104 protein-coding genes and 1 riboswitch (2 of these 105 only partly in view) are annotated in these 115,343 nt (G+C 43.5%); of the genes, 50 read left to right on the top strand and 54 right to left on the bottom strand.

Annotated elements, in window-relative coordinates; all coding sequences use genetic code 11:
• The 5 genes from RB622_RS05430 to RB622_RS05410 all read left to right on the top strand — a co-directional run.
• Positions 1-75: the 3' portion of a thioredoxin family protein gene (locus RB622_RS05430; RefSeq protein ID WP_308045513.1), read on the top strand. Its footprint begins 549 nt before the window's first position; the window shows 75 of its 624 coding nt (coding positions 550-624); the start codon falls outside the window, past its left edge; the stop codon is at positions 73-75.
• Between the two features lie 90 nt (positions 76-165).
• On the top strand, positions 166-1,677 hold the full coding sequence (locus RB622_RS05425) for a 4Fe-4S binding protein (protein ID WP_308045512.1): 1,512 nt from the start codon (positions 166-168) through the stop codon (positions 1,675-1,677).
• A gap of 18 nt (positions 1,678-1,695) precedes the next feature.
• Positions 1,696-2,217, top strand: a complete 522-nt coding sequence (locus RB622_RS05420; protein WP_308045511.1) for an NADH-quinone oxidoreductase subunit J — start codon at positions 1,696-1,698, stop codon at positions 2,215-2,217.
• Complete coding sequence (nuoK, locus tag RB622_RS05415; protein WP_308045510.1) at positions 2,214-2,525, top strand: NADH-quinone oxidoreductase subunit NuoK; 312 nt, start codon at positions 2,214-2,216, stop codon at positions 2,523-2,525. The genes RB622_RS05420 and nuoK overlap by 4 nt, the downstream gene beginning before the upstream one ends.
• Before the next feature lie 42 nt (positions 2,526-2,567).
• Positions 2,568-3,014, top strand: coding sequence for a DMT family transporter (locus tag RB622_RS05410; protein ID WP_308045509.1), 447 nt, complete (start codon positions 2,568-2,570; stop codon positions 3,012-3,014).
• On the opposite strand, the gene RB622_RS05405 is transcribed toward RB622_RS05410, so the two are convergent.
• Together RB622_RS05405 and RB622_RS05400 are read right to left on the bottom strand one after the other, a co-directional pair.
• Positions 3,011-3,532: a DUF6265 family protein gene (locus RB622_RS05405; RefSeq protein ID WP_308045508.1), complete on the bottom strand. Its 522-nt coding sequence runs from the start codon at positions 3,530-3,532 to the stop codon at positions 3,011-3,013. The two genes, RB622_RS05410 and RB622_RS05405, sit on opposite strands and share 4 nt — an antisense overlap.
• Positions 3,533-3,658: 126 nt before the next feature.
• Positions 3,659-5,551 (bottom strand): amidophosphoribosyltransferase, encoded by a 1,893-nt coding sequence (locus tag RB622_RS05400; protein ID WP_308045507.1) that lies wholly within the window; start codon positions 5,549-5,551, stop codon positions 3,659-3,661.
• 449 nt (positions 5,552-6,000) lie between these two features.
• Here RB622_RS05400 and recO point away from each other — a divergent pair, with 449 nt between their 5' ends.
• Both recO and RB622_RS05390 read left to right on the top strand, forming a co-directional pair.
• The gene (gene recO, locus RB622_RS05395; RefSeq protein WP_308045506.1) at positions 6,001-6,696 is read left to right on the top strand and encodes a DNA repair protein RecO; all 696 of its coding nucleotides are present in this window, start codon (positions 6,001-6,003) and stop codon (positions 6,694-6,696) included.
• An 87-nt stretch (positions 6,697-6,783) separates the two neighbouring features.
• The gene (locus tag RB622_RS05390) at positions 6,784-7,488 is read left to right on the top strand and encodes a hypothetical protein (RefSeq protein ID WP_308045505.1); all 705 of its coding nucleotides are present in this window, start codon (positions 6,784-6,786) and stop codon (positions 7,486-7,488) included.
• A 70-nt stretch (positions 7,489-7,558) separates the two neighbouring features.
• Here the strand turns inward: RB622_RS05390 and RB622_RS05385 are convergent, their stop codons facing one another.
• Both RB622_RS05385 and RB622_RS05380 read right to left on the bottom strand, forming a co-directional pair.
• Positions 7,559-7,984, bottom strand: a complete 426-nt coding sequence (locus RB622_RS05385; RefSeq protein WP_308045504.1) for a DUF3299 domain-containing protein — start codon at positions 7,982-7,984, stop codon at positions 7,559-7,561.
• 22 nt (positions 7,985-8,006) lie between these two features.
• Positions 8,007-8,414: a hypothetical protein gene (locus RB622_RS05380; protein ID WP_308045503.1), complete on the bottom strand. Its 408-nt coding sequence runs from the start codon at positions 8,412-8,414 to the stop codon at positions 8,007-8,009.
• An 82-nt stretch (positions 8,415-8,496) separates the two neighbouring features.
• On the opposite strand from RB622_RS05380, the gene RB622_RS05375 reads away from it, so the two are divergent.
• Both RB622_RS05375 and RB622_RS05370 read left to right on the top strand, forming a co-directional pair.
• Entirely contained in the window at positions 8,497-9,051 is a 555-nt protein-coding gene (locus RB622_RS05375; protein WP_308045502.1) for a hypothetical protein, read from the top strand.
• 19 nt (positions 9,052-9,070) lie between these two features.
• Positions 9,071-10,279, top strand: coding sequence for a GTP-binding protein (locus tag RB622_RS05370; RefSeq protein ID WP_308045501.1), 1,209 nt, complete (start codon positions 9,071-9,073; stop codon positions 10,277-10,279).
• Positions 10,280-10,626: 347 nt separating this feature from the next.
• Here RB622_RS05370 and lptB read toward each other — a convergent pair whose 3' ends face one another.
• Together lptB and recJ are read right to left on the bottom strand one after the other, a co-directional pair.
• Complete coding sequence (gene lptB, locus RB622_RS05365) at positions 10,627-11,358, bottom strand: LPS export ABC transporter ATP-binding protein (protein ID WP_254412968.1); 732 nt, start codon at positions 11,356-11,358, stop codon at positions 10,627-10,629.
• A gap of 36 nt (positions 11,359-11,394) precedes the next feature.
• On the bottom strand, positions 11,395-13,107 hold the full coding sequence (recJ, locus tag RB622_RS05360; protein ID WP_308045500.1) for a single-stranded-DNA-specific exonuclease RecJ: 1,713 nt from the start codon (positions 13,105-13,107) through the stop codon (positions 11,395-11,397).
• A gap of 143 nt (positions 13,108-13,250) precedes the next feature.
• Here recJ and ruvX point away from each other — a divergent pair, with 143 nt between their 5' ends.
• Genes ruvX through RB622_RS05345 form a run of 3 tightly spaced genes read left to right on the top strand, consistent with a single transcriptional unit; the run spans position 13,251 to position 15,129 of the window.
• On the top strand, positions 13,251-13,664 hold the full coding sequence (ruvX, locus tag RB622_RS05355) for a Holliday junction resolvase RuvX (protein ID WP_308045499.1): 414 nt from the start codon (positions 13,251-13,253) through the stop codon (positions 13,662-13,664).
• A 55-nt stretch (positions 13,665-13,719) separates the two neighbouring features.
• Positions 13,720-14,310 (top strand): peptide deformylase, encoded by a 591-nt coding sequence (gene def / locus RB622_RS05350; protein WP_308045498.1) that lies wholly within the window; start codon positions 13,720-13,722, stop codon positions 14,308-14,310.
• A 27-nt stretch (positions 14,311-14,337) separates the two neighbouring features.
• Positions 14,338-15,129 carry an amidohydrolase gene (locus RB622_RS05345; protein WP_308045497.1) on the top strand — a complete coding sequence of 264 codons (792 nt, stop codon included), beginning with the start codon at positions 14,338-14,340 and terminating at the stop codon, positions 15,127-15,129.
• Positions 15,130-15,133: 4 nt separating this feature from the next.
• Here RB622_RS05345 and gatC read toward each other — a convergent pair whose 3' ends face one another.
• The gene (gene gatC, locus RB622_RS05340; protein ID WP_308045496.1) at positions 15,134-15,421 is read right to left on the bottom strand and encodes an Asp-tRNA(Asn)/Glu-tRNA(Gln) amidotransferase subunit GatC; all 288 of its coding nucleotides are present in this window, start codon (positions 15,419-15,421) and stop codon (positions 15,134-15,136) included.
• A 610-nt stretch (positions 15,422-16,031) separates the two neighbouring features.
• Between gatC and RB622_RS05335 the strand changes: the two genes are divergently transcribed.
• The 6 genes from RB622_RS05335 to RB622_RS05310 all read left to right on the top strand — a co-directional run bounded on the left by RB622_RS05335 (position 16,032) and on the right by RB622_RS05310 (position 22,044).
• Positions 16,032-16,871 (top strand): MotA/TolQ/ExbB proton channel family protein, encoded by an 840-nt coding sequence (locus RB622_RS05335; protein ID WP_308045495.1) that lies wholly within the window; start codon positions 16,032-16,034, stop codon positions 16,869-16,871.
• Between the two features lie 64 nt (positions 16,872-16,935).
• Positions 16,936-17,550, top strand: coding sequence for a biopolymer transporter ExbD (locus RB622_RS05330; protein WP_308045494.1), 615 nt, complete (start codon positions 16,936-16,938; stop codon positions 17,548-17,550).
• Between the two features lie 27 nt (positions 17,551-17,577).
• Positions 17,578-18,147, top strand: coding sequence for a biopolymer transporter ExbD (locus tag RB622_RS05325; RefSeq protein ID WP_308045493.1), 570 nt, complete (start codon positions 17,578-17,580; stop codon positions 18,145-18,147).
• 54 nt (positions 18,148-18,201) lie between these two features.
• Positions 18,202-19,026, top strand: coding sequence for a TonB family protein (locus RB622_RS05320; protein ID WP_308045491.1), 825 nt, complete (start codon positions 18,202-18,204; stop codon positions 19,024-19,026).
• Positions 19,027-19,250: 224 nt separating this feature from the next.
• Positions 19,251-20,207: a substrate-binding domain-containing protein gene (locus RB622_RS05315; protein WP_308045489.1), complete on the top strand. Its 957-nt coding sequence runs from the start codon at positions 19,251-19,253 to the stop codon at positions 20,205-20,207.
• Positions 20,208-20,298: 91 nt separating this feature from the next.
• Entirely contained in the window at positions 20,299-22,044 is a 1,746-nt protein-coding gene (locus RB622_RS05310; protein ID WP_308045488.1) for a tetratricopeptide repeat protein, read from the top strand.
• A 97-nt stretch (positions 22,045-22,141) separates the two neighbouring features.
• Here RB622_RS05310 and RB622_RS05305 read toward each other — a convergent pair whose 3' ends face one another.
• On the bottom strand, positions 22,142-22,348 hold the full coding sequence (locus RB622_RS05305; RefSeq protein ID WP_308045487.1) for a hypothetical protein: 207 nt from the start codon (positions 22,346-22,348) through the stop codon (positions 22,142-22,144).
• A gap of 103 nt (positions 22,349-22,451) precedes the next feature.
• Between RB622_RS05305 and RB622_RS05300 the strand changes: the two genes are divergently transcribed.
• From RB622_RS05300 to RB622_RS05290, 3 genes are all read left to right on the top strand, one after another.
• Positions 22,452-23,846 carry a BatD family protein gene (locus RB622_RS05300; protein WP_308045486.1) on the top strand — a complete coding sequence of 465 codons (1,395 nt, stop codon included), beginning with the start codon at positions 22,452-22,454 and terminating at the stop codon, positions 23,844-23,846.
• Between the two features lie 6 nt (positions 23,847-23,852).
• Positions 23,853-24,932, top strand: coding sequence for a chorismate synthase (gene aroC / locus RB622_RS05295; protein WP_308045485.1), 1,080 nt, complete (start codon positions 23,853-23,855; stop codon positions 24,930-24,932).
• 330 nt (positions 24,933-25,262) lie between these two features.
• A complete protein-coding gene (locus RB622_RS05290; protein WP_308045484.1) occupies positions 25,263-26,153 on the top strand; it encodes an FAD:protein FMN transferase in 891 nt (296 codons plus the stop codon).
• A 55-nt stretch (positions 26,154-26,208) separates the two neighbouring features.
• Here the strand turns inward: RB622_RS05290 and RB622_RS05285 are convergent, their stop codons facing one another.
• Both RB622_RS05285 and RB622_RS05280 read right to left on the bottom strand, forming a co-directional pair.
• Positions 26,209-27,552 (bottom strand): Gfo/Idh/MocA family oxidoreductase, encoded by a 1,344-nt coding sequence (locus tag RB622_RS05285; RefSeq protein ID WP_308045483.1) that lies wholly within the window; start codon positions 27,550-27,552, stop codon positions 26,209-26,211.
• Positions 27,553-27,579: 27 nt separating this feature from the next.
• Complete coding sequence (locus tag RB622_RS05280) at positions 27,580-28,566, bottom strand: SUMF1/EgtB/PvdO family nonheme iron enzyme (protein ID WP_308045482.1); 987 nt, start codon at positions 28,564-28,566, stop codon at positions 27,580-27,582.
• A gap of 142 nt (positions 28,567-28,708) precedes the next feature.
• On the opposite strand from RB622_RS05280, the gene RB622_RS05275 reads away from it, so the two are divergent.
• Both RB622_RS05275 and RB622_RS05270 read left to right on the top strand, forming a co-directional pair.
• Positions 28,709-30,595 carry an ABC-F family ATP-binding cassette domain-containing protein gene (locus tag RB622_RS05275; RefSeq protein ID WP_308045481.1) on the top strand — a complete coding sequence of 629 codons (1,887 nt, stop codon included), beginning with the start codon at positions 28,709-28,711 and terminating at the stop codon, positions 30,593-30,595.
• Between the two features lie 65 nt (positions 30,596-30,660).
• Complete coding sequence (locus RB622_RS05270) at positions 30,661-31,296, top strand: DedA family protein (RefSeq protein WP_308045480.1); 636 nt, start codon at positions 30,661-30,663, stop codon at positions 31,294-31,296.
• Between the two features lie 26 nt (positions 31,297-31,322).
• Here RB622_RS05270 and RB622_RS05265 read toward each other — a convergent pair whose 3' ends face one another.
• On the bottom strand, positions 31,323-31,841 hold the full coding sequence (locus tag RB622_RS05265) for a gamma carbonic anhydrase family protein (protein WP_308045479.1): 519 nt from the start codon (positions 31,839-31,841) through the stop codon (positions 31,323-31,325).
• 134 nt (positions 31,842-31,975) lie between these two features.
• Here RB622_RS05265 and RB622_RS05260 point away from each other — a divergent pair, with 134 nt between their 5' ends.
• A complete protein-coding gene (locus RB622_RS05260) occupies positions 31,976-32,536 on the top strand; it encodes a YqgE/AlgH family protein (RefSeq protein ID WP_308045478.1) in 561 nt (186 codons plus the stop codon).
• Positions 32,537-32,568: 32 nt separating this feature from the next.
• Here RB622_RS05260 and RB622_RS05255 read toward each other — a convergent pair whose 3' ends face one another.
• Positions 32,569-32,751: a hypothetical protein gene (locus RB622_RS05255; protein ID WP_308045477.1), complete on the bottom strand. Its 183-nt coding sequence runs from the start codon at positions 32,749-32,751 to the stop codon at positions 32,569-32,571.
• Between the two features lie 215 nt (positions 32,752-32,966).
• Between RB622_RS05255 and RB622_RS05250 the strand changes: the two genes are divergently transcribed.
• Positions 32,967-34,232 carry a metallophosphoesterase gene (locus RB622_RS05250; RefSeq protein ID WP_308045476.1) on the top strand — a complete coding sequence of 422 codons (1,266 nt, stop codon included), beginning with the start codon at positions 32,967-32,969 and terminating at the stop codon, positions 34,230-34,232.
• 445 nt (positions 34,233-34,677) lie between these two features.
• Positions 34,678-37,569 carry an aminomethyl-transferring glycine dehydrogenase gene (gene gcvP, locus RB622_RS05245; RefSeq protein ID WP_308045475.1) on the top strand — a complete coding sequence of 964 codons (2,892 nt, stop codon included), beginning with the start codon at positions 34,678-34,680 and terminating at the stop codon, positions 37,567-37,569.
• A 104-nt stretch (positions 37,570-37,673) separates the two neighbouring features.
• Here gcvP and RB622_RS05240 read toward each other — a convergent pair whose 3' ends face one another.
• From RB622_RS05240 to RB622_RS05155, 18 genes are all read right to left on the bottom strand, one after another.
• Positions 37,674-38,405, bottom strand: a complete 732-nt coding sequence (locus RB622_RS05240; RefSeq protein WP_308045474.1) for a type II CAAX prenyl endopeptidase Rce1 family protein — start codon at positions 38,403-38,405, stop codon at positions 37,674-37,676.
• A gap of 261 nt (positions 38,406-38,666) precedes the next feature.
• Complete coding sequence (locus RB622_RS05235) at positions 38,667-39,185, bottom strand: NADH-quinone oxidoreductase subunit J (RefSeq protein WP_254412993.1); 519 nt, start codon at positions 39,183-39,185, stop codon at positions 38,667-38,669.
• Between the two features lie 38 nt (positions 39,186-39,223).
• A complete protein-coding gene (locus tag RB622_RS05230; protein ID WP_308045473.1) occupies positions 39,224-39,817 on the bottom strand; it encodes an NADH-quinone oxidoreductase subunit I in 594 nt (197 codons plus the stop codon).
• Between the two features lie 21 nt (positions 39,818-39,838).
• Positions 39,839-40,918, bottom strand: coding sequence for an NADH-quinone oxidoreductase subunit NuoH (nuoH, locus tag RB622_RS05225; protein ID WP_308045472.1), 1,080 nt, complete (start codon positions 40,916-40,918; stop codon positions 39,839-39,841).
• A gap of 35 nt (positions 40,919-40,953) precedes the next feature.
• Positions 40,954-42,072 carry a 2Fe-2S iron-sulfur cluster-binding protein gene (locus tag RB622_RS05220; RefSeq protein ID WP_308045470.1) on the bottom strand — a complete coding sequence of 373 codons (1,119 nt, stop codon included), beginning with the start codon at positions 42,070-42,072 and terminating at the stop codon, positions 40,954-40,956.
• Between the two features lie 26 nt (positions 42,073-42,098).
• Positions 42,099-43,532 (bottom strand): glycosyltransferase family 39 protein, encoded by a 1,434-nt coding sequence (locus RB622_RS05215; RefSeq protein WP_308045469.1) that lies wholly within the window; start codon positions 43,530-43,532, stop codon positions 42,099-42,101.
• 202 nt (positions 43,533-43,734) lie between these two features.
• A complete protein-coding gene (gene nuoF / locus RB622_RS05210) occupies positions 43,735-45,072 on the bottom strand; it encodes an NADH-quinone oxidoreductase subunit NuoF (protein ID WP_308045468.1) in 1,338 nt (445 codons plus the stop codon).
• 33 nt (positions 45,073-45,105) lie between these two features.
• Complete coding sequence (locus tag RB622_RS05205) at positions 45,106-45,603, bottom strand: NAD(P)H-dependent oxidoreductase subunit E (protein WP_308045467.1); 498 nt, start codon at positions 45,601-45,603, stop codon at positions 45,106-45,108.
• A 43-nt stretch (positions 45,604-45,646) separates the two neighbouring features.
• Positions 45,647-46,873 (bottom strand): NADH dehydrogenase (quinone) subunit D, encoded by a 1,227-nt coding sequence (gene nuoD, locus RB622_RS05200; protein WP_308045465.1) that lies wholly within the window; start codon positions 46,871-46,873, stop codon positions 45,647-45,649.
• A 23-nt stretch (positions 46,874-46,896) separates the two neighbouring features.
• A complete protein-coding gene (locus tag RB622_RS05195; protein WP_308045464.1) occupies positions 46,897-47,397 on the bottom strand; it encodes an NADH-quinone oxidoreductase subunit C in 501 nt (166 codons plus the stop codon).
• 7 nt (positions 47,398-47,404) lie between these two features.
• Complete coding sequence (locus RB622_RS05190) at positions 47,405-47,947, bottom strand: NADH-quinone oxidoreductase subunit B (protein ID WP_137338216.1); 543 nt, start codon at positions 47,945-47,947, stop codon at positions 47,405-47,407.
• A gap of 28 nt (positions 47,948-47,975) precedes the next feature.
• Complete coding sequence (locus tag RB622_RS05185; protein WP_308045463.1) at positions 47,976-48,350, bottom strand: NADH-quinone oxidoreductase subunit A; 375 nt, start codon at positions 48,348-48,350, stop codon at positions 47,976-47,978.
• Positions 48,351-48,546: 196 nt separating this feature from the next.
• On the bottom strand, positions 48,547-50,682 hold the full coding sequence (locus RB622_RS05180) for a sialate O-acetylesterase (protein WP_308045462.1): 2,136 nt from the start codon (positions 50,680-50,682) through the stop codon (positions 48,547-48,549).
• 170 nt (positions 50,683-50,852) lie between these two features.
• The gene (locus RB622_RS05175) at positions 50,853-52,487 is read right to left on the bottom strand and encodes a hypothetical protein (protein ID WP_308045461.1); all 1,635 of its coding nucleotides are present in this window, start codon (positions 52,485-52,487) and stop codon (positions 50,853-50,855) included.
• A gap of 72 nt (positions 52,488-52,559) precedes the next feature.
• Positions 52,560-55,724, bottom strand: coding sequence for a T9SS type A sorting domain-containing protein (locus RB622_RS05170; protein ID WP_308045460.1), 3,165 nt, complete (start codon positions 55,722-55,724; stop codon positions 52,560-52,562).
• A 102-nt stretch (positions 55,725-55,826) separates the two neighbouring features.
• Positions 55,827-56,834 (bottom strand): GTPase ObgE, encoded by a 1,008-nt coding sequence (gene obgE / locus RB622_RS05165; RefSeq protein ID WP_308045458.1) that lies wholly within the window; start codon positions 56,832-56,834, stop codon positions 55,827-55,829.
• Between the two features lie 120 nt (positions 56,835-56,954).
• Positions 56,955-57,527, bottom strand: a complete 573-nt coding sequence (locus tag RB622_RS05160; RefSeq protein WP_308045457.1) for an adenylate kinase — start codon at positions 57,525-57,527, stop codon at positions 56,955-56,957.
• A 156-nt stretch (positions 57,528-57,683) separates the two neighbouring features.
• The gene (locus tag RB622_RS05155) at positions 57,684-58,472 is read right to left on the bottom strand and encodes a T9SS type A sorting domain-containing protein (RefSeq protein ID WP_308045456.1); all 789 of its coding nucleotides are present in this window, start codon (positions 58,470-58,472) and stop codon (positions 57,684-57,686) included.
• A gap of 199 nt (positions 58,473-58,671) precedes the next feature.
• On the opposite strand from RB622_RS05155, the gene RB622_RS05150 reads away from it, so the two are divergent.
• Both RB622_RS05150 and RB622_RS05145 read left to right on the top strand, forming a co-directional pair.
• Positions 58,672-60,489, top strand: a complete 1,818-nt coding sequence (locus RB622_RS05150) for a HAMP domain-containing sensor histidine kinase (RefSeq protein WP_308045455.1) — start codon at positions 58,672-58,674, stop codon at positions 60,487-60,489.
• Between the two features lie 118 nt (positions 60,490-60,607).
• On the top strand, positions 60,608-63,238 hold the full coding sequence (locus RB622_RS05145) for a valine--tRNA ligase (protein ID WP_308045454.1): 2,631 nt from the start codon (positions 60,608-60,610) through the stop codon (positions 63,236-63,238).
• 402 nt (positions 63,239-63,640) lie between these two features.
• On the opposite strand, the gene RB622_RS05140 is transcribed toward RB622_RS05145, so the two are convergent.
• The gene (locus tag RB622_RS05140; RefSeq protein ID WP_308045453.1) at positions 63,641-64,213 is read right to left on the bottom strand and encodes a hypothetical protein; all 573 of its coding nucleotides are present in this window, start codon (positions 64,211-64,213) and stop codon (positions 63,641-63,643) included.
• A 164-nt stretch (positions 64,214-64,377) separates the two neighbouring features.
• Between RB622_RS05140 and RB622_RS05135 the strand changes: the two genes are divergently transcribed.
• Positions 64,378-64,980 (top strand): Crp/Fnr family transcriptional regulator, encoded by a 603-nt coding sequence (locus RB622_RS05135; RefSeq protein ID WP_308045452.1) that lies wholly within the window; start codon positions 64,378-64,380, stop codon positions 64,978-64,980.
• Here RB622_RS05135 and RB622_RS05130 read toward each other — a convergent pair whose 3' ends face one another.
• A complete protein-coding gene (locus tag RB622_RS05130; protein WP_308045451.1) occupies positions 64,981-66,282 on the bottom strand; it encodes a DUF3472 domain-containing protein in 1,302 nt (433 codons plus the stop codon). It abuts the gene before it with no gap.
• Positions 66,283-66,584: 302 nt separating this feature from the next.
• Between RB622_RS05130 and fbp the strand changes: the two genes are divergently transcribed.
• The 3 genes from fbp (at position 66,585) to RB622_RS05115 (ending at position 69,773) form a co-directional block, all read left to right on the top strand.
• The gene (gene fbp, locus RB622_RS05125) at positions 66,585-67,580 is read left to right on the top strand and encodes a class 1 fructose-bisphosphatase (RefSeq protein ID WP_308045450.1); all 996 of its coding nucleotides are present in this window, start codon (positions 66,585-66,587) and stop codon (positions 67,578-67,580) included.
• 38 nt (positions 67,581-67,618) lie between these two features.
• Complete coding sequence (locus RB622_RS05120; protein WP_308045449.1) at positions 67,619-68,962, top strand: DEAD/DEAH box helicase; 1,344 nt, start codon at positions 67,619-67,621, stop codon at positions 68,960-68,962.
• 70 nt (positions 68,963-69,032) lie between these two features.
• Positions 69,033-69,773: a hypothetical protein gene (locus RB622_RS05115; RefSeq protein WP_308045448.1), complete on the top strand. Its 741-nt coding sequence runs from the start codon at positions 69,033-69,035 to the stop codon at positions 69,771-69,773.
• Between the two features lie 79 nt (positions 69,774-69,852).
• Here RB622_RS05115 and RB622_RS05110 read toward each other — a convergent pair whose 3' ends face one another.
• The gene (locus tag RB622_RS05110) at positions 69,853-70,929 is read right to left on the bottom strand and encodes a DUF5074 domain-containing protein (protein ID WP_308045447.1); all 1,077 of its coding nucleotides are present in this window, start codon (positions 70,927-70,929) and stop codon (positions 69,853-69,855) included.
• A 99-nt stretch (positions 70,930-71,028) separates the two neighbouring features.
• Positions 71,029-72,957, bottom strand: a complete 1,929-nt coding sequence (locus RB622_RS05105; protein WP_308045446.1) for a TonB-dependent receptor plug domain-containing protein — start codon at positions 72,955-72,957, stop codon at positions 71,029-71,031.
• Between the two features lie 59 nt (positions 72,958-73,016).
• Positions 73,017-73,221, bottom strand: a riboswitch (cobalamin riboswitch).
• Between the two features lie 294 nt (positions 73,222-73,515).
• Between RB622_RS05105 and RB622_RS05100 the strand changes: the two genes are divergently transcribed.
• Complete coding sequence (locus tag RB622_RS05100; protein WP_308045445.1) at positions 73,516-74,232, top strand: DMT family transporter; 717 nt, start codon at positions 73,516-73,518, stop codon at positions 74,230-74,232.
• A 19-nt stretch (positions 74,233-74,251) separates the two neighbouring features.
• Here RB622_RS05100 and RB622_RS05095 read toward each other — a convergent pair whose 3' ends face one another.
• Positions 74,252-74,617: a glyoxalase superfamily protein gene (locus tag RB622_RS05095; RefSeq protein WP_308045444.1), complete on the bottom strand. Its 366-nt coding sequence runs from the start codon at positions 74,615-74,617 to the stop codon at positions 74,252-74,254.
• A 150-nt stretch (positions 74,618-74,767) separates the two neighbouring features.
• Here RB622_RS05095 and RB622_RS05090 point away from each other — a divergent pair, with 150 nt between their 5' ends.
• Positions 74,768-75,328, top strand: coding sequence for a DUF255 domain-containing protein (locus RB622_RS05090; protein WP_308045443.1), 561 nt, complete (start codon positions 74,768-74,770; stop codon positions 75,326-75,328).
• A 282-nt stretch (positions 75,329-75,610) separates the two neighbouring features.
• On the opposite strand, the gene prfA is transcribed toward RB622_RS05090, so the two are convergent.
• Positions 75,611-76,684, bottom strand: a complete 1,074-nt coding sequence (gene prfA, locus RB622_RS05085) for a peptide chain release factor 1 (protein WP_308045442.1) — start codon at positions 76,682-76,684, stop codon at positions 75,611-75,613.
• Between the two features lie 204 nt (positions 76,685-76,888).
• Between prfA and RB622_RS05080 the strand changes: the two genes are divergently transcribed.
• From RB622_RS05080 to RB622_RS05070, 3 genes are read left to right on the top strand one after another with little or no spacing between them, the layout of a single operon-like run.
• On the top strand, positions 76,889-77,461 hold the full coding sequence (locus RB622_RS05080; protein WP_308045441.1) for a hypothetical protein: 573 nt from the start codon (positions 76,889-76,891) through the stop codon (positions 77,459-77,461).
• A 49-nt stretch (positions 77,462-77,510) separates the two neighbouring features.
• A complete protein-coding gene (locus RB622_RS05075) occupies positions 77,511-78,116 on the top strand; it encodes a hypothetical protein (RefSeq protein WP_308045440.1) in 606 nt (201 codons plus the stop codon).
• 8 nt (positions 78,117-78,124) lie between these two features.
• Complete coding sequence (locus RB622_RS05070) at positions 78,125-79,054, top strand: S-adenosyl-l-methionine hydroxide adenosyltransferase family protein (protein WP_308045439.1); 930 nt, start codon at positions 78,125-78,127, stop codon at positions 79,052-79,054.
• A gap of 77 nt (positions 79,055-79,131) precedes the next feature.
• Here the strand turns inward: RB622_RS05070 and RB622_RS05065 are convergent, their stop codons facing one another.
• The 4 genes from RB622_RS05065 to RB622_RS05050 form a co-directional block, all read right to left on the bottom strand.
• Positions 79,132-79,413, bottom strand: a complete 282-nt coding sequence (locus RB622_RS05065) for a hypothetical protein (protein WP_308045438.1) — start codon at positions 79,411-79,413, stop codon at positions 79,132-79,134.
• A gap of 98 nt (positions 79,414-79,511) precedes the next feature.
• A complete protein-coding gene (locus RB622_RS05060) occupies positions 79,512-80,402 on the bottom strand; it encodes an aldo/keto reductase (RefSeq protein ID WP_308045437.1) in 891 nt (296 codons plus the stop codon).
• Between the two features lie 186 nt (positions 80,403-80,588).
• Complete coding sequence (locus tag RB622_RS05055) at positions 80,589-81,743, bottom strand: hypothetical protein (RefSeq protein ID WP_308045436.1); 1,155 nt, start codon at positions 81,741-81,743, stop codon at positions 80,589-80,591.
• A 276-nt stretch (positions 81,744-82,019) separates the two neighbouring features.
• Positions 82,020-83,501 (bottom strand): FGGY family carbohydrate kinase, encoded by a 1,482-nt coding sequence (locus RB622_RS05050; RefSeq protein ID WP_308045435.1) that lies wholly within the window; start codon positions 83,499-83,501, stop codon positions 82,020-82,022.
• A gap of 317 nt (positions 83,502-83,818) precedes the next feature.
• On the opposite strand from RB622_RS05050, the gene RB622_RS05045 reads away from it, so the two are divergent.
• Complete coding sequence (locus RB622_RS05045; RefSeq protein ID WP_308045434.1) at positions 83,819-85,282, top strand: M28 family peptidase; 1,464 nt, start codon at positions 83,819-83,821, stop codon at positions 85,280-85,282.
• 41 nt (positions 85,283-85,323) lie between these two features.
• Here the strand turns inward: RB622_RS05045 and RB622_RS05040 are convergent, their stop codons facing one another.
• Positions 85,324-85,641: a multidrug efflux SMR transporter gene (locus RB622_RS05040; RefSeq protein WP_308045520.1), complete on the bottom strand. Its 318-nt coding sequence runs from the start codon at positions 85,639-85,641 to the stop codon at positions 85,324-85,326.
• A gap of 120 nt (positions 85,642-85,761) precedes the next feature.
• Positions 85,762-86,325: a cyclic nucleotide-binding domain-containing protein gene (locus RB622_RS05035; RefSeq protein ID WP_308045433.1), complete on the bottom strand. Its 564-nt coding sequence runs from the start codon at positions 86,323-86,325 to the stop codon at positions 85,762-85,764.
• A gap of 123 nt (positions 86,326-86,448) precedes the next feature.
• On the opposite strand from RB622_RS05035, the gene ispE reads away from it, so the two are divergent.
• Both ispE and RB622_RS05025 read left to right on the top strand, forming a co-directional pair.
• Positions 86,449-87,258, top strand: a complete 810-nt coding sequence (gene ispE, locus RB622_RS05030; RefSeq protein WP_308045432.1) for a 4-(cytidine 5'-diphospho)-2-C-methyl-D-erythritol kinase — start codon at positions 86,449-86,451, stop codon at positions 87,256-87,258.
• A gap of 100 nt (positions 87,259-87,358) precedes the next feature.
• Complete coding sequence (locus RB622_RS05025; RefSeq protein WP_308045431.1) at positions 87,359-87,985, top strand: cytochrome c oxidase subunit 3; 627 nt, start codon at positions 87,359-87,361, stop codon at positions 87,983-87,985.
• Here the strand turns inward: RB622_RS05025 and RB622_RS05020 are convergent.
• The 6 genes from RB622_RS05020 to ettA all read right to left on the bottom strand — a co-directional run bounded on the left by RB622_RS05020 (position 87,982) and on the right by ettA (position 97,256).
• A complete protein-coding gene (locus RB622_RS05020) occupies positions 87,982-89,193 on the bottom strand; it encodes a TCR/Tet family MFS transporter (RefSeq protein ID WP_308045430.1) in 1,212 nt (403 codons plus the stop codon). The genes RB622_RS05025 and RB622_RS05020 overlap by 4 nt on opposite strands.
• 112 nt (positions 89,194-89,305) lie before the next feature.
• Positions 89,306-90,883, bottom strand: a complete 1,578-nt coding sequence (locus RB622_RS05015; protein ID WP_308045429.1) for an OmpA family protein — start codon at positions 90,881-90,883, stop codon at positions 89,306-89,308.
• A 45-nt stretch (positions 90,884-90,928) separates the two neighbouring features.
• Positions 90,929-91,531: a TIGR00730 family Rossman fold protein gene (locus RB622_RS05010; RefSeq protein WP_308045428.1), complete on the bottom strand. Its 603-nt coding sequence runs from the start codon at positions 91,529-91,531 to the stop codon at positions 90,929-90,931.
• Between the two features lie 41 nt (positions 91,532-91,572).
• A complete protein-coding gene (murC, locus tag RB622_RS05005) occupies positions 91,573-92,955 on the bottom strand; it encodes a Mur ligase family protein (RefSeq protein WP_308045427.1) in 1,383 nt (460 codons plus the stop codon).
• Positions 92,956-93,087: 132 nt separating this feature from the next.
• A complete protein-coding gene (locus RB622_RS05000) occupies positions 93,088-95,364 on the bottom strand; it encodes a T9SS type A sorting domain-containing protein (protein WP_308045426.1) in 2,277 nt (758 codons plus the stop codon).
• A gap of 224 nt (positions 95,365-95,588) precedes the next feature.
• Entirely contained in the window at positions 95,589-97,256 is a 1,668-nt protein-coding gene (ettA, locus tag RB622_RS04995) for an energy-dependent translational throttle protein EttA (RefSeq protein WP_308045425.1), read from the bottom strand.
• Between the two features lie 71 nt (positions 97,257-97,327).
• Here ettA and RB622_RS04990 point away from each other — a divergent pair, with 71 nt between their 5' ends.
• The gene (locus RB622_RS04990; RefSeq protein ID WP_308045424.1) at positions 97,328-98,608 is read left to right on the top strand and encodes a DUF349 domain-containing protein; all 1,281 of its coding nucleotides are present in this window, start codon (positions 97,328-97,330) and stop codon (positions 98,606-98,608) included.
• Here the strand turns inward: RB622_RS04990 and RB622_RS04985 are convergent.
• The gene (locus RB622_RS04985) at positions 98,594-99,628 is read right to left on the bottom strand and encodes a LacI family DNA-binding transcriptional regulator (RefSeq protein ID WP_308045423.1); all 1,035 of its coding nucleotides are present in this window, start codon (positions 99,626-99,628) and stop codon (positions 98,594-98,596) included. The two genes, RB622_RS04990 and RB622_RS04985, sit on opposite strands and share 15 nt — an antisense overlap.
• A 283-nt stretch (positions 99,629-99,911) precedes the next feature.
• Here RB622_RS04985 and RB622_RS04980 point away from each other — a divergent pair, with 283 nt between their 5' ends.
• From RB622_RS04980 to RB622_RS04960, 5 genes are all read left to right on the top strand, one after another.
• Positions 99,912-100,523 (top strand): RNA polymerase sigma-70 factor, encoded by a 612-nt coding sequence (locus RB622_RS04980; protein WP_308045422.1) that lies wholly within the window; start codon positions 99,912-99,914, stop codon positions 100,521-100,523.
• A 258-nt stretch (positions 100,524-100,781) separates the two neighbouring features.
• Positions 100,782-101,972, top strand: coding sequence for a mannonate dehydratase (gene uxuA / locus RB622_RS04975; protein ID WP_308045420.1), 1,191 nt, complete (start codon positions 100,782-100,784; stop codon positions 101,970-101,972).
• 96 nt (positions 101,973-102,068) lie between these two features.
• Positions 102,069-103,496, top strand: a complete 1,428-nt coding sequence (gene uxaC / locus RB622_RS04970) for a glucuronate isomerase (protein WP_308045419.1) — start codon at positions 102,069-102,071, stop codon at positions 103,494-103,496.
• Positions 103,497-103,657: 161 nt separating this feature from the next.
• Positions 103,658-104,653: a sugar kinase gene (locus tag RB622_RS04965; RefSeq protein ID WP_308045418.1), complete on the top strand. Its 996-nt coding sequence runs from the start codon at positions 103,658-103,660 to the stop codon at positions 104,651-104,653.
• Positions 104,654-104,768: 115 nt separating this feature from the next.
• Complete coding sequence (locus RB622_RS04960) at positions 104,769-105,443, top strand: bifunctional 4-hydroxy-2-oxoglutarate aldolase/2-dehydro-3-deoxy-phosphogluconate aldolase (RefSeq protein ID WP_256527672.1); 675 nt, start codon at positions 104,769-104,771, stop codon at positions 105,441-105,443.
• Between the two features lie 81 nt (positions 105,444-105,524).
• Here the strand turns inward: RB622_RS04960 and RB622_RS04955 are convergent, their stop codons facing one another.
• The 3 genes from RB622_RS04955 to RB622_RS04945 all read right to left on the bottom strand — a co-directional run bounded on the left by RB622_RS04955 (position 105,525) and on the right by RB622_RS04945 (position 109,095).
• Positions 105,525-105,791 carry a hypothetical protein gene (locus tag RB622_RS04955; RefSeq protein WP_308045417.1) on the bottom strand — a complete coding sequence of 89 codons (267 nt, stop codon included), beginning with the start codon at positions 105,789-105,791 and terminating at the stop codon, positions 105,525-105,527.
• On the bottom strand, positions 105,785-106,534 hold the full coding sequence (locus RB622_RS04950) for a hypothetical protein (RefSeq protein ID WP_308045416.1): 750 nt from the start codon (positions 106,532-106,534) through the stop codon (positions 105,785-105,787). Before RB622_RS04950 ends, RB622_RS04955 begins: the two co-directional genes overlap by 7 nt.
• 125 nt (positions 106,535-106,659) lie before the next feature.
• Positions 106,660-109,095, bottom strand: a complete 2,436-nt coding sequence (locus tag RB622_RS04945) for a helix-turn-helix domain-containing protein (RefSeq protein WP_308045415.1) — start codon at positions 109,093-109,095, stop codon at positions 106,660-106,662.
• Positions 109,096-109,271: 176 nt separating this feature from the next.
• Between RB622_RS04945 and RB622_RS04940 the strand changes: the two genes are divergently transcribed.
• The 4 genes from RB622_RS04940 to RB622_RS04925 all read left to right on the top strand — a co-directional run bounded on the left by RB622_RS04940 (position 109,272) and on the right by RB622_RS04925 (position 112,069).
• Positions 109,272-110,672 carry an alpha/beta hydrolase gene (locus RB622_RS04940; protein WP_308045414.1) on the top strand — a complete coding sequence of 467 codons (1,401 nt, stop codon included), beginning with the start codon at positions 109,272-109,274 and terminating at the stop codon, positions 110,670-110,672.
• Between the two features lie 121 nt (positions 110,673-110,793).
• Complete coding sequence (locus RB622_RS04935) at positions 110,794-111,513, top strand: DUF3784 domain-containing protein (protein ID WP_308045412.1); 720 nt, start codon at positions 110,794-110,796, stop codon at positions 111,511-111,513.
• A gap of 65 nt (positions 111,514-111,578) precedes the next feature.
• Entirely contained in the window at positions 111,579-111,722 is a 144-nt protein-coding gene (locus RB622_RS04930; protein ID WP_308045411.1) for a hypothetical protein, read from the top strand.
• Between the two features lie 47 nt (positions 111,723-111,769).
• Entirely contained in the window at positions 111,770-112,069 is a 300-nt protein-coding gene (locus RB622_RS04925; RefSeq protein WP_308045410.1) for a hypothetical protein, read from the top strand.
• Positions 112,070-112,127: 58 nt separating this feature from the next.
• Here RB622_RS04925 and RB622_RS04920 read toward each other — a convergent pair whose 3' ends face one another.
• Positions 112,128-113,618 carry a tagaturonate reductase gene (locus RB622_RS04920; protein ID WP_308045409.1) on the bottom strand — a complete coding sequence of 497 codons (1,491 nt, stop codon included), beginning with the start codon at positions 113,616-113,618 and terminating at the stop codon, positions 112,128-112,130.
• A gap of 127 nt (positions 113,619-113,745) precedes the next feature.
• Positions 113,746-115,343 carry the 3' portion of an endopeptidase La gene (lon, locus tag RB622_RS04915; protein ID WP_308045408.1) on the bottom strand. Its footprint extends 880 nt past the window's final position, so 1,598 of the gene's 2,478 nt are visible here — the last part of the coding sequence; its start codon lies off the right edge, out of view — the gene reads right to left on this strand; it ends in the stop codon at positions 113,746-113,748.

The raw sequence follows: 115,343 nt of genomic DNA, 5'->3' as shown, positions 1-115,343 counted from the left end.
TATACGGCGGATAAAACGCAGTCAATCCAGAAAGAATTATGGGTGTTATTGGAAGGTGTTTTTGTGGAAAAGTAAGTTTTTTCAGAGTTTACTCTATCTTTGCAATAGGCTTATTTTCGGAACGCTCCGGATTAGTTATGAATTGAAAATCGAGACCTGCTAACGTTGTCGACTTACTTTAAAAATATATCAGAGGGTATCAATACCACGTTGACGGGTATGAAGCTGACCTTGCGCCATTTATTTGATGCAAGAAAACGGCGTATGGCAACGGATATCCGAAAAGGTGATTTTTTTGATTTACAGAATGGTATTGTTACCATTCAATATCCTCAGGAAACCATTCCGATTCCGGATAATGGCCGCTATCGTTTGCATAACGAGATGGACGACTGCATTGTCTGTGATAAATGCGTAAAAGTTTGTCCCGTTGATTGTATAGAAATTGAGCCCATCCGGGCGATTGAAGAGGTGGGCAGAGCATCGGACGGTTCGCCAATCCGCTTGTACGCCGCCAAATTTGATATTGACATGGCAAAGTGCTGCTATTGCGGCCTTTGTACCACCGTATGCCCGACAGAATGCCTCACAATGACGAAGACTTTCGATTACAGTGAGGTCGATATACGGGATATGGTTTATAATTTCGGAAATCTCACGGCGGAGGAGGCACAGGAAAAAAGAGATTTACTGGAACAATTCCAAAAAGAAAAAGAAGCCCTTAAGGCGGCGCAAAAACCGGCTGCTGCGCCTGAAGTGACGGCGAAAGCACCTGTGGCACGTCCGACTTTCAAGCCGACAATTAAACCGAAACAGGAAGCGGTTTCAGCGGAGGAAGAACCAACGGAAGTTGTCAAACCAAAACCGGTTTTTCAGCCTCGTAAACCGGCTCCGACTGAGGTCAAGTCTATTGCGGCTGATGAAGTGCCTGAGGAACCGGCAGAGAAAACGGTGGCTCCGCGTTTGCCTTTCAAACCTTCAATGAAACCAAAGGCAGTACCGCCAGAGGCAAAGGAAGGTAACGAAGTCCAGCCGGATGAAGTACCGAAAGCCAAGCCAGCGTTCCGTCCTACGATGAAACCGAAAGTTGAAGCGGCTCCTCAGAATGAAGATATTTCTGCAACTCCGGCAGAGCCCGTTGTTGCCAAACCTGCATTCCGCCCAACGATGAAGCCCAAAACCCCGGTCTCAGATACGCCGGAAACCTCGGTTGACAAAGTTGAAAATGAGGAAGTAAAGGCCAAACCCGTGTTTCGTCCCACGATGAAACCGAAAGTTGAAGCGGCTCCTCAGCGTGAAAATGCGTCTGAAATTCCGGCAGAGCCCGTTGTTGCCAAACCAGCATTCCGCCCAACGATGAAGCCTAAAACCCCGGTTTCAGATAGGCCTGAAGCCTCGGTTGACAAAGTTGAAAATGAGGAGGTAAAGGCAAAACCCGTGTTTCGTCCCACGATGAAACCGAAAGTTGAAGCGGCTCCTCAGAATGAAGATATTTCTGCAACTCCGGCAGAGCCCGTTGTTGCCAAACCTGCATTCCGCCCCACGATGAAGCCTAAAACTCCGGTTTCAGATACACCGGAAGCCTCGGTTGACAAAGTTGAAAATGAGGAGGTAAAAGCGAAACCAGCATTTCGTCCGACGATGAAACCAAAACCTAAGACACCCGATCAGGAATAAATAATTAGTAAGATCAATATGGAAATAGCTGCATTTTATGGTTTTTCAGGACTGGCGATTATTGCTGCGCTTTTTATACTGTTTTCCAGAAATCTTATTTACGCCGCATTTGCTTTATTCCTGGCATTTCTTGGCGTTGCAGCGTTGTATGTTTTAGCCGGAGCAGATTTTCTTGCTGTTACGCAGATTATGGTTTACGTTGGAGGGATCCTCGTGTTACTGATATTTGGTATCATGCTGACCCAAAAAGCAGATAAAGAAGCAATTTCTACAACGCCCAACCGTGTAGTCGTATCCATGGCCCGTCAGTTCTGGGGCTTTCTGATTGGTGCCAGTTTGTTTGGTTTTTTGTCTTATGTGATCGTCACTTCAAATTTCAAGATGACGGGCGAAAGCAATGTTTCTCGCTCGACGCTTAAAACAATCGGCGTTGAATTGATGACCAGCCATCTTTTACCTTTTGAAATTGCCGCTATACTTTTACTGGTTGCGTTAGTTGGAGCCGCCTATCTTGCCTTAAACCGAAATCCTGCCTCATGACAACCATTCCGGTAGAACATTATTTAATTGTTGCGGCGGCTTTGTTCTGCATAGGGCTAGCCATTGCCATTACGAAAAAACACCTGATTGGTATTTTACTTGGGATTGAGCTGATGCTGAATGCCGTTAATATTAACCTGGTTGCTTTTAGCCGTCATGATCCGGAACGGATAGGAGGGCAGCTTTTTGCACTTTTTGTTATTGTGGTGGCCGCTGCGGAAGTGACTGTTGCGCTGGCTATTATTCTCAGAGTTTACGGACATTTCCGTACTGTGGATCCTGATAAAGTGAATGAATTGAAAAAATAATCCGACTGCGAATCTGATTCAAAATCTACTATTTCTAACAATATGAATTGGTTATTCCTGCTCCTGGCTTTTATGATCGGGATGGCTAATACGATCCAGTCGGGTGTAAACGCACAGCTTCGTGTTGCGCTGGGAAATCCACTTATGGCGGCGATCACCTCGTTCAGCTTTGGACTTATGGTATTGTTGATTGCTTTCCCGTTTTTTAACCAGAATCCGTTGCCCTCGCTTGAAACTTTCCGTGAAGTGAGTTTGTGGAAATATGCGGGAGGATTTTTAGGTGCTTTTTACGTGGTCACGGTAATTTTTATTGTGAGGGACATCGGACCGGCCAACTTGATTTGTTTGGTTATAGCCGGACAAATGTTAGCCGCAATGGTCATAGACCACTACGGCTTTCAGGGTTTTGCAGTACATCCGATCAGTTTTCCCAGGATATGCGGCGCATTGCTGTTGATCGCAGGTGTTTACCTGATCCTTAAAAATTAAGGAATACGGTTGAAAACGAATAAGTCGATGAATTCCCACTTATTGTTTTCCATTTTTCCTCTTCTGATCACGAGCTGATTCTGGCTACGTCTTTCATAAATAATACGTACCGAAACATCATCTTTTTCGAATAAAGCTTCGTTTTTCTTAGCCTCAATAAAATTGTAAGTGTCAGACACATCCTTCTCTTCAAGCGAAATCATACCCGGCTTGAAATGTTTTACATGGGCAACAGGTCCTTTTTCGGTTTGTTCAAAAGCAAAAAGTTCATAAAGCGTTGCTTTGCCATCTTTAACCATACGGATAAATCCAACAATATTGTCGCCTTCGGGGGCAGTCCATGAAGCTTCAATGGTTCCTCCGTTATAATTACCTTTCCAGCGTCCGTCCAGGAAATTTATATCTTTCAGACTTCCTTTTGATGTGGTTTGCGCATGTGCGGAAGCGCCCAGGATAGCAGAAAGCAATAATACGAAGGAGAGGATTTTACCAAAATTGAATTTGTGAGATGAGATCATATGGATTTAGATTTTTAATAAAATGCCAAATTAGAGGTTATTTTTAATTTTATCGCAATTTCGAATTACATAAAAAAACAGCCGTCCGAAAAACAGACGACTGTAAGATATATAAGAAAGTCTTTATTAATAAGCTCTTTCCAGCTTGCCTTCATGCGAATTGGCAAAGGCTTTGTTCACTACTTTATTTCCGCCCGGAGTTGGATAATTTCCTGTAAAGTACCAGTCTCCGATATGGTTTGGACAAGCTTTGTGAAGATTGTCAACGGTTTGGAAAATCACGGAAAGCTCAGCATTCAAATCCTTGGGACGGATAATTTCAGCGACTGCATTTGAAATTTCTTCGTCTGTAAAAGGATCATAAAGGGCTTTCACATAATTGGTATGGAAGGAATTTTTTGTCGCGATGGATGCCACAGCCTGTGTGTAGACGTCCTCACGTAAATAATCCATGCCTCTGTCTTCAAGCAACTTCAACACAGCCCTGAAAGCCACGAAATCCTTCATTTTAGACATGTCGATACCATAACAGTCCGGGAAGCGGATCTGCGGTGCCGACGATACAACCACGATTTTCTTCGGATTTAGTCTGTCAAGCATGGTCAGAATGCTCTTTTCCAGGGTCGTGCCGCGTACGATCGAATCATCAATAATGACGACAGTATCCACATTTTTACGAACAACTTCAAAGGTGGTATCGTACACACTCGACACCATGTCGTCGCGCAATTCATCGGCTGTAATAAAGGTTCTTGATTTAACATCCTTTGTTACGAGCTTCTCGATACGGGGACGGAAAGAAAGGACTTTTTCAAGATCGGCCTCAAAAAGGATTCCATCCATAATGGCCTGCTTTCTTTTCTTCGCCAGATATTCTTCCAGACCCTCGATCATTCCGAGGAAGGATGTTTCAGCCGTATTTGGAATATAAGAGAAGATCGTATTTTCAAGATCGTAATTGATCTCTTTAAGTATCTGCGGGATCAATAATTTACCAAGTTGCTTGCGCTCGTAGTAAATATCCGGATCGGTACCTCTTGAGAAATAAATACGCTCAAAGCTGCACGAACGTTTTTCAAGACGTGGAAGAATAGGAAACTCGTTATACTCTCCGTTTTTATCAACAATAAGCGCCGAACCAGGCGTGATTTCCTGAATCTGAGAATATTCGACATTAAATGCAGCCTTGATCGCCTGTTTTTCAGAGGCAACAACGACTACTTCGTCATCAGCATAATAAAAAGCAGGTCGAATTCCAGCCGGATCACGAATGACAAAAGAAGCTCCGTAACCAGTCAGACCGCACATCGCATATCCGCCATCAAAATCGCGGCATGATCGGTACAGAAGACGCTGTAAGTCAATATTTTCTTCAATAACATCCGATAAAGTCGGATTTTCATATATTCCTTTGAAACGATCGAAGACACGCTGGTTTTCTTCATCAAGAAAATGTCCAATTTTCTCCATAACCGTAACGGTGTCTACTTTCTCTTTTGGGTGCTGACCAAGAGAGACCAGTTTCCCAAAAAGCTCGTCAACATTGGTCATGTTAAAGTTTCCCGCCATGACCAGATTCCGGCTTCTCCAGTTGCTCTGGCGTAACATCGGGTGACAGTTTTCGACCTCATTGGTACCATGTGTTCCGTAGCGCAAATGTCCCAACCAGACTTCACCCGTGAATGCAAGATTTTCCTGTAACCATTTTGCATCCGAGATTCGCTCCTTATTATTCTTAAGCCCTTTGCGGAATTTCTTATGAATTTTGGAAAAAATGTCGGTAAGTGGCTGTGGTTCTACGGATCTGTAACGGCTGATATAACGTTTTCCAGGCGGAACATCAATTTTGATGTTGGCAACTCCGGCTCCATCTTGCCCTCTGTTGACCTGTTTTTCCATCATTACAGAAAGCTTGTGCACGGCATATAGCGGCGTGTCGTATTTGTCAATGTAGTATTGAAATGGCTTTCGAAGACGGATGAGTGCAATCCCGCACTCATGCTTTATGGCGTCGCTCATGAGAAGAATAATGAGTTAGAAATATGTTCGTTTGCTGGCTGCAAATCTTATTCCTTTTTTAATGATTTGTTAACGAACGAAAAACGTTCTTAGTTCGTAAACACGGAATAAAGGTACAAATCCTTTCTCTTAAAAAACTTCAAATCTCACTGTTTTTTTGCAGTCGTGTTTTTATAAACAGTAAGAAGTAAACTTCTTTCAGGTAGGCAGATACATTTAACTTGGTTTATGAAAATATTAACTACTTTTTTTTATATTAATTTACGAAAAAAGAACGGGAGAAAGTCGAAAATGTTTTTAATTTTTTTTAATTATTTTCTGGATGAAACGCCGAATTTTTATTCATGAAAAAGTAAACTGTTTTTTTTAGGCATCTGTTTGAACAAATTAAAACTGGAATCGAAGTATAGCGCCTTTAATCCTTATTTTTGCGAAATAGCTCTTTTTCTATGCTGCACAAAACCAGGGGAATCGCATTCAATTATATCCGGTATCGTGAATCCTCGATCATCGCGAAGGTATATACCGAATCCTTTGGGATACAGAGTTATATCGTAAATGGAGTTCGGAGCAGTAAATCGAAAACGAATAAGATCGCTCTTTTTCAGCCGCTTACGTTGCTGGATATGGTGGTTTATCATAAGCGCAAGGAGGATACGATCCACCGGATCTCGGAAATGAAATGTTATGCGCCGTTCCGGAGTTTGCCTTATGATATGTACAAGTCGAGCCTGGCGATGTTTATTACGGAGATTTTGGGAAAAACTTTAAAGGAAGAAGAGACGAACGAGCCGCTTTTTCAATTTATCGAAAATTCCGTTTTGTATCTGGACGAAGCAGATGGTGGTTTTGAAAATTTTCATATCCAGTTTTTGTTACAGCTGGCTTCTTATCTCGGTTTTGGTATCGAGACGATCGATGATCTGGAAGGGGAATTGCGGGAAAACCATTATCCCCACATGGCCGATACCCGGGAATTGCATGTTACGCACCAGCTGTTAATGGAGCCTTACGGCACAGTCGTGGCACTGGACCGGTCGCGGCGGGTTGATATTTTGGAAAAGCTTCTTTTCTTTTACAAAATACACATGGACACGCTGGGAGAAATCCGGTCCCTGGATGTATTGAAAGAAGTGCTCCGATAGCGGGCTTTTGAACAGAGTAATCTAAAAATCACGCCTGGCTGGCATAATTTTGATAAGGTAATCACACAAACGTAAACTATACAGCGCATGAAACAACTTGTTTTGATAGCACTATTTTTCTGCGGTTCTCTGGCGATGGCCCAGGTGCCTAAAGGGGCTTGGAAGTCGCAGGAGCCAACAGGCAGCACTTCCACGTTAATTGTTGCGGATAATTATCTGACAATCGCTTCTTACAGTGTCCTGAATAAATATTATGAGCGGACTGAGGGCGGGCCATTCACCATGCAGGGTGATCAAATGACCTATACCCCCGAGTTTAATCCTTCGGATACGGCCAAAGTAGGCATCCCCATTGTATTTACCGTGAGCAAAAAAGATGGGGTTCTGACCTTGAAATACGAGGAATCGATGGTTTGGATGAAAATTGACGAAAGTGAAAACGCTCCATTGGCTGGCGCGTGGAGAATTACAGAACGAGCCAATGACGGACAAAGTGACCTGGTTAAGATTCACCAGCAGGGAACACGCAAAACATTGAAAATTTTATCAGGAACGCGTTTCCAGTGGATTGCTTTTGATACGGCTGAAAAGACATTTTACAATACAGGTGGCGGGACTTACACCCTTAAAAACGGTAAATACTCGGAAAGAATTGAGTTTTTTTCCAAGGATAATAACCGGGTGGGGAATACCGTGACATTCGATTATAAATTGGATAATGGTCGTTGGGACCATAAAGGGATGAGTACAGCAGGTAAACCGGTTCACGAAATCTGGGAGAAAATTAAGTAGATAGATTTTGTTCAACGGTAAATTATTTCGGGTTTGGTGCTGAGGTTATTGGTCAGCGCCAAACCCGATTTTATTCCACAACCTCAGCGTTTTTTAAAATGTAGTTGAGATGCTCGATATCCGTTGGATTCAGTTGTAAAACACCTTTTACGGTTCTGACCTCATCCGTTTTGAACCGCTGTTTTTTGTTCTTGAATTGCAGTTCCATGATGGATTCCGGTCCTGAACCTCCGCAGAAAAAACACATGGCCATCGGTTGCGCCGAAACAACATAGATGTTTTCAGTTTCGTCGACAGGAATAATGTATCCTTTGATCTGAATTTCTTTTCCCTGCAGCGCCTTCACCGTAGGCCCGAACGTTGGATATAAAAAGTACATATTCACTTCCTTACTAAGCTTTCTGGTAAACTCCACATCGGCCAGTTTCTTCCAGTTTATTATCAACGGTCTGGTTGCTGTGTAAGTCAGCATAAAAATCATCAGCAGTGTTTTCATCGGACAATCTTGTTATTGAGCGTTAAATATTTTTTAAATCCTTTTGTAAAGCTTCAATGGCCGCTTTGGCATTAAGCTGATATTCCAGCATCGACGCATCCGTCATTTGCGGAGTTGGCTTGTGTTCGTGATGTTCTCCTTTTTTATGATGGTGTTCGTGCTCAAAACCGGGAACTTCGATCATGCCTTCTTCCCACAATTCCATAAGATCCTGCAAGCTGTCCAGTTTTTGCAAACGGGCAGAATCCTGTTTGGTTTCTGCCCGTTTGCTCATGGCATGAAGCTCCCTTTCAACAGTTTCGAGTATAGCAACGGATTCAAGATGTACTTTATTGGCCTCAACCAGCACGTCAGATTTAGCCTTGTCTTTTGCACAGGCGGTTAAAACGAATATTAAAACCAGACCCGGAAGGAAATGTGTTTTTTTCATATCGAACTGAACTCTATTATTTGCAACTATGTTGCAAAAATGATTAAAAAGATTGAATCAAACAATCGGATCATTTAATAATATGCGTTTCAGATTAATTTTTACATTGCCGCTGACCATCCTGGCCACGTTTCTCCACCTGGGCTGCTGCCTGCTTCCGTTACTGTCAATCGCCGGGACGTCGCTTTCTCATTTTGATTTTTTTACGCGATACAAGGCAATGTTAATGGTATTTCAGCTCGGTGTAGCGGGTTATTTAGTCGGTAAAATTGTTCTTGATCAAGCCGGGGTAAAACCGTTTTGTGGTTTGAAAGAGCGGGTTATTCACTTTGTCAGTATGATCATTGCCATGGGCGGTTTGACAATCAGTTATTATGAGCCTTTCAAAAGTGAAAACCAGCAATTGGCTGAGCAACAGTTTCTGCTTTTTAAAACGCACAGACAGATGGATATTAATATTTCCGGCGATTACGACCGCGCAAGGCTGCTAAACGATCTGGTTGAGATAAAGGGCGTCAAGTCAAACCGGATTCAAATTGCGGATGGGATGGTGGCGCTCACTTTCCAAAGTAACAGGACATCCCGGGAGGAAATTCTCGAAAACCTGAGGTCGAAAGGATATACTGTGTCGGAGTAATAATATGAATGGTGAAAATATGACGGACAAAAAACTTCCGGTAACGGTATTAAGTGGTTTCCTGGGTGCAGGCAAGACAACCTTGCTGAATCATATCCTTCACAATAAAGAAGGGTTGAAAGTAGCGGTGATTGTCAATGACATGAGTGAGGTAAATATTGATGCACAGCTTGTCAGGAATGAGCATACATTAAGCCGGACAGAGGAAAGGCTCGTGGAAATGTCAAACGGTTGTATTTGCTGTACACTGCGTGAAGATTTGATGATAGAAGTTGAAAAACTGGCGAAAGAAAAGCATTTTGATTATCTGCTCATCGAAAGTACGGGAATTTCGGAACCCGTACCCATTGCGCAGACTTTCAGTTTTGTGGACGATGAAAACGGAATCGATCTCTCAAAATGGGCGATGATCGATTGCATGGTCACGGTGGTAGACGCTTTCAATTTTTCAAAAGATTTCGGTTCGTTGGATACCCTTGTCAGTCGTGCCCTGAACGATGATGCATCGGATACGAGGACAATTGTAAACTTATTAACAGACCAGATCGAATTTGCGGATGTCATTATCCTGAATAAAACGGATCTGGTTTTGCCCGGTCACCTGGCCGAATTGAAAGCAGTTTTAATGGCTTTGAATCCTACTGCCCGTGTTATTGAAAGCTCCTTTTCGAAAGTTGAGGCAAAACATATTCTAAACACCGGTTTGTTTGACTACGATCAGGCAACGCAATCTGCCGGCTGGATTCAGGAACTTAAAAAATTGGAAAATGGATCGCATACGCCTGAAACCGAAGCGTATGGAATTACCTCTTTTGTTTTTCGGGATAAACGGCCTTTCCATCCGGAGCGGTTTTGGAAATATCTTTCACAGCACTGGCCAGCCGGTATCATCCGGAGTAAGGGACTTTTCTGGATCGCTTCGCGGCCGGGTGATGCCCTGAACTGGAGCCAGGCTGGCGGGTCGCTGCGTGCAGAAGGCGCGGGTGTGTGGTGGGCAAGCATGCCGCTAAGTCAGCGGATCCGCTATCAGGCTTACATCGATAACCGGGAGTCTATCGAGTCGGGATGGGGGCGTTTTGGAGACCGGACTAATGAATTGGTACTGATCGGGCAGGATCTGGATCAGGAATTAATCGTTTCAGAATTGACGCAATGTTTATGCACCACAGCCGAAATTATTCAGATGGAGGGAAAAGGGAAATTCAAAGACCCGTTTCCGGTATTTTAAGCAGCTTTTTTTTGTAACCTATTTAGATTTATTCAAAATAATTTGTCAAAAATTTTGAATGATTCTAAATAGACCCTACATTTGTCTCACTTATAACGGAGAAGAAATGAACGGGATGATTTTTAGTGAACCAACAATACTTGATGAACCAAATAATTTTTGGTCAAAATCGCTGAACCAAAGTGATGCGTGCGTTTTTAAAGATTGTTGCAAGGCCTATAAAAAGAAAGGGAAGCGCTGCAAAAAGTGCCCTAAAAAATAAGTTTTAGTAAATACAGTTCATGGTGAATAATTGTAAGAGAGGGAGTGCCCAGAGCGTTCCCTTTTCTATGCTGAAGGCTTATTGATTAAACTTTGCGTTTCAGCTCAAAGTTTTGGCCCAGATATACCCTTCTCACCTGTTCGTCTTCGGCCAGTTCTTCGGCGCTGCCCTGTTTCAAAATTTTTCCTTCAAACAAAAGATAAGCACGGTCTGTGATCGAAAGTGTTTCGTTTACATTGTGGTCCGTGATCAGGATACCGATGTTTTTGGTTTTTAGCTTGGCCACAATGCTTTGAATATCTTCTACGGCAATGGGGTCAACACCTGCGAAAGGTTCATCCAGCAAAATAAATTTTGGATCAACGGCCAGGGAACGGGCAATTTCCGTACGGCGCCTTTCGCCTCCCGACAATACCATCCCCTTGCTTTTCCGAACGTGCTGCAGGTGAAATTCTTCAAGCAGCTCTTCCACTTTTTGTTTCTGTGCACTTTTGGGCATATCGGTCATTTCCAATACCGCTCTGATATTTTCTTCCACCGTCAATGTCCTGAAAACGGAAGCCTCCTGAGCCAGGTAACCAAGTCCAAGCCTTGCACGTTTGTACATGGGAAGGTCGGTGATATCCTTGTCGTCAAGATACACTTTCCCGCTGTTTGGTTTAACCAAACCCACAGCCATATAAAAGGATGTTGTTTTGCCTGCGCCATTCGGGCCCAGCAATCCAACAATTTCTCCTTGTTCAACCTGGTAACTTACGTTGTTGTTGACAAGCCGTGCACCGTATTTTTTAACCAGATTTTCGGTTCTTAATATCATTGTTCAATTAGGGTAATTCAATAACCGTCAACCGGTTTAGTGAAATTTTACATCTTTCAGAAATAACTGTAACGTTTTTTTATCCCGAAAGTTATTCTCTTCAAGATTATAGCAAATGGAAAACGGGCGCCCTTTGATAAGGTCCCCATAAAACTGGGACATGCCAAAACCGATGGCCGTAAAAATGGGGGATCCGTTTTGTTTCACGTCAAATTTAATATGCTTTTCTTTCAGGATTATCGGCTGACCTGCCAGGGACACCTGCTTGCTTTCAAAAACCGGCGTCATATTCCCAGGTCCGAATGGCCCCATTTGTTTCAACACATTATAAAATTTGGCCGTAACTGCACTCAGATCAAGGTCCAAATCAATATTGATCATAGGAATCAGCTGATCCGGCTGAATTCTGCTGCTGACGATCTGATCAAATTTAAGCCGGAATGCTTCAATGTTTTCCAGGGGTAAGGTCAGGCCCGCTGCAAACGTGTGCCCGCCAAACTGTTCCAGAAGCTCTGCACATTCCTCGATCGCTTCGTACACATCAAATCCTGGTACGGATCGGGCAGATCCTGCCGCCTTTCCGTGGGATTGTGTCAATATAATGGTAGGCCGGTGGTATTTTTCAATACAGCGGCTGGCCACAATCCCGATCACACCCTTATGCCAGTCTTCCTTATATAATACAGTACTCGTTGCATCGGTAAACCAGCTGTCGTTTTCGATCATCAGCAACGCTTCTTCGGTGATGCTGCTATCGAAAGTCCGGCGTTCGCTGTTGTGTTTGTTTATTTCAAAAGCAAAATCCGTCGCTTCCTGTTCTTCTTCCGAAAGAAGCAATCTTACAGCCTCTTTGGCATGTTTGATCCGACCTGCCGCATTGATCCTCGGCCCTAAACCGAATACAACGTTGGTAATGTCCAGGGCTCCGGTGATCCCGGCAATCTGGATCAGCGCTTTCATTCCGACACGGGGCGCCGCATTCAGTTGCTTAAGTCCGTAATACGAAAGAATCCGGTTTTCACCTGTAATGGGTACAATATCGGCGGCGATGCTGACCACAAGCAGATCAAGATATTCAAACAGAGAATCCTGCGGCATATCATGATGCAGACAGAAAGCCTGCAACAATTTAAACCCAACCCCACAGCCGGTCAGTTCTTTATAAGGGTAGGGGCAATCTTCTCTTTTCGGATCTAAAACGGCAACTGCAGGCGGAAGTTCATCACCAGGACGGTGGTGATCGCAGATCACAAAGTCAATGCCTCTTTTATTTGCCTCCGTAACTTTATCCACGGATTTGATACCGCAGTCCAGTGTTACAATTAAGGTAAAACCATTTTCCTGGGCGAAATCTATACTCTGCCAGGACACGCCGTAACCTTCATTGTAGCGGTCGGGAATATAGTAGTCGAGATTGTCGTAAATTTTTCTTAAAAAACCGTAAAACAGCGTAACGGATGTCGTTCCGTCCACATCATAATCTCCGTAAACCAGAATTTTTTCACCATTGGTAATCGCGCGGGATAAGCGTTCGACGGCCAGATCCATATCTTTCATCAGATAGGGATCATGTAAATGCGAAAGATCAGGACGGAAAAAATTGCGCGACTGCTCAAAATCGGTAATGCCACGCTGCACCAGAAGTGTAGCCAAAAATGGGTTCACATGTAACGCCTCAGCCAGTTCACGGGCAACTTCAAGTTGATCAGAGGGTAATTCGGGGTTTTGTATCCAGCGCTTTTCAATCATATTGACAAAGATAATGGGATTCTGTGATGCATGTATCAAAATCTATTATCGGGTATCGGAATCAGGGAAAGCTAAGTGAAAGGTCTTATCTTTGCAAGATAATTTTTAGTCGTTTATCGACTATTCACTTATTGACTGGAAAAATGCCTCGTCTATTGGCTATTGATTATGGTGCAAAACGCACCGGGATTGCTGTAACGGATCCTTTGCAGATTATCGCAACGGCTCTGGATACGGTGAGAACGCACGACTTGCTGGAATTTTTAAAAAAATATTCTGAAAGTGAGCCACTTGAAGCATTTATAATCGGTATGCCCCGTCGGCTCGACAATACGGAAAGTGACAATGCACCCCGGGTTCATGCGTTCATAAAATTGTTGAAAAAAAGTTTTCCTGACACCCCGGTCCATACCCATGATGAAAGATTTACTTCGTCGATGGCCTTGCAGTCGATGATTGCGGGAGGTTCAAAAAAAAGTGACCGGCGGGAAAAAGGAAATATTGACAAGATCAGTGCGACGATCATTTTACAGTCTTTCATGGAGAGCAGGCGATAAATGCCGGATGCTTTTTTAAATTTAATTATCCAGAAATCTCATATACTTAATTAAGATGATTTACCCAATCGTAGCCTTCGGCGACCCCATACTAAGAAAGGCAACCCGCTTTATAGAAAAAGATGAAATGGACCTGAAAAAGCTTTCGGCAGATATGTTCGAAACGATGTATTCTGCGAATGGTGTAGGCCTTGCAGCGCCGCAGGTTGGACTAAATATTCGCGTTTTTGTGGCTGATGGAACGCCTTTCAGTGAAAAAGACGAAGATGACGACGATGATGATGAAGTGGATTTGAGCCTGGTTGGTTTCAAAAAAACATTCATCAATCCTGAAATTCTGGAAGAAAGTGGCGAGGAATGGGCTTTTGAAGAAGGATGTCTGAGTATTCCGGGTATCCGCGGGGATGTGTACAGGCCGGAAAGGCTGGTAATCCGCTACCGTGATACCGACTGGAACGAGTTCACAGAAGAATATACAGGCATGGCCGCACGGATTATTCAGCATGAATATGACCATTTGCTGGGTAAATTGTTTGTGGATTATCTGCCGACGCTGAAAAAACAATTGATTAAAAAGAAACTGACCGATATTTCTAAAGGTAAAACTGACGCGGACTACCGGATGCGTTTTCCAGGACGCAGATAATAAGTTAAAGGCTTTTTTTGATTGATAATGATCCATCCGGTTGATAAACTCGCGGTTTGTTTGATACAAACCGAATTGTATTGGGAAGATGCTACTGCCAATCTTTCTTCACTGGAAGAAAAAATTGCAGGAATCGACCAGCCGGTTGATGTTGTTGTTTTACCTGAAATGTTCAATACAGGTTTTACAATGGACACCCGTTTGGCAGAACCGATGAACCTGACGACAACGAAGTGGATGAAGCATATTGCTTTGCAGACCAATGCGTTGATCATCGGAAGTTTTGCCGTGAAGGAAAACGGTCTTTTTTTTAACCGGCTTATGTGTGTGCAGCCGGATGGATCTTTCTTGTACAGCGACAAGCGGCATTTATTCAGAATGGGGGAGGAGCACCAGAATTATACCTCCGGGAATACCCGGTTGCTGGTGAAATGGAAAGGATGGAATATTTTTCCACTGGTGTGTTACGATCTGAGATTTCCGGTGTGGAGCAGAAATCTGGCATCTGATCCTTACGATCTGCTGATTTATGTTGCAAACTGGCCCGCCCGCCGTGCGCATGCCTGGCGAACGCTCCTGAAAGCCCGGGCAATCGAGAACCTGGCTTATGTGGTGGGCGTGAACAGGATAGGCGCGGATGCAAATGGCGTCGGCCATCAGGGCGACTCGGCCGCGCTGGACTTTTTAGGGGAACCTCTTTTTGATCTGGGGAATAAAGAGACGGAAAAGATCGTTTATCTCTCAAAGCCGGAACTTCAGAAATACCGGCAATCCTTTCCGGCCTATCTCGACGCTGACGAATTTAACCTTATACTATAGTAACCTATTCGATTACCTTGGGTACCTTTATATAGGTGCCATCCTGACTTGGCGCATTGGCCAGTGCTTCTTCCCTGGACAACATGTTGTTTCCCGAGTCTTCGCGCCAACTGTTGACTTCATCCATAATGTGTGTCAAAGGCTCCACACCTTCCGTATCGATTTCGTTTAACTGCTCCATCCATGTCAAAACACTATCCATGCTGGTGAGTAGAGCGGCTTCTTCTTCGGGTTTTACATGGAGTTTGGCCAGATGCGCTATTTTTTTCAGAGAGTCGTGGTCTATTTTCATTGTATTAAGAATTTGTTATGTTAGCATCCGGCTGTTAAATAGAATTCAAAATTACCACATTTTTGCGAACTCAAACAGATATTGGACTTTTGAAAAGAATATGGTGGTATGAATTCGGATTTTTGTAGTTGGAAATAATCCGAATTTGAAAGCGTGAGATTTTTCGGGCAGGAGAATCTTTAAATTATCCCAAAACAAATCAGTAGTTGGCGAATAAAATTTGCTTTTGAAGACAAATGATAAAATTTTTTCAAATGGAATAGCCCATTTGAAAAAATATGTTCTCAGGCTTTGTAGCGTATAGTGCAATTTTATATAACTCATTAAAATGCCTATATATCGTTCTTTATCAATGAAAAATAGATGAAAAGAACAAAACCCGATTGAGTAGGCATTCTTTAAAATGTACAATTGACAAATATTTCATGAATAAATGGAATAAAAAAACCCGACAAAAGCTTGCTTTTTTTTAAAAGGAAAACTCATACTTTTGTAGAATTCAAAATAGTAACACCACAATCAAAATTTTATTTTACGAAAACCTAGTTTAACCAAAACTTTTATTTAATTCACAACCAAAATCTCAATTTAACCTTTAAAAGTAAGTCTGATGGAAAAGAAAGCAACGACTCCGGCACCAGCACCAAAGCCTGCAATAGCAGCATCAAAAGGCTCAGGTGGTTTGAACCCGGCATTGGTGATCCCCCTACTATTCGTTATTGCCCTTTGTGTTTACATTTTTGTTTTAGGAGCTCCTGAGCACTTTATTGACGGAGATCATGAAAAAGGGCCAAAGCAAGGTGATTATTTTGGTATCGTCCATGAAGGAGGACCTATCGTACCTTTGTTAATGACTTGTTTTCTTATTGTACTTGTGTTTACAATCGAGCGTATCATTACAATTGGTAAAGCTAACGGTACTGGAAGCATCGATTCTTTCGTACGTAAAATCAAAGCGCTTCTTGACAAAAACCAAGTTGACGAAGCGATCAAAGAATGCGATAAGCAAAAAGGTTCAGTGGGTAATGTAATCAAAGCAGGTTTGGTGAAATACAAACAACTTGCTACGGATGGCGCACTTGACAAAGAACAAAAACTTGCAGCTTTGCAGAAAGAAGTTGATGAAGCAACTACTTTGGAATTGCCTATGCTACAAAAGAACCTTACGATCATTGCAACATTGGCTGGAGCATCTACACTTATCGCTCTTCTTGGAACGGTACTTGGTATGATCCGTGCGTTCGCGGCTCTTGGTGCATCAGGATCTTCTGATTCAGGCGCTCTTGCAGCGGGTATCTCTGAGGCCCTTATCAACACTGCGATTGGTATCGGTACTTCTGCGATTGCAACAATCTCATACGCATACCTTAACAGCCGTGTGGATGACCTGACTTACAGTATTGACGAAATTGGTTTGAGCCTTCAGCAGAATTTTGCTGCTCATTATTAATAGTTTAATACTATTGATATATAATTTTCGTTAATATCAAAAAAACTTATATATTTGTAAAGTTATGGCAATAGTTAAGCCTAAGAAACATCCGCCTCATACCGATATGACGGCGATGACGGATGTGGCGTTCTTACTACTGACATTCTTTATTATGACGGCTACTTTTAAGACCAACGACGCGGAGGTTACAACGCCAAGTTCTGTGTCTACGATCAAAGTACCGGATGATAAAATTATGATCATTAGTATTGACAAAGCGGGTAAAGTTTACTTTGGTGTGGATGCTCCGCCGACTAGAATGGCTATGTTGGATAACATCGCCCAGGCAAAAGGGATTTCTTTTACTGAGCTGGAAAAACAGAAGTTTGCACTTCAGTCAAGTTTTGGATTTCCGCTGAACCAGTTGAAAGCATTCCTTGCTACACCTGATGCTCAGAAAGCGCAGATCAAGCAGCCGGGTATTCCTGTTGATTCGACAGGAACAAGTGAACTGGCTGACTGGGTTTATGCTGCAAGGAAAGCAGATCCTGGATTGAGAATCGCTCTGAAAGGAGATAACCTGGCAAAGTTCCCTGTTTTCAAGGATGTGTTAGGAAACCTTCAGTCACAGAATATTAACAAATTCAACCTGATTACCGCAAGTGAAGACGCGCCTGCCGGTTTCAAGATGGATTAAGTATTTCACCAGAAATAAAAGAACAACATGGCAGCAATAGAAGAAAGCGGTGGTGGTGGTGGTAAAGACGGCGGTAAGGTTCGGGGCAAGAAAATGTCCACCCGCGTCGATATGACACCCATGGTGGATTTAGGTTTCTTGCTTATCACATTTTTTATGCTTGCAACAACAATGTCGAAACCTACGTCGATGACATTGAATGTTCCGGATAAGACAGAAGAAACTGTGAAAACTGAACCATTGAAGGCATCGAAAGTTTTAACTCTGTTTATGGGTAAGAACGATGATGTGTATTACCTTGATGGTATTGCAGCAGATGATCCCAAAGCAGAAGAGTCTTTGAAGACTACTCGTTTTGGATCAGATTTGAGAAGCGTGATTTTCGAATCATCAAAGCGTATCAATGCAGCATATCCGAAAGATGAAAAAGGATACGGTGCTTTCGTCGTAGTAATTAAGCCGACGGTTGTGTCTACTTATAAAAACATGGTTGATGTGTTGGATGAAATGGCCATCACCAAGTCTAAAAAGTACGCGCTTGTTGACGAGCTTACTGACTCGGAGAAAAAGTTACTTGGAGACAAAGTAAAGCCTTAATCATTGTTGATGAGGTTTGGAAATAATGATTTTTAACTTTTTAATTTAAACGCCATGGCAGAAGTTAGCCCGAATGCGACACTGGATGATATAGTGTTTGCCAATCGTAATAAGGCGTATGGTGCATTTTCACTGAGAAGGGGATATCGTGCAGATATTACCAAATCAACTTTGATCGGCGCTGCTCTTTTTGTTTTTGCAATGTTCTCACCTGCACTTATTGATGCATTTAAGGGCGACGAAGAAAAAGAGGAAGTAATGGTTAACGTGGATTTAATGAACTTGCCGCCACCGCCAATCGACCCTACGGAGCCACCACCGCCACCACCGCCGCCAATTGAGCAGCCTAAGGTAGCCACGGTGAAGTTTTTACCTCCTGAGGTAAAAATGGATGAGAAAGTTCCTGAGGAAACGCCTCCGCCAACGGTTGAGGACCTTAAGGAAGCTGTAATTGCTGAAAAAACGGTAGAAGGTGATCCAAATGCTAACGAGGTAATCGTGGCTCCGGAACAAGTAGCTGCGCCAAGTAAAGGTGTTGTTGTGGAAGCCGCTCCTGCTGAAGAAAAAGTATTTACAGTGGTTGAACAACAGCCTGAGTTCCCGGGGGGAACGAGTGAAATGTACAAGTTCTTAAGTAAGAACATGAAATATCCGAGTGCAGCTTCCCGTGCGAACGTTTCAGGAAGAGTATTTATGTCATTCGTTGTAAATACGGATGGAAGTATTCAGGATGTTTCAGTACTTAAAGGCTTGGGTTTTGGTTGTGATGAGGAAGCTATGCGTGTTGTGAAAGCAATGCCGAAGTGGAAACCAGGTAAACAATCAGGACGTGCAGTGCGGGTGAAGTATAACTTGCCTATTAATTTCCAACTTGAGTAATTCATGAAGGAAAAACCATTGCATGAGAAGATCATTGATCTTGCTTCTTTGTTAATGGCTCTTACATATATAGGAGGAGGGATCTACTTGATCGCCTCCTCCTTATCTTTTAATTTGCTCCCTGTTGGTAGTATGCAGCGATATGCATTTGCTGGCATACTTATTTTATACGGGTTTTACCGTGGTTACAGGGTTTGGAAGAAATGAGTTATCGTAAAAGAAGCATGAGATATTTGTTCAGCGCGGGGATAGGCATTGTATGTACGGTTTTCTTTCTTTCGGGATGTACTCAGTCCTCCAAAAAGGAAAGGGATAATCCCGTTCAGGGAACGATCACGATAGCATCGGATGAATCGTTCAAGCCATTGGTAGAGGCATTGACGAAAGCATATCAGGGAATTTATCCCAGAGCCCATTTTAATGTGGTATACAAACCGGAACAGGAGGCTATTCTTGCACTTTTGAAGGATAGCGTCAGGATGGCGTTTACGACCAGACAATTGAGCGAAAAGGAAGTGGTGATGGTAAAACAGCAGGAGGGGATTCAAAAAGCCCATCACATTGCACTGGATGGCATTGCCCTTGTTGTGAATCCGAGTAATATCGACAGTTTAATTACAATGGATGAGCTTAAGCTTGTCTTTGAGGGGAAAATAACAGATTGGTCGCAACTGAAAGGAAGTAGCCAGAAAGGTGCAATTACACTTGTTTTTGACAATGCGAATTCAAGTAATCTTAATTTTGTAATGACCAAGTTCAACTTGAAGACCATTCAAAATCTTAGAATTACATCGGCGGGATCGAACAAAAATGTCGTTGACGATATTAAAAAGAACCCTCTAAGCCTTGGTATTATCGGGGTAAACTGGATCAGCAACGGGCACGAGAAGCTGGCAAGGGAGCTTTCGCAGGGTATAAGGGTCCTGGGTGTTTCTCAACGGTCAAATCCTGCTTCGGTTGCAGAGTATTATCAGCCGTTCCAAAATGGACTGGAATTAAAAAACTATCCGCTTACCCGAGATGTGTATATTATCATCCGGGAAGGGTATGCCGGGCTTGGCGGTGGCATGTTAAATTATATTGCCAGGGATGTTGGCGGATTGATCATTCAAAAGATGGGATTGATTCCAACCGTGGTGTATCCAAGGGAACTGGAAATAAGGACCGGACAAAATTTTTAGTGTTCTTATACAATTTATTACATTTGGAACTTGTTTATTGAAAGGCCAAATTTTTTGTCATTATATTAACCGGGTAAAAATGAACAGAAACATGAGAATGAAGTTAGTAGCGCTGGTATTATGCGTATTTTCTTTGGTAAAGGTACACGCACAAACAGTACAGGACGGTTTGGCTTTGTTACACGCTGAGCGTAATAAGGATGCAGGTGAATTGTTTACAAAACTGGCAGCGGGAACTCCTTCGGCCGATAACCAATATTACCTGGGTTATTATTATGTAATTACCAAACAGTTGGATGAGGCGCAAAAGGCTTTTGAAAAAGGTATTCAGACTGATGAGAAATCTTATTTGAATCAGGTGGGTCTTGGAACAGTAGCCTTGGGAAAAGGAGATCGTGCAAAAGCAAAGGAATTGTTCACACTTGCTGAAAAGAAAAAAGGAAAAGATGCGGAAGTGCTTTTCCGTATCGGTGAAGCTTATACTTTGTTCGAAAAATCGAATGATCCTGCGGAAGCGATCAGACTTTTGGACGAAGCTGTGAAGAGAGATAAAAATCTTGCGGATGCATACATCGCAAAAGGTGATGCTTTGATGTTGCGTAACGAAGGCGGAGCTGCGGTAACTGCTTACGAATATGCACTGACTGCAAAACCTAACTATGCCGTTGCGCATAACCGTATCGGTTCTGTGTATTTGAGAGGAAAGAACTATAACCTTGCCCTTGAAAACTACAAAAAGGCAATTGAAGCAGATCCTAATTTTGGTCCTGCTTATAAAGACCTGGCTGAGCTTTATTTCTTCGCTCAGAAATTCAAACAGGCTGCTGACAACTACGATCTTTATATGCAGAAAAGTGGAAATCTTGATCCTGAAACAAAACTTCGTGCCGCTCAGTTTGCATTTACAGCTGATGACTACGCGAAGTCTTTGCAGATTCTTGAAGAAATGAAAGGAAAGATCAACAATCCGATCACGCTTCGTATGTATGGATGGTCTTATGCCAAAACCAACGAACCGGATAAGGCAATTCAAAATTTGACCGAGTTTATCAAAGTAGCGCCTGAAAAGGTGATCGGAGAAGACTACAAATATCTTGGCCGTGCTTACAACGCAAAAGTTACGGATGGCAAAGGATATGACTCAACGGGTGTGAAGTATATTTTGAAAGGTGCTGATTTGGATACCAACAAAACAGAAGCTGCTAATACTTACAAAGAAATTGGCGCATTGTACTACGCTGCAAAAGATTTCCCTAACTCGTCGAAAGCCTATGCCAAAGGCATTGCGTTAGATACGGCTAAGGCATCTGCAAATGATTACTACTACCTGGGACTTTCTAAATTTCAGTCGGCCGGTGTTATGGGTGCTAGCAGCAACGCTGCTGGTGACAGTGCTCAGATCGCTGCTGCAAAACGCAATCTTTATTTGTCGGCCGATTCAACTTTTGCAACGGTTACGCAAAAACTTCCTGATTGGCCATATGGCTATTACTGGAGAGCAAGTACGCTTTACAACGCATACGACAAACAGGAAAATATTGATAAAGGAATTTCAGCTCCGCATTATTTGAAGCTTACTGAATTGGTAGAAAAGGATCCTGATCCTTCTAAATACAAGTCATACCTGAAATTGGCTTATAACTATTTGGCCTTCCATGCTCAGACTACGCTGAAAGACGAAGCAAAATCTAAGGAATACTGGACAAAGCTATTGGCAATTGATCCTAACAATGCTGCCGCGAAAGAGGCACTTGGCATGGCTCCTTCGCCAGCGGCTGATTCAACTGGAACGGCTGCTACTACACCAGCTAAAAAACCAGCTCCGAAGAAGAAATAATCGTTACCCAAATAAAACGAAAAAGACCCGTCGAAATATTCGACGGGTCTTTTTCGTTTTATTTGGAAAAATAAATTTTTACGTTGTATACAAATGATCAGCCAAGTGTAGATGGCAGCGGAAAGCAGTTGTTAAGTACGGCAAGATGCATAGCTCCGTAATTTTCGTAGCACCAGTTCCTTAAACGTTTAACTTCAGCGGGCATTAACATGCGGATTGCTTTTCTTAATTCTTTTTCAAACAATCTGCGGTCGAAACTAACCTTTTGCAGAATAATTTTAATGTATTCAAGCATAGAGGCCATAGTATTATGTAGTTTTGCGGTTTAGGTAAGACACACGGTTAGAAAAAGCTTGGGGGAAATATTGTCCCGCGGCAATCACCAATTAGTGTAACGAATATTTTCCATGAAATTATATGTAATTTTAAGCATAATTTTATGTTTTTCTTGTACTATTCATGCGCAAATTATAAATAATGATCCAATTATTGAATTTGGTCCCCAAAATCTTAAAATGGACGAGCCATTTACGATTTCAGTAGTGGTGCCAGATGTGGAAAACCGTCCTTCAGTAACTTTTCCGGAAATCGCGGGATTAGAAAAACGCAGTAAATCGGCCACAAGTACCATGAATACGGTTGGAGGCAAGCAGATAGTTGTACAGACCATTAGTCAGCAATATTTCGCATTAAAGCAGGGAACATATATCATTGAGCCGTTTTTTATTACGGTAAACGGTGTGAAAATTAAGTCGGAGGAATTAACTGTCGTGTATTCACCCGGTACGGTGAGCAACGCGGAGGGTGATGGGCAGGAAGATGCGGTTGTTCCGGAATCTGTTAACAACGGCGAGGATATTTTCCTGTCTGTGGGTACCAATAAAAAAGCTGTTTTCATCCGTGAGGGATTTGCCCTGGGCATGTCGTTGTATGTGGCCGAGAATGCACCGGTCCAGATGGATTTTTATCAGGTTAATACGCAGCTGCAGGCGATGTTAAAGAAACTGCGTCCGGTGGGATGTTGGGAGGAAAATGTGGGTATTGAAGAAATTATCAAGCACCGTGTTACGATTGGTGGTAGAAAATATACGGCGTATAATTTATATCAGGCACAGTTTTTCCCGATGACTTTGCAGGATATTGTATTTCCGTCGGTAACTTTGGACATGCTGGTGGGAGCAGTTGGTAAAACCGGAGAGGGAAAGGTGATAAAATCTTTCCGTTCCAGAGCGATTAAGATCGCCGTAAAGCCATTACCTCCCCACCCATTGAAAGATCAGATTGCAGTGGGGGAATATAGCCTTGTAGAGCGGTTATCGAGCAAAATGGTTTATCCCGGAGAAAGTATCCGCTATCTGTTCAGGATTGAGGGGAGAGGCAATATTGCGGCAATACCCATGCCGGAAATTTCGACCAATTCTGCATTTGATTTTTATCCGCCGGATGTTAGCAGGATTATTAAGCGAAGCAGTCAGTATGTAACGGGGGAAAAGAGTTTTGATTATTTTGTTGTGCCCCGGCAGGACGGGACTTTTCCTTTGGGAAGATACTTTCAGTGGGTCTTTTTCAATCCGAAGACGGCAAAATATGATACCTTAATTTCTCAGAAAACCTTACAAGTAAGGGGCGACGATTATAAGTTAGGAAACTTATCCTTACACGGTTCTGCCGGATTGTATGACAACTTGGAAAGGCTGGATAGCAGCCAGGAATATTTTGATTTTAAACAAATATTAAAAGATGTGACCAATGCTGTTGTAATTTTACTGTTAATTACGATGGTTTGGATATTTAGAAAATAAACTTTCATGGGTAGTACATACGGAAAAATATTTAAGATTTCCACATTCGGGGAATCACACGGAGTAGGAATCGGTGTTGTAGTGGAAGGATGCCCGGCGGGTGTGGATTTTGACACTGATTTTATTCAAAGCGAATTGACACGCCGTAAACCAGGGCAATCGCGTATTACGACGCAGCGTAAGGAAGCGGATGAGTTCGAAGTATTGTCGGGTGTTTTTGAAGGGAAAACGACCGGAACACCCATAGCCCTGATCATTCGTAATGAAGATCAGCGGAGTAAAGACTATTCGCACATTGCGGCTCAGTTCCGTCCTTCCCATGCGGATTATACCTACCAGGCAAAATACGGCGTGCGCGATTACCGTGGCGGTGGAAGAAGCTCGGCAAGGGAAACAGCGGCGCGGGTTGCGGCAGGTGCGCTGGCGAAGTTGCTGCTGGCTAACTTTGGCGTCAATATTCAGGCTTATGTGTCGCAGGTAGGCGGAATGAAACTGGATAAACCTTATACGGAACTTGATCTTACAGAAACGGAAAATAATGCCGTCCGTTGTCCTGATCCCGAAATGGCAGCCAGGATGTTTACTTACATTGACGATGTCCGTAAAAAAGGAGATTCCGTTGGTGGCGTCGTGAACTGTGTCGTGAAAGGAACCCCGGCAGGGTGGGGTGAGCCTGTTTTCGATAAGCTGCATGCAGAACTTGGCAAGGCGATGTTAAGTATCAACGCCGTAAAAGGTTTTGAATACGGAAGCGGTTTCGACGGTGTTGCGATGCTGGGTTCGGAACACAATGACGCTTTCTATATCGATGAAAAAGGGGATGTGCATACCCGTACTAATCATTCTGGTGGTATACAGGGTGGTATTTCCAATGGCGAAGATATTTATTTCAGAGTAGCCTTCAAGCCGGTAGCGACCATTATGCAGGACCAGGAAAGCGTCGATGCAAAAGGTGATATTGCGATTGTACAAGGGAAAGGGCGCCACGATCCTTGCGTTGTTCCACGTGCCGTACCGATTGTCGAAGCGATGGCCGCATTGGTGCTGGCAGATTTTTACCTGAGAAATAAAGCGAGCAAGCTCTAACTTTTTTTGCGCCTGCGATTCAGGCTTAAAACGAGCCAGATGGTTCCTAAAAATTCAACGGTAAGACCGCTCAGAATGGCGGGATTACTAAATTGGACATGTGTCGACTTGATAAAAGCACCTGTAGCAATTAATAGCAGACCTGCTGATAAGATGATAATAGCGTTTAGTAGATTCAGTTTCACCCGATTATATCGTTCGTTCCACTTTATTGAAAATTTTGATTTAAAGGATTACTCTATACCGAATATAGTAATTCTATTTCTTCTTTGCTATTTTCCCAATCAATTATTTGCACAGGAAAAAAGATATTCGTTTGAAAAAGGGCTTATGGGGTCACCGTTTAAGTTGATCATCTATGCCGCTGACGACTCCCTGGCGAATAAGGCTGCGCATAGTGCATTCAAACGCATTGAAGATCTTAACCTGACTTTAAGCGACTATCGGGACGATAGCGAGATCAATGCCGTCTCCGCGCAATCGGGCTCCACGCAATGGATTCCGGTCAGTAAGGACCTGTTTGCTATTTTGTTTGTTTCGGATGATATCAGCAAAAAAACCAACGGTGCTTTTGACGCCACACTTGGGCCGATTGTTCAGGAATGGAGACGGGCTACACGCAAGGGATATTTTCCTGATAAAGAATTGATCGCTAACGCGCTCAGTAGAACGGGTTATAATAAAGTTAAATTCAATGCGTCAACCCATAGTATTCAGTTGAAAGACAAGGGTATGCGGCTGGATATTGGCGGCTTGGGGAAAGGTTATGCAGCAGACGAGGCCGTGAAGGTTTTGAAAAGCTATGGCATAAAATCGGCTATGATCGATGCCGGTGGAAAACTGGCTCTGATGGATCCGCCGCCGGGAGAAAGGGGCTGGAAAATTGTTATTTCTTCGGGTAGAGATTCGATCAAAACGATAGAATATGCCAATGTGGGTATTGCAACCTCAGGTCCGACCTACAGGTATCTCGAATACAATGGAAAACGGTATTCCCATATCGTTGACCCAAAAACGGGGATTGGGCTGGAACATCACGTCAGAACGACGGTTATTTCCCCTAATGCAACGGAGGCTGACGCACTCGCAACGGCTTTTAGTGTTTCCGGAATAAAAGAAGGAAAGAAATATTTGAAACGTTTTCCGAACAACAAAGTCTGGCTCGTTGAAACAAAAAACGACCAGGTGAAAAGCTGGAATACGATTTTGAAAGATAGATAAAACAACAAAGGCTGCGATTTAACACCGCAGCCTTTGTTGTTTTATCGGAAAAATGTTAGATCACGATTGTTTTTCCTGGTACTGCAACAGGATATAACCCGTCTGGTCCCGGAAGGATTTTTGGATTGGCATCCCATGCAAGCTTGTCAGGGAACAGGTTGATATCTGAATTCAACGCCTCATCCCACTTAATCATTTTACCTGAATAGGTAGCCATACGGCCCATGATGGCTGTCATCGTACTTTTTGCTCCGTTTTCTGCGTCAGCAAATTTATATTCGCCTTTCGCTACGGCAGCAAATAAGTCGTCATGTTCAACCTGATACGGATTAATGTCGCCTTTATCATCATGTTGGTAAATAACGCCTCCTTTGTAATCTTTCAGGATCGTTTTTTTGCCGTCAAAGCTGTCGATACGCCCTTTTGTTCCTACAAAAGCTTCGTCCACTTTATTCCATGTACCTTCAAACTGACGGCACTGGCTTGAAATGGTTGTTCCGTCTGCGTAAACAAGATCAAGGGTATGGTGGTCAAAAATTTCACCATATTGTTTTCCTGTACGTACTTCGCGTCCGCCCGTTCCCTGAATCTGAACCGGATAGCCACGTTTTACCCAGTTGGCCACGTCGATATTGTGCACGTGTTGTTCCGAAATATGGTCACCGCATAACCAGTTGAAGTAATACCAGTTTCTCATTTGGTATTCCATTTCAGTCTGGTTTGGCTGACGTTCTTTCATCCACGGGCTGCTGCCGACCCAGTAAACCTGTCCGCCAACGATATCACCCAAAGCACCATCATGAATTCTTTTGATCGCTTCAAGATAATTGCGCTGGTAGTGGCGCTGAAGACCCACAACTACGTTCAGTTTCTTTTTCTTGGCTTCTTCTGCCAAAGCCAAAACTTTACGGATACCCGGCGCATCGGTTGCTACCGGTTTTTCCATGAAGATATGTTTGTTATTATTGACAGCTTCTTCAAAATGTGAAGGACGGAATCCCGGAGGTGTTGCCAAAATCACAACATCCACATCTTTCAGAGCGATTGCCTTTTTAAAAGCGTCAAAACCCACGAATTTGCGATCGTCAGGTACATTTACTTTTGTTTTGGTATCTACAATAACACCCGCTGCATTTTTGTATTTTTTTGCTGTGAGGTTTCTGTAAGATTCATCCAGTCTGTCTTTGAAAGCATCAGCCATCGCCACAATCTGAACATTCTGGCTTGTGCTCAATGCCTGCGCAGCTGCACCTGTTCCGCGTCCACCACAGCCGATCAATGCTACCTTGATGGTATCACCCACGGCACTGTTATATCCATAACCCGCAAGTGGGCTAAGGATAACACCACCGGCAACCAGGCCGGAAGCTTTAAGGAATTCGCGTCTGTTTTTTTCCATTTCTAATGTTTAGTTAAGAGTGTTATATCAATAATCTTCTATCAATGCGGGGCTGTAATATTTTGCGATTTCTTCTGCCGATGGCGTTTTAAGTGGCCTTACCAACCTGAATCCTACAAAAGAAGCACTTGTCATCCACCATTCGCTTTTTGGAAGTTGCGGATCCAATACTTTCCATTCCGGTTTTGAAGCCGTGCGGGCTGCACTTCTCAAATCCGATGGTTCGTCATCCCATGATCCTCCACGAACGGCTGTCGGGTAAAGTTCTTTAACCGGAGCAAAAGTTTCTCCCGCTGGTTGTTTTGCGTAATAATCAGGAATATATTGGTCAAGCGTCCATTCCATGACATTGCCGTGCATATCGTGTAAACCCCATGCGTTTGGCTTTTTCGTGCCGATTTTTTTGTAGGCAGCGTTACTGTTTTTACGGTACCAGGCATACTCATCAATTTTGGAAGCATCAGCTCCAAAAGAATAAGCAGTTTTTGAACCGGCACGGCATGCATATTCCCACTCTGCTTCTGTTGGCAGACGGTAGAAAACACCCGTTTTTTCATAAAGCCATTTGCAGAAAAGAATGGCAGCATATTGTGTCATGTTAATGGCCGGGTAACCTGCACGGCCCATACCGAAAGACATATCCACATAGGGAGGACTTGGACGGGTACTTGCATCCGTTTTTGCCACGCTTTTTTCTGGATCAGGATGACGCAAAGCCATTTCTTTCTCCATATTTTTGAAGGCATACAGGTCATAAATGTCCCATGCTACTTCAACTTTTCCCATCCAGAAAGGATCGATTTTTACCTTGTGTTGAGGACCTTCGTCGGCTCTTCTGCCTTTTTCGGCAGCTGGACTTCCCATTTGGTATTCGCCGCCCGGGATGGCAACCATGTCATAAACTTGTGAACTTCCGCCGATTTTTTGCGTGTAATTTTTAAAATTACTGTCTTGTGCAGAAGCATTTAAGCAAAGAAAAATTACAGGGATTAGGTTAAAGATTTTTTTGTACATAAGTTTTAAAAATGTGTTCGCATTGAACCATATAACAAAGAATAAGTAGCAATATTATGCTATTTACCCTATGAAAACGAATTTTTTCTTTCTTCTTTAATATCTATCCTACCTTTGTATATATAGAATCCAAATTTTACCTATGAATTACCTTTCAGCAGAAAATATTGCGAAGTCATTTGGAGACCGGTGGCTTTTTAAAAATATCAATTTTGGGATCAGCCGCGGTGATAAAGTGGCGCTTATCGGAACCAACGGAACAGGAAAAACGACTTTCTTAAATATTCTGACTGGCAAGATGCCGCCACAGGAAGGATCGGTGAGTATTCGAAAAGATATCCGGGTGGGTTATCTGGATCAAAGTCCTTCGTTTGATCCGACTTTACCGGTTTTGGAGGTGATTTTTTCTTCCAATAATCCCGTTGCCATTGCCGTTAAAAAGTATGAACATGCCATCGAAACAGATGATCATGACGCTTTGGCTGTGGCAATGGAAGATATGGATACTTTCAAAGCATGGGATTTTGAATACAAAGTGAAAGAAGTATTGGGCCGGTTAGGTATCCATAACACCGAGAATCTGTACGGAACACTTTCCGGTGGACAGAAAAAACGGGTAGCACTGGCTAAAATATTATTGGAGGATCCTGAGTTATTGATTCTGGATGAGCCCACCAACCATTTGGACCTGGACACGGTGGAATGGCTGGAAAAATATCTGAACACGCAAAATACGACGCTGTTGGTTGTAACCCACGACAGGTATTTCCTTGACACGGTTTGTAATCAGGTGCTGGAACTGGATCATGGCTCTGCTTATACTTACAAAGGAAATTATTCCTATTTCCTTGAGAAAAAAGCAGAACGCGAAGAGTCGGAAGCTGCCGGTATTGATAAGGCACGGAATTTGATGCGCAAAGAACTGGACTGGATCAGACGCCAGCCGAAAGCACGTGGTACGAAAGCGAAATACCGTGTGGATGCTTTTGAAGAATTAAAAGAAAAAGCGAGCCAGAAAAAGTTTGATACGCAGATGGAGCTTAACGTGCGTACAGCGCGTTTGGGAAGCAAGATCATTGAAATGGAAAATGTCAGCAAGGGTTTTGGTGAGCGCGAGCTGATCAAAAACTTTGAATATACTTTCCGGAAAGGCGACCGTATCGGGATTGTGGGTCAAAATGGTATGGGTAAATCCACCTTGCTGAACATGATCACAGGAGAACTGGAACCGGATAGTGGAAAAATTGTCAAGGGTGAAACCGTTCAGTTTGGTTATTACAAACAAACGGATCTCGTTTTTGATGAAACCCAACGGGTGATTGATATTGTTAAAGATGTGGCGGAGGTTGTGCAGCTGGGAACGGGTGAAACCGTTACCGTTGGTCATTTATTACAGGCGTTTTTATTCTCACCATCCAAACAGTATGATTTCATCTCTAAACTGAGTGGTGGGGAAAAAAGAAGATTACAGCTGCTTCTGATCCTGATCAAACAGCCTAACTTCCTGATTCTGGATGAACCTACGAACGATCTGGATATTGCGAGCCTGAACGTGCTGGAGGAATTTTTAATGAATTTCCCTGGTTGTATTATGATCGTATCCCACGACAGGTACTTCCTGGACCGTTTGGTGGAACATATTTTTGTTTTTGAGGGAGAAGGCAGGATCAGTGATTTTCCGGGCAATTATACGGAGCTAAGGGATTACCAGGACGAAATGGAGGCAGAGAAAAAAAGCCTGGCTTCCGGAAAAGGTAATGCACAAGTAGCAGCGCCCGCGCCCGTTAAAGAAGTTGCAGTTGTGCCATCTGCGCCGAAAAAGAAGTTAAGTTTCAAGGAACAGCGCGAATTCGAGCAGCTTGAAGTTGAAATGGCGGCACTGGAAAAGAAGAAAAACCAGCTGCTGGAAAAACTAAATCATGGAGGCTCGCACGTGGAAGTGACTTCCTGGGCGCTGGAAATAGAGGAAATAACAAAGACACAATCTGATAAAGAAATGCGCTGGCTGGAACTGTCGGAAAATGCTTAATTTTGAATAAGATTGAAGTTGGGCTCCAATGAATATCTTGTAGCCCAACTCACTAAGATTACCCTATGAATTCAATCGTCGATTTTTTTCAGTACCTGCTGAATTCGGAAGAATTAATCCGTACCGGCGGACTGCTCGTAATAACATTTATAATTTTTGCTGAAAACGGACTCTTTTTCGCTTTTTTTCTACCAGGCGATTATCTCGTATTTCTGGCGGGTGTTTTTTGTGGTACAGGCATTCTGAATGTCCCGATTCTTGTTTTGATCCTCTGCATGTTTGCTGCGGCGGTACTGGGCTCCCTGGTGGGTTATATTTTCGGGAAATACTTTGGTGATATCTTCGCAAATAAGCCGGATTCCCTGTTTTTCAAGAAAAAACATTTGCAGACTACCCGTAAATATTTTGATAAATACGGAAGCAGAACGCTGATCGTCAGCCGTTTTTTACCCATTGTCAGAACTTTTGCTCCGATATTGGCTGGTTTGGTGAAAATGCCTTTCCCTTCTTTTTTGTTGAACAACGTCGTAGGCGGAGCAATCTGGATTGGCCTTTTAACAGGCGGAGGATATCTTTTCGGTGAAAAATTCCCATGGATCGTTGATTACGTGCACTACATCATCTTATTCTTCCTCGCTGTGACCACTTTTACCGTGATTAAAGGTTATTTTAATGCGAGAAAGGGGATGGTTGAGGACTGAGGCTGGATTTGAGAAATGGATGCGGGTTATTCCTCGTCCTTAAACCAACCCGAATAAGTTATATAATTATTGGCTGTCCGGTCAATAGCAGCATTTAATTCCGGTGAAACGTCTTTCAGATATTTTGCCGGATTTCCTGTATAAATGGTGCCTGGCGGTACTATAGTATTTTGCGTCACGATGGCCCCTGCCCCAACAATCGACCCCTCACCAATCACAGCCCCATCCATGACAATGGCTCCCATGCCAATCAGCACATGGTCTTCGATCACGCAGCCATGCACGATCGCGTTGTGGGCGATGGAAACGTAATTGCCAATATATGTTCCGTTTTTCTGATAGGTGCAGTGAATGACCGCGCCATCCTGAACATTGGAATAGTCGCCGATACGGATCACATTAACGTCTCCGCGAATTACGGCATTGAACCAGACGGTGCAATGCTCGCCCATAATGACATCCCCGACCACCGTTGCATTATCTGCTAACCAGCAATTTTCTCCGAATTGAGGGTGGTTTCCGCGAACCGATCTGACAAGTGCCATATTTAAATGAGTATATGTTGGTTTTTTAAATTAAAATTTGCTTTTTTCGTTAATCAACGAGGAATATAAATATTGGGTAATGTTACTTAAAAATAAATATATTTCGTTTTTTAATTAATTAAATCTGCCTCGTTATGTCCTCTTCTGAAAATCCTTCAAAAGGATCTTTGCTGATCGCTAAACCATTTTTGGGAGATCCAAATTTTGAGCGGGGCGTCATTCTGCTTTGTGAATACAACACCCAGGGATGTTTCGGATTTGTACTTAATCAGGTGACAGACTTGTTTTTAGGAGATGTGCTGGAAGATACTATTTATCAGGATATTCCGCTGCATTTAGGCGGGCCAGTTGAAAAAAACACCTTGCATTTTATTCACCGACGACCGGATCTGATCCAGGGCGGAGCCAAAATAATGCCGGATGTATTTTGGGGCGGAGATTTCGAGCAGGTCCGGACATTATTAAATGTCAATAAACTGACAGCGGATGATGTCAGATTTTTCATTGGTTATTCCGGGTGGAGTGGTGGTCAGCTGGAAAATGAAATCACGCAGGATTCCTGGATTGTTACCCAAACCTCTTCTGATTTTTTGTTCACGACGCCGCCTGCGGATTTCTGGCGGGAAATTCTGAAAAATATGGGCGGTGAATACCGGTCTATTGCCCACTATCCAACCGATCCCAGATTAAACTAGCGGTTTTATATGCCTGAAATTGGATTTTGGGCTTAGTTCGGGTTGTTGAATCCGTTAATGGATTCATAATCTGATTTTACCCGCGCCATTTCAGTGACCAGAAATTTTTGGAGCTGTTCGTTAAAAACAGTCTTTTCTTCTTCCGGCAATGAGGCATATAAATCTTTCAATTCCTGGTTAATGGCGGCACGTTCTTCATCGGAACCTGCGTTCATTGAGCGGATGTGAAATCTTTTAAAATCGAAATCTGGCATGTTTGTTTTCTTTGTTGTTAGTACAAAATTATAAATTTTAACCTTTTACATCAGCAAGCTTGCCGTTTAAGGTCAGAATTTTCCTTTGAAACTTATTTTTCTGTTTAAAATCGCACGTGACGAACGAGAAAAATAATCGGGTTGTTAACTCATGATATAGATATTTTCTGATCCGAATGAACCGCACTCTTTTTTTTATATTACTTACCGCCATACTTTTTGGTATCGACTGGTATGTCTGGCAGGCTTTAAAATTTGTAATTAGAAATTTTTCGCAGCCAACACAAAAATGGATTTCCTGGACCTATTGGGGCTTCACTTCGCTCACATTGTTGACCTACGTGGTCATGCAGTTGCTGCCGGCGGATTTCTTTAACCGGATGACAAGGACCTTTATCATCGCCGGCATAGCGATTCCTTATCTGTCCAAACTGCTGGTGGTTTTCTTTTTATTGATTGACGACGCCCGTCGCTTGCTTCAATGGATTGTCAGTTACTTTGTTCCATCCGTCGCACCGGCGCCTGTTGGCCCTGTTGATCCCGCCGCACCGAAAATTCCCAGATCTGAGTTTCTGGAAACAACCGCCTTGGTCGCAGGTTCTGCTTTGATGGGAACCTTTGCTTTTGGCATTTTGTCAGGTGCGCACGATTACCGGATCAGAAGGGTGAAAGTGCCACTGAAAAATCTGCCGAAGGCATTCCACGGCATAAAAATTGCGCAGCTTTCCGATATCCACTCGGGCAGTTTTTTCAATAAAACGGCTGTCAAAGGCGGTGTGGAAATGCTGATGAAAGAAAAACCGGATATTGCTTTTTTTACGGGTGATCTGGTCAACGATCGTGCATTGGAAGTAAAGGAGTACATCAATATTTTTGATAAAGTAAAGGCGCCGTTGGGTGTCCACTCGACTCTGGGAAATCATGACTATGGAGATTATTACCAGTGGAGTTCACAGCAGGACAAAAATCAGAATCTCGAAAATCTGAAAAAGGCCCATCAATTGATGGGGTGGAATCTGATGCTGGACGAAAACCGGGCGATACGTGTCGATGGTGAAGAAATCGGGTTGATTGGTATCCAAAACTGGGGAGCCGGTAATTTTGCCAAGTATGGTAATCTTGAAAAGGCTTATCAGGGGACGGATGAATATCCGGTAAAAATCCTGTTGTCACACGATCCGAGTCATTGGCGGGCGCAGGTGCTTCCCAAATATGGTGATATCGATCTGGCTTTCGCCGGTCATACCCATGGCATGCAGTTTGGCGTTGAACTGGCCGGAATCAAGTGGAGTCCGGTACAATACCGTTATAAGGAATGGGGGGGATTATACAAGGAGGATGATCAGTACCTCTATGTGAACCGGGGATTTGGCTATCTGGGTTATCCGGGGCGTGTAGGTATTTTGCCCGAAATCACGATCGTGGAGTTGGTTAAAGCCTGAGGAAATAGGATCTTTGCAAAAAGAACGTATTAACTGGTTTACAACATACTGATATCGTGTGTCGTGACGTTGAATAGGTAATCTTCCGCAGGTTTTTAAAAATAACAGTTATGAGAAAATTTGTTGCATTGTTTCTGCTTTCCGGGTTGATGTTGAGTTTTTCCGGATTTGAGCCGGTGCTTGCAAGTCCAAAGCACGCAGAGTCGGAGACGTTTTTGAACAAAAGAAAGAAAAATCGCGGGTATCAAAAACCGAGATCCAAAAAGTTCTTAGGAATATTCAAGCGTAAAACCGATTGTGGTTGCCCTAAGCACTAAAAATAGAAATTTATTGATTTTGAACATATCCAAGAGTAAGCAATCCCGATATTCTCTCTGAGATTTCATCGGTTTTGCTTACTTTTGTATTTTATAACCAACTATTAACGGTCACGTTAGCCCAAATAATGAAAATCAATCTTCGAAGCCAGGATAAATTCGAGAACCGACACCACGGTAAGAATGAGCAGGAATTACAGGAAATGTTGCGCACGGTTGGGGCATCTTCCCTGGATGAATTGATAGAACAAACGCTTCCGGCGGCGATTCGCCTGCCTAAGCCTTTGCATTTACCACGCCCGAAATCCGAACAGGAATTTTTGGACGGAATCAAGAAACTGGCACGTAAGAATGCGATCCTGAAAACCTATATCGGAACAGGATATTACGATACCGTTACACCAAATGTTATTTTAAGAAATATTCTTGAAAACCCGGCCTGGTATACGGCTTACACACCTTATCAGGCTGAGATTGCACAGGGAAGATTGGAAATGCTGCTGAACTTCCAGACGGTGATTACGGATCTGACTGGCATGGAGATCGCGAATGCGTCTTTGCTTGATGAAGCAACTGCTGCGGCAGAAGCAATGACGATGCTGCACAGCCTTCGTCCATCGGCTAAGAAGAAGGCGGATAAATTTTTTGTTTCTGAACTTTGTCATCCGCAAACCATCGACCTGATTTACACAAGAGCTAAACCGATTGGAATAGAAGTTGTTGTTGGAAATCATGAAACGGTTGACCTTACGGATGAAAATCTGTACGGCGTATTGGTGCAATACCCTGCAACAAATGGTGAGGTAATTGATTATACCGATTTTATTGCTGCGGCGCATGATGTTAACATCACAGTGGCGGTTGCGGCCGATTTATTGGCGCTTACACTTTTGAAAGCACCGGGCGAAATGGGTGCCGACGTTGTCGTGGGTTCATCGCAGCGTTTCGGGGTTCCGATGGGTTATGGTGGTCCTCATGCGGCTTACTTTGCTACGAAGGATGCCTACAAGCGTCAGATTCCAGGACGTATTATTGGTGTGTCGGTGGATGCAGAAGGTAATCGTGCGCTGCGAATGGCACTTCAGACACGTGAGCAGCATATCCGTCGTGAAAAAGCGACTTCCAATATTTGTACTGCACAGGTTTTGCTGGCGGTCATCGCAGGAGCGTACAGCGTTTATCACGGTCCTGAGGGTATCAAAAATATCGCGACACGTGTGCATGGCCTGACCCGCTTATTTGTTGACACCGTTAGGAAATTCAATTTCGAAGTGGTGAATACAAATTATTTTGATACGGTTACGATCAAAACAACATTGACCAGTAAAATCAGGGAAAATGCACTGAAATGGGGTATTAACCTTCGTTACAATAAAGACGGAAGCATCGGGGTATCGTTTGATGAAGCCAAAACCTTTGATGATGTGATCGCACTGCTAAACCTTTTTGCAGAGGTTTCAGGATTTCAGGGTGAAATGGTGATCGATGAAGAAATGGATTTCACATTGGCTGAAAACCTTGTTCGTACCTCTTCTTACCTGACACATCCGGTATTCAGTGCTTACCACACGGAACACGAAATGCTCCGTTACCTGAAATCACTTGAAAACAAAGACCTTTCTTTGGTACATTCGATGATTTCTTTGGGTAGCTGTACGATGAAACTGAACGCTACGGCGGAAATGATTCCGTTGACCTGGCCTGAATTCGGAGCAATACATCCGTTTGTTCCTGCAAATCAGGCTTTGGGCTATGGACAGCTGGTCGCTGAACTGAGCGCCTGGTTATGCGAGATTACGGGATTTGCGGCGATGTCGATGCAGCCAAATTCCGGTGCTCAGGGAGAATATGCCGGTTTGATGGCCATCCGTGGTTACCATGAAAGCAGAGGCGATCACCACCGTAATGTGGCGCTGATCCCGTCGTCCGCGCACGGAACCAACCCGGCTTCGGCTGTAATGGCTGGTATGAAAGTGGTTGTTACCAAATGTGATGAGCGCGGAAATATCGACGTTGAAGATTTAAGGGCGAGAGCAGAACAATATAAGGATGAACTTTCATGTTTGCTGGTAACGTATCCTTCGACACATGGTGTTTACGAAGAAAGTATCATTGAAATCTGTTCGATGATCCATTCATTCGGCGGACAGGTTTATATGGACGGTGCCAACATGAACGCACAGGTTGGTTTGACCAGCCCAGCTTCTATCGGCGCGGACGTTTGTCACCTTAACCTGCATAAAACGTTCTGTATTCCTCACGGTGGCGGCGGACCTGGCGTTGGCCCGATCGGTGTAGGGGAGCATCTTATTCCATTCCTTCCGGGACACGTTAATCTTGGAAAACAATCTGAACATCTGGAAGAGGGACAGGCAGGCGCGGTTTCTGCTGCACCTTATGGCAGCGCGAGTATTTTGACGATCTCTTACGCATACATCGCGATGATGGGCGGAGAAGGTCTTACGAATGCAACGAAGTATGCGATTCTGAATGCCAATTATATCAAGGAACGTTTGAATGGTCATTACGAAGTACTTTACACCGGTACAAACGGAAGATGTGCCCATGAGATGATCCTGGATTGTCGTCCGTTTAAAGCGGCTGGCATTGAGGCTGAGGATTTGGCAAAACGTTTGATGGACTACGGTTTCCACGCTCCGACTTTATCTTTCCCGGTGGCTGGTACCTTGATGATCGAACCAACGGAATCAGAATCGAAAGCTGAACTGGACCGTTTCTGTGATACCATGATCGCGATCAGAAATGAGGTTCGTGAAGTGGAAGAAGGCACTGCGGATCGTACAGATAACGTATTGAAAAATGCGCCTCACACGTCCCGTGTCGTATTGGCAGACGTTTGGGAGCACGCGTATGGTCGTGAAAAAGCGGCATTCCCATTGCCACATTTACGTTTCAATAAATTCTGGCCAAGTGTTAGCCGTGTAGACAGCGCCTTTGGTGATAGAAATCTGATCTGCTCTTGTATTCCTGTTGAGGCTTATGCCGAAGAGGTAGAATAGAATTCGTTGGATTAATAAATAATAAAGGAGCCATTTCGAAAGAGGTGGCTCCTTTATTGCTTATTAAAAAACACACAGATCTGCTTTTCCTATTTTGTCTAACCTCAGGCCAGGACATTTAAAAAAGGCAAAAACACACATACCACGTTGTATCCGATGTGTAATAGCAAAGAGTACCTGACACCGTATTTTAACCGGGTATAGCCAAAAATTAAACCTGATAATACGGGTGGCAGCAGAAGTATAGGAATAAGCCGGAGATCAAGCAGATTTTTATCCAAACTGGCGACATGGAACAAGGCGAAGCAAAGTATCGAAATAAGGAAGACCGGTTTTGAATAGGTCATCCAAAGCGTTTCCAGCTTATTGTTGATCTCTTTATTTTGAAGTAAACAGCTATAAACAGAAGCCATGGCGATTAAACTCAATCCGAGATTTAGAGAAGTAGGGTTTTGTTCTCCGAATAGGCCTTTGCCTTCATTAAGTTTATTCAGTAAGAAAAAACACCAGATACCCAGAAAACCGGCAATATTTATTTTGGAGTAAATCAGACAAAGACGAAACTTGATTTCTTGTTGGATTGGTGCCAGAAGACAAAAAACAACAATCTGATAGGCCAGCGAATGCTGTTTTAAAGACTCTTGAAATGTGTTAAAGGGAACATCGACATTACCTAAACGCAGTGGAACGAAAGCGATAAAAACGGCGATGCTGCTTGCGAGAATTGTCAGCAGATAAATGCGCAGAAGCTTTTCGGGGAGATAATGATCGGTGCTAATTCTGGCTACTCTGCCGCTGGTCAGCAGTATGCCGAGTTCGGTAATGATAATCTTCATTTTAACGGGTGTACGATCATCAATACCTCGTCCGGAAAACTTCCGTGGCCTGAATGGGCATGCAGAAGCCTGGCTTACAAAGCAGGAACAAACGTATCTTTTAGAGGAGGTATAAAACTAATTTGTAATCGGGAAGGGTTAATTCCCGGTTACAAAAATAATTATTTGCTGGTAAAATACTAATTTTCTTACGAGAAAGTAAACGAAAAAAGCGGATCAGTAACGACCCGCTTTTCATTTATAAATATATCTTGTAATGGATCAGAAATGTCTTTCCCCAATTTCTCTTTTTCCTATCATCACGGCCCCGACCATCGCCACAAGAAGCAGAATAGAAGCCAGCTCAAATGGCAGCAGATATTCACGGAAAAGGAGTTTTCCCAGGCTTTCGATCATGCCAACCTGTGAGTCAAAAGTAGCAGGATCAACCGGCATCAGGATTGTTTTACGATAAGCTCCGAAAAGAATCACGAACACGGTACCGCCCACGATCGCCGCAGCGATTTTGGTCAGATTGGTTTTGGCTTCTTCATGATTGTCTTTAATGTTAAGGAACATAATCACAAACAGGAAAAGAACCATGATCGCGCCGGCATAGACGATGATATTTACCGCGGCCAGGAATTGTGCGTTCAATAAAATATAATGGCCTGAAAGTGTAAAAAATGTCAGGATAAGATAAAGTACGCTGTGGATCGGGTTCTTGGAAACAATCACCATTAACGCGCTAAGCACGGTTAAGAATGATAGGAAGTAAAAAAAAGATAATGTCGGATTCATATGCTTGTGAATTGCTGATTCAAGAATAAAGGGTAAAATCAGGGAATTGCTCTTGGAACTACATTGGTTGCCTCACCATTGGCTCTTTTCTGATCCAGTAAATGCGCTTCCTCTTTTGTCCAGGCTTCCCGGGTATAACGGTTGTTCATGTCTTCAACCAATAAGTCCTTGCCCCATATCACCTGATTGCGATCATTGAAAACAGGTATAAATTCATCGTGGCGCAAATACACGGCCTGTTTAGGGCAGGCTTCTTCACATAGTCCGCAGAAAATACAGCGCAGCATATTTACTTCGTAAACCGCAGCATATTTTTCTTCTCTGTACAATGATTCTTCTCCTTTTTGGCGTTCCGCAGCTACCATGGAAATCGCTTCCGCGGGACAGGCCACGGCGCAAAGTCCGCAGGCTGTACAACGTTCACGTCCCTCGGCATCTCTTTTCAGGATGTGGCGGCCACGAAATACAGGGCCAAGGTATCTTTTTACCTCAGGATATTCTATTGTTACTTTTTTCTTGAAAAAGTGTTTGAGGGTAATCGCCATACCGGTCGCAATAGCGGGTAGGTAGGCGCGTTCCATCAGCGTCATTTCTTTATTGCTTACTTGCTTCGAGCGATTGGTCAGTTGCATGGCAATACTTGTTTTTGTTACTTAGTTCAACAGAGAAGTAATAAATGGCTTTAAGAAAAGCACGCTTGCTCCGGTGATAATGATATTAATAATAGCCAAAGGAATCAGTTTTTTCCAGCCAAGATTCATCAGCTGATCATAACGGAAACGTGGAAGTGTCCATCTGACCCACATGTAGAAAAATATAAAGAATAGAGCCTTTCCAAAAAATACGCCGGTACCGATTAAAGTAGCGATATTATGGCCTGTGGTGGTTCCCAGGGAAGCCGTCAGCTGGTTGTAAACCCAGTCCATGCCCGGATAGTTATAACCTCCAAAATAAAGTGTCGAGATAATAGCCGAGGAAACGAACATGTTGATGTATTCTGCAAAAAGGTAGAAACCAAGTTTCATACTTCCGTATTCCGTATGGTATCCGCCTACAAGTTCCGTTTCACACTCAGGAAGGTCGAAAGGTACACGGTTACATTCTGCGAAAGAACAGGTCAGGAAAATGATGAAACCCAGTGGCTGGTAAAAAATATTCCAGTTGCCGCCGTGCTGCTGCGCTACAATATCGCCAAGAGACAAAGAGCTGCTCATCATCAGAATAGCGATCAGGGAAAGTCCCATGGCTACCTCATAACTAATATTTTGTGATGCTGCACGGATGGCTCCAAGTAACGAAAACTTGTTGTTGGAAGCCCATCCACCGATCATGATCCCGTAAACACCGAGTGCCACGACGCCAAAAACGTAAAGAATACCAATATTGGATTCAACACCCTGAAGAACCACTTCCACACCGTCGTAGCGGAAAGTGCTTCCAAACGGAATTACAGCACTTGCTAAAAGCGCAGTAAGCATCGCCAAACTCGGTCCAGCAATAAAAAGCCATTTGTTTGCAAGGGCAGGAATAAAATCTTCCTTGAAAAACATTTTACCTGCATCGGCCAGCGGTTGTAATAATCCACCCGGTCCCGCTCTGTTAGGCCCCATCCGGTCCTGGATAAAACCCGCCACTTTGCGCTCTCCCCAGGTCGAGTACATGGCGATGACCAGTGTTAAAACAAAAACAACCAGGATTGTTAAGGTCTTGATTACAAACTCCGTTAATTCCATTTTTTACTTCACAGTTAAATATTGATGGCAGAAATTTAATTCCTGTTATCTGTTAATAGCGAACGATGATTTGCCTTATCGTTATTTTCGATGCTTTGATGGCGCACGGTTTCGATATCTGTTGTATACGCACGTTCATCGTCGATTGGCTTAAACTGCGTAGCGGCAAGTTTAAGTGCGAACTCAGGTTTTGCGATAAGATCTTTACGATATTTGTTGGCAGAAATAACCGAACTGCGTTTCACCTTCGTTGGTCCTTCGATAACCCAGTCGCTGGTTTTTTTACGTTCGAAACGGCATTTGTTACAAATGAACTCGTTCACTTCGCCCCACATATTTTTGCGGGCTGTAACGCGGATCACTTCGTCACCACGGTACCAAAGTGTCACTTTACCACTGCATTTGTCGCAATCACAATGAGCGTCTTCCGGTTTGGAAAACCACACACGGCTTTTGAAACGATAGGTTTTGTCAGTCAAAGCGCCAACCGGACAAACATCAATCACGTTTCCGGAGAAGTCGTTATCGATTGCTTTTTCGATGTAAGTACTGATCTCTGAAGCATCCCCGCGGTTCATTACACCGTGCACACGATTATTGGTGATCTGGTCGGCGGTGTAAACACAACGGTAGCAAAGGATGCAGCGCGTCATGTGCAACTGAACAAATGGACCGATATCTATTTTTTCGAACGTTCTGCGCTCTTCTTCGTAACGTGTTTTGGCTGAACCGTGCTCAAAAGAGAAATCCTGAAGATGACATTCGCCAGCCTGGTCACAAACCGGGCAGTCAAGCGGGTGATTGATCAACAGGAATTCAACGATGCTTTTACGGGTATCCAGTACAGCCGGATTGGTTGTATTTTCAACGACCATACCTTCCTGAACCTGCGTAATGCATGAAGGAACCAGTTTCGGCATAGGACGCGGATCTTTTGCAGATCCCTGCGCTACCCTTACCAAACAGGCACGGCACTTTCCGCCAGATGTCGGAAGCGGTTTGTAATAACACATGGCCGGTGGCACCAGGTGACCCTGGCTTTCATCGGCTTCTGCGATTTTACGCGCCGCCTGCATGATCGTAGTTCCCGGTTCCACTTCGACCTCAATGCCGTCGAAGGTTATTTTGATTAACTGTGGTTTTATTTCTTCCATATCAAGACATCTCTAAATCGTCTTATTTATTTTAATCTATATACCTTATATCCGTGAATGTCTTTTTCCAGCAAATAATCTTTCAGATCAAATGTGTAGTCAAAAGCATACAGATAAGGAGGACTATTCTTATCCAGAATCAGGTAACGTATTTTTTTCTCTTTTACTAAATCATAAAAGCCACTAAAATTAAACCTTTTGGCTTCAAATAAAAAGCGTACTTCGGTATCCTGGTAGGCCAGAAGATGTTTGAAAAGCATATGCTGTAAAAGCCATCCGCGGAAATCTTCACCTCCTGAGATCACAACCTTTTCATCCGCAGCAATATGCGTTTCGACATATTTTTTTACCTCGTTTTGCTGGCTGTAATCGGCTTCATATTTGGCCAGGTTCGTTGTGTAATATTTTTCCATCTGCTGACTGGTAAAATACAACATCGTCAGGCCCACCAGCGCAGGGAACAGGTAATAGGTCAGCGAGGCATTGGTTACGGTCAGGTTTTCATTATAAAAGTAATAAAATATCCCAAGTAACCCTACGTACGCAAACTCATGATAATAACCCACCGCGGCGCCATGTTTGAAGGCTGTTGCCGTAGCAAAACCAAAGAACAAAATTGTCGATAACGACAGGAAAATGGTCTTGGGATTTGTTGAATTCACCAGCCATTTCAAACTGATGATAAAACTTACTGCTACCAAAATACTCAGCGCCGGAACCAGATGGCGGAAAGTGTATGCATAAAACCAGCCCGGAACAATCGGTAGCTGAAGGCTCCCGAACAAGTTATCGTAAAACACTTTGAATTGCAGCTGGCTGAAAATCAAGGTAAATACGAGAAAAAGAGCCGCCAGTAACCCCGCCATTTTAAAAAACGATGACCATTGGAATCTATAAAAGAAATAACCCAGTAAAACGATGCTGTGGATTAAAGCGCTTTGTTTCGTGAAAAATGCAACGACTGCAAGAAAACCTGCGAGGACGAAATATTTGTTCCATTCATCTTTCTGTTCAAGTGCTTTTAATATCACATGGATGTAAAGCACGGTGAACAGGAAAAGCAGGCTGTCAATTCTGGAATTGGTTAAATGCCACTGTTGCAGCTGGCCAAATATCAGACAGCAGAAAACGATACTCAACAGTTTGGAAACCTGAATGAATCTTCTGACCGTGATATAGGCAACCACCATGGAAATGGAAACCAGAATGAAAGAAATCAGCCGGCTTAAAAATTGTATCCTGTAAATATTGGTAGGATCCCAATCCAATAGCTGATACGTCTTTCCAACCAGGTAATAATATAAAGGTGCGTACTGCACAATCCAAAATGGCGGAATTTCCGGGTTTCGGTAAAGCGGTTGATTATCAGCAACAATTTGTATTCCGAAAGTTGTGCCACGCTCACTTCCGGAAATGTCCGGATGATAACTCAGTATAAAAACTCCTTTGATATAGAGCATTATAACTGTACAAACAATACAGAAGGCAAAGGTTAATGGGTACGCGTTATGCTTTATAAAATTGTAAACTGGTCTAATCAATAATTGCATACTTGGCTATTTTAATTCATCCGGATACCTTTCCGGGCTAATTCGCAAATGTATTAAGGAATTAGTATCTGGTGTATTAAAGATTTAGTATCTGGTTGTCACAATTTTCCAACTATGCCAAAACTGCACCCATAAACACGGCTCCTGGCTGAGAAGCTTCGTGCGGGTTGGTGATATGCCATTCAAATTCTTCACGGAAATGGCGAACTGCACTCGCAATAGGCCATGCCGATGCGTCTCCAAGCGGGCAAATCGTATTCCCTTCAATTTTTTTGGCTATATCTACCAGCAGATCGATGTCATGCATGCTTCCGTGACCGTGTTCGATACGGTGCAAAACTTTCTCCATCCAGCCTGTACCTTCACGGCAAGGGCTGCATTGTCCGCAGGATTCATGGTGATAAAAGCGGGAGAAATTCCAGGTATTCCGAACGATACAGGCCGTTTCATCAAACACGATAAAACCACCTGAACCTAACATCGTTCCTGTGGCAAAACCGCCATCCGATAAAGATTCATAACTCATCAGACGATCTTCGCCGGCCGCCGTTTTGGTAATCAAATGTGCCGGTAAAATAGGTACGGACGAACCTCCCGCAACCAGCGCTTTCAAATGATGTCCCTTACGGATTCCACCGCAGTATTCATCCGAATAAAGGAACTCGTCAACGCTAACGCCCAGTTCGATTTCATAAACGCCTGGTTTTTGAATATGTCCTGAGGCAGAAATAAGTTTTGTTCCTGTACTGCGTCCAATCCCGATGGCTGCGTAAGCGTCACCACCATGGTTGATCACCCATGGCATATTGGCAATGGATTCCACATTATTTACCACAGTAGGGCTTTGATAAAGTCCTTTTACCGCAGGGAATGGAGGTTTGTTACGAGGGTTTCCTCTTTTACCTTCCAAAGATTCCAGCAAAGCCGTTTCTTCTCCGCAAATGTATGCACCGCCGCCTGGCTGTACGACAAGTTCCAGATCATAACCACTGCCTAATATATTTTTTCCGAGAAAACCATTTGCTTTCGCTTCTTCAATGGCTTTTTCAAGGATACGGATCACATACATCAGCTCGCCACGTACGTATATGAAAGACTTGTTCGCGCCCAAAGCAAAGCTGGAAACGATCATGCCTTCAATCAGTAAGTGGGGGAGGCACTTCATCAGGTGGTGGTCTTTGAAAGTACCAGGCTCCGATTCATCTGCATTACAAACCAGGTAACGGGGAACACCTTCCGGTTTTGCCAAAAAGCCCCATTTCATTCCCATAGGAAACCCTGCACCACCACGTCCCCGTATTCCGGATTTCTTGGCTTCTTCCACAACCTCCTCGGGAGTCATGGTTTTTATTGCTTTTTCAACAGCAGTATAACCTCCTTGTTTGCGGTAAACCTCGAAGGTTTCAATACCTGGGACGTTAATGTGTTCCGTTAATATTTTTTTAGCCATTTTTCAGGATACTATTTTCAGCTTATAAAAGGCTTATTTGCTTAACTCTTCAATGATTTCGTCAACACGCTCGCGGGTCAGGTTCATGTAAAACTTCTCACGAATCTGGAAAACCGGGCCCCAGCCACAAGCTGCAAGACATTCCACTTCCTTGATCGTAAACAGACCATCAGACGTCGTTTGTCCAGCCTGAATGCCAAGCTTTTGTTTCAGGTAATCATATATTTCTTCACCACCCATCAGGCAGCAAGGGCCAGTACGGCAGTATTCAATGACGTGTTTTCCGACAGCGTCAAGGTGGTACATGGTATAAAATGAAGCAACCTCATAAACCTCTACCGGTTTGATGCTCAATATGTCTGCGACATAATCCATCACCTCGCTGCTCACCCATCCCCATTGTTCCTGGGCAACGTGCAAAACAGGAAGTAAAGCCGATTTTTGGCGGCCTTCCGGATAACGTGCAATGATTTCTTTTACTTTCGCCAGTCGTTCCGGGGTAAACGCAACGGGATTTGGTGTTTCAGTCATTTCTTTAATACGATCTTTTGAAAATCAAATAATCAATCTGATTTTATGCGTCCAATTCTCCTGCGATAACATTCAGGCTACTCATGGTGAGAATAGCATCTGAAAGCGTGCTTCCTTTGCACATTTCAGGAAAGGCCTGATAATATATAAAACTCGGGCGACGGAAATGCAGACGGTATGGAGCTCTTCCTCCATCGCTGATCAGGTAAAAACCCAACTCTCCGTTACCACCTTCAACAGCATGGTAAACTTCGCCGATCGGAGCATCTATTTCCCCCATTACAATTTTGAAATGGTAAATAAGTGCTTCCATATTACTATAAACCTCTTTTTTGGGAGGTAAATAATATTCCGGAGTGTCAGCGTAATAAGGTCCTTCGGGAAGATTTTCCAAAGCCTGCTCCACAATTTTCAGACTCTGCCACATTTCTTCCATACGTACATTGTAGCGGTCAAAAGTATCACCGCTTTGTCCGACCGGAATACTGAAATCAAAATCTTCGTACGAGGAATAAGGTTCCATCACACGAACGTCGTAATCCAGCCCGGCAGCACGTAAATTGGGTCCTGTAAAACCGTATGAAAGCGCACGTTCAAGGGAGATTGGTCCAACATTGATCACCCGGTCCATAAAAATACGGTTACGGCTCATCAGTTTTTCAAACTCACGCAGAACAGGTGGGAATGTCTTGATAAATTCACGGATCTTGCGAAGGGCTGTACTCGACAAATCACGTTCCATACCACCGATACGGCCCATGTTTGTAGTCAAACGCGCACCGCAGACTTCTTCGTAGATTTCGTAGATATCCTCACGTTTTTGCATCACGTAAAGGAAACCTGAAAACGCACCTGAATCCACACCCAGGATACTGTTACAAATCAGGTGATCGGAAATCCTGGCAAGCTCCATCATGATGACGCGGATATACTGCGCACGTTTTGGAACCTCAATTTGCAAAAACTTCTCCATCGTCATATGCCAGCCGAAGTTATTGATCGGTGAAGAACAATAATTCATGCGGTCGGTAAGCGTGGTGATCTGGTAGAACGGGCGTCTTTCTGCAATTTTTTCGAAAGCCCTGTGTATATAACCTATGGTCTGCTCACCTGAAACGATTTTTTCACCATCCATCTGAAGGATATTCTGAAAAATACCGTGTGTAGCCGGGTGGGTAGGGCCGAGGTTTAGGGTTGTAAGCTCCTCGATCAATTCAGGCAATTCTGATTGAACGGGAACATTATGAGGTAATAATTCGATATCTGCCATAACTTACTCTTTTCCTTAAAGGATCAACGACCAAAAAGCGCATCAATTTTATCTTCCCGCGTAGCATCTTCCAGTGCATATTCTTTACGCATCGGGAAATAATCCATTTCTTCAATATTGAGGATACGCACAAGATTAGGATGGCCATCAAAAAGAATTCCGTAGAAGTCATACGTTTCACGTTCCATCCAGTTAGCGCTTGCATAAAGCCCTGTCATGGTTGGAATGTGGATATCAGCTTCCGCAATGAACACTTTGATCCGGATCCTGAAGTTCTGTATAAAGCTATGCAGGTGATAAACCACAGCAAATTCCTTACCGGTATTGTCAGGATAATGAACACCTGTGATATCCGTAAGGAAATTGATCTGATACGTTTTATGCTGTTTTAAAAATTCAAGGACCGGAATAATTTCCTCACGGGTTGTTGAGAGTGTCAGTAATCCGTAAGGCTCTTCAAAGTCATATACCTGATCACCAAATTTCCCCAATAGCTCTTCGGCTACTTCCTGATTGCTTAGCATAGGGTAATTATTGAATATTATAGGATGCTAAAAGTTCCTGGTATTCGTCGGTGTTTCTGCGACGAAGTTTTTCGTTTTGCGCCAGTTTCTGAATACCCATAAGTCCGTCGATGATCTGTTCGGGACGTGGAGGGCATCCTGGTACGTAAATGTCAACAGGGATAATGCGGTCAATACCCTGCAAAACACTATAAGTATCAAAAATACCGCCGCTTGATGCACAAGCTCCTACGGCCAAAACCCAGCGCGGCTCTGCCATCTGAAGGTAAACCTGCTTAACAACCGGGGCCATTTTTTTGGCAATCGTACCCATCACCATCAGCAAATCAGCCTGGCGGGGTGAGAAACTTGGGCGTTCCGATCCGAAACGTGATATATCGTAATGAGCCCCCATGGTGGCCATAAACTCGATACCACAGCAAGAGGTCGCAAATGGTAAAGGCCAAAGTGAGTAACTTCTGGCAAGACCGATTGCTTCATCAAATGAAGTGGCAAAAAATCCTGATCCGCTATGTCCCTGAGGTGCTTCCGCTATCGTTACTTCTTTCATAATCTGCTGTATTGCAATGTTTTATATGCTAGTCTTCCCAGTTTAATACGCCTTTACGGATAATGTAGTAAAATCCGGAAAGAAGTAATGCCATAAACAATAACATTTCCACAAACCCAAACATTCCCAATTCTTTAAAATTGACTGCCCAGGGATACATAAATATTACTTCGACATCGAAAAGAACGAAGAGAATAGCGACTAAAAAATACTTAACTGAAATGGGTGTTCTTGCATCACCCACGGATTCGATCCCGCATTCAAAAGGATCATCCTTAAGCTTGCTTTTACGACTTGGGCCAATTAAGTGGGTCACAATCATGGTCCCGCCAATAAATCCGGCAGCCAGAATGAACTGAACAATAATTGGTAAATAGTCGGAAGGAAGATAGTTATTATTCATTGATTGTTAATTTCAATTGATATGCTGCTATCAGAGATCCGTTGGATAAACACCAGGGAAAACTTTATTACTGTCAAAATTAGCCTTTGCAAATTTATCAATCAAATTCTTTACTTTATCTTTTACCTAATTAGTATCATACTAAATAAGCCACAGGTGACCGTGGCTTATTTAGTATTTTTTAAAGATAAAATATTTACCTTATCATGATTTGTTTGCTGAGATCTACCTCTGCGGATTTAACCCGGATGATATATTTACCCGTGGTAAGATTCTGAACGTGTATTTTTACGCGGCTGGTTAAATCCTCCGTTTGTGTAACTACAACCCTGCCGTAGATGTCATACACTGTAATTTCGGCGTTTTTCATATTGTCTCTCGACTCGATGTAAATGCCGTCAGCAAGTCCCGGGTTTGGAAAAACAACCACGTCATTTTTGTCATTGGTGATCACTTCCTGTGCGGGAGAAAACGGAGAGTAACAGGTAAGCGAATTGCTGCCCAGTGTGTAAGTCACTTTTGTACGGGCTGCGTAGCTCCCGGAGGTATCGGTTTTGACAATACTGGTATGATTCAGCAGAATTTTTTCATCTCTTTTCCAGTCATATTGCGCATTCAAATTCGTTTCGGCAATCGTAGCCATGATGGTAAAAGGGCCAGACTTGGCGATCGTTGGCTGAGGGATCTGCGGACGGATGATCAATGACGCGGCGGCCGAGGTTTCGGACGTACAGCCAAATACATTTTTACTTTTCACCTGATAAGTTCCTGCTTCTTTAACGGCAAACGTTGGGCCGGTGGCGAGAATATTGGTTGTGTTTTGTTTGAACCAGCTGTAATCGTCATTGCTGGAAGTCAGCGAGAAAACGAAGGCTGAGTCAGCACATGCCTGCTGTGAACCCGATTGAACGATCGTTGGCGTAACAGGTTTGATGGATGAGGTCACGATCAGTTTCTGACTGTTGACCGTATTGCCATAAGCATCTTTTAATTGCGCATAATACTCGCCGGGGCCGGTAACGGTTAAGGTTCTTCCGGTTGCATAGCTTGGCAGCCATTTATAGGAAACATAACCTTCCGGTAAAGTGAGTGTCAAAGAGGTATTGTTAGCCGCACAGACGCTGGTGATGACTGGCATCGCTGCGGGTACTAAAGGGCTTACTTTATTAAAAAAGTTGATGTCAAGGGTATTGTTCCAGGCATTGGCCAGAACCGTAAGCCCTGCTGTACCGGTGCTGCCGGCAAAGTGTGTACCATCAGCCCGTTGAGGAAAGAGTCCATCCGTTTCCGGACCAGGATATGCCGTGCTAAAAAGACCTTCTATCACCGCATTTTGCGCACCGATCACGGCAGGACTGGTGATGGATGTCCCGTCATCATTCCGAATTCTGGACGTTCTTGCTATTACCCAGGTTACACGCCCGTTAATATCGGCCCCAAGTTTATCCATTACAAATTGTAAGCTGTTTCTATATTCTTCGTAGCCGGTAGCTTCCGGGAATGTATCGGTTTCTCCCTGCATCCACAATATCGCACGCACACCAAATTGCTTTGCTGTGTTTTGCATGAAAATACGAAGGTTGGCGTAGGGCATTTGGTCGGGGTACGTGAATCCGTACATGTTTTTAGCGACTTTCCCCTCCGCACTTGCGCGCCAATATTTGATCGATGTACCTTCCCATGCGGAATTGATAAACAAGATGGGCACATTAAGTTTCTGGGCCAATAAGTCGCCCAGGATACCCCAGCACCAGGGGCTTTTACCTCTCGGGCCAATGTCGTCTTTTGCCTCATTAAGCCGGTCAAAAACCGGATACAAAGGATCGGCGAGTGAATTTACTACATTACTTTGGTTGAGATAATTTACCCGGTCATCCACAGCAGCAGGTTTGGTAACGGCCGTGTAATCTACACCCTGGGCATTGGATTGTCCGGATATCATGAACACTTCGCCAACACCCATACGGGAAACAACAGCGGTTTGCCCGACAATTTCTCCCGCCAATGAAGCTCTGGCTTCCAGGGTATACCAGCCACCCAGAAGTGTGATGGAGCCACTGAAAACACCACCAGACGGATTGGTTTGTAAAACGGCCCAGGCTGTTGGAGTACCCTGTCCGGCAATGACGGGCAAGGCACGCAGTTCAATTTTGTCAATCGGTACGGTGTAATTTCCGGAAACAGAAACAGTTGCCTGACCGCTGGCACTGCGCTGATAAACAGCCCGCTCTACCGGTGAAGTAATTTTTATTTGGGCGCTTAGTCCAAAAGGAATTAAAATAAGAAGTAGCCAGATCCGAAGACAAGAAAAGGTAAAAATTTTATCAAGCATTATATTAGAATTAAAAAGTATTCAGGTTATGACAATTTTGCAAATAGTACCGGCCTGGAAAATGTCTGAAAATTCTGGCGAATTTAAAGATTTGTTCTGGTTTTGAGATACTTCTTTTTAATTGTAACTTCTTTTAATTAAAATACGTAGGTCGTGGCAGGTAAATTCAGCTATTTCTTAACGGAAAAAACAGTATTTATTTTATAGCCCATCGGGGCAATATTGTAAATTTCTTTGTCCAGGCTGTCTGTGATATCAATATGTTTTCCGGTGAGGATATCATGATCGCCAAATTTATAATTGGTGATATAATAATCACTTTCTCTCAGCGATGAAGTAAAAACAATCCTGTTGCGGTCCTTGGGGGCCAATAACCTTTTATTCATCGTCATTGGCTGATTTCCTATCCTGATGTAAGCAATTTTAATGGTATCCTTACTGGAATTTTTACAAAGCCATTCCAGGGATTCTTTATAGGAATGGCCCCAGTAATCAAGTTCATAGGCTGTCTGCGGATGCTTATTGAACATGGTAAAATAAACCTGCTGCTGCGGGTGCATTTTGATGATGATACCGGCATAGAATAAAAGACCGGCTACCCACGCCAGTTTTGCATACAGCGCATATTTTTCTGAAACTGCCCTGACGATAAAATATCCCCCTAGTGTGGCGAGATAGGAAATAAAGGCATGCAGGTAAAAGAGATGCCGCCATCCGTCATAAATGATTGAATTAAGGAAGATGATGGATGCTATCGGAAGAATCAGCGATGCAATGACGTACAAATCGATGAGAGGAATGGCAGGAAAGTTTCGCCGGATAAATTCTTTTCCGAAGGCGTACAGCGTCACAACACCTGCCACAAAACCGAGAAACAGATAAAAAGGCGGAATGGTAATGAGCAGCCAAACCGGTACATAATGCCAGGGAATCTGATCCCTGTTGATAAACTCGCCCCGGTAAAGCATAGGACTATCCTGACGGACGAAGTGAGCCATCAGCCGTAGGGCTTCAAAAAATCTTGAAAAAGGGCTTTCCCATAAAAAAGGCCACAGCAGATAAATAAAAACCGATGCAGACAAAAGGTATGTCCCAACAACCAGCAGGCTATTTTTGATAGCCGGTTTTTTTACGTTAAACAGGATATAGGCCGCAATAAAAGCCAGAGAAAGTGCAACCGAAATAATGCCCATCAATCGTATGGAAATCAAAAATCCCGTAGACATGCCATGAAAAAATGCATGTTTAAAAGTAAATTTTGAAAACAGGAGCGAAAGGGTGTAGGTATTGATCACAAAAAACGCCAGAAAAATGATATCTTTTGAGTTGTAAAAAGAATCTGCAAATATTCTTGGTGAGAGCAGGTAAACAGAAGTGCCAAGTAACGCAATAAAAGTATTGCTGACGCGGAGTCTGACGAGTTTGTAAAAGAAAATACTGGATAACCAAAAGACAAGCCAGGTGATGATATGACGAAGAAAATAAGCGGAACCATCCATCTGAAGATAGTCATACACCATAGGTTTGATGAAAGCTAATTCAGCACCGGCGAGAATTATTTCAAACAAACTTCCGTATTCGTGGTTGATGAACGTGCTGAAGTCTTCAATCTGATTGCTGATGGGGATGGTGAAAGGATGCCCCAATACATTATTAAGATACTTTAAGCCAACCAGCCCGAGCTGTCGCATGATGGGCTCATCCCACGTTACGCCGTAATCCTTGACTATAAAAATTCCGATAAAAAACCATACAATAAAGTAGCCAATTGGGGCTAACCAGTTTACGCGTAAACGACTTTCCATAAAAGAGGATACAATTTTTGTAAAAAAAGAACTCTGAATTGGCAAAGGACAATCGCACTTGGTCCTAAAATATTATTGGATTATACTAATTTTTTTCGTCTTCTTGAAATCTCCTGACTGAATGGACAAGATATACATTCCATTTGAAAGTAAAGACAAATCGATAAATCTTCTTTCGTTAAAATTTACTGATTCGTAAGTCCTTATCAGCTTGCCGGTCAGGTCGAAAACCTGTATCGTGGCGTCTTTAAGATCATCCATTGTCTCAATCGTGAATGATCCGGTAGAACTAGGATTCGGATACACACTGACTGTTCCGCCTTGTGTATTCAGCGTGAAAATAAAGGGTTCTGAAAAATCAGAAAAACAGGTAAGTGTCGGGCTGTATATCACCGTGTTGTTGGCAACGTAAGACCCGGATTTTATAGCTTTCAGGGTGGTTCCATTTTCCGTAAGATTGGTACCGTTGAGTTGCCATACATGATCGCCGTCGTTGATATTGTTTTCGGCCATTAATGTAAAAGTACCCACTTGTCTGATTGTAGGTTTGGATGGCAAAGGTTTTACCTCCACGACTATTTCCCTTGAAAAAGGCGAGAAGCAGCCTTGGTTATCCTGAACACGTGCCTTATAGCTTCCCGAATTGCTTACTTCCAGGAGGTTGTTTTGTTCCCCGGTATTCCAGAAGAATGAGGTACCGTTTGAAGCGCTAAGTGTCACAGCATCGCCATCACAGAATGAAACAGGACCGAGTGCCTGAACGAGTGGGGCAGGTGGCAATGCGAGTACGTTAATTCTTATGGCGTCCGATGGATCCGAATAACAAGTGAATTCATTGATGGTTTTTACCGAATAATCTCCGGAAACGTTGGTGTTAATGGTCTTGGTTTCTGCTCCGGTGTTCCAGACATATTTTGCAGCATCGTTCGACTGCAGGTTAACACTGGCATCAGCGCAGAAAGTTGTCGGGCCGCTTGCCGTAATTACAGGCTTTGGCGGAAGCGGATTGACAACCACTTTGATACCGCTGGAAGGTATTGACAAACATCCGTTGGCATCTTTTGCCGAAAGGGTATAATTACCGGAAGTCCGTATTTCCACTTCGCGGTTTGTGCCTCCGTTGCTCCATTGGTAGGCATAAGTCTCACTGCCCTGCAAAGTCGTATAATCACGGTCGCAGAAGGTCGTGGGGCGCAAGGAGCTGATGGTTGGTGTCGCAGGTAAAGGATTAACCTTTGTCGTGATCGGATCAGATGTGGATTCACAGCCATTCCCGTCACGCTGCATCAGGCTGAATGTACCTGCCGTTGTAATGGTAATCGCTTTTGAAGTTACGTTCGTATTCCAGATGTTGCCGCTGTCGTAATTGGATGTCATTACCACGTTCTCTCCTTCGCAAAAGATAGGAGACCGGCTCAGACCAATGGTTGGTTTGGCAGGCAAAGGATTCACTTTAACCGTAACGGGATCAGAATCCGGCGAAAAACATCCAAAGTTATCTACTGCCCTTACGGTATACTGACCGGATGTCCTGATGGAAACGCTCGCGTCGGTTGCACCATTTGACCAAATACTTTTAACTATTGAACTTGATTTCAAGGCAACAACGCCGCCATCGCAAAATGTCAGTGCTCCTGTAACCGCAATGGCAGGTTTGTCCGGCAGAGGTGAAGTAAGTACTTCGATTGCAATCCTGAAGGAACTCGTTTCACATCCATAAGCATTTTTAGTCGTGACAAAATATTCTCCGCCGGTACTGATGGTGATTCGGTCAGCCGTTTGGCCGGTATTCCATTTAAGGTTTTCTGTTGTATTCGAGATTAATGTAGCCGTATTTCCCTTACAAACGGGGTTACTTCCCTGAAGTGTAAGGACGGGCTGGGCCGGTTGTATACTTTCATTAATTTTCACTTCCGGAGAGAAGATAATATTGTTATGACTGTCTCTTGCCCGGGCACGGTAGGTTCCGTTTCCTACCTGGATGCTGCTTTCGTTTTGGCCATTATTCCAGTTAAAGGCGGAATAACCATCGGTATTGACTGATAATCTCAGGTTATTGTTGCCCGCACAGGAAGCCGAAAGTTTCAAAGGACTTACGGCCTTAAAAGGCTCGGACCTTGCCATGAAATCATCATTAATCTGAGCACTCCAGGCTTCTGCCAGTTGTACCAAACCATCCCCCTGGAAGTGTACGCCATCAATGCGGGGCACTTGTACGGCATCGGTATTGGGGCCTGCAAATACATTGGGCACGGATGAAATCACTTGTTGCTGTCCAGCTGTCGCCTTGGTATTTACACCGGTATCGTTGCTATAAGAAGTGAGACTAACCATCCAGGATAGATTTTTTCCGGATTCATTCCGGGAACTCTGGATCACCGTGGAAAGATCATTGAAGTAAGAACTTGTCGTGCTGTTCTGATCTGTTATTTCTGCTTCCCCCTGAAACCATAACACCGCGCGGATGCCGGTGGCAGGCACGTAATACTGAAGGACAGACCGAAGATTTCCATAAGGCGCGCCGCTTGGGTAAAAAGCCTCTCCATTGTATACTGAGTAGGCGGTACCATTGATACTTTCCCGCCAGTTTTTCACGGCGGAACCGTACCATCCGATGTTGTAAAATAAAATCGGAACCCCGAACCGGTTTGCCAGCAAATCACCCAGTTTTCCCCACGACCAGGCTGAATTTCCGCGTGGTGCGATGTAGGAATCTGAGTCCAGATGAGAAAAAGTGGGTGCGGATAAATCGCTGTTAGGCTGCCCCTCATTGTAATAATTGACACAGTTTACACGGTCGTCGCCTGCGCCGGGACCACCGTAATTTTTATAACCCTGTGCGTTGGATTGCCCGCTGATTAAGAAAACTTCTCCAATACCGACCCTTGAAATCTGTGTGGAACCTACCAGCTGATCGCCATTCCATCCACGAACCTGAAGCTCATACCAGCCGCCGGTTGCATCAATGCTTCCCGAATAAACACCGCCCTGCACGTTTGACTGGATGGTCGCCCAGTTTGTGGAGGAGCCTCCGTTGATCGCATTGAGCCTGGCTTCTACACGGTCGATAATTTTGGTATAACTGCCCGCAACATAAATGGTGGCGTTATTACCTTTATCACGTTGAAAAACAGCCCTGTTGGCCGGATAGTCAATATTTATTTGTCCAAATACGGGAAGTAAACCCAGACATAATAATAGTGTAGAGCAAAAAAACGAGGATAAATTAGGCTTCATGAAAATCAGGACAACACATGGCTACGGCTTCTTGAACGCAAAGAAGGCTCTAAATGGTCGGTTTTAAAAATATGTATCTCTTAATTTATTTAACGGAAGCTGTTACACAACGGGGTTGGCCTCGTGGAGCAATTCCCAGATTTTATCTTTCAGCTGATCGATCCCTTCCTCGGTCAATGAAGAAATAAACGTACAGGAAATACCCTTTGGCAGTTTCTTAGCAATTTCTTCACGCTCTTCATCAAACAACATATCCATTTTGGAAATAGCCAGAAGCCGGTGTTTGTCCAAAAGCGACGGGTTATAAAGCTGAAGCTCATTCACAAGCGTATTGTATTCGGCTTCAATGTCTTCACTGTCGGCCGGAACCATGAACAGCAGAATCGAATTTCTTTCGATGTGGCGCAGGAAACGCAGTCCAAGGCCTTTTCCCTGTGAAGCGCCTTCAATAATGCCTGGAATATCTGCCATGACGAATGACTTGTAATTACGGTAAGCCACCACACCCAGGTTGGGCACAAGCGTCGTAAACGGATAATCCGCAATTTCAGGACGTGCAGCCGAAACCACAGAAAGTAATGTTGATTTTCCGGCATTCGGGAAACCAACCAGACCAACATCGGCCAATACTTTCAATTCGAGGATAATCCAGGATTCCACCGAAGGATCACCGGTTTGTGCATGCTGAGGCGTCTGGTTTGTTGATGATTTGAAATGATCATTTCCCATTCCGCCTCTGCCGCCTTTCATCAAAATCACTTCCTGACCATCTTCTGTTATTTCAAGAAGCTGTTCTCCGGTTTCCACATCACGGGCAATGGTTCCCAACGGAACTTCCAGGATAATGTCCTTTCCGTCAGCGCCTTTCCTTCTTCCTCCTTCACCTCCTTTGCCATCGAATGCACGGATGTGTTTTGTATATTTTAAATGTAAAAGTGTCCAGACCTGCGTAGTGCCTTTCAGGATCACGTGACCGCCACGGCCTCCGTCTCCACCATCCGGGCCACCTTTTTCAACGTGTTTTTCACGGCGAAAGTGTAATGCGCCCGCGCCACCTGCACCGGAACGAACATTTATTTTTACGTAATCTATAAAGTTGGAAGATGCCATACCCTGCTGCCGTTGTTAAGATAAAATGAGAAGTGTAATTTACAGTATTGTTTTTACAGCAAAAAGGTGCAGAAATCAGGCCCCAAAAACCTCGTTCTCCGCACCTCTTTGAAATTGATGTTATGCTTGCTCAATAGCCCCGGCTATGCCTTCGAAAATCGTTTCGATCTCCCCTATACCATTAATCGCTATATATTTTCCTTGTGCCTGATAATAGTCAGCCACAGGTTTTGTCTTGCTGTTGTATTCCTGAATGCGTTTGCTGATCAGCTCTTCATTCTGGTCGTCCGGTCTGCCGGAAGTTTTTCCTCTGTTTAACAAACGGGCAAGCAGTTCGTTGTCGTCAACAACCAATGCTACCATCACAGAAATACTTTCGTCATAAGTTGCCAAAAGGGCATCCAATGCTTCCGACTGTGCTACCGTTCTCGGAAAACCATCGAAAATAAATCCTGGTCCGTCTTTGTGTTCCTTAAGTTTGTTGTCGATCATCCCGATAACAACTTCGTCAGGAACCAGCAAACCCTGGTCCATTAAGGTTTTTGCTTTAAGTCCTAATTCGGTACCTCCCTGAATTTCAGAACGAAGCAAGTCGCCCGTAGAAAGGTGAATGAGTTTGTATTCTGCTATAATTTTCTCACTTTGGGTGCCTTTTCCGGCGCCCGGAGGACCAAATAGTATAAGATTCAGCATGGTTGCTTAATGAAACAAATTTAGGACAAAATGATGATTTGGCTACAAATTTACAATTACTTAATACATGTAGGCGCTATTGTCCCGTTTTTTTCCAATAAAAAATCCTCTTAACTGTTACTAATCAAGAGGAATAACCCGAAAAAGGTCAAAAAATCAAGGTAGGATAATCCGCTTCACGGCACCGTCTTCATTTTGCGTAACTGTCACAAACAGAGTGCCTTTTGTGTTTTTCCTGATGTCAATTTGCCCGACAAAATCTCCGCTGAAATCCTTGATTTCTTTGCGTCCAACTTCTTTCCCTTTTGTATCTGAAATAATAATATTCACATCGCCTTTTTGCGGAACGAAGAAACGCAGATTCAATACGCCGTTGTCAGGATTATTCGGATAGGCCGATAATTCACGGACCGTGGAAGCCTTGACCGATTCACTATTCCAGAAATCGCCCATGCGCTCACCCATGCGGTTTCCGAAATCTTCCATATCCCGCATCATGATCTTGGCTTTTGGCCTGAACTCTCTTTCAAAGTCCCGCGTCTTGCTTCTTAATTCATCGAAATTAAAATCCTTGTTAAAGTTGTAGGCAAAAACATCGTCGTCATCCGATTTTTTATGGATTTTCATGCGGCGTTTTTGTTCATTTTTATTGCCTTTTCCGTCGTCAACGGTTATTGTTACCTGGCTTTTCCCGTTGGAATCTATTTTTAGAGAATCCAGTGCCTTGTCAACAAAATCTTCACGGTCGCTGCCGGACATATCCGGAAGTTCATACTTCTTTTCGATCGTTTTGGCTTTGCCATCCTTATCTTCGGTAACTTTAATACGGATGGTCGTTTTTTTCTGTGGCTCCTTGTCGGACTGCGCCAGGGCTTTTTCAGTAAAGGAAAGTCCGCTGATGACCAGTGCAGACAAGGCTATGCGGGATAGGATGTTGGGCGTCATGGTGTTCTATTGTTTTGTTTGTGAGATGATTACAAATTTAATTCCTGTCTGAATTGAAACGCTGTTAAATTTTGTTAAAAATCGAAACGGGTATCCGGGATACACTAAATTTGTTGAACAGAATAAAGTCGCAGGAAAAATAAAAGTGTTGCACGAACAGTGTTGCACGAACAGTTTTGCAAGGAAGATCTAAATAGAAATGACGAAGCGGAAGATTCAGATAATTATTGGTTTAATGTGCCTGGCGTTAATCGGCCTTATTGGTTTTCAGTGGTACTGGATCCGTGAAGCGATTGCGGTCCGGAACGAACAGTTTAACAATAAGGTGGCTGAGTCAGTACAGGAAGTGGTGCACCGGCTCGAAAAGCAGGAAATGATGTACCTGCTGCAACAACGCATTGAAACCGAGCAGCAAAAGGACAAGCTTAACCGGATCACGCAGTTAAGAGAAATGCCGGTGAAAAGAACAGCTGCACAGCATAAGGATAAAAAACAGGTTTCGGCAGCTTCTCCGCCATCCAATATCCAGGTTTTCATCGGCCCGAACGGCGAGGAAATACATTACCAGGTTTTGGCCGAAGCAGCGCCCTCGGATGTTCTGAGCCCCAATTTCAGGGTAATGGTCGATCATCAGCAGCAAATTATTGAGGAGTTTTTTCAGGCGCAGCGTTTTGGTGCAGAAGGTATGGATGAGTTTATGCGCAGACGCATGGATGACGAGAGAAAACTGGGCAATGCTTTCCAGGAAGTTTTTCCAAACCAAAAAAACGGTGTCAGGAACCAGGGTAGGGGGGATTCTCTTCATCGTTCCGTAGAATATCGGAAAGCCTATCCGGGGCTGGACAAGGGGAAATTAGCGGGAACCAAACCGCTTATCAACGGAAAAGCAAAGGATCTTGACCGCGCAGACCTTTTGCGGGAGGTTATGAAGGACCTGATGTATACCAAAAGGCCGATTCAGGAGCGTGTGAACAGATTTTTGCTGGATACTTTACTGAGAAAGGAACTGACGGAAAACGGCATCACATTGCCTTATGAATTTGCCGTGCAGGGTAATGTCAATAACGGGATGATTTTTTCAACCGCCAGCCTGAAATCAAACGAATGGCAGCAGCGATCCTACAAAGCGTCGCTTTTTCCGAACGAGACGTTACAGGGGAATAACCTGCTTTACGTCTTCTTCCCGGATCAGCAGAAATACATTTTAAGCAACATGGGTGTCATGTTTGGCGGCTCAGGTATCCTGATCGTCGTGATCATGGCTTGTTTTTATATGGCGGTTTCTACCATCCTGCACCAGAAAAAACTTTCTGATATTAAAAACGACTTTATCAACAACATGACCCACGAGTTTAAAACACCGATTTCCACCATTGCGCTGGCGACGGAAATGGCACAGGAAAATTCAGGGTCATCCGGCGTGGAGGTTTCACCAAGAATGACGCGTTACCTTGGCATTATCAGGGAAGAAAATAAACGGCTCGGAACCCATGTGGAGAAGGTTTTACAAATGGCGCTTTTGGACAAAGGTCACGTAAAACTGAAACGCAGTGAAGCCAATATTCATGATCTGATTGAAAAAGTACTGAATAGTCAGAGTGTGCAGATGGAGCAGAAGGAGGGTGAGCTGGACCTGGAATTTGAGGCCGTTCATGAGATGATTTCCTGCGATGAGGTGCATATTGCCAATGTGCTCAATAACCTCGTTGATAATGCGATTAAGTACTCTCCGGATAAACTTCATTTGACGGTCAGAACGGCAAATGAAAATAATGGTGTTTCCATTTCAATTAGTGATCATGGCCTGGGAATGAGCAAGGAGCAATTACTCCGCATTTTTGACACATTTTACCGGGTACCAACGGGTAATGTTCATGATGTAAAAGGTTTTGGTCTTGGCCTGAGTTATGTGAAGAAAATGGTGGAAGCGCATGAAGGAACGGTTCAGGTGCAGAGCCGGCCCGGGCATGGAAGTACATTTATGATCTGGCTGCCCATTGCCCCCTCAGAAGCGTAAAAATTGCCCCGACAATCATTAATCTCCTAAGATTCACGTGAAAATATCGGTTTCAAGTGATAACTTGCCGTCTTTTTAAGACTGCAATTGTTATCAACGCCCATATTTTACAAAAAGAATGATCTCCAAAACCTACGCGCCGCAAGAGATAGAAGATAAATGGTATAGCTACTGGATCGAAAACAAATATTTTAATTCCAAGCCAAATCCTGATAAGGAACCTTATACCATCGTGATACCGCCACCGAACGTGACAGGCGTGTTGCACATGGGACATATGCTGAACAATACCATCCAGGATATCCTGATCCGTAAAGCGCGGATGGAAGGCAAGGAAGCCTGCTGGGTTCCCGGAACGGATCACGCTTCCATTGCGACCGAAGCCAAGGTGGTTGCGATGTTAAAAGAGCGTGGTATCAGCAAACGTGATCTTTCCCGTGAAGAATTTCTGGAATATTGCTGGGAATGGACGCACAAGTATGGTGGTATAATTTTGCAGCAGTTGCGTAAACTGGGTGCTTCCTGCGATTGGGACCGTACCAGCTTTACGATGGATCCGGATCTATACGATTCTGTAATCGATGTATTTATTGACCTGTACAAAAAAGGGGATATCTACCGCGGTCACCGCATGGTGAACTGGGATCCACAGGCACGTACGACGGTTTCTGATGAAGAGGTAATGACGAAGGAAGTTAACCAGAAACTGGTTTATATCCGTTACGACCTGGTTGGCGGTGCAGCAGGAGAAGGTGTTGTTATCGCTACGACGCGTCCGGAAACCATTATGGCCGACGCGGCGATCTGTGTTAATCCAAATGACGAACGTTACCAGAACCTGATCGGAAAACAGGTAAATATCCCGTTGATCAATCGCGCCATTACTGTCATTGCAGACGAATATGTAGAAATGGAATTTGGTACAGGCGCTCTGAAAGTGACTCCGGCGCATGACACCAATGATTATGAACTGGGTAAAAAACACAATCTGGCGATCATCGATCTTTTGAACGAAGACGGAACGCTGAGTGAAAAAGCACAGATTCTGGTAGGAGAGGACCGTTTCGTTGCCCGTAAGAAGATCATCAAGTTGCTTGAAGAATCAGGAAATCTGGTAAAAAGCGAAGAATATAAATCGAATGTAGGTCATTCGGAGCGTACAAACGCGGTGATTGAGCCGAGGATTTCGGAACAATGGTTTTTGAAAATGAGCCGGTTAAGTGAGCCGGCTTTGGAAAATGTGATGAATGATACGATTCAGCTTATTCCGCCAAAATTCAAAAATACGTACCGTCACTGGATGGAAAACGTGCGCGACTGGAATATCAGCCGCCAGCTTTGGTGGGGACATCGGATTCCGGCCTATTATTTACAGGATGGGACGGTGATTGTAGCCAAAAGTAAAAATGAGGCTTTGCACATTGCACAGCACGAATATCAGCTTTTTGCTTTAACCGAAGAAGATCTCACCCAGGATGCGGACGTACTGGATACCTGGTTTTCGTCATGGTTATGGCCGATTTCGGTTTTCAACGGGATTAAAAAACCTGACAATGAAGAGATAAATTATTATTATCCAACCAATGATCTGGTGACGGCCCCTGAAATCCTGTTTTTCTGGGTTGCCCGTATGATCATTGCCGGATACGAATACAAAGGCACTTATCCGTTCAAAAATGTATACCTGACGGGTATCGTTCGTGATAAACAGGGACGGAAAATGTCGAAATCGCTGGGGAATTCTCCTGATCCGATTGATCTGATCGAGCAATATGGTGCGGATGGAATTCGTACCGGTATGCTTTTCAGCTCTCCGGCAGGTAACGATTTGCCTTATGATGAAAAACTGGTTGAGCAGGGACGGAATTTCTGTAATAAAATCTGGAATGCATTCCGTCTGGTAAAAGGATGGAGCGTGGATGCCTCGCTTACAACGCCGAAAGGTTCAGCGCTGGCGGTTAACTGGTTTGAAAGTAAACTAAACCAGACCCTGGCGGAAGTCCAGGACCATTTCACGAAATTCCGTATTTCAGATGCGTTGAATTCGGTTTATAAACTGATCTGGGATGATTTCTGCGCACAATATCTGGAAATGATCAAGCCTGGCTTTGAGCACCCGATCGATGCAAAAACGTTTGAAGCAACGCTTGAATTTTTTGACAGACTGATGCGTCTGGCGCATCCTTTCATGCCGTTTATCACGGAAGAAATCTGGCAGAATATTCGTGAGCGTCAGGAAAAGGAAAGTATTTGTGTGGCCGAATTCCCGACGGTAGGAGCCGTGGACACGAACTTACTGGCAAATTTGGAAATTCTGTTTGAGTTGATATCAGCCGTTCGGAATTTGAGAAATACCAAAAACATCAGCCCGAAAGTAGAATTGCCTTTGGCGGTGAAGAGTGATCAGCCAGAGCTTTACAAAGGATTGGAAGCATTGGTGCGGAAACTTGCCAACGTTGCTGAAATTAATTTCGTAGCCGAGCAAGCACCAGGGATGTCATTCCTGATCCGCTCTGACGAATTCTTTATCAACCTCGAAGGAGAAATTGACGTAGAGGCTGAGCGTGAAAACCTGCAAAAGGAGCTGGAATACACGCAGGGCTTCCTGAATTCGGTCGCTAAAAAACTGTCGAACGAGCGTTTTGTGCAAAATGCGAATGCCGATGTCGTTGAAAAAGAAAGACAAAAACTGGCAGACGCAGAAGCGAAGATTGTTACTTTGAAAGAAGCTTTGGTTCGGTTGGGATAGTTATATCCATTACCAAAAAAGCGCTGGCGATCTTTAAGATTCCAGCGCTTTTTTGGTAAAATGCAAGATTTAATCCTGCATTCGGCATCGATCCAAATTTGATCCCTTGCCTTCATATAATACTCGAAAGGGCTAGAAAAAATCCATCAGTCCGCAAAAATCCCGGAGGGATGGTATTATTGTAGCAAGTAAATGTGAGGCCGTCCTATCAAACCCCGTCGGGTGGCCGATTCGTTGTGATTAGCTGTGGAATAAGAATTTTTGGCGGCGTTATAAATTCGATTTCTGAAACGGTTATATCACCCTTTCAGGGTTATGACCTGAATGTTTGCCCGCATTTTCTACAATAATATCATCCCTTCGGGATTATCTATAAGTTTAAACAACTTCAGTACTTTAATTTTAAAACTTCACATGGACTCCCGTATTTATTATGCCTTTGTAACCGTAACCAAGCTCGGTAAATACCCCCATCTTTTTTCCAAATCGAATACCGATGGGTGTTATCTGCATGGTAGCGCCATTGGTGGTGGTCGCTGTATGATAATTATCAACTGAAGCGCGCATGGTGTAAAATCCAAGTCCTGCCATTGCGTAAAGCTTAATTGCCGGTTTTTTAAAAAAGATCCAGGTTACTTCTCCGGCCGTTGTCACAGTCTGCGCATCAAGCCCGGTGAAATCCGTATACCGGAAGTTGCTTTCATTAGCATAGCGGTTAAAACCCGTGGCCGCTCCGACTGCAATTCGATCCGTGATAAAATATTTATAGGTAGCAAAAAAAGCACCCCGACGGACGGTCAGGTTCCGGTTTCCATGAGGACCTTTGTTTGAAAATCCGAGCCAGATATTTCCGAGCGTGTTTTCTGACGGGAGAATGGAATAGCTGGCTGAAATTTCACTCCTGCCTTGATCCTGAGCCAGGCATGGCCATGCTATGGTAGCCATTAGTATCATTTTGGATATAAGTCTGTTCATTCCTTTGGAATTTGACGGCCCGTGTTATTTTTATTCAATACAAAGTAAGTTCTATCATATAAATCTATATCTTGTTCTATGACAAGGATTCACGTTGTCCTACGACAAGATTTTGACTTGTCGCAGCACAACAATTGGTAAACTCACCCCTGATTGATGAAATAATGGAAAGCTTCAAACCCCTGCAAAACATGCTGGAAGCGTCAAATTTTAGTTTGACACCTTCGGTTATGAAGCGGATTCAGGAAAATTTCAGGTCTTTTATGATTCCCAAAGGCAGGGTTTTGGTCGATCTAGGACAGGTAAGTCCTTCCCTTTACTTTATCCAAAAAGGCGTGATGCGGACCTATTACCTCAGGGGGGCCGAGGATATCACTTCGCTGCTCGTTTCAGATGGCGACGTTGTTTGCATTGCAGAAAGTTTCTTTTTGCAGAAGTTATCCAGGGAAGTTCTGGAAACGCTGGAAGACACCACGGTTTATTCGATTTCTTACGACGTTTACCGCAGGCTGATTGAAGAGGATGTACAAATGGCGGGACTGGCGGTAAAACTGCTCGAACAGCATCTGGTCAACTTCACAGACAAGGTGAAAGTTTTCAAATACCTGTCGGTGGAGCAGCGGATTGAATATTATATCAATCATCCGTCGTCGGTTTTCCGAAGGGTCCCCGATCATTATATTGCCACCTATCTGGGCACCACGGGCGCGACTTTCAGCCGCTGTCTGAAAGCCATTGGCCCGGAGCGCTACAAACAGGTGCATTGATTAAGGCAAAAGATTAAAGTCGATTTTGGGGGTTTGACCGGTTAATTCCCGTGTGAAAATTTCGTTGATTGTCGTTAGCTCGTTAAAAAAGCCACAGTTTTTCAAGAAGAAATAATTTTTCTCTTTCCCTCCGGCGTAGTCAAGTCTATAGCCCTTTCTGGCGGTGGCGTCTGCAGTGAATTTTGCCTGGTTCAATTCCGTCCATTTTCCGGCGGTATTCCTGACCCATTGATTTCCGAAATAAACCTGTCGGCCCTTGTCACCCGTGTCGGGAATGAAGTTTTCCAAAAAGGAATGAAATTTTTTGAGATAGGTCTGGGTTTTCGGACGCTTGAAACTGGCTATGAGTTTCCATTGGGCTATTTCCGGTGCGAAAAAATAGGCCGTGTAAGTGGTCGTGCTATCGCCGGATGGTTTTCCCTGTAACAGAAATTTGTAGGTATTGCCCGCCTTCCAGTTGTATTTTAAATAACTTTGCCCGCCTGAGCCTTCGTTGCCAAATTCACCGGTATGGACGTCAGTACCTTTTTTTAGCATAATAATCTGTTTGTCTTTGGGGATCGATTTGGGATCATCCGTGTGAAAAGGGCTCCATACCGAAAAGAGAATCCTGCGTTCCGTGGCCGAATTGACCTGCATACCAAAATATCCTTCACCGAAGCCGTTTGCCATAAAATAGGAACCTGTCACGTCCTCTTTCTCCGGGACGGTTACTTCGTTATAAAACCATTCGATATTTTCATCAGCAGGAAGTGGATAATTGAGGTGAACCGATGGACCACGCCTTCCCCAATAGAAAAAATTATCCTGATTGTTTTTAACAAATGCGGTTCCATTGGCGGCGTCGCCGGATAAAATCCATTCATTCAGCTGTCCAAATTCCGCGCCCGATTTTGAAATACCCTGTACAGTAAATTGCAGATAACCGGTTCTGGTAACGTCCCATACCCCTAAATTGTACTCTTTTTCGGGGCCTGTTATTTCGATTTCTTTTGATTTACCCAAAAAAGAGACCCGTATTTTACTTTTTCCTGTTGAGGAAGAAGCTTTTAGTGAAATATTGATTTTACCGGTTTTCGCAAATTTGATATAAGACCGTAAAACCGGTTCCGGACTTGTCCACCGCGTCAATCCGGCTTCAGTGATTTTCTCTGTTTTCCCATTTTCTATCCAGGAATTGCCGCCAATCGGGACATGAATCTGGCTGGAATCTTTCGCTGTCGCAAATTTATTTTTAACCGCTGCGCTTTCTGAAAGCGGAAATCGGAATAATGATAAAACGATAAAAAGTAATGGATACATGGGTTCAGGTAAGAAAGGATATTTTTTAAGGGCGTAAACTAAGCATTTTTAATGTTACTAAACCGGTTTAACCTGTCGAAATAGCACAAGTTTGGGATAAAAATATTCGTAAAATTTATTTATGAATTGTACACGACGATCTATTAATTTATTCACCCTGAATGACGTATATAGGTAATTTTATACTTAAAAAATATATTGATGAACGCGCTGATTTCTCCGAAAAGTATTTGAAATTTGATACGTCAGATGGTGCATCGATATATTGATAACTTGTTCATATTTTAGAAAAAATGGGTGTTATGGAGTCAAAAACTGCTCAGGAACTGGCTTTGCCGGTGGGTGTTACGCTGGACCGGTTTATTATGCACAGTCAGAGTGCCTTTCCTTATGCCACGGGAGAGTTGTCGCAGTTGCTTAGAGATATTGCGCTGGCCGGTAAAATCATCAACCGCGAAGTAAATAAGGCAGGCCTTATTGATGTGACGGGAGCGAACGGGACAGAAAATGTGCAGGGCGAAAATCAACAGAAGCTTGATATCATAGCCAATATCCGATTTATCCGTGCATTAAAAAATGGGGGAGAAGTATGTGCGATTCTTTCGGAGGAAAATGAAGACATTATTTACACCGGCAACCATCATGGAAAATATGTGGTGGCGATGGATCCGCTGGACGGCTCTTCCAACATTGACGTGAATGTTTCGATCGGGACTATTTTTTCTATTTACAGACGTATCACACCCATTAATTCACCCGCGACCATCGACGATTTTTTACAGGGCGGACGCAAGCAGGTCGCCGCCGGATATATTCTTTACGGCTCGTCGACGATGCTGGTTTATTCGACTGGCGATGGGGTTAACGGGTTCACCTATGACCATTCGTTAGGCGAATTTATCCTATCGCATAAAAATATTATTTCGCCTGCTAACGGCGTGATGTATTCCGTTAATGAAGGCAATTATAACAGCTATCCCAAGTCGACACAAAATTATATAACCGATTGCAAAAGAAAATCTTACAGCGCCAGATACATCGGTTCACTGGTAGGAGATTTTCACCGCAATCTGCTCAAAGGAGGGATTTACCTGTATCCGGCCACGGCAAAAGACCCGAAGGGAAAGCTGCGTTTGCTTTATGAATGTTATCCGCTGGCATTTATAGCAGAGAAATCCGGCGGCAGGGCGAGTGATGGTTTTCAGGATATTCTGGATATTGTCCCTTCCAATTTTCACCAGCGGTCCCCCATTTACGTAGGTTCTGTTGCGATGGTTGATGAAGCTATAAAGGCTTAAATTATGGAAGCTCATTTTTGTTTTCGTACCTTTGCGCGATGCAAACTACGCAAAATAAATTTGAGCTATTCAAGCTTAACCGTCAATTACTCAATGCCATTGAAGAAGCAGGCTACACGGAGCCTACACCCATACAGGAACAGGCAATACCTTTGGCGCTTGCCGGACAGGATATTTTAGGGATCGCGCAGACTGGAACCGGTAAAACTGCTGCTTATACATTGCCTTTGCTCATGCGTATCAAGTATGCGCAGGGAGAGCATCCGCGTGCCTTAATTCTGGCCCCGACGCGGGAGCTGGCGATGCAGATCGCCGAAGCGGTTATTCAGCTTAGCAAATATACTGACATACGTACCGTTGTGCTTTTTGGAGGCATTGGCCCGAAAGCACAGATTGATGCAATCCGGAAAGGGGTAGACATCATTGTCGCTACGCCGGGCCGGTTTATGGATCTTTATCTGAAAGAAGAAATCGTTGTAAAGCATATCAACGTCATGATTCTGGATGAAGCCGATAAAATGATGGACATGGGTTTTATGCCTCAGATCCGCAAGTTTTTGGAAATCCTTCCGCGAAAACGCCAGAATATGCTTTTCTCGGCGACTTTCTCAGATAAGGTAGAACGGCTTTCTTTTGAATTTCTTGAATATCCTACGAGAATTGAAGTGACACCGCAGGCTACGACGGCCGAAAGGGTTACACAGGTATTGTATGAACTGCCGAATTTTCGTACGAAAATCAATCTGCTTACCTACTTATTGAAAGATGCGGAAACGTTTAACCGCGTTCTTATTTTTACAAGGAGCCGCGAGGTGGCTGGGCAGGTGCATGGTTATCTGCTGAATACCGTCGTGAAGGAGAATGAGCTTCGCGTGATCCATGCCAACAAAGGACAGAATACCCGGACCAACGCCATGGATGCCTTTAAGGAAGGTTCTGTGCGGGTGATGGTGGCGACAGACGTGGTGGCAAGGGGTATTGACATCACCGAAGTGAGCCATGTGATCAACTTTGATGTACCGCTGATCTATGAAGATTACGTGCATAGAATCGGGAGGACCGGACGTGCCAACACAGTAGGCCAGGCGATAACCTTTATGACCATCGCCGATGAATACCATATCGTGAAAATTGAGAAGATGATCCGCATGGAAATTCCACGCGAGGAGCTTCCTCAGGAACTGGAAATTGCCAAAACACCAGTAGATGAAAGGCAGATGATGCTTCGTGAAATTGATAACCAGAAAAGGAAGGAAGATCCGACTTTTTTGGGGGCATTTCATGAAAAAAAGAATGCACATCTGTTCAAAGCCAAAACTATGTCGAAGACCAAAGATACGGGTCGTCGAAGAACTGCTACAAAGCGAACTAAACGCAAATAATACAATACGATATCCAATATTTCCGTTTAACTTGGACAATAGAAAAACCTGTTTCTCTATTTTTTAATTTATGAAAGAATCCGTTGTTATTTGGTTTGCTCTTTTAATCCCTGCTCTTGGGCTAGCTCAGGAGAAACATTTGGCAAGCGCGGCACCGATGTCTGATACCAATATCTCGCAGAAAAGACCGCTTGAATTAAAAGAAAAACGTGTGTTACCCCTGTTTGGAGAAGGAAGTAAAAACTCCGAACAGATTGACGAAGAGATACGCTTTCTGAGTGATTGCGATAAATCTTTTGGCAGCAGAATAGAAGCGAGCAGTTTTTTTTCGGCGCGTGCCTGGGAATATCTGCAGGAAGGATCCCTGGACACGGCATGCTACCGTTTTAATCTGGCCAATTTATTAAATGATAAAAATGTAGAGGCTTACTGGGGGCTTGGCGTTGTTTGTTACCAAAAAGAAAATTGGGTCGATGCCAAACGCATGCTAAGCCGGGGCGTGAGTATTCAGTCGAATAATGTGCCTTTGCTTGTGGATCTTTCCACGGTGGACCTGAAACTCTACGCGATCAATAAGCGGCAGGAGGAATTGGACGAGGCATTTAAATTACTTGAAGATGCAGTGGCGTTGGATTCCACATATGCTTTGGGACAATACAATCTGGCTTTGGTGCACTATAACCGAAATGAGCCGGAGAAATCCTGGGAGCACCTGCATAAGGGGCGTATGCTGGATTTTAACCAGATTAACTTTGAATTTGTAGAATTACTTAAAGCTAAACTTCCTGATCCACAGGGGTTCTTTAAGTGATAGCATAAATAATCAAGCTTAGCGAAGTAATTCAGAGAAGTCAACTTTTTGAAAGTTGACTTCTCTTTTTTTGCCTGAATTATCTGAAAAAGAAACCGATCGGAGATATTCCGACTTTGACCGAATCAACTAATGTTCCGTCCGTACGATAACGGATCGCATACCCAGACTGAAGTGGTGAAGGTGTAACGGCTCCGTAAACCAGACCTTGCAAAGGATCAACAGCCAGCCCGGTAAATGGTCTTTTTACGAAAGGGTTTGTAAGGCTTACCTGGGTATCAGTAATTGTGAACTTGTAGGTATTTCCATGACTTCCATAATCCGGAGAAAGTACAAAATAGATTGTCTTCATGTCTGAGCCCATAGCGAAGTTATATGCTGATTGTGAGGCGTCAGAAGTGATTTTTAATGTGCTTTCAATGTCATAGGATTCTGGATTGATACGGATTAATTCAAGACCAGCCTGTACCCATAACTTATTGTTTACATCAATCCCGATTGGATTCGGAACAGCTTTAAAAGATATGGTTTTCGTTACCGCATCACTTGCAGTGCTGATAACAGTAAGATTTTTTCCATTACTTTCTGAGTAATTTCCAACGAAAACTTTGTCCTTATACAAAACCAAATTTTCAGGGCCTCTGTCTGTGCTGATTTTTTTTGTTACCTTTTTTGTTGCCAAATCTACTACGGCAACATATCCTGTTGGAAATGAATAATCAGAATTCAGTGTATTCCAATTGGTAACATAGGCTTTTCCGTTGCCAACGGCCAGCGCCTTACGCGGATTTTCAATGTCAGGGGCACCAATAGATCCTTCTGTTTTCAGCGTGTTGGCACTAACAATCTCAATTTTATCAGCACCAGGGCTGGAATTGTCAATTAAAATAAGTCCCTGATCACCGACCGTTTTGTAATCCTGTACTCCACCGCTAATTTTAGAAGTATTCACCAAAGAGAAGATATCTGCATCAGCGACGTTTTTTTCTCTCGAAAAAAAGGAGATGCTGCCATTATTTTGTGAAAAGTTTCCAATGTTCATCACAAATACACCCTGTACATAAGTACCCTTTGGGGTTGGATCACTTTGATTACATGACCATGCGATCGCAGATATAAGTGTGACGGTTAAAATTCTGGTTAGTGGTTTTCTCATTGTCATTGTATTAAAATAATCGATTGAATATGATTTTGTTAGCGTTATTGGTCTTAATTGGTTGATCGTGTGTCCGTATTTTGATTGCGAAATCATGTCCTACTTTTCAGACGTTTTCGCAGAGAGCACCAAACTGATGGCAAAACTACGCCCGGGCATGGAATTTCCGTTAATGGTTAGGTAAAAAGTGTTATAAATATTGTTGATTCTTCCCTGTAACGAGGCGTTGGCAAAAGACCAGCTAAAATTTGATTCCAGAATCAAATTGTCCAATACATATCCGACAGCCGATTGACTGTGGTCAGCCGTTGTAAACCGTTTTGAAACAACCTGAAATTGGTTGGTCAGGTGAAACCATTTGTACGCAGCAAACATATTGACATTGCCAGCCTGAACGGGAATGTGCGGCAGCTGTTTTCCAACAACGTCCACAGCGTAAGCATCGTATACTTTTTCCTGTGATGTTCTGGTAAGTGCATAGTTGATCGAACTTCCCAACTTTAGGTATTCCCAGTTTCCTTTCCAACCCATTTGCAGCTCGACGCCCCGCGCAATAACCAACTGGAGATTTTCAACATGGAAATTATTGGCTGGATTCCAGTAAGTCCAGTTATCAATTTTGTTATGATAAACGCTGAGATTACTGGTGAAAGAATGGATTTTATTTAAAACATAAACAGCTTCCGCCCCGATTTCTTTATTAAACCCGCTTTCCGGTTTGATACCGGGATTTCCCAAATTTTTCCAGTACCGCTCATTCAGTGTCGGCACGCGGTAGCTTCTGCCAATCGAGCCTCTTAATTTAATTGTATAAGGTTTATCCTGAACCAGACGGTACTCGGCGCCAACTGAAGGTGTAAATGGCGGGTTATAACCCGTTACAAATGCCTGTCGTAAATTTAGGGAGGCTAATAACCTGGGTGAAACCTGAAAGCGGGTTAATACGAATAAATCTCCCCGGTCTTCGGTAATAACCGGGCGCTCGTAGTTTTCTACCTGTGTTTTATAATGGGTGAATTCCCCGCCCGTTTGCACTTGCATGGTACTGCCGGAGGAGCCAATTTTCCACGTAAATGTACGTTCTCCGCGTATCCCCAAACGGTCTGTAACGGCGTGATCGAGCTTGGAGTAATCGCCAACGGCATAATCAATTACATCCCGGACCCATGAAGTCCGTAGGGTCCAATCCTCAAACTGGTAACGGAGCATCGTTCTGTATGACTTAATTCGGGTCAGCTCCCGTCCGGCCAGGTTTTGAGGATTGGTCGTTAAAGCATTATCCGTTAGCCAGACGTGCGCCGACAATTCATGTTTTTTATTTGTGAAAAAAAGATCCTGGACCAGGCCCTTTTGAAAGGTTTTCGAGCGAATCATGTCAACGCCGTTGCGTATGGTTTCACGATACTGATTCTTCATGCTACCGTCATACAGCGCAGTTTTTCCTGAAAAATTCCATTGTTTGTTGAGGCTGGTGCTATACTTTAGGGTCGCCTGCGTCTGGCTGTTCCGGAAACTGTCCTGTTGCCTGCCGATCATGACCTGTAACCCGGCTTGCGGTTTTGCGCTTCCCAATAAAATACTTCCGCCAACAGCATCCGTTCCGACAACGCTCGCCGAGGAGCCGTATTGGACAGATAATTGATCAAAACCGGCGACCGGGATCGCTGAGAAATCCGTTTGCCCAAGCGTGGGCAGGTTAATGTTTAAACCATTCCAGAGTACGGCCGTATGATTGGGCGAAGTTCCGCGAAAGGCTACGGTTGCCAGCTGTCCCGGACCGTAATTTTTAAAAAGTATGGGTGTATTTAATGAAAGTAAATCGGTAATGTTTCGAAAGCGGAATTGCTCCATCGTGACCGAATCTATTTTTTGAACTTTTAACCCGCTCATGAATCTTTCCGGCGCAAAACCATATACGGTGACCGGGGTCAGATGGACAGAATCTTTCTGAGCAACGGCTCTCTGAGCAGTGGAGAGCAATACGAAAAGTCCGGCGATCAGACAAAAATACAGTTGTCTGTTACGCACCTTGAAAGAATAAATTAACCATAGTCGAAACGATTAGATGACTTTTCCGCCGAAAATCAAAACGTTGAACTATTTCTGGCAGGTCTCCTGGCTTGTCTTTTTGATCCTGTGCCTTCCCGTTTTGAACAGTGGCATTGCAGATTGAGATCAATGTTGAAATAAGACTTACAGTTGCGGGGACAGCTCCCGTTTTGCGCGGGATTCCCTTTTAAGCCATAAGGTTGATTCGAAGCAACTTCTGGCACCAAAAACGTCATAAAGGTACAGAATTATTATGGTCCGACCACGGGACAAGCGCAAAGTAAAAGACTTTCCTTAAAACCGGATACGTTATCTTTGCGTAAAATTTCAATCATTTGTTAAGTCGAACAATCAACCGTTTATCACTTTCAGCTCCGCAAAGAGGCGTTCTTCTCATGTTGGGAGCTTCTTTTTTCTTTGCACTGATGTCGGCTATTTCCAAATGGCTGGGCCGTGATTTTCATATGGTGCAGCTCGTTTTTTTTTAGGAATATTGTCGGCGTGGTTTTTATCGGGACGAGCATTTTACAAAGGCCGATGAAGCAAAAAGGAGGAAAACTGGGACTTCTTGTTTTCAGGGGCGTTGTAGGAACGCTCTCGCTTTACCTGCTTTTTTACGCAATCCGGACACTTGGATTGGGTCGGGCTTCTACCTACCAATATACTTATCCGATTTTTCTGGCCTTTCTTTCCTGGTTATTGTTAGGGGAAAAATTGAGTTTCCGGGAGTGGATCGCTATCCTGCTGGGTTTTGTGGGAATATTGTTTGTGTTTCGCCCGGATCTTTCGATGTCATTGAAAAATCATGCTTTGGGACTCGGCAATGCACTGTTAACGGCCATCGCATATCTGGCGATACGGCAGCTTGGCCAGGTTTATGATACGAGAGCTATCGTTTTGTCCTTTATGTTAAGCGGAATCATTTTGCCGGTATTTTCGATGGTGATCGGGACTTACTTTCCACATGAAGGGCTGGATTTTTTAATCGGGACTTTCAAATGGCCGGTGACGCTGGCACATTGGGTCGGATTTTTGGCATTGGGTGTCACAGCGATGATTGGCCAGATTATGATGACCCAGTCTTTCACGTTTGATAAAGCTGGTCGTGTCGCAGCGGTTGGTTATTCCAACATCCTTTTTGCCGTGTTACTGGGGTTATGGATGGGGGAAGCTGTTCCTGCCATGCCTATCATGATGGGTATGGTGCTGATAATCAGTGGTGGATTGCTTGTTTCCTTGTCCAAACAAAAATAGAATACAGATCATTGAAAAATTATTTATTCGCCTCACTAAAAAGTAATTTATTCCCAAACGGATCGGTAACTTCCATTGTTTTGGCGTTCCAGGGCGCGTCTTCAAGCCCCGGGCGGTTGAACCGGTAATTCATTTCGAGCAGCTTCTCGTGATATTTGGTCAGACCGGTGCATTCGATAAAGACCTTGCTTCCGGGCGTACAGTCACCGTGGTGTTCAGTTAAATGAAGCACGATATTGCCTTTTGATATTTGCAGGTAAATCGGGGAATTATCACTGAACCGATGTGTCCAGTCAATATTGAAACCAAGCCAGTCTACGTAAAACTCCATGGCTTTTGCTTCGTCGAAAATTCGGATAAGCGGTATTACTTTGCTGGCTTCCATCGGGATAAATTTATGCAGTCAGCAGTTTGGTTGTAACCCGACTGATACATTATTGAATCATTTCTTTGAATATAAATTTGCCGTAATATTTTGTCATTAAAAATTATTTAGCAGAAATATTCGTTCCTTAGCGGTATGCACAAACTCACTATGAAACGACTTACTTACACAATTATTTTTTCCTGTATTCTGTTTACGGGTTTAACCGGTTTTCGCACAGATTCTACGCCTGCGAAGGGGGAGGAGATCCAATGGCTGACCATTGAGCAGGCTTATGCGAAAATCCAGCAGGAGCCGAGAAAAGTACTTATTGATATTTATACGGACTGGTGCGGCTGGTGTAAAGTAATGGATCGCGAAACGTATAAAAATCCGGAAGTGATTAGTTATATCAACAAAAAATTTTATGCCGTAAAACTGAATGCCGAGCAAACCGAAGCGATAACGATAGGAAACCAGAAATTTGAATTTTTGAAACAGGGTCAAAAAGGTGTGCATCAGATAGCGCTGGCACTGACAAATAATCAGCCGAGTTATCCGACGACGGTTTTTTTAGATGATAAATTTCAAATGATCCAGCCTTTACCGGGTTATATGAAGTCAAAAGAATTTCATGAAGTGATTACGTATTTCGGTGAAAACTATAACAAAAAAGAATCGTTCGAAGATTATAAAGCAAAGACTTATAAGACGATTTATACAGGCAAGTAACCAGGATAATAAGAGAAAATGGGGTAATTGATGAATTTTGTCATCAATTACCCCATTTTCAAATGATCAGGAATCCACCTCATTCGTAGGGATATCCTGTTTATAGCAAGCAAGATGTAGATAGCGATGAAGCTGACTCTTTCGGAGTCTCCTGTGATTTACTATCTATTTGTTTTAAGTCGGCTGTGGCCGGGAGGCTCCGAAGGAGCCGTGGCCTGTTACCAAATTTCCAGTGCTATAAACAGGGAGCTCCTAAAGGAGCTAAAATAATTTCAACAATGATTACATCATTTCACCTTCCTGCATTCTTTCCGCATTTTCCGCAATACGCAGACGCTCGATAAATTCAGCGATATCGCCTTCCATGACAGCCTGTAAATTGTAAACCGTATAACCGATGCGGTGATCCGTAATACGGCTTTGCGGATAGTTGTAGGTACGGATCTTGTCAGATCTGTCACCACTTCCTACCATCGATTTACGCTGAGAACTTACCGCGTCGTTATGCTCTTTCAATTTGATTTCATAAAGACGTGAGCGCAAAACGCCTAATGCCTTGTCCTTGTTTTTCAACTGAGAACGTTCATCCTGGCAGCTCACCACGAGCCCGGAAGGAATGTGGGTAAGGCGCACCGCAGAATAAGTCGTGTTAACCGACTGTCCACCCGCACCTGATGACATAAAGGTATCAATACGCACATCATTCATATTGATCTGAACATCAACCTCTTCCGCTTCCGGTAAAACTGCTACCGAGGCGGCCGACGTGTGGATACGTCCCTGAGATTCTGTTTGCGGAACACGCTGAACACGGTGGACACCGGATTCAAATTTCATCTTTCCGTAAACGTCTTCTCCTTCAACTTTACAAATAATTTCTTTGTATCCGCCATTGGTTCCTTCGGTGAAATCCATGATAGAAGACCTCCATCCCATCTTTTCGAAGAAACGTTGGTACATACGGAACAAATCGCCGGCAAAAATCGCCGCTTCATCGCCACCGGTACCACCTCTTATTTCGAGAATGATGTTACGGCTGTCGTTCGGATCTTTCGGAATGAGCAATTCTTTGATAATCAGCTCCATTTCTTCCATTTGGGGAAGAAGATCGTCCAGTTCCTCTTTTGCCATCTGACGCAGCTCCTCGTCCTTTTCTGTGACAATCATTTCCTTCGTTCCGGCAATATCTTTCTGAAGCTTTTGGTAAATTGCATATTGTTCTACAATCTTGCCCAAATCCTTGTATTCCTTGCTTAGCTTGGAATATTTAGCAGAATTGGAAACGATCTCAGGTTGTATAATTTGTTGCGAAACTTCTTCGAAACGTTCTTTTATGGCCTCTAATTTATCTTGCATATCGCTTTAATGTCTTTTGGCATTGCATATTCGGGCGACAAAGATACGCATTTTAGGTTGAAGAATGTTTTTCGTAGGTTCGTTGTCGGTTTTGAATTAGAAAGTTGTAAATAATGTTGAAAGAAAGAGTGACACTAATTGACCCTATTTCAACATAAAGCACCTTTCAGCGTACCCATTGACTATAACTTACTATTAATAAAAATGAACAGAATTGTTTTTTGCCTGATTCTTTGCCTGTTTTTAGCGGGGTGTAATAATAAGCGTTTGGAAAACACCAAAGAGTTATCCAGTGAGATCAAAGCTTCTAAAATAGTCCGTGTAACCAATACACAGTTGATTTATACCGTAGATGAATGGGGGAAGAAAATCTCAAAACTGGCACAAAAATCTCTGGATGAGGCATTGACCAAAAATCCGGAAAAGGCGGGTGAATTATGTGAAAATCCGTCTCAAATTGCGATAATTGGTGCTTTGGAAAAAGAGTACGGCGTTAAAATTTCCTTATTAGGTGCAGGGGATACAAAGAATCCAATGCTGGATAAAAAGGAGCAGGAGTTGCTGGAAGCATATCTGTACAGTGCTAAAAACAATACGCCGCTAAGCGATAATGTCCAGCCGCTGAATGATACGCTGGTGGTATATAATGTGCCGGCCGATCCAAAAATTTGTAAGGCCTGTCTGGGTGCTCAAACTCCTTCTTTTGCATTGTGGCGGCTATTATTTGATAAAAAGGAGATTTTGAGAAAAGTGGATGTGAAGAAATTAAAAGATTGATCGGATCAATTTTTGTTGGCGTAATGACTGAATCTAAACTGTTTTCGTTATGACTGCCCCGAGTTCACCAGCAACAGAAAATTTCGATCATTTTCGGGAGAACAAGACAATTCCGAAAGTGATTGAGAAGGAAATTTTAAAAGCGCTTTCTTTTTATCCTGAGCTGCAAAAGGTACCGATTGATTTTGTGTTTAAACAAAACATTAAAAAATCGGTTATGCAGGCGCAGCCACAGATCCGGACCATGTTTTATCGGAAGGAAAAGTGGGCTTATCAGATTAATATCAGCGCTTTATTCAAATTGACGCATACCGCGATCCCCATCCATCAGATCCCGGCCGATATCATGATCGGATGGATTGGACATGAATTGGGACATATTATGGATTACCATAGCCGTAATATTTTCGGGATGATCCGGTTCGGGTATGGTTATCTTCTTTCAACAAAATATATCCGTCAAGCCGAAAAAGTGGCTGATACTTTCGCAGTCATGCATGGACTGGGTTATTATATCATCGAAACCAAAAACTTTATCCTGAACCACGCCGAATTGCCTGAACGTTACAAGCAAAAAATCGCCCGTTTATATCTTTCACCTGATGATATTGTTGAACAGGTAAAATTGCTCGAAACGCAGGGGCCGGTTGTATAATTTTAGCCATGGCAACAAGTTTCTATTCATCTTCTTTTAAAAGGATTAAAGTATCCGGCGGAGTTGTCTTCCTGTCGCTACTGACCTTTTTCAATACGTTTGCACAAAATAATATCCTCGTTTTTCAGTCGGATTTTGGATTGAAAGATGGGGCTGTTTCAGCAATGAAGGGCGTTGCTATGGGGGTTTCTCCCGATCTTAAATTGTTTGACATCACCCATGAGATTCCTGCTTATAATATCTGGGAGGCTGCTTATCGTCTGGTCCAAACGGCACCCTATTGGCCGACAGGCACCGTTTTCGTTTCAGTTTGTGATCCTGGCGTGGGCACAGAGCGGAAATCGGTTGTGCTGTTAACGAAGTCGGGGCACTATTTTGTAACGCCGGATAACGGAACACTTACCCTGATTGCGGAGCAATTGGGTATTCGGGAAGTACGGGAGATTGATGAAGTGAGAAACCGCAGGAGAAATTCCAACGAATCCTACACCTTTCATGGGCGCGATGTCTATGCTTTTACCGGCGCGAGACTGGCTTCGAAAACGATAACTTATGAACAGATCGGGCAGAAACTGCCAAATCAGGTTGTTTCGATACCTTATCAGAAACCTTCTTTTGCACAGGGAAGGGTGCAGGGAACGATTCCGATTTTAGACATTCAGTACGGTAATGTCTGGACGGATATTGATAAAAAACTTTTTAATCAGCTGGAAATAAAAATGGGCGACGCTATTCAAGTCCAGGTGTTTAACGGAAATGATAAAATTTATGAGGGTACCGTCAAATACGTCAATACCTTCGGAGAAGTGAAGGAAGGCGTTGATGTGGGGTATTTTAACAGCCTGCTTAATTTCTCCCTGGGTGTAAACATGAACAGCTTTTCAGCAAAATACAAAGTATTCAGTGGGAGTACCTGGCATATTATTTTAAGTAAATAACGGGAAGGGGATGGTTTGACATCAAAAAAACCTGCTCGCTGGAACAGGTTTTTTTTTGAAATATTTTATGAAGCGGATTATAGCTTTTTAGCTTCTGCTTTTACTTCGGCGCCTACTTTATTCGCTACTTTTTTAGTGCCGTCGTAAGCCTTTTCAGCTCCTTCACCCACTTTTTCTGCCCCTTTTTTTATGCCCTTACCTACTATTTTTGCATCTTTTTTTATTTCGGCTCCTACTTTTTTAGCGGTGGCCTTTGTAGCTGCAACTGCTTTTTGCGTTTTGGTAGAGTCTGAACTTTGTGCAAAAGAAACAGTGCTTACCGCTAATCCCAAAGCAGCGAAAACAAATAATTTTTTCATGTTGTTTTGTGTGTTTTTAGATGGTTAGATACTGGGATCAGAACGAGAAACTTTCAGGATAAGTTTATCAAACGGGTTAATAATTATTCCGATTTCGATTAAATGAACGATTTTACTTTTCCCGTTACCTGATATATTTCGTACCAATCCTGATGCGTCAATTTGATATCCGACGCGCTGGCTGCATTTCTGATCCTTGTTTCGGATAATGAACCGATAATTGGCAAAGTCCCCAGCTTCATTAACCAGGCAACCGCGGTTTGCTCGATATTGGCATCGTATTTTTTTCCGATTTCTTCAAGTTTAGCGCGCAAAGCAACTGCCTTTTCGTCTGTTCCATCCAAAATCCGCCCGCCAGCCAATGGCGCCCAGGCCAATGGTTTGCTGAAACATTGTTTGATAAAATCGATACGACCATCTTCAATTGCCGTGGTGTTCATCAAGTTGAGCTCAATGTGGTTGGTAACGATGGGAATACGCAGGAATGAAGCAAGCAGCTGGTGCTGAAACACAGAGAAATTGGCTACACCGATATGTTTCACCTTCCCTGATTTCACTACTTCTGCCAAAGCCCCGGCCGTTTCCTCGGGATCAGCCAGAAAGTCGGCATGCTGTAAAAGGAAAATATCCAGATAATCCGTATTTAATCTTTTTAACGAACCATTCACACTGCTCAGGATGTGCTCTTTGGACGTGTCGTAATACTTGAAACTGCCATCATCCGATTTACGGATCCCGCATTTGCTGAAAAGAACAATCTCTTCTCTTTTGAAAGATTTGTTTTTGATGACCTTCCCGAAATACTCTTCCACGGTAAAATCTCCATATATGTCGGCGTGATCGAAGGTGTTGATGCCAAGCTCCAAACACAGATTAACCGTTTTTTCAATGGATGGAGTGGTTGCCACACCTTCGTCTTTCCATCGCCAGAAACCGTAAATCGCTTCAGATACTTTTGGGCCAGAATCACTTAAACTAACTTTTTTCATTCGGTGGTATTGGTTGAATCAAGGTGCAAAAATACCCTAATTTTAAAAATAGCAATCCAATTTTTGAGATACTCGCTGTTTTGAGTGAAGTGATGACCGATCTTACTGCGTATAACGGCAACTCCCGAGACTGTTTCAAAGACCTTGGCGTTCCTGATGAAGGGTTGGATTTTGAAGGAACAGCGCTTATTCGATAAGAATCTTGAAGCGTTTTGCCGCGGACGGATTAATCGTCGGGATTACTTTCAAAAGGTATATTCCCGGTGGGATTATACCTTTGGGGCTAATGACAAAGGAATCGGGCATTTTATCGGCAAGATGTGTGTCAATGGGAATTTCAGTGCCGAAGGCGTTATAGAGCTTAAAATTATTTGTATGATTGCTTTTCATCGTTACCCTAAAACTTCCTTTGCTCGGATTGGGAAAGACAAAAGAGCCCTCACCGTGATCTGGATTCACAGAAATGATTCTGGAAAATTCAAAGCTCCCGTCAGAATCAAGTTGTTTGAGCCGGAAATAATAAGTTTGTTCCGAATGAATGTCGTTGTCTTTAAACATATAGTCAGATCTGGTTTTTACTGTGGAGTTGCCATCTACATAACCTACTGTCTCAAAATTCAGCGCGTTGATACTTCTTTGGATTTCAAAACCCTGATTCTGTTCTTCCCAGGCCGTTGACCATGTAAGGACGATTGCATTTTTCTCAGTATATCCTGCAAAGGAAATGAGGCGGACCGGCAAAGCGCTGGTTACGGTTCCGTTTATAATGATGTTATCCATTCTTATGGTGCCGGTTGCTGAGGCGTTGGCGGCTCCTCCATCGGAACGTTGTGTCCCATAAGGATAAATTCTGAAGGTTAAGGTAGTGCCTGTTGCCGTGGAGAAATCGGTAAAATCCCAGACGGTTGTTGCACCCGGAGTTGTCGTGGTATTGGGTGCTGCGCCCCAGTTCGTAAAAGTGGCGAAACCATCGGTACTGTAACGGATTTCCAGCTGATTCGGCGCGGAGGCACTGCCCTGTCGGAAGAAACTTAATGAGGTAAGGTTTAGCTGATAACCGGGTGTCGCCGTTACGGAAAATTCAATATAGGAATTATCGTTAACCGCAGCAGTATTGTTCAGCGTCGTGGAGTTGAAGGCATTGGCGAACATGGTGCAGGTCATCGTGCTCCGGATTACGGCTGTACCGGTGGCATTCGGATCCATAACGGGCATGTTCCCTTCCGTCGGACAGGCGGAGGCACCGGGAAATGAATTTTGATAGATCTGGGCGAAGGACAGGACAGGCAGCAATGCGGTGATCGTAAACAGTGTAAACTGTTTAAAGTAGATTTTTTTCATGATAGTGTGTATAAAGTTAATGGTTAACGGAATGAAATTAACCAAAAGAAAATGCTGAAAATAGTAATATTGAATAATAGATCGGGTTTATTCAATATTTGATTATGGTATTCTTAATGCGCATATTTTATTCGTTTTCAGCGCTTTTTGTAGGTTATTTTTACGCCTGGACGAGAGAGAATTGGTTGGAAATGAAAGAAGTCAAGTTTTGGAAACGGGGACGCCCAGTCTTGACTTCTTTAGTGCAATCGATAAACTTCGGATAAAATATTTTACTTACCCGTTCAGTAAAGCTTCCTTCCACTTGCCGTAAGCATCTTTAGTTGCTTCTGTCAGGGAAGAATCGGGCTCAATGGTACGCAAGGCAGACAAGCCCACAAACGCCTCGTCGCGGCTTTTGTAATATCCCAACCCTAAACCAGCCGCACGTGCAGCTCCCTGAGCGCCATCTGTATTGAAAAGCTCAACCGTAGCGCCCGAAACATTGGCAAAAGTTTCCCGGAAAACAGGGCTCAGGAACATGTTGGCCTCACCGGCTCTGATGTTTTTCAGCGATACCCCCAACGTTTCCATTACTTCCATACCGTAGTAAAGTGCAAAAACAATCCCTTCCTGTGCGGCGCGCGTCCAGTGATTAATGCCATGGCGGCTAAACTGAAGTCCCTGGAAATGAGCGCCTGGATCCTGATTTTCAAGCATACGCTCTGCACCATTTCCAAATGGCAGACAAAGTAAACCATCCGAACCAACCGGTGCTTTGGCGGCCAGTTCATTGATCGCAGGATACGATATATTTCCCTGCAACAACGTATTTCGCAGCCAGCTGTTCAGACTGCCCGTTCCGTTTACGCATAAAAGTACACCATAACGCGGCGCTTCCACGGTGTGATTTACATGCAGAAATGTATTGACTCTTGATTTTTCGTCAAATTTTATTTGCTCACTTACACCATAAACAACCCCGGAAGTACCTGCCGTTGCAGCCACTTCGCCCGGTTCGAGCACATTCAGAGAGAAAGCATTATTGGGTTGATCTCCTGCACGATACGTAATAGGAGTTCCGGTTTTTAGCCCTAACGCAGCAGCTGCCTCGGAAGTTAATTTTCCCTGTTCGGAGAAAGTAGGTAAAACCTTTGCGATCAGATTTTTATCGAAACCGAAATAATCCAATAGGAAATCAGCTGGTTTTTCGTCTAAAAAATCCCAGAAAATCCCTTCGGACAAACCCGATGGGGTGGTCACAATTTCATTGGTCATTTTCGCTGCCAGGTAATCACCAGGCAGCATGAATTGATGCACCTGAGCAAAAACGTCCGGCTCGTTTTGCTTTACCCAGCCTAATTTGGATGCGGTAAAGTTTCCGGGAGAATTCAACAGGTGAGGAAGCACTTTTTTCTCTCCAATCGCTTCCATCGCCTTGTTCCCGATTTCAACCGCACGGCTGTCGCACCAGATAATCGATGGACGAAGCACATTCAGATTTTTGTCAACCACCACCAGGCCGTGCATCTGATAAGATATGCCAATGGCACCTACTTCGTCAGATGAAATCCCAGATTGTTTCATCACTGCCTGGGAGGCCAGACAAGCATTCTCCCACCATTGTTCAGGTTGTTGCTCTGCGAACCCAGGTTTGGGCGCGGCAATAGCCATTTCTTTTTCCGGATAAAAAGCCGAAGCAACTACTTGTCCGGTGTCTGCATGCAAAAGACACGCTTTGATGGATGAACTGCCTAAATCGAATCCCAGGAAATACATATTTTTTGTTTTGAGGTTAGTCGCTTTGATGGAAAAATTATAATTATTAACAGATGAAATTTGTAAATACAAAAATGTTGAATTTACATCAGATTACCGCAAACAATAAGTGTATATATTACACTTTATATTGTTTTCATGCGATAACCGTTCGATAATTTTTTGAAATATTTTATGCATTTTTAAATGATTTGGAAAAGTATGTTGTTTGCATTGAGAGCCTAAGTTAAGTTTAAGTTATGCCTCTTGGTTAATAAAAATGAAATTCTTTGCTAACTTAGTTTTCGTAAATCTACATCGTCCTTTTGAAGGAAATTATGAAAAAAATAATATTGGTTGCGGTAGCTGGCGGATTATTCCTTTTAGCCGCGGGGTTTAATTCAGATGATAAGAAATGGGAAAAAACTTTTACACGTCTTGATACAGAAGTAAGAAAGAATAGCAAAGCATACGAAACGCTGGGCAATGCAACCGAAACGATCGGGCACCGGCTGACCGGAAGTGCCAACGGTGAAAAGGCCGAAGCCTATGCTTTTAATTTGCTGAAAAGTTATGGTTTTACGGATGTCGTTTACCAGCCTTTTGAAGTGGAGGCCTGGATGCGCGACACGGTGACGTTAAGTATTGTGCCATCCAGCAGCGATAATTTTCGTGATGTTCCCGTAGTTTCCCTGGCACATTCGCCTGTGGAATCGAATCTGAAAGGGGAGATTGTAGACGTTGGAAATGGCCTTGAAGAGGATTTTGAAGCACTGAAAGATAAGGTAAAGGGTAAGGTTGTATTGGCCAACATCGGTCTGGTGGATGCGAAGGATAAAAAAAATCTGCACCGTTCGGAGAAAACCGCACTGGCTATTAAGTATGGTGCCAGCGGCATTGTAATGGTCAACCAGGCCCCGGGTAAAATTTTACTGACGGGAACTGCTTCCGTTACAGGTGTGATTATTTCTATTCCTGCGGTTTGTGTTTCCAATGACAGCGGGAAGGAAATTCGCAGCTGGTTAAAGGATGAAGGACCGTTACAGGCGCATATTGACATGCATAATATCTCGAAACCGATTAAGGCGAGAAATGTAATCGCAACCTTGAAAGGTAAATCGGATGAAAAAGTGATCATCGGCGGGCACCTGGATTCCTGGGATCTGTCGACCGGAGCGATAGACAACGGGATTGGATCCTTTGCCGTGATGGACATAGCCCGGGCATTTAAGGCTTTAAAAATCAAACCTGAGCGCACCATCCAATTTGTATTATTCATGGGTGAGGAGCAGGGATTATTGGGCTCTAAACATTTCGTGAGTGAATTGAAACGCACCGGTACGATCGATAAGGTTGGTTATATGATGAATCTGGATATGACCAACGACCCGAAAGGTATCAATGCATTTGGGAAAACTGAAATGACAGATTTTTTTAAGGGCGTAGGGGAAGCAATCCGCAACATTGATGCTAACTATAAAAATGAACAGACCAACAGGGCCGGGTTACACAGTGATCATCAGCCATTTATGCTGGAAGGAATTCCGGTTGCGGGCTTATCTGGAACGTTGGCTCCTGATGTAATTCAGTGCTACCATGCGGATTGTGATGATTTCCAGTTGGTAAACAAGCAACAATTAGAAAATACGGTGAGAATTGCCTCTATGTGTTTGTATGCGCTTGCCGATGCGAAAAAACTGGAAGGACGTAAACTTTCTGATACCAAAACCCGGGATTACCTGATTTCTCAGGGCCTGAAACAAGAGCTTTTGATCGGGCAGGAGTGGAGATGGGGTGAGTGATAACACCAATAAAACTGAATTTTAAAAATGGTCTCGAAATGTTATTTCGAGACCATTTTTAGTCCTATGATAGAGCCGATCAATAAAAAGACAAAGAACAGACGCCAGAAATCTGCTGGTTCTTTGTAAAAGAAAATGCCCATAAGTACGGTTCCTACGGCACCAATACCTGTCCAGACCGCATAAGCGGTTCCCAGTGGAATGGTCTGGATGGCTTTGTTCAGTAATAGAAAACTGAAGATGATACAAATAAAAAAGGCAGCGCTCCACTTGAAGTTTGAGAAGTTGTCGGAGAGTTTCAAACTGGTTGTAAATCCTATTTCAAACACACCAGCGATAAAAAGAATAAGCCAGGCTATCATGTTAACTTTTATTAAAAGGTACAAATTACGGTCGGTTTCGATGAATTACTGACCGTTAACCTGACAAAGGTCGTGCTGTTTATTGAAAGAAAATTTTACAAATGTTAAAAAATGAAGTTATCTGATTTCGGCTCTGATGCGGCTCAACGTCACCTGGCTTATCCCCAAATAGGAAGCAATATGCCCCAGCTGCACCCTTTGTAATATATCAGGACTGGTTTTGATAAAGTCTTCGTAACATTCCTTGGCGGTCTTAAATTGCCGGGCTATGAAACATTCCTCAACTTTGATCAGCTCGGATTCTGCCAGTCTTCTTCCCCAGTTAGCCAGTTCCAGATCGGTTGAATAAAGGTTTTGAAGTGCCGTGTGCGGTATTTTGTACAAAACCGAATCCTCCAGCAGCTCGATATTTTCGTAGCCAGGTGTATTGAGAAAGAAGCTGTTGTAGGAAAGCAAAATATTTGATTCGGCACCCAGCCAGAAATTGATTTCCTTATCGTCTTTATGACAAAAAGCACGTGCAACACCTTTTTCCAGCAGGTAAACTGAGCGTTCGGTCCTGCCTGCTTTGATCAGCATGTGGCCTTTTGAAAATTCAGCTTTTTCAAGTAGTGGAAGCAGTTTTGGCAACGATTCCTCTGGTAGTCCTAGGGACAGGATTTTCTTAATTACGTTTTCCAACGGGATAATTTTGTTCAGAATTCCGGATAAGTTACACTAAATAAATTTCAATACTTATTTGTGACAGGGTATTTTAACTTTGGGGGATTACTGCGGATATTTGTACGTAAATTTTCCATTTCCATGCTTGTATTTCCAAACGCAAAAATTAATATCGGACTCAATATAGTAGAAAAGAGGCCTGACGGATTTCATAATATAGAATCGTGTTTTTATCCGGTCGGCTGGTCTGATGCATTGGAAATAACTGTGGCGGAAAATTTTGAATTTCATACGGACGGAATAGCGATTCCGGGCAGTTCATCTGACAATTTATGCACGAAGGCTTACCAGATGCTTGCCGCGGATTATATCCTGCCCAACGTGAACATTCATTTGTTAAAAGCTGTTCCTATTGGAGCGGGCCTTGGTGGAGGTTCTGCTGATGCTGCTTTCACCATTACGGCATTGAATAAGCTGTTTTCGCTTGGTATTTCTTTGGAAAAACAGCAGGATTATGCACGTAGATTGGGCAGTGACTGTGCTTTTTTTATAGATAATAAACCGGTTTATTGTTTTGACAAAGGTGACCGGTTCGAAAAAATGGATCTGACATTGGCCGGCAAATGGGTTGTGTTGGTAAATCCCGGATTACACATTTCGACAGTGGAAGCATATGCCGGTATTAAGCCTGAAAAATCGACGACCGACCTGAGGGAGACATTAAAACAACCGATTGAAAACTGGAAGGCGTTCGTGAAAAATGATTTTGAAAATTCGCTTTTTCCGAAATTTCCTGTGCTGGCCGGGATCAAGGAAATATTATACAAACAGGGCGCTGCTTATGCGGCCATGAGCGGTTCTGGATCAACCTTATTTGGCATTTTTGAAGCAGAAACAGATTTATCGACTATTTTTAAGAACTATAAAATATGGCAGGGAACCTTAAAATAATTTTTGTTCTTCCTGTTGTATCTGAAATGGAAAAATTGTCGTTATAGAAACTTATAGTCTCGTGTAATCTCCCTACTTTGATATAAAGAAAACAGAAATAATGAGTCCCAAACACTCTACCAAGTATAAAGAAAACCCTTTTACGAAGCGAAGAGAGCCTTTCGGGTTCATGCTTTGGCTGGGGGTTATTGGTAGCTCGTTGTTGTTTGTCGTTATTTTTATCGAGTATCTTCTTCGGATGGACGGGGGAAACTGGCGTTTCGTAGCACTCCCGGATATGTTCTGGCTGAGCACGCTGGTTATTCTGTTCAGTAGTATTACGCTGCATGAGGCGAATCTTGCTTTTATTCAGGAACGCTTTTTACATTATCGCATTTTTCTCGCCGCAACACTGACGCTCGGTATCACCTTTATGTTGCTGCAGGGCGGTGGTTGGATTGAAATGATCGAAGACGGAAGCTTCAATAATATTAATTCTTCCTCAGGTTTTATCTACCTGCTTACGGGGTTGCACCTGTTACATATCCTGGTCGGCGTGATATACATGGGCATTGTTTTTCGTAAAGCTTTAAAAAACAGGACTTATGTTGACGCTTTTGTTTACAGTGTCAATCCTCCGAACCGGCTGCAATTAAAGCTTATTACCCGTTACTGGCATTTTGTGGACGTACTTTGGGTAGTCGTTTTTCTGCTTTTGCTTTCGCTGAGTTTTTTCAATACCTATTAAAAACCTTTTTTCAGACTTCTTCGGGCCAGGTACGCACTCAGTAACGTAAGTACCGCGGCAGTGAGCATAGGCGCGCCCGGAAAATAAACCGGTGTACTGGATTTTGTGAAAAAATAGAAAAGATTGCTCATCAGTGGCGGGCCAATGATGGAAGTCAGACTCATCAAACTGGTAAGCGCTCCCTGCAATTGTCCCTGCTCATTGGCAGGCACCTGGGTGGAAATGATCCCCTGAAGTGATGGCCCGGCAATACCACCCAGGATGTAAGGGACCATAAAGGCAAACATCATCCAGGTTTCCCTTGCAAATGAAAACAGTACGAAGCCAAGGGAATAAAGAAACAAACCGACGTAAACGCCTCGTTTCTGGCCTAGTTTAGGGATAATAAGCCGGATAAGCCCCCCCTGAACAATAGCCCCCAGTAAACCCATAGCACCCAGCGAATAGCCTATTGTTTTTTCATTCCAATGGAATTTCTCCATGGTATAATACGACCAGTTACTTTGTACGGCGTGCATGGCAATATACAGCAGTGCAAGAGAAATAATTAATCCGGAAATAACAGGATATTTCTGTAAATGTTTTAAGGCGCCAATAGGATTGGCCTGGTTCCAGCTGAATTTACGACGGTTTTCAACTTTTAACGATTCCGGTAAAATGATCAGGCCATAAATGAAATTAAGCATGGATAACCCTGCGGCCGCCAGGAAAGGTACACGTGAGCCATACTGGCCTAAAAGACCACCCAAAACCGGCCCGATGATGAATCCGAGCCCAAAAGCTGCGCCAATCAAACCGAAGTTCTGAGCACGTTTTTCGGGTGTGCTGACATCGGCAATGTAGGCGGCGCCGGTTGTAAAACTTGCCCCCATGACCCCGGCAATCATACGTCCGACAAACAACCAGATGATACTTGGTGCATACGCCAGGAACATATAATCGAGCGTGAAACCGAGTAAAGATGCCAGTAAAACGGGTCTGCGGCCAAATTGGTCACTCAGGCCGCCCACAATGGGTGCGCAGATAAATTGTACGAATGAATAGGAAAAAAGGATCCAGCCGCCATAACGGGCCGCGTCACTCAAACTGCCGCCAACAAGTTCACTGATTAGTTTTGGCATGACCGGAATAATAATTCCAAGGCCCATCACATCAATTAGCAGCGTAATAAATATAAATCCGATCGCCGGAGATTTCTTAGAAGTCATAAGGAGTAATTATTCTCCAAATGTACAGCTAAAATCATGTCGGAGAGATTAAAAAATGGTTAGTTAATTGGTTTTTGTTGGGTGGAAGGTATTTGATCGCCCACAGACGTTCTTACTTTTTCAGAATCTTAAATTCAACCCTTCTGTTTGTTTGTTGCCCTTCCGGCGTATCGTTTTTGGCTACCGGTTTGGTTTCTCCGTAGCCTTTACTTGTCACGCGGTCTGGCTCTATTCCTTTGCCGATAAGGTATTCGCTCACGGCGTCGGCCCGATCCTGGGAGAGTTTAAGGTTGGTTTCGTTGCCACCAATGTTGTCGGTATGTCCCCCGATTTCAATGAATAATTTTTTGTTATCATTCATCGTAATGGCGATTCTGTCCAGCTCAGGAAATGACTCCTTGTTAAGCGTGGCTTTTCCGAAAGCAAAGAAAATATTATTCAGGCGAACAATTTGCCCTTCTTCAATTGGAATAAGTTTGAGCGACTTGTTGGTTATTTCCTTGTAGTTTTTACCTATGCCTACCGTGGTGGAATCCGTCAGGTCGATATTTTCTCCTTCGGCTATAAAGTCGGGAGCAACGGCACGCATGCTGTATTTTTGTCCGTAAGGAAGGACAATTTTATATTCGCCCGTTGTTGGATTTGTCGTAGCGGTACCTGCTTCTTCACCATCCGGCAAAGTTTGATAAATGATGGTCGCTTCGATGGGTTTCCCCGTTTTGGAATCAATAACCTTACCACTGATCATCACAACCGGATCGGAGGTCGGTACATTAGGCTGGGTTTTTGTTGTGTCACCCGGCGCCGGTTTTGGCTGCAAATTATAGCGTACCACATCACCTTTGCCTTCGGTGTCCTTAAATGAAACCATATAAGCATAGTCGCCGACTGCCGAAATGGTATAATATGCGTCATAGCCATCGGTATTGATGGCCGAACCCAGGTTAACGGGACGGCTCCATCTTTTCCACGATTTGTCGATACGCTTGCTGTAATAAATGTCGTTGCTTCCCTGTCCACCTTTTCTGTCCGTTGAAAAATAAAGTGTGACGCCATCTGGTGCCAAAAACGGTGTTGTCTCCGTAAATTCCTCAGTATTGATCTCCTTCCCAAGATTCATCGGTTTAGTCCAGGAGCCGTCTTTTTGTTTGAAACTAACATAAAGATCATCGACCTTACTGTTCTTTTTTTCACTGAAAGACATGACGAGTACTTTTCCGTCCGTGGACAAATAACCGCAGTCAAATTGTCCTTTGCTGGTTTTGGCATAACCGGGGATCTCAATTTTGTTGGGAGCCGACCATCCGCGGGCTGTTTTTTTACTCAAAGAAAATCCGCGGGTTTCGTAGGTTCCGCTTTTGTAGGCACCTTTTAGCAAAAGCGTATTTCCATCCGGTGTAATACTGTACAAGCTGTTATATTCTTCCTTATTTAAAGGAGAGGGCAGCCTGCGCGCAGCCGACCATTTATCATTTTTTAGTTCGGAAAACCAGATATCCTGGCTCCCCTTCGTACCATTTGTGTTTTGTGGATGGCTGATTCTGGAAAAATAAATTGTTTTCCCATCGGGAGAAATAATCGGTGCAATTTCGTTAAATTCGGTATTGACCGTTTTTCCAAGATTTTCCAGCTGTGCCCAAACGGATGAGCAGCTCAGCGTACAAAAAACAAATAACAGAGGGAGGCGCATTTTGTCAGAGGATATGGTGCATGATGAACGAATAGAAAACGAAATTTATTTTTCTATATTTTTCACAAACAACGATGTATCAAGCGGCTTATTTTCTTTCTCGCTTTCGTGGTAGGCCTGCATCTTCTCAAGGAGGTCGGTCGCACGATCCGAAACAATTAAAAGATCAAGTTGTGCCTGGTGTAAAAAACCTTCTTCCACCATTTTGTTTAGGTGCGCAAGCAGGTGATCATAAAATCCATTGATATTCAGGACGCCGATCGGGCCGTGGAAAATTTTCAGTTGGGACCAGGTCAGGATTTCAAATAATTCATCCAGTGTTCCGAAGCCGCCAGGCAAAGCGATAACGCCGTCAGAAAGTGAAACCATTTTGGCTTTACGTTCGTGCATGGTATCCACAAAATGCAGCTCGGTCAGTGTTTTCTGGGCAACTTCCAGTTTTGCCAAAAAATTGGGGATAATGCCCGTGGCAAGACCATTGTTTTCCAAGGCGCCATCGGCCACACGGCCCATCAGACCCATGTTGCCGCCGCCGTAGATTAACCTGATATTTTTCTTTGCCAGTTCTGCTCCCAATTCATAAGCCGATTCACGATAAATCTGCTTGTGGCCAAAATTTGCTCCGCAATAAACTACGATGGATTGCATTGAATTTCTATTTTAATGGTTTTGCTTTGGTAAGCAAATAACTACTTAACAAGGCTGTCTGCAAGATTTTTCAAATCCAGATCACCAAATGTGCCGGAGCTCATCAGCAACAGATTTGCCTGATGCCAGTTTTGTGTTTTAAGGAAATTAAGCAACGCCTTATTGTCCGTGAAAACATTCAGATCTTCGCGTTTAAAAGCTTCTCTGATGTCATTTTCAGTAATCGGTTCCAGCTTTTTATGTTCAACAGTAAGCGGATTGTAATAAACCACGGCAACATCCGCCGCATTCATTTTTCTGCGATACTGTTTCAGAAAAGTCTTATTGAGGCTACTGAAAGTATGCAGCTCTGCCACAGCAACCAGTGTCCTGTCAGGAAATTGTGCTTTAACGGCGGATGTGGTGGCCTCAACTTTTGACGGTGCGTGAGCAAAATCACGATAAATGTTGATTTCATTATTACTTCCCAACAATTCCATTCGCTTCGAGGCGCCTTTGAAAGATTGGATAGCCGCGTAAAAATTTTCATCCGTAATGCCCAGTCTTTCGCAGACTGCTTTTGCACCACTGATATTTTTCATATTATGTTCTCCAAAAACAAGAACGGGGATATCGCCATTTTCTGCCGTAGTCAGGAAGGTGTTTCCGTTTTCTATTTTATACGGATGGGCTTTGTAAGATGTACTGACCACATCAGCGCGTTCTTTTTGCCCGATTACGTCCAGCATATCATCCGTTTCGTCAAAAACAATAACGCCGGCTTTGGGGATAGCATCGGCAAGCAGTTCAAACTGTTTTACATAGGATTCCCAGGTAGGGAACACATTAAAATGATCCCAGGCAATTCCGCTGATCAGGGCAATGTGCGGCTGGTAATGCATGAACTTAGGCGTGCGGTCCAGGGGAGAAGTGAAATATTCATCGCCTTCGATCACGATCAATGGAGCTTCATCCGAAAGTTTTACCATGTTCTCGAAACCTTCGATCTGCGCGCCTACCAGATAATTGAAGACCCGCTTGTTGAAATTCAGAACATGCAGGATCATGGAGGTGATCGTCGTTTTACCATGGCTGCCCGCAACGACAACCCGTTGTTTATCCACGCTGTGTTCAAAAATATACTCAGGATAGGAATAAACCTTTATGCCCAGTTCCTGTGCTTTTTTCAGTTCAGGATTGTCCTCCCTTGCGTGCATACCCAAAATAACTGCTTCCAGTTCAGGTGTAACCTTTTCAGGAAACCATCCCATTTCGGCAGGGAGTAAGTTATGTTTTTTTAAACGGCTTACCGACGGCTCGTAAATTTCGTCGTCGGATCCGGTTATTGTAAAACCTTTTTGTTGTAATGCTATGGCAAGATTGTGCATAACACTCCCGCCTATGGAGATAAAATGTATTTTTCGCAAAGAAGAATTTTGACTCATTATTATAATCGGAATGACTGATTCGAAGCGAAGTTAGCAAGAATTGCCCTTTAGGCAAATGACTGCTAAATCGCTTTCGACAAAAATACTTAATCCTTTAAGATAAAGACAAGTATTTACAGTTGCTATCAGTTATCCTTTTTTGACAAATTTCAACGTTTCAAACGAGCCATTTGTGGTAATGAGGCGTACTAAATAGGCACCAGGGGCCAGTTCGCTAACATTTATTTCAGGCCCCGACTTATTGTCGGATTCGTAAACAATGGTACCGGCAAGGTTGATCACCTGCACTTTATTTATATTATCCCAGTTGTCAGTTTTGATCAGTAATTTATTTGTTGCCGGATTAGGGTAGGTTGCAATCGTAGACTCAACCGGGAAACGTACACTACGGATTGAGCTGTATCCAAAGCTTTCATCCCGATCGATCATTTTTAAACGGTAAAGATTTTCGCCGGATGTTGGTTCACTATCCGTAAAGGTATAGTTGGAAAGCGTTTGAATCGTTTCTCCTTTTGCTTTCACCTGCCCGATTGTGCTCCATTGTTTTCCGTCCCCGCTACGTTCCACCTCAAAATGGTCACTGTTTGTTTCAGTGATTGTATGCCAGTTGAGTAAGGTTGTTTTGCCCTCTTTGTCGGCTGTAAATTTGGTCAGGGTAACAGGCAGGGAACCTTCAACAAGGAGGGCCGTTGTGGCTGCCTTAGGGCTGCATCCGCTTCGGGCAGTTTTTACTGTATATACATAATTACCATCGTCTTTGGGAGCATTTATTACAATGGATTCTCCGCTGCCGCTTGTAATGCCCGTGCCGCTCCATGAAAAAGTGGCTCCATCACATTCAGGCCCGACACACTTAACGGACAACGCTGTTTTAGCGCCAGGCGCTATTTTTCCGCCAGGCGATGCAGCCTGGATTGTGAACGTGCAGGGAAGAAAATTCGCAGAATCCCAAAGATTATCCCAGTATCCGTCGTCCGACATTTTGATTGATTTTGGCGTAATGTCTGTCGTTGCCCAGTTCATTGCCCCCATGGTTCTCCACGGTTCAAATATATATTCGTCGGTAAATATCTTTGGGAATATATTCACTTTAACCGGTGCAGACCTGGCTGGGGCAGTATAAGACCCGTTGACGAATTGGGCACGGCATTTGGCCAGTGCAGGTATCAGCTGCATGATCTGGCCATCGGTGAAATGCATGGCAATATGTACATAATTTGTCCCGTGTTTGTAGGCACGCGGCATCCATTCCTGAGGAATTCCTCCGTCGATTCCGCTGCCGGGCCTCTGTTCTCCCAAGTCTTCAGGATCAAATTCAATAGCTGCGATCTTGTTCATGTCGGTGCCTTTTATCACATCTGCGATGGAAATTTTTCTCCATAGATCATATTGGGTCGTACCGTCTGAGCTATAAATGCCATCAGCCAGCTGAAGTGCCAGTGGAATTGTGCTGTTATGCATGTGGCGTAAATTACCTTGCTGCGAGCCAAAATCGGAAATGAAATACAATACCTTAATGGAAGGGCTATGGCTTTTGACCACTTTGTAAAATCCTTCAAACATTTTTAGAAGGCCCCATCCGGCAAATCTGTGCAGGTCACGACCCATCTCTGAATTCCAGTTGCCGTCCATGGGCTGGGGAGCGTTTTTAATTTCATATTCCTGTGACCCCCATTTGGCCTTTGTTTTGTTTGGGAAGCGTGCCGGAAGAAATTTAGTTCTCCAGTCCTGTAACGCCTTTTGCTCAAATAACCCTGGTTCGGAGTTCCCCGAGTTAAATGGCATGGCAAATTCCTCGGCCGGGCTGTTACCCATTTGTACATAAAGTAATTTGGGATAAAATTCAGTGATTTGCGAAAGAACATCATCAACAAACGCATAGAACCGTGTCTTTCCATAGTCTGAATAAATGGAGGGACAAGTGTAGGCAATTTCTGTTCTGACAAAGTTGCCATATCTGGTTTGGGCGATATCGTTGGTTGTGAAATAATCGTCATTCCAGATGCCGGGCCTTTGATATGGAAAATGAAGTGCAAATTTCATTCCCGGTTTTAGCGCTACGATCGCTTTTACGGCTTCAACAATTTTTTGACGCTCGTACTTACCAGGCTCTGGTTCGTATTGATTCCACTCAATATGCAGACGCACAGCGGTTACGCTGGCATCCTGCCCTTCATGAGATATGTTAACAAACTTTTTGATATAGTCCCACTGCTGGTGGTTGATCCCGTTGGCATCATCGCGACTAAATCCATAACCCGTTGTATTGATAATAAGCTCTGTTTGAGCACGCAGATCATTATTGATGAAAACCAATAAAACTAGAATAAGTTTAATACTGGTATCTAATTTCTTTAACAGCTGACAAAAGGCAGATGATTTAAAGTCGTAGCGTTTTCTGTTCATAAATTGAAAATTGCAAGTGAGAAGTGTATTTCCAATTCTAAACATACTACATAATAGTAGAATTAGTACGATTATTTAACTGTTGATATTCGATTTAATTTTAGAGAAGGATTTTTTTTAGTTTTTTGAGGAGATATTTTGAATGTCTGAGGCTGTAATGGGCCTAAAACGCAAAAAGCGGCCCATAAAAATGAGCCGCTTTCAAGAACAAAGTCAGTTTATTTTTAAACCAGCTTTTTATATTTAATCCGGGTTGGTGTAGCTTCCGTACCCAGTCTCTTTTTACGGTTTTCTTCGTATTCAGAGAAGTTTCCTTCAAACCAGTAAACCTGAGAATCTCCTTCAAAGGCCAGGATATGTGTCGCCACACGGTCCAGGAACCACCGGTCGTGAGAAATAATCACGGCACAACCCGCAAAGTTTTCCAAACCTTCTTCCAAAGCACGGAGCGTGTTAATGTCCAAATCGTTGGTAGGCTCATCTAACAAGAGAAGGTTTCCGCCTTCTTTCAAAGTCATGGCCAGATGGACACGGTTCCGTTCTCCACCCGAAAGTGTTCCCACTTTTTTCTCCTGATCACCGCCACCAAAGTTAAAACGGCTCACATACGCACGGGCATTGGATTGTTTGCCAGCCATCATGATCCAGTCGTTTCCGTCTGCGATGCTTTGATAAACGGTTTTACTGGCATCCAGATTATCATGTTCCTGATCCACGTAAGCCAGCTGCACCGTATCACCGACATCGAAGTGACCACTATTGGGTTTCAGCTGCCCCGTAATTAATTTGAATAAAGTGGTTTTACCGGCACCGTTTGGTCCGATAATGCCGACAATACCATTGGGCGGTAAGGAGAAATTTAAATTTTCATAAAGCAGACGGTCGCCAAAGCCCATGGAAACGTCATGTGCTTCGATTACTTTATTGCCAAGTCTTGGTCCAGCCGGAATGAAGATCTCCAATTTATCTTCTTTTTCCCGCCCTTCTTCGCCAAGCAATCTTTCATAAGCTCCCAAACGCGCTTTTGATTTGGCCTGACGGCCTTTTGCGCCCATACGAACCCATTCAAGCTCGCGCTGCAAAGTTTTCTGACGTTTCGATTCTGTTTTTTCTTCTTTTTTCAGACGCTCCTGTTTTTGTTCCAGCCATGAAGAATAATTTCCCTTAAATGGAATTCCTTCACCACGATCCAGTTCAAGGATCCAGCCCGCTACGTTATCCAGGAAGTACCTGTCGTGCGTTACCGCGATAACCGTTCCTTTATATTGTCTCAAATGTTCCTCCAGCCAAAGCACCGATTCTGCATCAAGGTGGTTGGTAGGTTCATCCAATAACAATACATCGGGCTGACGCAGCAACAAGCGGCATAAAGCCACGCGGCGCTTTTCTCCACCTGAAAGTGTGGAAATTAACGTCTCGGATGCAGGGCAACGCAAGGCGTCCATGGCTATTTCCAGACGATTGTCCAGATTCCAGGCGTCGGTGGCGTCCAGCCTTTCCTGAACTTCACCTTGTCTTTCTAATAATTTGTCAAAATCGGCATCTTCTTCTCCGAATGCTTCGTTGATTTTGTCGTATTCTTTCAAAAGATCTACAATTTCCTGCACACCTTCTTCAACAACTTCGCGAACGGTTTTGGTCGGATCCAGCTTTGGTTCCTGTTCCAGCATGCCAACAGAATAGCCAGGAGAAAACACAACGTCTCCCTGAATGTCTTTATCTATACCTGCAATGACGCGTAAAAGTGTAGATTTACCAGAGCCATTTAACCCTAGTACACCAATTTTAGCTCCATAAAAAAAGGATAAATAAATATTTTTTATGATATGTCGGTTGGGGGGAATGATTTTGTTAACTCCCGACATTGAGAAAATAATGGTTTCGTTACTCATTTTTTAGTTAATTTGTGCTTAGCAAATATCGTTATATATCCCTACACTTAGCAGATAAAAAAATTGAAAGAATGGAAAATGCCACATTGAATGACGAATACGGCTATGTTAAAGACAGCAAAGTATTTTTAAAAGGGTATTTAGAGTACCCAGACCGGCAAATTGGAGAAGTGAAAAGGACAGAGCAAGAAGCGATCGACTATTTCAAAAATCGGTTTTCTATCGTACTTAACAAGGTAGAGCAACTGGAATCTGAAATTGATGAAGCGCTGAACAAAGGTTCTTACTTGACTAAACTTATACAGTTGCAACGGAAACTGATAAGTTTTGACGCACTGGGGGATTTTGTCCCTTTGTTGGAAAGACTTCAGGAAAAAGAAGAATATCTCAGAGGCTTAATTGAGGTCAATCAATTAAAAAATCTTGAGATAAAACGCGCACTGATCGAGGATGTAAAAGAAGCAGCGGCTATTGAAGACTATGCCGTGGCGACTGATCAGATTCAGGAAATTAAAGCAAAGTGGATCCGTACGGGTCCGGTTGAAAAAGAATTTCAGGATGAAGTTGAAATTACTTTTCAGGAAATTCTGGATAATTTCTTCCAGAGACGCAGGGATTATTTCGATGAGCAAAACAAAATTAACCAGGAGCGTATCGATGAATACGAGCGTTTGATCAAAATTACCAAAACGCTGAGTTATTCACGGGATCTTGACGATGCTTACAACAAAGCGCGTGAAGTGCGTGTGGCCTGGAACAATGTGGGGGAAGTTCCGCCAAAAAGATTCTTTAAGGTGAACAAGGCTTACCGCCATTTCCTTAAATTATTTTATGACAAATATAACCTTGCTAAAGGTATTGAGCCTAAAGTACGTGTTGACCCGCGTATCGCCGAGCAACAGGCACTGTTGGCTCGTGCAGAAATATTGCTGAGACAACAGGATATCGTTGAAGCATCGCAGGAGGCGAAAGTGTTGCTAAGTAAATGGAAGGAGATTAAAATTCCGTTCAAACTGGCAGACAAAGAGCTTGCTGAACGTTTCCGTTCTGTTTGTGACAAGATTTTTGAATTGAGTTATCTGGCTCGCGTAATTAGCCGCAAGTATCCTGCTTTTGAATTAAAAAGTCAGGAAGAGCAGCTTCGTACCAAGCTCAGAGAACTGGAATGGCTTGCCAAACGCGAGAAAAGCGATCTTGAATTCGCAATTATCGAGTTTGACAGAACTGCAACAGGTGACCCTGAACAAGACAAACAAGCGCAGGGACGCATTAATATTCAGAAGCGCAAGGTTGCAATGAAAGAAAGAATATTGTCCGAGTTTGAAAGAAAGTTGAAATCAATTACCAACTAGCTCTTTCATCGAGGATTTCCTTATAATAAGATTTGAAGTAAGCACCCTGGTCTCGAAAGCGGCCGGGGTGCCTTTGCTTTCAATAAGGTCCAATAGCAAGGTTGCCGCCAACTGACCCATTTCAAAAGAAGGCTGCGCCACGGAACTTAACGGCGGGTCAAGCAGCGAGGAAATGGAAAGGTCCGAAAACCCCACCAGCGCGACATCGTCAGGCATACGATAACCCAGTTGCCGCAAGGCCCAGTGGACGCCAATCGCAATCCGGTCGCTGGCTGCAAAAATTGCGTCCGGCCGGTTTCTGAGCGCCATCAACTGATAGGCTCTTTCGGTTCCACCTGCCTGATTGTATTCACTGCTGACCACCCATTCGTCGTGAAGTGCTATCCCGTGCTGCGTCAGCGCATCCTGATATCCTTTTAATCTGTTTCGGCTGATGGATAAATTTGCCGGTCCGGCGATATGGGCAATATTCTTGCAACCACGGCTGATCAAATGTTCTGTGGCTTCAAAAGCGCCTTTGTAATCATCTACACGTACTTTATGACTCGGTGTAGACTCGCTTACCCTGTCAAAAAAAACGACGGGAATTCCCTGTTCCTGTAATGCTATAAAATGATCATGGTTTTCAGTCTGGCTGGAAATGGACACGATCAGCCCGTCGACACGACGCATGGCGATATGCCTTGTATCGGCCAATTCCCTTTCATAAGATTCGTGGCTTTGGTAAATCATCGTGTGATATCCGCGGCTGTACGCAATATCTTCAACGCCGCCAATGGCCGTTGAAAAAAACGGATTGGCAATATCCGGCACAATAATGCCCAGCGTTTGTGTACGGTTTTTAAGTAAGCTTAGTGCAATGGGGTTGGGAGAATAGTTTAATGATTCTGCCAGTTCGATTACTTTCTTTTTAGTTTCCTCACTAATCTCCGAACTATCCCGCAGAGCCCGGGAAACAGTCGATTTGGAAACACCTAATTGGCGCGCAATTTCTTTAATCGTAATCGAAGCTTTTCTCATAAGTAGGGTTTATATTAAAATAGTGCAATCCTTAGAATAAGTTGCATAAATGAACAAATAAGAGATTCATCATAAATGTAACCTGAAATTAATCTGTTCCGGGAAAAAATACGAAATCGGGAACGGTTTCGGGAACGGTTGCGTAAATATATTGATTTTTTCAAGATTAATTTTTGTATATCAACGAACCAATCACTAAACTAGACGAATGATTGCATTAGTTGCACTGACTGGTGCGGGCCATAATCAAGGAATTTTTCTATATCAACTTATCCAACGTTTAATGGAAACGAAATCATTTACTAATGCATTACCGACTGCATGTTCTCAGAAGAGCGTTTTGGAGAATCTTTTTGGTAAAGTAGTCGCTAATGGAGATTATTATGCTTTTCGTGAGTTGTTTACACATCATTACCGGTCGCTGTGTAATTATGCGATGCGGGTGGTTGTGACCCGGGAAATTGCGGAGGAAGTGGTGTCTGATGTGTTTGTGAAACTATGGAAGAACCGGGAACAAATAGAAGTACATACTTCTTTCCAGGCTTATATCTATAGAGCGGTACGCAACCAGGCACTTGATTATTTGAAATTACGCATTCACCGCCAGTATGAGCGCGAATCGCTTGATTCCGTACAGTGGAATCTTACACACGCGGATCATTATACACCGGTTGAGGAAATGGCTTTTAATGAATTTTACGAACGCGTTGAAGGGTGTATCCAGGATTTGCCAAGACAATGTCAGGTGATTTTCAGGTTAAGCCGTGAAGAAGGTTTGCGTTATCGTGACATCGCCGAGCGTTTGCAGATTTCTGTTAAAACGGTTGAAACACAAATGAGCCGGGCATTGAAAGTATTGCGTGAGCGCGTGCCGGAACACAGGCTGGTTGCCTAATAGGCATTAGCGATAAGCTTTTGGCCATTAGCTTTAGACCACGGATTGTTTGAAGTGATATCTTGGTACTTCAAACAAGAATAGGGAAACATATTATTTGAAATAAATTTATAAATAAGTATCAAATATCTACTTCCGGAAGCTAAAAGTCAAATCCTAACGACTAAAAGCTAAAAATGATTTTGGTATAAAACCAATAAAATCCCAAATTACCAGAGGCTAAAAGCTTATCGCTAAAAGCCAATAGCTAACAAACATATGTCTTTAGAACAAACTTGGCGCTGGTTTGGCCCAAATGATCCTGTTTCGTTGCAGGATATCCGGCAGGCAGGAGCCACCGGTATTGTAACCGCATTGCATCACATTCCTAATGGCGTAGTCTGGGAAGTTGACGAGATTTTAGCTCGTAAAGAAATTATTGAAGCCGCCGGATTAACCTGGTCTGTTGTAGAAAGTGTCCCGGTACACGAGGCCATCAAAACACGGACGGGGGATTTTGAAAAATACATTCAAAATTATCAGCAGTCACTTATCAATCTTGGGAAATGCGGCATTGATACGGTTTGTTACAATTTCATGCCGATCCTTGACTGGACCAGAACGGATCTCGACGCACCAATGCACGATGGTTCGACCGGCCTTCGTTTCGATGCTACGCAATTTGCTGCTTTTGATCTTTACATATTAAGAAGGGAGGGCGCAGAAAATCAATACACCGAGGAGCAAAAAAGTAAAGCATTAAACTGGCTTGAAAAAGCGGATGGCGATGCGGTAAATAAACTTACCAGAAATATTATCGCCGGCTTACCGGGCTCTGAGGAGAGTTTTACCATCGAAGAATTCCGTAAAGTATTAAGTACCTATAAGAATGTCGGCGATCTGGAATTGCGTACACACTTGTACCAGTTCATTCAGGCTATTGCACCGGTTGCGGAAGCAGCAGGAATCAATCTGGCGGTTCACCCGGATGATCCTCCATATCCGATCCTGGGTTTACCGCGCGTTGTAAGTACCGAAAATGATGCCAATTTGTTGCTGGATGCTTACGACAGTAAATCCAACGGGTTATGCTTTTGTACGGGTTCTTACGGCGTACGTGCGGATAATGATCTTTCCGGCATGGTCAACCGCTTGGGGAACAAGATCAATTTTATTCATTTGCGGGCAACGCATCGGGAACCGGACGGAAGTTTTTACGAGGCTGATCACCTGAGTGGGGATGTGGATATGTACGAAGTGATGCACGGGTTGATCATCGAACAAAAAAGAAGAATTTCAGAAGGCAGAACGGATTTGAGAATGCCATTTCGACCGGATCACGGACATCGAATGCTGGACGATCTTACCGCTACAAAACGAATGAATCCGGGTTATACAGCCATTGGCAGGCTGCGTGGCCTGGCGGAACTTCGTGGTTTGGAAATGGGCATTGAAAGAGGATTGAAATAACAAATTCTCGTCGGGTAACTGCCTTTAATTATCGTCAGATATTTTGAAAAGGATAAGATAGTCCCGTGGACTAAAACGATATTACTTTATTCAGCAATGATAGCTACAAATACCACCGCCCAGAAAACGTTTATTGACGAAGACTTTCTCTTACGCTCAGAAACCGCCCGCATATTGTACCATGACTATGCGAAGGAAATGCCGATTATTGACTACCATTGCCATCTTCCGCCAGATCAGATTGCGGAGGACAGGCAGTTTGAAAACCTGACGCAGATCTGGCTTTACGGAGATCACTACAAATGGCGTGCGATGCGTGCAAACGGCATTGACGAGAAATTTTGTACGGGAAATGCAGGCGACTGGGAGAAGTTTGAGCAATGGGCGGCAACTGTGCCGTATACCATGCGCAACCCGCTTTATCACTGGACGCACCTGGAATTGCTGAGGTATTTTGATATCGATATCATTCTGAATAAAGATTCAGCGCGTGAGATTTATGACGAATGTTCTGCGAAACTGAAGCAGAAGGATTTCAGTGTCCGCAATTTGCTGCGTCGGATGAATGTAAAGGTGGTGTGTACGACCGACGACCCGACGGATTCACTGCAATATCATCAGCAGATCAAGGACAGCGGTTTTGAAATACAAGTTTTGCCGACATTTCGTCCGGATAAGGCGATGCTTCTGATTGATTCACCGGCTGATTTTCAGCAATATCTGAATAAATTATTCGAGATGGCTGGTGTAACGAACGGCAGTACTTATGAAGATTTGCTGGCGGCGTTGAAAAACCGTCATGACTTTTTCGCAGAAATGGGCGGCCGTTTATCAGATCATGGATTGGAACATATCTATGCGTCTTTTGACGAAACCGCCGCGCGCACTGCGTTGGCTGAAACTTTGTCGGGTAAGACGAGTTCGGATGCATTACGTACTGCTTTCAAATCCGTTTTATTGTATGATCTTGCTAAAATGGATCACAGCAAGGAATGGGCGCAACAGTTTCACTTGGGCGCATTGAGAAATAACAATTCCCGGATGTTAAATAAGCTTGGGCCGGATACCGGATGGGATTCCATCGGAGATTATAGCCAGGCACAGGCGCTGTCAAAATTCCTGAATAAGCTGGATTCGACGGATCAGCTGGCAAAAACAGTGCTTTATAACCTGAATCCGGGTGATAATGAAGTGCTGGCCACCATGACCGGGAATTTTAACGACGGAACAATACCAGGAAAAATGCAATTTGGCTCTGGCTGGTGGTTCCTGGATCAGAAAGACGGTATGGAAAAACAGATCAATGCACTTTCGAACATTGGACTTTTAAGCCGCTTCGTAGGGATGTTAACCGATTCAAGAAGTTTCTTGTCTTATCCACGCCACGAATATTTCCGCAGGATTCTTTGCAACCTGATCGGCAACGATGTTGAAAACGGCGAGTTGCCAAATGATCTTCCCTGGCTGGGAAAACTTGTACAGGATATTTCTTACAACAACGCCAAAAATTATTTTGGGTTTTAATGATAGGTAACTGTTTTTAAAACCTTACTGCAGAAAGCCGGCCTGATTTTGGAAATCGGTCGGCTTTTGGTATAACTTAGCGGCCAGTAATTTAAATCCTATTCCGGCATTGAAAATGAATGCCGCCCTAACCATATCTGATTCAAATTCATTTCGTAATTATGTCTAAAGTAGTAACATTCGGAGAAGTATTAATGCGCCTGTCGACCCCAGGTTTTTCCCGTTTTGAACAAGCACGACAACTTGACGTTACCTATGCCGGCGGCGAAGCAAATGTAGCTTCTGCACTGGCTTATTGGGGACATCATACCGCGCACGTGACCCGTTTCCCGGATTCACCAATCGGACGCTCGGCGGCACAATATCTCCACTTTCACGGGGTAGATATCTCCAATATCTTATATGGAGGGCCAAGAATGGCTGTTTATTTTTTGGAAACCGGCGCCGCGTTACGTGCCAGCCAGATTGTTTATGACCGTGCAAATTCTTCACTGGCAACCATTGATCCGAGTGAATTGAACTGGGACGAAATTTTAAAGGATGCTAACTGGTTTCACTGGGCCGGTATTACGCCTGCACTTTCTCAGGGAGCGGCAGATGCTTGTCTGGCCGGGATTGAAGCGGCGCGTAGAAAAGGTATAACCGTTTCAGGCGATATTTTTTATCGTGCCAATTTATGGAAATACGGCAAAAAACCATCTGAGGTACTTCCGGCACTTACGGCAGGTACGGATGTGGTAATTGCCAACCGCGAAAATATCAAGGAGATATTCAATATTGAAGGAGATGATTTCCTTGAATCCTGTGTCAATTTAAAGAAGGCTTTCCCTCAGGTTAGCAGGGTTGTAGATACGAAACGGACTTCCATCAGCGCAACGCACAATTTGTTACGGGCTTATCTTTGGAACGGTGAACGTGTACTTGAAACCGCTGATATTGATATCAACCCGATCGTTGACCGTGTGGGTGGAGGTGATGCCTTTATTGCCGGTTTAATTCATGGTTTGATCTCGTTTAATGACGAACAAAAAGCGCTGGAATTTGGTGTGGCAGCTTCTGCCTTGAAACACACCATTGAAGGTGACGCACTGATTTCAACCGTTGAGGAAGTAGAGGCGATCCGTCAGGGCGAAACGTCGGGCAGGATCAGACGATAGGTTCTGATCAAAGCCGGTGTGTGACACTTCGATAGTTGTAGACAATAAATCATTCATTCGGGCCTGGCAGAAGGTGCAAAGCGCTGAAATCGGAAAGGCAGGAAAATTATAAATTATGGCAACAATAGATAAAAATACCACAATCGTTTTGCTGAATGAAACCGGGATACTCCCGCTTTTTTATCATGCTGATGTGGAAATAGCGAAGCAGGTTCTTACCGCAAGTTATAAAGGAGGAGCCCGTGCATTTGAATTTACAAACCGTGGTGCAAATGCCTATGAAGTTTTTGTGGAGCTTGTAGCGTACGCGCTGGAAAGTCTGCCTGGACTTGCTTTGGGGATAGGGACGGTTTATGACGCGGAAACCGCTCAGAAATACATCGATGCAGGTGCTGATTTTGTGGTTGCTCCTTTTACCAATCCAGAGGTGGGCGAAGTTTGTAAAAACGCAGATATCCCATGGATTCCGGGCATTGCAACATTAACCGAAATATTCCATGCCTTGAAAGGTGGTGCCGAAGTGGTAAAACTTTTCCCGGGTGAAGTAGTTGGTTCGGCCTTTGTTAAGGCTGTAAAAGGGCCGATGCCGCATGTTAAAATTGTTGTTACCGGCGGTGTGCAGCCGACCAAAGAAAGTATTGAAGAATGGTTTGGCGCCGGTGCTTATGGCGTAGGCATGGGCTCTAACCTTTTCCCGAAAAACGTGATCAGCGAAGGGAATTATGCCTGGATCGAAGAAAAAGTTGCGGAAAGCATCAGCCTGATCAAGGAATTCAGAGCGAAAGCTTGATCTGATAAATCGTTTAGAACAGGAAAGCCAACCGAAATCATTTCCGGTTGGCTTTCCTGTTTTATTTTGCTAAAATTCAGTCTAGCGGTTTACCAGAGCATACAAAGAATCAATAATATCTTTGATTTTTTTGGCATTAACATCTGAAAAAGCAAACTCATCTGCATAGCGATTTATTCCTCTGATCGCTTCCCTGGCCTGATCCGCATTCGCCTGTTTTACCACTGCTCGTCTCTCTTCTATATATTTTAGAAACTGAGCATTATACGGATCGGCCTGTGATTCAATTGATAACAACATTATCAGTTCTTTAAATAAGGGATCAATTTTCGTTGATTCGTTTACCATGGTAGTGGGATTTCTTTAACAAGTCCCTTAAAGGTAGCATCTCTTACGACAAAAGGAATAAAGATCTGCTCCGCTTTTCCGGGAAGAAATGGATTGATAACACCGTCGGCTATTTGTTGTGCGGCGGTAGTGCCTCTCCATACTTTTAAAGTTTGGCCAGCGGGTACCTCATAAACATAGAATTTTGAAAAATTATTCCAGGCCGGACGAACGGCTGTACCGCCGATAACATCACCCACCGAAGCCGGAATTTGTGCAGTCCAGTAACCACCAGCCGGGTTTCCGCCGGTAACACGATAAATTTTTGTACCTGCCGGCAATTCATCGGCTTTGGCATCCGCAAAGTTGGCCGCGTCCGACGCTGACAAGTCAAGATCCGTGCTGGCCCAGGCCGGGTTAGAAACGCCGGATTTCAATCCGTTACCGACATAATTTCCTTTTTCAATGCCGGGAATGTGATCCCAGTCTTCAATGTAAACCCGTTGGTCGTAAATACTGACCGCACTTTTTAAGCTTTTGTATAAAGCCGCTTTGTCAGCAGATTTAGCAAAAGCCTCTTTTGTTTTTTCTTCATCGAGCCCGGCACCGATCCAGCCTTCCATGGTCGATTTGGTACCTTGGCCCAATAACGTTTCAAGGTCATTCAGCCAGGCCTGGGGCGCAACTTCGTGGTCAGTACAGCTAATAAAGGAAACACTCAGGAGCAGCCAAAGCAGCAGGAGAGAAACGTAATTCTTTTTCATAAACGTCGAGAAATTTTGGTGAGAAATATGGTTTCACAACAAAGTAACCGTTTGTGTCGAAAAAGACCAAAATGTTTATGCGTTATTAAACAAAAATTGTGATTATAATGAGGGAACGGTGAGAATCAGGCACCTAAAAACTCCAGATGCTTCAAAGCTGCCCGTAATTCTGTGTATGTGACATCGTCCGGCAACGCGGCTTTTGCCTCGTTCAAAGTGACCTGTTTGTTTTCCAGAAAATAATCGATGACCTTATTAATTTTGTCTTTTGGGAAAATATCAAAGATTTCCAATTCGCCGGTGCCGATGTAATGTGCCAGGTGTGTCTCAATCGTACCGGCAGCGAAACCTCTTTCTTCTGCAATTTCTTCCACATTTTTCCCGGCATGAAACAGATCAAAACTGACTTTTTTAGTGTCGATCTTCTCCTTTTTTAACGGGATTTCGATCACACCTTTATCAATCTGATTGTCTTCACAATAGGCAATAACCATTTCGACAATTTCTTTCCCAAACTGTTTTACCTTGGCCTTCCCGATTCCCTTTACAGTTTCAAGCTCCGCCAAAGTGGTGGGTAATTTGGCAACCAATTCTTCCATCGCTTTTTGAGGCAGAATCATATAGACGAAAACATCGTTTTCTGTCGCCAGATTATTCCGCCAGTTTTTGAGTGTATTGTAAAGCGCCGCGTTCGGGATATTCTTCGAAACGGCGGCCGTTTTGGCCGTCGGGCTTTTCGTAGCCACTTTGAAATCTATTTCCGCATCCGCTTTTGAGCGCAAATAGGTACCGGTGTTAAATAGCTCTTTGGAAGACAACATGACGGCACGTTTGACAAAAACAGCGCGTTGGAAATTTTCCAAAGCCTGGTCTGCTACTTTTTTTACCGCAGCATTATCCGTTTCAACGGCAAGCGTTTTACTCTCCGGGTAAATGGATTGCTCGATTTTGTCAAAGAAATAAACACAGCCTTTTTGTACGCGGTTGCTGAGCGTTTCATTTTCTTCGGGTAATCCGGTCTCCGCAAAAAACTGGTTCAACTGATTTTTAAACTTATCGGCGATATTAAAAATATCGTGATCAGCCGCCGCTTTGATCAGTTTTAAAGTCGTGCTGAGGGATTTATTAATCACGTTTTCATTTTCATCGGCAACCCGGTTTAACCTGAAAAAGGTATTTTTAATCTCACTGAAATCGAATAATTCGAGTAAAAGGGAGCGTTGGAAATTAATTTTCGAATCGGTCAATTGATCAGAATCGGGTTCATTGGCGCTGGCTTCCTTCGCATAAGCAGCCACAGTTCCGTCTGTTTTTACGCTACCGGAGGAAATCGGAGAGCTTAACACCATACCTTCAAAACTTTTACAACGACTTAGCGCAACATATACCTGTCCATGCGCAAAGGAATTGTTGGCGTCAATGATTGCTTTTTCAAAGGTTAACCCCTGACTTTTGTGAATGGTGATGGCCCAGGCAAGCTTAAGCGGATATTGTGTAAAACTCCCGATGACTTGTTCCTCAATTTCCTTTGTCGTTGGATTCAGTTCGTATTTTATATTTTGCCATTCGGCCGGATGCACATCGATTTCGACATAATCGCCTTTACATTTTACATAAATCGTATCGTCGTCAAACCGGGTTATGGTGCCTATTTTCCCGTTGTAATAAAGTTTGTCGCGCGATGAATCATTTTTTACAAACATCACCTGAGCTCCGACTTTCAAAGCCAGGTCCTGCTCGGTTGGATAAGAATATTCCGGGAAATTATTCAGGACCTGCGCCTTGAAAGACCGGGTTTTACCGTTCAGATCATCCAGCTTAACCCGGTTGATTTCCTGGGCGGCATTGTTGTGGGTGGTTAACGTGATATAGCCTTCGTCGTCGGCGGGTTTAAAATTAGGGATATAACGCTGGTTTAGTGCGTCCAGCGTTATTTTGTCTAGCTGATTTTCCCGTACTTTATTTAAGATATCAATGAAAAAAGTATCCGACTGGCGATAAATATGTTTCAGTTCAATCCGGATCGGGTCGGTTAGTTTTAGGGCATTGCTGCTGAAAAAATATACCGTGTCATAATACGCTTTCAGCATACTCCACTCTTCATCCTTGATCACGGGAGCAAGCTGGTGCAAATCTCCGATCATCAGCAGCTGTGTACCGCCAAACGGTTTGTTACGGTCTTTGTAGCGCCTCAAAACTTCATCAATACCGTCCAGCATGTCGGCACGGACCATACTGATTTCGTCAATAACCAGCAGGTCCAGACTTCTGATCAGATTTATTTTTTCCTTGTTAAAACGGCTGTAACGCTGCTCATTGGCATTGCTTTCGGGAATGTAAGGGCCGAAAGGCAGCTGGAAAAAGGAGTGGATTGTCACACCGCCGGCGTTGATAGCGGCCACACCCGTGGGAGCCACAATGGCCATTCTTTTGGGCAGGGTCTTTTTGAGATTGTGCAAAAAGGTCGTTTTTCCCGTTCCCGCTTTCCCGGTCAAAAAGATATTTTTATTGGTATTATGAACGAATTGAGCGGCAAGTTCCAGTTGTGTGTTTTGCTCCATGGTAGTCAATAGATTCTTGTAAAATGATAACCGTCTTGTTTTAAATGCAAAATCAGATAAGTAACTTTCCGTCTGTCACTTTCTTATTTGCTTTTGTCTTTCTTTCAACGTAATTACTCATCCGTCACCGGGCAGCTTTTGATCGGTGGACATCACGCTATCACAAATATATCACAATGAAAAACACATTACTATTTACATTCCTAATGCTCATATTTTTTGGCTGTTCTGCCCAGGATATTTCAGGAGAATGGAATGGAATTCTCAAAGTGCAGGGAAGCGAGTTGAGATTGGTACTTCATCTGACAAAAACAGTTGTTGGTTATAGTGCTACACTGGATAGTCCTGATCAGGGGGCTAAAGGTTTTCCTGTTGGTTCAGTTGATTTTACAAATAATACATTGAAACTGAGTATGAACGGTTTAAATGCAGAATACAGTGGGACATTAGGAGCTGACAATATTTTTAAGGGGACGTTCAATCAAAATGGCCAATCCTTTCCGTTGGAATTGAGTCGCGGTGTTATGGGGGCAAAGGCTCCTTTAAGGCCGCAGGAACCGCAGAAACCGTATCCTTATTATTCCGAGGATGTGAAATTTGATAATGCCAGCGATAAAGTTTCGCTTGCCGGGACCCTGACTTTACCTGCAAAAGAAGGAAATTATCCGGTTGTCATATTGATCACCGGGAGTGGGCCACAAAACCGGAATGAAGAGCTCCTGGGACATAAACCATTTCTGGTTTTGGCAGATCATTTAACGAGAAATGGTATTGGCGTTTTAAGATATGATGATCGCGGAACAGCAGAATCCACTGGCGATTTTAAGTCGGCAACGACGAGAGCATTTGCCTCGGATGTGGAATCCGCGATTACATATCTAAAAACAAGAAAGGATATTAATCCGAAAAAAATCGGTTTGATCGGCCATAGTGAAGGTGGGATGATTGCACCGATGGTCGCTGCTGATTCACCGGATGTGGCTTTTATCGTTTTGTTAGCAGGGCCTGGTATTCCTGGGGATCAGCTTATGGTTAGACAAACACATTTAATAAACAAAGCGAACGGTATGACAGATGATGTGGTGGATCAGATTGATGTTTTAAATCGAAAGGGTTATGATCTACTAAAAGAGAGATCTGATCTTAGGGACGTAAAAAAGGAAATTATTCCCATTTTGAAGGAGGCTATTCATTTACTTCCCGCGAACCAACAGCCGCCGGCGGATAAAACAGACGAATATCTGGTTAACTATGTTAACCAACTGATTTCGCCGTGGTTTCAGTTTCTGATCCGTTACAATCCTGCCCAGACTTTGGAAAAGGTCAAATGTCCGGTGCTGGCTTTAAATGGCGGAAAAGATTTACAGGTTCCTCCAAAAGAAGATCTGGAAGGAATAAAAAGAGCTTTGGAAAAGGGTGGGAATAAAAATGTTACGGTGAAAGAACTACCTCGGTTAAATCATCTTTTTCAGGAAAGTGTTACAGGTTCTCCTGCTGAATATGGCAAGATTGAGCAAACGTTTTCGCCGATGGCATTGGTTGAAATTTCTGATTGGGTAAAGCAGATTGTAAAATAACAGATTGCCAGAACAGATTAATTACGTAGAATACCGGATTAACCATTTTATGGCGATCATCCGGTATTTTTTGTATTTTAAAGTCATAAAACACGCTTCCAAAATGTAAAAAAATCTTGTCATGATTGTTCCAACACTGATACTTTCCATTGTTTTTGGTTTAATAGCCTTTGCTGTCACAAAGAAAAACGCGAAGTATCTTCTTTCGGGTTATAATACGATGTCGGAAGCACAGCGTGCCCTGGTTGATATTGATGGCTATTTGCGCTTTTTTAAGCAGTTTCATCTCATGCTGGCTTCCTCACTTTTGGGGCTGGTTTTACTGACCGGCTTGATAAGTAAAAACTTGGCAGGCGTTATTATGGGAATCTATCCTTTAATGGCCTACTGCTATTTTATAGTCAAGAGCCGGAAATATTTTTCGCAAGTGAAGAATGAGAAGAAAGGTACGTTCATCGTTCTTGCGGTCATGGTGGCTACAACGATTTTTGTAGGCGGGTTGTTTTACTTAGGACTTAAGAACAGCCAAATACTACTTGACAAAAACAGTCTCGAAATAACAGGGATGTATGGTGAGAAATTGGATCGTACGAAAATCCTGGACGTGAAACTGGTGAGTAGTTTGCCGGAAATTACGATGAAGTCAAATGGATTTTCAGCCGGTGATTTTAGTAAAGGATATTTTAAGACGAAAGATCGGAAAACGGTTCAGCTTTTTGTTGATAAAAAGGAAAGTCCGTTACTGCTGCTCCATACAACGGAAGGCGAAATATATTTTAGTTCATCAGAAAAATCTTCGGAAGATCTGCTGCGGGAGATTCAAAAATGGAGAGGATTTTAAATGTTAATATAATTGTATAGTAACTACACAATTGTTACTTTTGATACTACACACACATCAGCGGAATGAGTAAGGATAGAAAGGCAAAACTAATTGAGGAAATAGAAAATGAGCTCGATCTGATTGAACAAGAGCTGATTGATACTCCTCCTGAAATGAGTCTTGATCAATATGGTGAACGCATTGAAAAGATAAAGATTAACACTTGAACTTTTAAGGAACTTGTAGCAAGGAAATGTTCCTATATATCAAAAATATGGATACTGCCGTAAAAAAAATGTCCTTGACGGAAATCGACGACCGATTGGACAATGTGGAAAAAATGATGAGGGAAATTACCCAAAGCCGTCTCATCATAGCGGATAAGGAATATCATCTATCCGAGTGGATAACCACGTCGGATTATGCGCAGCGAAATAACCTGGCTATTTCCAGAGTACATAACTGGATCATGCGTGGTGTTATTCCGTCTGACTGCGTCATCGTGGTACCTGAGCTTAACCATCTGAAGCTGATTAAAAACCTGCCCTACGAAACAAGAGCTACGAAATCATAATAACGTAGAAGGCCCTTTCAGATCATCCGAAAGAGCCTTCTTATTTAATTAGAAACCGTTAATTAATTGCCGTTTCCTGTTTTGATAACTGTTTAATATTTTCTGTAACCGCCTTTTCAAATCCAGGCAGCGTTGTAAGATTGGCACCCCAAAGATTTTCGTCCGCTAACACTTTTTGGACCAGATCCGTTGAAGAATCTGCTTTCTCCCATTGATCGGCAAAATAGGCTACGGCGTCACAGCGAATCGGATAGGTTTCACCATTACGCTCGCCTGAATAAATTCCGTCAACCAGTTGAACCGGTTTCATGAACAATAAAAATGCGGCAAATCCTTTGGCAAAAAGAGCCGGAACTTCACTGGTTTTTTGATAATGATTAAGAAGTGTCGGGATGTTACGCATTTTCATTTTTGCCGTATACTGCACGGTAATATCAATCAGCTGATGGCGGATAAACGGATTTCTGAAACGGTCCAACACCTGATTTCCAAACTCCTGCGCACGCGCCGGATCTACTGCATAAGGAATGGCCGGTGCCAGTTCGTTAAGCATCACACCTGCTATAAATTTAGCTGTTTCGGCGTTTTCCATACTTTCACGAACGGTATTGAGCCCTTGCAAAAAGCATAAACCAGAAGCCAACGTGTGCGTGCCATTTAGCAAACGCAGTTTTAGTTCTCGGAAAAGATCAATATTCGGTTCGATCACAACGCCCTTATCGGCCTGCGCAAAATTCAATACCGATTTCACCTGCGCATCGCCTTCAATCGCCCATAGGCTGTAAACTTCTGAAACGATTAACAAGTCGTCTTTGTAGCCCGATTTTTCAGTAAGCTCGGCAACGGTTTCAGCGTCCGGTTTTCCGGGAACAATACGGTCTACCAGTGAATTGCAGAACTGGTTGTGCTGTTCGAGCCATGTGATGAAATCGGTTCCCAGTGCATGTTGTGCCGCCTGTTTCAATACAATTTCACGGAGTTTGGTACCATTGCCGACAATTAATTCCGTTGGTACGATCACCATGCCGGATTCGGCAGACCCGTTGAAAGCCTTGAAACGTTCGTATAAAAAAGCGGTCAGTTTGCCCGGGAAAGAAATGGGAGGGGAAGCCTGTAAATTATCTTCCACAAACTGAATTCCTACTTCCGTGGTATTGGAAATAACAATCTGCATTTCCGGGTTATGCGCACATTCCAGGATCTCCGGCCAGTTATTGCTGGCTGAAAGTGTTCTGCTGATGGCACTGTTAATAACCGTTTCATCAATTTGTTTTCCATTTTCAATCCCGCGAATGCTATGGGAGAAAATGTTTTTTTGAATGCCAAATGCATCAACACCACCCTGCGATGTTGATTTTACAACCACAATCCGGCCGTTAAAAATATTTTGCTGATTGGCCTTATTGACAAAAAAATCAGGCAGTCCGCGTAAAAGCACACCGGTACCAAACTGAATAATTTTTTCAGGTAAAGCCAGAAGTTTTTTGTGGTCGGGGTATAATTCAGGACGTTGTTCGAGTAATTCCGGAGAAAGCTGAGGTACAGTCATTTTTGTAAGGTTCTTGTTTATAATCATGACGCCGTTTCCCGGATCCAACCCCTAAAAAAAGAGGCACCGATCAGGATGCCTCTTTTGATATTGTATTTCCTGACCTTTCAATCCGGAAAATTATTTTTTAAACGTTCAAGGTGACAAAGCCGCTTTCTTCTTTTTCTTTCTTTTCGTCAGGAAAAACGAAGGTGGTGGCATTGTTCACTTTTTCTGGTAAAAGCGCAATCGCCAGCACTTCATCGACTTTATCCACATAATGGAATTTCAAGTCCTGAATGTAATTTGCGGGTACTTCTTCGACATCTTTGCGGTTTTTCGCACACATGATGATCTCTTTCACGCCCGCTCTTCTGGCAGCAAGAATTTTTTCCTTGATACCTCCAACCGGAAGCACTTTTCCACGGAGGGTGATCTCACCTGTCATCGCCAAAAACGGACGAATACGACGCTGGGTAAAGATGGAAGCCATCGAGGTCACCATCGTGATACCGGCAGACGGCCCATCCTTAGGAACGGCACCGGCAGGTACGTGTACGTGCAGATCGTAATGGTTAAAAATCCGATAATCAATGTCCAGTTTGTCAGAGTGCGCTTTGAGATAGGAAAGCGCAGTGATCGCAGATTCCTTCATTACGTCTCCAAGTTGTCCGGACAATGTCAGGCCACCTTTCCCGCGGCTCAAACTGGTTTCAATAAACAGGATTTCTCCGCCAACCGAAGTCCAGGCCAGGCCAGTCACGACACCTGCAAAGTCATTATCCTGATACAGATCTTTATCAAAAATCTCTGCCCCCAGAAATTTCTCTACCTGTTCAACTTTTATCGTTTTAGGATATTCCTGCTCCATCGCCACAGATTTAGCGATTTTCCGGATCAGTGTTCCCACTTTTTGTTCCAGATTACGCACACCGGATTCGCGGGTATATCCTTCGATCACACGGAGCAAAGCCGCATCATCAATTTTTACATCCGTCGCTTTCAGCCCGTGATCTTTACGCTGTTTAGGCACAAGATAACGTTTGGCAATCTGCAATTTTTCTTCAATGGTATAACCCGTCATCTCGATGATCTCCATACGGTCGCGAAGCGCCGGGTGAATCGTATCAAGCGCATTGGCCGTTGCTACGAACAATACACGGGAAAGGTCGTATTCAACTTCAAGATAATTATCCGTGAAAGAAGAATTTTGTTCAGGATCCAATACTTCCAGCAAAGCAGAAGCCGGATCGCCGCGGTAGTCGGAACTTACCTTATCGATTTCATCTAAAATGAAAACAGGATTGGCTGAACCAGCTTTTTTGATATTCTGGATCACTTTTCCAGGCATCGCACCGATGTATGTTTTACGATGTCCGCGTATTTCAGCTTCATCGTGCACACCACCAAGGGCCATACGGATATATTCACGGTTCAGTGCTTTGGCGATGGATTTTCCCAAAGACGTTTTACCAACGCCCGGAGGTCCGTACAAACAAAGGATCGGCGCTTTCAAATTACCTTTCAGTTTCAGAACAGCCAGGTATTCGATGATCCGTTCTTTCACTTTTTCCAAACCGAAATGGTCAGAGTCCAGGACTTTTTGCGCTCTTACAAGATCGAAATTGTCTTTTGTATATTCACCCCAGGGCAAATCAACCAGTGTTTCCAGGTAGTTAAGTGTTACCGGATATTCGGGTGCCATCGGGTTGATGCGCTGTAATTTGGCAAGTTCTTTATCAAAAT

Source organism: Dyadobacter sp. LHD-138 (assembly GCF_030929615.1).
Taxonomy (GTDB): domain Bacteria; phylum Bacteroidota; class Bacteroidia; order Cytophagales; family Spirosomataceae; genus Dyadobacter.
Note: the sequence above shows the minus strand (reverse complement) of the source record. Positions and strands in the feature narration are given on the sequence as shown.

Excerpts from the sequence above, each read along its gene's own strand:
- RB622_RS05420 (WP_308045511.1), top strand. The coding sequence starts at position 1,696 with ATGGAAATAGCTGCATTTTATGGTTTTTCAGGACTGGCGATTATTGCT.
- nuoK (WP_308045510.1), top strand. The coding sequence starts at position 2,214 with ATGACAACCATTCCGGTAGAACATTATTTAATTGTTGCGGCGGCTTTG.
- RB622_RS05410 (WP_308045509.1), top strand. The coding sequence starts at position 2,568 with ATGAATTGGTTATTCCTGCTCCTGGCTTTTATGATCGGGATGGCTAAT.
- RB622_RS05405 (WP_308045508.1), bottom strand. The coding sequence starts at position 3,532 with ATGATCTCATCTCACAAATTCAATTTTGGTAAAATCCTCTCCTTCGTA.
- RB622_RS05400 (WP_308045507.1), bottom strand. The coding sequence starts at position 5,551 with ATGAGCGACGCCATAAAGCATGAGTGCGGGATTGCACTCATCCGTCTT.
- recO (WP_308045506.1), top strand. The coding sequence starts at position 6,001 with ATGCTGCACAAAACCAGGGGAATCGCATTCAATTATATCCGGTATCGT.
- RB622_RS05390 (WP_308045505.1), top strand. The coding sequence starts at position 6,784 with ATGAAACAACTTGTTTTGATAGCACTATTTTTCTGCGGTTCTCTGGCG.
- RB622_RS05385 (WP_308045504.1), bottom strand. The coding sequence starts at position 7,984 with ATGAAAACACTGCTGATGATTTTTATGCTGACTTACACAGCAACCAGA.
- RB622_RS05380 (WP_308045503.1), bottom strand. The coding sequence starts at position 8,414 with ATGAAAAAAACACATTTCCTTCCGGGTCTGGTTTTAATATTCGTTTTA.
- RB622_RS05375 (WP_308045502.1), top strand. The coding sequence starts at position 8,497 with ATGCGTTTCAGATTAATTTTTACATTGCCGCTGACCATCCTGGCCACG.
- RB622_RS05370 (WP_308045501.1), top strand. The coding sequence starts at position 9,071 with ATGACGGACAAAAAACTTCCGGTAACGGTATTAAGTGGTTTCCTGGGT.
- lptB (WP_254412968.1), bottom strand. The coding sequence starts at position 11,358 with ATGATATTAAGAACCGAAAATCTGGTTAAAAAATACGGTGCACGGCTT.
- recJ (WP_308045500.1), bottom strand. The coding sequence starts at position 13,107 with ATGATTGAAAAGCGCTGGATACAAAACCCCGAATTACCCTCTGATCAA.
- ruvX (WP_308045499.1), top strand. The coding sequence starts at position 13,251 with ATGCCTCGTCTATTGGCTATTGATTATGGTGCAAAACGCACCGGGATT.
- def (WP_308045498.1), top strand. The coding sequence starts at position 13,720 with ATGATTTACCCAATCGTAGCCTTCGGCGACCCCATACTAAGAAAGGCA.
- RB622_RS05345 (WP_308045497.1), top strand. The coding sequence starts at position 14,338 with ATGATCCATCCGGTTGATAAACTCGCGGTTTGTTTGATACAAACCGAA.
- gatC (WP_308045496.1), bottom strand. The coding sequence starts at position 15,421 with ATGAAAATAGACCACGACTCTCTGAAAAAAATAGCGCATCTGGCCAAA.
- RB622_RS05335 (WP_308045495.1), top strand. The coding sequence starts at position 16,032 with ATGGAAAAGAAAGCAACGACTCCGGCACCAGCACCAAAGCCTGCAATA.
- RB622_RS05330 (WP_308045494.1), top strand. The coding sequence starts at position 16,936 with ATGGCAATAGTTAAGCCTAAGAAACATCCGCCTCATACCGATATGACG.
- RB622_RS05325 (WP_308045493.1), top strand. The coding sequence starts at position 17,578 with ATGGCAGCAATAGAAGAAAGCGGTGGTGGTGGTGGTAAAGACGGCGGT.
- RB622_RS05320 (WP_308045491.1), top strand. The coding sequence starts at position 18,202 with ATGGCAGAAGTTAGCCCGAATGCGACACTGGATGATATAGTGTTTGCC.
- RB622_RS05315 (WP_308045489.1), top strand. The coding sequence starts at position 19,251 with ATGAGATATTTGTTCAGCGCGGGGATAGGCATTGTATGTACGGTTTTC.
- RB622_RS05310 (WP_308045488.1), top strand. The coding sequence starts at position 20,299 with ATGAGAATGAAGTTAGTAGCGCTGGTATTATGCGTATTTTCTTTGGTA.
- RB622_RS05305 (WP_308045487.1), bottom strand. The coding sequence starts at position 22,348 with ATGGCCTCTATGCTTGAATACATTAAAATTATTCTGCAAAAGGTTAGT.
- RB622_RS05300 (WP_308045486.1), top strand. The coding sequence starts at position 22,452 with ATGAAATTATATGTAATTTTAAGCATAATTTTATGTTTTTCTTGTACT.
- aroC (WP_308045485.1), top strand. The coding sequence starts at position 23,853 with ATGGGTAGTACATACGGAAAAATATTTAAGATTTCCACATTCGGGGAA.
- RB622_RS05290 (WP_308045484.1), top strand. The coding sequence starts at position 25,263 with ATGGGGTCACCGTTTAAGTTGATCATCTATGCCGCTGACGACTCCCTG.
- RB622_RS05285 (WP_308045483.1), bottom strand. The coding sequence starts at position 27,552 with ATGGAAAAAAACAGACGCGAATTCCTTAAAGCTTCCGGCCTGGTTGCC.
- RB622_RS05280 (WP_308045482.1), bottom strand. The coding sequence starts at position 28,566 with ATGTACAAAAAAATCTTTAACCTAATCCCTGTAATTTTTCTTTGCTTA.
- RB622_RS05275 (WP_308045481.1), top strand. The coding sequence starts at position 28,709 with ATGAATTACCTTTCAGCAGAAAATATTGCGAAGTCATTTGGAGACCGG.
- RB622_RS05270 (WP_308045480.1), top strand. The coding sequence starts at position 30,661 with ATGAATTCAATCGTCGATTTTTTTCAGTACCTGCTGAATTCGGAAGAA.
- RB622_RS05265 (WP_308045479.1), bottom strand. The coding sequence starts at position 31,841 with ATGGCACTTGTCAGATCGGTTCGCGGAAACCACCCTCAATTCGGAGAA.
- RB622_RS05260 (WP_308045478.1), top strand. The coding sequence starts at position 31,976 with ATGTCCTCTTCTGAAAATCCTTCAAAAGGATCTTTGCTGATCGCTAAA.
- RB622_RS05255 (WP_308045477.1), bottom strand. The coding sequence starts at position 32,751 with ATGAACGCAGGTTCCGATGAAGAACGTGCCGCCATTAACCAGGAATTG.
- RB622_RS05250 (WP_308045476.1), top strand. The coding sequence starts at position 32,967 with ATGAACCGCACTCTTTTTTTTATATTACTTACCGCCATACTTTTTGGT.
- gcvP (WP_308045475.1), top strand. The coding sequence starts at position 34,678 with ATGAAAATCAATCTTCGAAGCCAGGATAAATTCGAGAACCGACACCAC.
- RB622_RS05240 (WP_308045474.1), bottom strand. The coding sequence starts at position 38,405 with ATGAAGATTATCATTACCGAACTCGGCATACTGCTGACCAGCGGCAGA.
- RB622_RS05235 (WP_254412993.1), bottom strand. The coding sequence starts at position 39,185 with ATGAATCCGACATTATCTTTTTTTTACTTCCTATCATTCTTAACCGTG.
- RB622_RS05230 (WP_308045473.1), bottom strand. The coding sequence starts at position 39,817 with ATGCAACTGACCAATCGCTCGAAGCAAGTAAGCAATAAAGAAATGACG.
- nuoH (WP_308045472.1), bottom strand. The coding sequence starts at position 40,918 with ATGGAATTAACGGAGTTTGTAATCAAGACCTTAACAATCCTGGTTGTT.
- RB622_RS05220 (WP_308045470.1), bottom strand. The coding sequence starts at position 42,072 with ATGGAAGAAATAAAACCACAGTTAATCAAAATAACCTTCGACGGCATT.
- RB622_RS05215 (WP_308045469.1), bottom strand. The coding sequence starts at position 43,532 with ATGCTCTATATCAAAGGAGTTTTTATACTGAGTTATCATCCGGACATT.
- nuoF (WP_308045468.1), bottom strand. The coding sequence starts at position 45,072 with ATGGCTAAAAAAATATTAACGGAACACATTAACGTCCCAGGTATTGAA.
- RB622_RS05205 (WP_308045467.1), bottom strand. The coding sequence starts at position 45,603 with ATGACTGAAACACCAAATCCCGTTGCGTTTACCCCGGAACGACTGGCG.
- nuoD (WP_308045465.1), bottom strand. The coding sequence starts at position 46,873 with ATGGCAGATATCGAATTATTACCTCATAATGTTCCCGTTCAATCAGAA.
- RB622_RS05195 (WP_308045464.1), bottom strand. The coding sequence starts at position 47,397 with ATGCTAAGCAATCAGGAAGTAGCCGAAGAGCTATTGGGGAAATTTGGT.
- RB622_RS05190 (WP_137338216.1), bottom strand. The coding sequence starts at position 47,947 with ATGAAAGAAGTAACGATAGCGGAAGCACCTCAGGGACATAGCGGATCA.
- RB622_RS05185 (WP_308045463.1), bottom strand. The coding sequence starts at position 48,350 with ATGAATAATAACTATCTTCCTTCCGACTATTTACCAATTATTGTTCAG.
- RB622_RS05180 (WP_308045462.1), bottom strand. The coding sequence starts at position 50,682 with ATGCTTGATAAAATTTTTACCTTTTCTTGTCTTCGGATCTGGCTACTT.
- RB622_RS05175 (WP_308045461.1), bottom strand. The coding sequence starts at position 52,487 with ATGGAAAGTCGTTTACGCGTAAACTGGTTAGCCCCAATTGGCTACTTT.
- RB622_RS05170 (WP_308045460.1), bottom strand. The coding sequence starts at position 55,724 with ATGAAGCCTAATTTATCCTCGTTTTTTTGCTCTACACTATTATTATGT.
- obgE (WP_308045458.1), bottom strand. The coding sequence starts at position 56,834 with ATGGCATCTTCCAACTTTATAGATTACGTAAAAATAAATGTTCGTTCC.
- RB622_RS05160 (WP_308045457.1), bottom strand. The coding sequence starts at position 57,527 with ATGCTGAATCTTATACTATTTGGTCCTCCGGGCGCCGGAAAAGGCACC.
- RB622_RS05155 (WP_308045456.1), bottom strand. The coding sequence starts at position 58,472 with ATGACGCCCAACATCCTATCCCGCATAGCCTTGTCTGCACTGGTCATC.
- RB622_RS05150 (WP_308045455.1), top strand. The coding sequence starts at position 58,672 with ATGACGAAGCGGAAGATTCAGATAATTATTGGTTTAATGTGCCTGGCG.
- RB622_RS05145 (WP_308045454.1), top strand. The coding sequence starts at position 60,608 with ATGATCTCCAAAACCTACGCGCCGCAAGAGATAGAAGATAAATGGTAT.
- RB622_RS05140 (WP_308045453.1), bottom strand. The coding sequence starts at position 64,213 with ATGAACAGACTTATATCCAAAATGATACTAATGGCTACCATAGCATGG.
- RB622_RS05135 (WP_308045452.1), top strand. The coding sequence starts at position 64,378 with ATGGAAAGCTTCAAACCCCTGCAAAACATGCTGGAAGCGTCAAATTTT.
- RB622_RS05130 (WP_308045451.1), bottom strand. The coding sequence starts at position 66,282 with ATGTATCCATTACTTTTTATCGTTTTATCATTATTCCGATTTCCGCTT.
- fbp (WP_308045450.1), top strand. The coding sequence starts at position 66,585 with ATGGAGTCAAAAACTGCTCAGGAACTGGCTTTGCCGGTGGGTGTTACG.
- RB622_RS05120 (WP_308045449.1), top strand. The coding sequence starts at position 67,619 with ATGCAAACTACGCAAAATAAATTTGAGCTATTCAAGCTTAACCGTCAA.
- RB622_RS05115 (WP_308045448.1), top strand. The coding sequence starts at position 69,033 with ATGAAAGAATCCGTTGTTATTTGGTTTGCTCTTTTAATCCCTGCTCTT.
- RB622_RS05110 (WP_308045447.1), bottom strand. The coding sequence starts at position 70,929 with ATGAGAAAACCACTAACCAGAATTTTAACCGTCACACTTATATCTGCG.
- RB622_RS05100 (WP_308045445.1), top strand. The coding sequence starts at position 73,516 with ATGAAGCAAAAAGGAGGAAAACTGGGACTTCTTGTTTTCAGGGGCGTT.
- RB622_RS05095 (WP_308045444.1), bottom strand. The coding sequence starts at position 74,617 with ATGGAAGCCAGCAAAGTAATACCGCTTATCCGAATTTTCGACGAAGCA.
- RB622_RS05090 (WP_308045443.1), top strand. The coding sequence starts at position 74,768 with ATGAAACGACTTACTTACACAATTATTTTTTCCTGTATTCTGTTTACG.
- prfA (WP_308045442.1), bottom strand. The coding sequence starts at position 76,684 with ATGCAAGATAAATTAGAGGCCATAAAAGAACGTTTCGAAGAAGTTTCG.
- RB622_RS05080 (WP_308045441.1), top strand. The coding sequence starts at position 76,889 with ATGAACAGAATTGTTTTTTGCCTGATTCTTTGCCTGTTTTTAGCGGGG.
- RB622_RS05075 (WP_308045440.1), top strand. The coding sequence starts at position 77,511 with ATGACTGCCCCGAGTTCACCAGCAACAGAAAATTTCGATCATTTTCGG.
- RB622_RS05070 (WP_308045439.1), top strand. The coding sequence starts at position 78,125 with ATGGCAACAAGTTTCTATTCATCTTCTTTTAAAAGGATTAAAGTATCC.
- RB622_RS05065 (WP_308045438.1), bottom strand. The coding sequence starts at position 79,413 with ATGAAAAAATTATTTGTTTTCGCTGCTTTGGGATTAGCGGTAAGCACT.
- RB622_RS05060 (WP_308045437.1), bottom strand. The coding sequence starts at position 80,402 with ATGAAAAAAGTTAGTTTAAGTGATTCTGGCCCAAAAGTATCTGAAGCG.
- RB622_RS05055 (WP_308045436.1), bottom strand. The coding sequence starts at position 81,743 with ATGAAAAAAATCTACTTTAAACAGTTTACACTGTTTACGATCACCGCA.
- RB622_RS05050 (WP_308045435.1), bottom strand. The coding sequence starts at position 83,501 with ATGTATTTCCTGGGATTCGATTTAGGCAGTTCATCCATCAAAGCGTGT.
- RB622_RS05045 (WP_308045434.1), top strand. The coding sequence starts at position 83,819 with ATGAAAAAAATAATATTGGTTGCGGTAGCTGGCGGATTATTCCTTTTA.
- ispE (WP_308045432.1), top strand. The coding sequence starts at position 86,449 with ATGCTTGTATTTCCAAACGCAAAAATTAATATCGGACTCAATATAGTA.
- RB622_RS05025 (WP_308045431.1), top strand. The coding sequence starts at position 87,359 with ATGAGTCCCAAACACTCTACCAAGTATAAAGAAAACCCTTTTACGAAG.
- RB622_RS05020 (WP_308045430.1), bottom strand. The coding sequence starts at position 89,193 with ATGACTTCTAAGAAATCTCCGGCGATCGGATTTATATTTATTACGCTG.
- RB622_RS05015 (WP_308045429.1), bottom strand. The coding sequence starts at position 90,883 with ATGCGCCTCCCTCTGTTATTTGTTTTTTGTACGCTGAGCTGCTCATCC.
- RB622_RS05010 (WP_308045428.1), bottom strand. The coding sequence starts at position 91,531 with ATGCAATCCATCGTAGTTTATTGCGGAGCAAATTTTGGCCACAAGCAG.
- murC (WP_308045427.1), bottom strand. The coding sequence starts at position 92,955 with ATGAGTCAAAATTCTTCTTTGCGAAAAATACATTTTATCTCCATAGGC.
- RB622_RS05000 (WP_308045426.1), bottom strand. The coding sequence starts at position 95,364 with ATGAACAGAAAACGCTACGACTTTAAATCATCTGCCTTTTGTCAGCTG.
- ettA (WP_308045425.1), bottom strand. The coding sequence starts at position 97,256 with ATGAGTAACGAAACCATTATTTTCTCAATGTCGGGAGTTAACAAAATC.
- RB622_RS04990 (WP_308045424.1), top strand. The coding sequence starts at position 97,328 with ATGGAAAATGCCACATTGAATGACGAATACGGCTATGTTAAAGACAGC.
- RB622_RS04985 (WP_308045423.1), bottom strand. The coding sequence starts at position 99,628 with ATGAGAAAAGCTTCGATTACGATTAAAGAAATTGCGCGCCAATTAGGT.
- RB622_RS04980 (WP_308045422.1), top strand. The coding sequence starts at position 99,912 with ATGGAAACGAAATCATTTACTAATGCATTACCGACTGCATGTTCTCAG.
- uxuA (WP_308045420.1), top strand. The coding sequence starts at position 100,782 with ATGTCTTTAGAACAAACTTGGCGCTGGTTTGGCCCAAATGATCCTGTT.
- uxaC (WP_308045419.1), top strand. The coding sequence starts at position 102,069 with ATGATAGCTACAAATACCACCGCCCAGAAAACGTTTATTGACGAAGAC.
- RB622_RS04965 (WP_308045418.1), top strand. The coding sequence starts at position 103,658 with ATGTCTAAAGTAGTAACATTCGGAGAAGTATTAATGCGCCTGTCGACC.
- RB622_RS04960 (WP_256527672.1), top strand. The coding sequence starts at position 104,769 with ATGGCAACAATAGATAAAAATACCACAATCGTTTTGCTGAATGAAACC.
- RB622_RS04955 (WP_308045417.1), bottom strand. The coding sequence starts at position 105,791 with ATGGTAAACGAATCAACGAAAATTGATCCCTTATTTAAAGAACTGATA.
- RB622_RS04950 (WP_308045416.1), bottom strand. The coding sequence starts at position 106,534 with ATGAAAAAGAATTACGTTTCTCTCCTGCTGCTTTGGCTGCTCCTGAGT.
- RB622_RS04945 (WP_308045415.1), bottom strand. The coding sequence starts at position 109,095 with ATGGAGCAAAACACACAACTGGAACTTGCCGCTCAATTCGTTCATAAT.
- RB622_RS04940 (WP_308045414.1), top strand. The coding sequence starts at position 109,272 with ATGAAAAACACATTACTATTTACATTCCTAATGCTCATATTTTTTGGC.
- RB622_RS04935 (WP_308045412.1), top strand. The coding sequence starts at position 110,794 with ATGATTGTTCCAACACTGATACTTTCCATTGTTTTTGGTTTAATAGCC.
- RB622_RS04930 (WP_308045411.1), top strand. The coding sequence starts at position 111,579 with ATGAGTAAGGATAGAAAGGCAAAACTAATTGAGGAAATAGAAAATGAG.
- RB622_RS04925 (WP_308045410.1), top strand. The coding sequence starts at position 111,770 with ATGGATACTGCCGTAAAAAAAATGTCCTTGACGGAAATCGACGACCGA.
- RB622_RS04920 (WP_308045409.1), bottom strand. The coding sequence starts at position 113,618 with ATGACTGTACCTCAGCTTTCTCCGGAATTACTCGAACAACGTCCTGAA.